Origin of the sequence: Mesorhizobium sp. B2-4-1 (assembly GCF_006442185.1) — a bacterium.
Taxonomy (GTDB): Bacteria; Pseudomonadota; Alphaproteobacteria; order Rhizobiales; family Rhizobiaceae; genus Mesorhizobium.
Genome location: NZ_VFVN01000002.1, coordinates 219,011 through 331,492, shown reverse-complemented (window position 1 = coordinate 331,492; position 112,482 = coordinate 219,011). Strand labels below are relative to the sequence as shown.

Here is a 112,482-nt window from a genome sequence, read left to right as displayed (position 1 = left end):
ACGGGCGCCGGCCGATTCGAACCACTCATTCCAGCTCGCCGCCTCCCGATAGGGCTCCTCAAGATGGATGAGACGGTGCGTGGCCAGTTCCGCGACCGATTTGGGCAGGCCGAACTTCGCCGCGTAGCTGGTGCCGGCGACGGGAAAGATCTCTTCGTCGGCAAGCGGCAGCGAATGATAGTCCTGCCAGTCCCTCGGTTCGCCGCCGCGCACGGCAAGCGGGATGCCCTCTGCGATGATGTCGAGGTCGCGGTCGGCGGTCTGGATGCGCAGATCAATGCCCGGCAGTTCGTCGCGGAACTGCTGCAGCCGCGGCATCATCCAGAAGGAGCCGAACGCAGTCGAGGCGGCAAGCGTCACGTGGCCTCCGGTCGCCTGCAGGCGCAGATCCTCCGCCGACTTTCGGATGTGGGACAGGCCCAGCGAAACGTCGGCGTGGAAACGCTCGCCGGCCTCCGTCAGGCTGACCTGCCGGTGACGGCGCTGGAACAGCTTGGCGCCGAGCTGTTCCTCCAGCCCGCGCACCGCGTAGGAAACGGCGGCCTGGGTCATGCCGAGCTCTCGCCCGGCGGCGGTGAAGCTCGACAGGCGGCCCGCCGCCTCGAAGACGATCAGGCTGCCGGCCGAGGGCAGGAGGTGGCGCAGGTTTCGCATAAGCAGAGCTTATACAAGAGATCAGGATTTTCCAGCGTCACATTCCTGTTTTGTGCGTCTAGGCTGCGAGGTATAAGAGGAATGGAGTTGCCATGAACGCACCGGCCGCTGTGACCGAACACGCCAATCGTCGAGCCGGCGGCCGCCTGGGGCGCAAGGCGCTGCGGGGAGCTCCGGTAACGTCGTTTCCGACACTGGTCCGCCAAATCCCCGTCTATCAGATGGTGCCGGACGAGGCAGTGGAACTCATACACCAGGAATCGCTCGCCATCCTGGAGGACGTGGGATGCGAGTTCCGCGACGATGAGGCCATTGAAATGTGGAAGGCCGCCGGCGCGGACGTCTCCGAGACAAGAGTGCGGATCGACCGCGCCTTGCTGATGGAGCTCGTCTCGAAGGTGCCGTCGGAGTTCACGCTCAACGCGCGCAACCCTGAGCGTACGGTGCGCGTGGGCGGAAAGAATTCCATCTTCGTGCCGATGTATGGCGCGCCTTATGTGCGTGACCTCGACAATGTCAGGCGCTACGGCACGCTCGCCGACCTCAACAATTTCCACAAGCTCGCCTACATGGCGCCGGCCCTGCATTCCTCGAGCTCGATCATTTGCGAGCCGATGGAAATAGCGGTGCCCAAGCGTCACCTCCACATCATCCATTCGGCGCTGAAGCATTCCGACAAGCCGTTCATGGGCATCGTGACGTCGAAGGATCGGGCGGAAGACACGATGGCGATGGCGGGCATCGTGTTCGGTGAGGATTACGTGCGCGACAACCCTGTGCTGGTGTCGATCACCAACTGCAATTCACCGCTGGTATGGGATGCCACCATGCTGGATGCGATGAAGGTCTATGCCCGTCACAATCAGCCGCTGATCCTGGCGCCCTTCGCGCTCTGCGGCGCCTCGACCTCGGCCTCGGCCGTGGGCGCGGTGGCGCAGGTCAATGCCGAGGCCCTTGCCGGTGTAGCGTTCACCCAGCTCCTGCGTCCCGGCTCGCCTCAAATCTACGGCCAGTTTATGGTCACGGTCGACATGAAGACCGGCGCTCCGATGGGCGGCACGCCGGAGGCCGCGCAGATGATGTATCTGATGGGCGCGCTGGCGCGGAAATACGGGCTGCCGTGGCGCACGTCCGGCTTCCATGTCGGCTCGAAGCTGAACGATGCCCAGGCCGGCTACGAGGCGAACATGCTCATGCATGCCGCCATCCTTGCCGGAGCCAACTACATCTGGCACTCGGCCGGATGGCTCGAGGCGGGTCTCACCTGCGGCTATTCGAAGTTCGCGACCGATTGCGAACAGCTCGTCGGCTGGTACAAATATGCCGGCGGGCTGCCGTTCGACGATTTCAAGGAAGCGATGGCCGCCATCCGCGAGGTGGGGCCGCAGGGCCATTTCCTCGGCACCCAGCACACGCTCGAGCATTTCGAGCGGGCCTTCTTCATGCCCAGCATCATGGATTTCAATTCCTATGATGCCGTCGCCTCGCGCAACATCCACGCCGCCATCTATGACGGCATTCGGTTCGGGCTAAGGATTTGAAAGGCTGCTGTCGCTAACAATTTCGGGGAGGCGCGCAACGGAACCTCCGCAAGGAGAGCCATCTGCTGCCTTGGTTCGTTGCGCGCCGCGTACGCCGCCTGCTTGCGCCGGCACCGTACGATCCGTGATCAGAACATTCTGGCGGTGGCCATGCAGAGCACGGTGAGAACCAGCAGCCAGGCGGCGATTCGCTCGCCTTGGGCCATCTTCGCGCGCAGGGCAGGTTCGGTGGCCGCGTCGGCGCCAACAAGCTGCGTGCTGGTGCGGCGGACCATGGTGCTGAGCACTCCAGCCGCAGCGAAGGCGGCAACGATGCCGAGGGCCAGCACCATTTCCATCGGGCCGAAATAGGCACCATGGAAAAAATACCAGAGCAGCGCACCGGTGAGAAACACCATGCCGGCCGCTCCCATTTGCGGTCCAATGAAGCGTTCAGCCCGGATCTCGGGGTCGCGCGCCAGCGTGATGGTGGTGCCGGCCCAGAACACCCCCGCCATGACGTGAAGACCGATGGTGATGATGTAGACATATTGCATACCAGCTCTCCTCTCTTGCCCGCCGTCGCCTAAATAGTTAGAGATCTAACTGTTAGATGTCAATGTATAAATGAGTGCCAGTTCCATCCGTGGAAAACACCGTCTAGTGTCCTGCCATGACGCCCTTTGAACGCCCGCCGGTCGGCATGAATCTCGGCCGCACCGCCAAGCTTGTTGCACAGGCCTTCGACACCGCGTTGGTTGAAGCGGGCGGCACGTTGCCCGTCTGGCTTACTCTGCTGTCGGTCAAATCGAGCAAGCTTGCCAACCAGCGTGAGCTTGCCGGAATGATCGGCATACAGGGAGCGACGCTCACCCATCATCTAAACGCGATGGAGGCGCAGGGATTGCTGACGCGCCGCCGCGACCCCGTCAACCGCCGGGTCCATCTGGTGGAATTGACAGAGGCCGGAGAGGCGATGTTCGAGACACTGCGCAAGGCGGCGCTTGCCTTCGACAAGCGGCTGCGCGTGGGCCTGTCAGACGACAGGCTGGCGGAGTTTGCGCAAGTGCTGGCGACCTTGCGGGCCAATGTGGAAAGCTGACGATGTCCAGGCGCGCCACGTAATCTCTTTCGACACTACGCGCTCTAGGGATCGCCCGCTCAGTCGTCATAGCTCTGGATTGTCCCAAAAGCATAGCCGCGCTGCTTCAGCGCTGTAATCAGCCTGGTCAGTTTCGTCTTGCCGTCGAAGCCGTCCTGGAACATCTCGTCATGCATGAGCAGGATCATCTTTCCGCGCTTGACGAAGCGGCCATAGCCGAACAGGTGATCGATCTCGCTGACCAGGTGGTCGACGCTCTGCACCGGCTTGCCTGTGTCGTCATGCACCCACTCATGGTCCCAGCCATAGAGATAGAAGCCGGAAGCGGCGACGAATTCATAGTCCGGCTCCTCACGGCCTTCCTGCGCAAGGCCGAGCGAGGTGTCGTTCTTCGACATTGAAGGCAGTCTGAACACGTCGCGCCCAGGCAGCCTCGCATGAACCGCTGGAGCGAGCCCGAGCACGGCGTTGGCCCGCAGCATGTCTGCCACCACGCCTTCCGTATCGGCATAGAAATGCTGGTAGCGGTTGTTGGCGTGGCTGTAGCTGTGATTGCCGACCGTCACCAGCGGCAGAGCTTTTGCGCGTCTGACTAATGCCTTGTTGCCCGCGCTCGCCTGCGCATGCATGCCGACCATGAACAACGTCGCCGGCACCTGCTGCGCTTCCAGCACGTCGAGGATGTTGCTGGTGCCGTTCAGCGGTCCGTCATCGAAAGTCAGATAGATGGTGCGATCCGCTGCATAAGCGGGAAATGCGGCGAGCATGGTCAGCAAAGCAAGCAGAAGCGGCATCGGGACTACCCGTTTGCGATCGTCACAGGGCGCCATTTCGGTGATGAGTTGTCAAGCGCGGGTGAGGGCTGCCTACGCCAGGCTTCCCTGCAGCACCGTTAGCCTAGCCTTCTTCGGCATGCGGGCGCTCAGCCAGTCACGGGCTTTGTCCTGCGGCATCGGGAAGGCGATGGAGTAGCCCTGCACCTGGTCGCATCCGATGGCCATCAGTGAATCGAGTTCGGCTTCGGTCTCGGCGCCCTCCGCGACGATCGAGATACCAAGGCCGCGCGCGAGCTCGGTGATGGCGCGCACGATCTTGGAGTTGTCACCGTTCTCATGGATGTTCTGGACGAAGCGGCGATCGATCTTCAGCCGGTCGATCTCGTTGGGATTGACGTGGCTGAGCGACGCGTAGCCAGTGCCGAAATCGTCGAGCTCAAGATGGACGCCGGCGGCCCTGATATGGCGTAGCTTTGCCGCGATGCCTGTCTTCTCGTCATCGAGAATGACGGATTCGACGATTTCCAGCGACAGTTTCTGCGGCGGCAGGCCGGCCTTCTCAAGCGTCTCGAACAGGAAAGCATCGAAGTCGTGCTCGCGCAATTCGGTTCCGGATACGTTGACCGCAAGTCGTCCGAAAGCAATGCCGTCGCGGTTCCATTCGGCGGCTTCGTTGATCGCCTTGCTGATGACGATGCGGCCGATATCAGGCATGAAACCGCATTTCTCGGCGACGGGAATGAATTCGCCAGGCGAGATCATGCCGCGCTCGGCATGGTTCCAGCGCACCAGCGCCTCGATGCCACTGATCGTGCCGTCGCTCAGTGAAACCTGCGGCTGGAAATAGACCTGGAATGCCTGCTGTGAAATGGCAACCTTGATGTCGTGCTCGAGTTGCTTGCGATAATCGAGTTCGCGACGCAATTCCTCGGAGAAGAACGAGAAATTGCCGCCGCCCATCTTCTTGGCGGAGTAAAGCGCCAGATCGGCGTGAACCAGCAGGTCCTGGGCGTTGTCGGCGTCGATCGGATAGACGGCGATGCCGCCGCTGGCGCCCGGTAGAATGGTCGTGCCCTGGAAGACGATCGGCTCGTTGATGTGCGCAAGAATGCGCCGTGCCAGCATGTTGATGTCTTCGCTGCCGCCGGCGCCGTTGAGGATCATCACGAACTCGTCGCCACCGAGGCGCACGCACAGATCCGACGCCCGACAGGAATCGCGCATGCGCTGGGCCGTGATGACCAGCACATAGTCGCCGGCGGCGTGGCCGAGCGTGTCGTTGATCTGCTTGAACCGGTCGAGATCAAGCTGCACCACCGCAAGACGTTCGCGCCGACGATGCGCGCTCTTGATCAGCGTGTCGAAATGGTCGGTCAGGAATGTGCGGTTGTGCAGACCTGTCAGCCCGTCATGAACGGCGATGAAGGCCATCGAATTGCGCGCATCGACGAGTTCGCGCGTCTTGCGCAGGATCGCGTTTGACATGGGCCGGAAGATGAACAGCGCCACCAGAACGATGACGCCGATCGTGGCGTAAAACAGCGTGCGGTGCAGATCGAGCATCTTTTCGGATCGTTCGTCGGCGAAAGCGCTGATGCGCTGGCCCAGCGCCGAATAGCCCGACAATGTTGCGTTGGCGACCGAGGCGTCGAGGGTGACGCGTTCGTAACCGCCCTTGTAGCCTCCATTGTCGCCGAGTGCGAGTTGGGACGAGAAGGCCGATACCAGGCGTTCGCCATTGGCGACCAGCCCGACGGAAAAATAGTCGAGATGAAAAGGCTTGCCGAAAAGGACGTTCTCGATCGTCTTCGGATCGAGCCTGGCCGGCGACTTTGGATCGGCGGCCGTCTGCTTGAGCAGCAGGTCATAGTTGGTTTCGAACTCCGCCGTCGCCTGCTTGAGCGCGTTGACGAGCGCCGGCTGCTTGTCGCGCGAAGCAGCACCGGTCGCACCGGCGAGGAAGACGATGCGCTGCGACAGCGTCTTTTGCGTGCTGACGATATCGAGCAGCGTATGGTTGTGCCGTTGGGTGGCCATCACCTGCTGCAGCAGGATGAAGGAAGCCACCACCATGGCGGCGATGATCAGCAGCGCCAGCCAGTAACCAGCCTTGATCAGCAGTATGAGCTTGCCTGAAACGGTTTGCACCGGCTGCTGCGACATCTTGGGGGGCGGCCCTCTCGCCAACGGATTCCTGTATGAGCATCATTGAACTGCAAACATTAACAGGACTGGAAATCGACAGCTGGCCGACAAGGGGAAAGGCTTAAAGATCGCGAAATGGTTATCGGCCTCTTTCGCGGCCGGTCCGCATTTGAACATTCGCCGGCCCCACGTGATCCGGATCGTCTCTCGAGCCATGCCTGCGGCATCCGTTCGACATTACCCAGCCATCTGATCCGGTCGCTTTTGCGGTGGATTTTTTGTGCGTGCGGGACGACAGTCGGCCCACGTCAAACGAGGCACGATCATGACCGCAGCATTTCTCTCCCATATCGACGGTGAACTTGAGGGGCTCAGATCGGCCGGACTGTACAAGTCCGAGCGGGTGATTTCCTCCACGCAGTCGGCTGAGATCGATGTCGGCGGCGAGAAGGTGCTGAATTTCTGCGCCAACAACTATCTCGGCCTCGCCGACAGCCCCGACCTGCGCGAGGCGGCAAAGCACGCGCTCGACCGCTACGGCTACGGCATGGCTTCGGTGCGTTTCATCTGCGGCACGCAGGAGGAGCACAAGCAGTTGGAAGCGACGATATCGTCCTTCCTCGGGATGGACGACACCATCCTCTACGGCTCCTGCTTCGATGCCAATGGTGGACTGTTCGAGACGCTTCTGGGCGAGGAGGACGCCATCATCTCCGATGCGCTGAACCACGCCTCCATCATCGACGGGGTCAGGCTGTCCAAGGCCAAGCGCTTCCGCTACGCCAACAACGATATGGCGGATCTCGAGGCGCGGCTGAAGGAGGCGAAGGATTGCCGGTTCCGGCTGATCGCCACCGACGGCGTGTTCTCGATGGATGGCATCATCGCCAATCTCGCGGGTGTGTGCGATCTGGCCGAAAAATACGATGCCATGGTCATGGTCGACGACAGTCACGCGGTCGGCTTCGTCGGCAGGAACGGCCGCGGCTCGGCTGAGCATTGCGGCGTCGAGGGCAGGGTCGACATCATCACCGGTACGCTCGGCAAGGCGCTGGGCGGCGCTTCCGGCGGCTACACGTCCGGCAAGAAACAGGTGGTCGACTGGCTGCGCCAGCGCTCGCGGCCCTATCTGTTTTCCAACACGCTGATGCCGGCGATCGCCGGCGCCTCGATCAGAGTGTTCGACATGATCCGCAATGGCGATGCCCTGCGCGAGCGCCTATATGCCAATGCGGAACGGTTTCGGACACAGATGGGGAAGCTCGGCTTCACGCTGGCAGGCGCCGGCCATCCGATCATCCCGGTCATGCTGGGCGATGCCAGCTTGGCGCAGGAGATGGCGGCGCGCATGCTGCAACGCGGCATCTATGTCATCGGCTTCTCCTTCCCGGTGGTGCCCAAGGGCCAGGCGCGCATCCGCACGCAGATGTCGGCTGCGCATTCCAGCGCCGACATTGATCGGGCGGTCGAGGCTTTCGGTGCGGTTGGCAAGGAACTAGGTGTGATTTCCTGAGCGACCGGCGCCGCAAACCGCTTCCGGATCAAGAGATTCAAGGGACAAAAGAATGTCGAACATGATGAAGGCGCTGGTGAAGGCCAAGGCCGAGCCGGGCATCTGGATGGAAGAGGTGCCGGTGCCGGAAATCGGCCCCAACGACGTCCTGATCAAGGTGAAGAAGACCGCGATTTGCGGCACCGACGTCCACATCTACAATTGGGACCAGTGGGCGCAGAAGACGGTGCCCGTGCCGATGGTGACCGGCCATGAATTCGTCGGCACCGTCGCGGATTTCGGCGCCGCGGTCACCGAATACAAGGTCGGCCAACGCGTGTCGGGCGAAGGCCACATCGTCTGCGGACATTGCCGCAACTGCCGCGCGGGCAGGGGGCATCTGTGCCGCAACACGCTCGGCGTCGGCGTCAATCGCCCGGGCGCCTTCGGCGAGTACCTGGCGATCCCACAGCACAATGTCGTGCCGATCCCCGACGATGTGCCGGACGAGATCGCCGCGATCTTCGATCCCCTGGGCAATGCGGTTCACACCGCATTGTCATTCGATCTGGTCGGCGAGGACGTGCTGGTCACCGGCGCCGGACCGATCGGCATCATGGGCGCGCTGGTGGCGCAATGCGTCGGCGCCAGGAAGGTCGTTATCACCGATATCAATCCGGTTCGGCTGGATCTTGCGCGCAAGCTTGGCGTCCAGCACGTCGTCGACGCCTCCAAGGAAAAACTGAGCGACGTGATGCCGGCGCTCGGCATGACGGAGGGTTTTGATGTCGGCCTGGAAATGTCGGGGGCAGCCCCCGCCTTCCGCGACATGATCGACACCATGAACAATGGCGGCAAGATCGCCATCCTCGGCATTGCGCCGACCGGGTTCGAGATCGACTGGAACAAGGTCATCTTCAAGATGCTGCATCTCAAGGGCATCTATGGCCGCGAGATGTTCGAGACCTGGTACAAGATGATCGCGCTGGTCCAGGGCCCGCTCGACGTCTCAGGCCTGATCACGCACCGCATCGGCATCGATGATTTCCAGGTTGGATTCGACGCGATGCGCAGCGGCAGTTCGGGCAAGGTGGTGATGGACTGGTGATCGATGCGCCGGGAGTCTCAGGCTTCGAGGCTGGCGATGCTAGGGTCGCCTGGTTTTCAGCCATCGCACCTGTCGCCATGCGCGCCGCAACGCAGTTGCGGCGGCGCCGATGGCAATGGCGGCGAGCGCAAGCGTCAAGACTTCGTTGTGGCCATTCCAAAGGAATTCTCCGGTAGATAGCAGTGCCGCGACGGTTGCGACTGCCATGCGATGTGGCTTGGCCATCGGTCCGGTGAAATCGCTCGGCGTCTCGTTGGCCCGCCCCAATTCCCGCACATAGGCGGTGAGAACCGAAAAACAGGCCGCTGCCCAGCCAAGGCCAGGCATGCCGATGCCGTAACCTATGCCGGCCATGATGGCGATATCGGCGAGCCTGTCCGGGAACTCGTTCCAGAACGGCCCGTCGGCCGACGCCTTGCCGCCCTCGACGGCGACCATGCCATCGAACAGATTGCACAGCAGCCGCAGTTGGCAAAACAGCGCCGCGCCCAGCAACAGCAGCGAACGAGAAGTGCCGCCGCTCTGCCCGCCAAGCCAGAAAGCCGTGCCTGCCAGCGCGCCGGCGAGGATACTGGCCTGCGAAATCTGGTTGGGGGTCACGGAGAGTGCGGCGAGACGTCTGGCCGTCGCTTGTGCCCAGCGCGTGTCGCGGCTTGCAAGTGGTCTGCGATCGCCCGTGTTCATCACTGCCTCATCCCGGTGACCAGAAATAACGAGTGAGATGGAAGAAGATCGGAGCGGAGAAAACCACCGAATCCAGCCGATCTATCAGGCCGCCATGGCCGTCGATCAGATGGCCCCAATCCTTCACGCCGCGGTCACGTTTGATGGCGGACATCACAAGGCCGCCGAAAAAACCCATCAGCGTGATCAGGAAGGCCATCGCGCCCGCCTGAAGCGGAGAGAACGGCGTGATCCACCACAGGCCAGCGCCGATGAGGCTGGCGCTTGCAACGCCGCCGAGGAAACCTTCAAGCGTCTTGGACGGCGAAAGCTTTGGTGCGATCTTCGTATGCCCGATCGCCTTTCCCCAGATATATTGCAGTACGTCGCTCAATTGCACGACGATGACAAGGAAGGCTATCAGAAGCACATTGCGACCCTCGTAGCCGGGAATATGCAACGTCAGAAGAGCCGGGACGTGGGAGGCGCAGAAAACGCAGATCATCAACGCCCATTGCACCTCGGCAATTCGAACGAGGAAGTGCTGGGTGTCGCCCCGTGTGGCTGAGATGATTGGCATCAACAGGAAGGCGTAGACCGGGATGAAAACAGAAAAGATCCCGTAGTCCTCGATCCAGAGCAGCACATACTGTACCGGCAGCACGACGAAAAACGCCGTGGCCAGCGCCCAGTGGTCGGCACGCCGGGTGTTGGTCAGCGTCACGAATTCGCGAAGTGCGGCGAAGGAACAGAAGCCGAAGAGAAGCAGGACGCCGATCCGCCCGGCGATGAATGCTATGGCGATGAGGATCGCCATTACCCACCAGGCATTGATACGGGCGTTGAGGTTCTCGATGGCTGGGTTGGAGCCTTCTGGCGACAGCCGTCGCTCCAGGATATGCCCCACGAAAGAGGCCACGAGCAGGATCCCGCAGACGCCGAGCACGAGAACCATCATATCGAATTGGGTTGAGCTCATTCCGCTGCCTTTTTCGGTGCCAGCGCCAGCAGCGCCCCACGTGCCCGCTCGAGGAATATATCCTTGCTCTCGCCATCAGCCAGGTTCATTGGCTCGCCGAACGTCACGGTGCAGATCAGCGGGATAGGCACGAATTCCCCTTTCGGCATCACCCGGTTGAGATTGGCGATCCATACCGGCACCAACTCGAAATCCGGGTGCGATGCCGCTAAATGGAACAGGCCGGACTTGAATGGCTGCAAGGACGCGTCGGATTGGTTGCGCGTGCCTTCCGGGAAGAGAATGAGCGAAGAGCCTTCCCTCATCGCCTCTCCCATGCTTTCGACAGGATCCATCGTGCGTCCATCGCGATTGCGCTCGATCAGGACGGCATTGAAAACGTCACGGCCGATGAAGGCTCGGACTTTTGATTTCAGCCAGTAGTCGGCACCCGCTACGGGACGCACCCGCCGCCGCAGGCGCGGCGGCAGAACAGCCCAGATCAAGATGAAATCGCCATGGCTGGAATGATTGGCAAAGAAGATCGAGCGACGCCGAGGCAATCTGCCTTCATGCCAAAACGGCCGCACAGCGGTGATGGCTCTGGCAAACAGCAAGACGACCACGGCCACCGGCCTCGCGAGCAGCGACTTCATTCTTCCCCCAATTCGCCCGTCGATGATCACTGGCTGACATACAGCACTGAAAATCCGCCACCGAGCAAGCAGCGATCGAAAATGACCGCCAGACAGTCTCTGCTTCAAGGCGCTGTCGCGTCGAGCCACCGTCTCATATTCTATCGGCCGATAGCCGCTATCTCAGACCCAACGCGCTTTCCAATGACGCAACGCCTTTGACGATGGAGGCTTGCTGGTCGGCGCTCAGCTGGGCCAGCAGTTCCCGTTCGAAAGCCTTCGCCAGTGGCACCATCTCGCTATAGGCCGCAAGTCCGGCTCTGGTCAGCGCCAGGTGCTCGACGCGGCGATCGTTCTCGTCAGTGGTTCGGATGAGCCAGCGGCGACGCTCAAGCTCCGCCACGGCACGCGAAACCTTTGTCTTGTGCATCGCCGACTGCGCGCCGAGTTCCGTCGCGGTCATTGTGCCGCGCTGGCCAAGCCCCGAAAGCGTACGCCATTCCGGCCGTGTGAGGCCGTGACGCTCCTTGTAGATCCGAGAGAATTCGCGGCTCAGCGCATCGGCCAGCCGATACAGCCGGTAGGGCAGAAAGCTTTCGAGTTCCAGGATTTCGGATTCCATGACCAGCCATCGAGAAATGCCCGCGCACGGCATTGATAGTTACATTTTGGATGGTTACAAATGAAACCAATTTGGTCAAGCATTCGCGAGGAGGAAGCGATGGCCTTTTCCTACATGCCGGGTTTCGGTAACGATTTCGAAACCGAAAGCCTGCCGGGTTCGCTGCCGCAGGGGCGTAATTCACCGCAGCGGCCGGCCTACGGCCTCTATGCCGAGCAGCTCTCCGGTTCGCCCTTCACCGCGCCGCGCGGCACCAATGAGCGCTCCTGGCTTTACCGCATCAGGCCGAGCGTCAGACATACCGGGCGCTTCAAGTCGGTGAGCTATCCCTTCTGGAAAAGTGCGCCCAATGTCGGCGATCATGAGCTGGCGCTCGGCCAGTATCGCTGGAGCCCGGTGCCGATGCCGAAGGAGCCGACCGACTTCATCGCCGGCATGCGCTCGATCACCACCGCCGGCGACGTGCTTGGGCAGACCGGCATGGCGGCGCATGTCTATGTCGCCAACAGGTCGATGGTCGACGACCATTTCTTCAACGCCGACGGCGAGTTGCTGGTGGTGCCGCAGGTGGGCGCCTTGCGCTTCGTCACCGAGATGGGAGTCATCGAGCTCAGGCCCGGCGAGATCGCGGTCCTGCCGCGCGGTCTCGTGTTCAAGGTCGAACTGGTCGATGCCGAAGTGCGCGGCTATGTCTGCGAGAACTACGGCGCCAAGCTGACGATGCCCGACCGCGGCCCGATCGGCGCCAACTGCCTGGCCAATCCGCGCGATTTCAAGACGCCCTGCGCCTGGTTTGAGGAGAAGGAGACGCCCTGCCGGCTGATCGTCAAATGGTGCGGACATTTTCATGTCACGGAAATCGGCCATTCGCCCCTCGATGTGGTGGCGTGGCACGGCAACTATGCACCCTATAAATATGATCTGGCGGCGTTTTCGCCGGTTGGTGCGATCCTCTTTGACCACCCCGATCCGTCGATTTTCACGGTGCTGACGGCGCCGAGCGGCGAGGAGGGCACCGCCAATATCGATTTCGTCATCTTTCCGCCGCGCTGGCTGGTGGCGGAGGATACGTTCCGCCCGCCCTGGTATCACCGCAACATCATGAGCGAGTTCATGGGGCTGATTCACGGCCAGTACGACGCCAAGGAAGAAGGGTTCGTTCCCGGCGGCATCAGTCTGCACAATCTGATGCTGGCCCATGGCCCGGATGCACCTGGCTTCGAAAAGGCCTCGCGCGCGGATCTGAAACCGGTCAAGCTCGACAACACCATGGCCTTCATGTTCGAGACCCGGTTCCCGCAGATGCTGACCCGCTACGCCGCCGAACTCGACACCAGGCAGGACAATTACATCGACTGCTGGGCCGATCTGAAGAAGCGCTTCAATGGCACGCCCGAGGGCGATTGGTCCTGAATGGATCGCTGCCGTCGGAAAACTGCCTTCAGGAAAGTTGAGCCGGCGGCTTGACGATTGCCCATAACAGCCTTGTTGTGGGCCAAGCGGCGCAAGGCCGCGTCAGGAGAGGAAACCGCATGAAGCTTGCCACATTGAAGAACGGGACGCGCGACGGAAAGCTCGTCGTCGTCTCGCGCGATCTTACACGCTTCACCGATGCCTCCTTCCTGGTGCCGACGCTGCAGGCGGCGCTCGACGATTGGCGGCGGATTTCGCCGCATCTGGCCGCAATGGCGGAGTCGCTCGAGAGCAATGCGGTGCCGTCGGCGCGCTTTCACGAACATAATGCCCATTCGCCGCTGCCGCGCGCCTATCAATGGGCTGACGGTTCGGCCTATGTGAATCATGTCGAGCTGGTGCGGAAGGCGCGCGGGGCCGAGATGCCGGCGAGCTTCTGGACCGACCCGCTGATCTATCAGGGCGGCTCCGACAGCTTCATCCCGCCGCGAGACCCGATCCGCATGGCCGACGAGGCCTTTGGCATCGACATGGAGGCGGAAGTCGCGGTCGTTGTCGATGATGTGCCGATGGGCGCTGGCCTTGAAAAAGCGCGGGAGGCGATTCGCCTGGTGATGCTGGTCAACGACGTGACGCTGCGTGCCATTACCGGACCGGAACTCGCCAAGGGGTTCGGCTTCTTTCAATCCAAGCCGTCCTCGGCCTTCTCGCCGGTCGCGGTGACGCCGGACGAGTTGGGCGAGGCCTGGGATGGCGGCAAGGTCAGCCTGCCGCTGCTTGCCGACCTCAACGGCAAACCTTTCGGCCGGGCGAATGCCGGCGTCGACATGACGTTCGATTTCCCCGCGCTCATCGTGCACGCGGCGAAAACACGGCCGCTGGCGGCGGGCACCATCATCGGCTCCGGCACCGTCTCCAACAAGCTCGGCGGTGAGCCTGGCAAGCCTGTCTCGGCCGGCGGCGCTGGCTATTCCTGCATCGCTGAACTGCGCATGATCGAGACCATCGAGAGCGGCGAGCCGAAGACGCCGTTTCTGCGTTTCGGCGACACGGTGCGCATAGAGATGAAGGACAAGGCCGGGCATTCGATCTTCGGCGCCATCGAGCAGACGGTCGAGAAATATGAAGGGTGAGAGCGCAAGAAGTTGAAGGATGAACCTGCTTGATCATCTGCGCCGAATGGCCCGCAACAACCGCTGGTCGAACGACCGGCTCTACCGCGCCGTGCTTATGCTGGGGCCTGGTGAATTCGAAGCCAATCGCATCAGCTTCTTCCCGTCGATAAGGGCGACGCTCAACCACATCCTTGCGGTCGATCTTCTCTATCTCGATTTTCTGGAGCAGGGCGGTATCGGCGCCGCGGTGTACGATGATTTCGTGCCGTTCGATAACGCAGCCGATTTGTCAGTGGCCCAGATCAAGTTCGACCGCAGGCTGATCACCTTCTGCGATGCCTTGTTGGAAGCCGACCTCGACCGCCATGTCATCACTGACCGGCGTGGAGACGGCATGATCCCGGAAAAGATCGGCGATATCCTTGCCCATGTTTTCCTGCATGACATCCACCATCGCGGCCAGGTGCACGCGATGCTGTCCGGCACGTCGGTCGCGCCGCCGCAACTCGACGAGTTCCTGCTCGATTATGATTTGAAGCTGAGGCAGGAGGAGGTTGGACGGCTGGGTTTGTGAGACCACTGCTTATGTCAGGGCGACGTCGTAGCGGGCGAAATGCGGGTCGGATGTCATGATGGTTAGTTTGTCCATTTGCGCCTGCGCAATCAGTAGTCTGTCGAATGGATCGCCATGGTGGTGGGGTAGGCCAGCGACAGCGTTCGCATGCTGGAAGGTGACGGCGAGCGGCTGAAATTGCATCCTTGGAAGCAGTGTTGGCAGATCATCCGGCGCATCGAGTTTTCTGATTGAGCGCTTGATGGCAATTTCCCAGACGCTTGCCGCGCTGGCGAACACCACCGCTTCCGAAGCCAGGATGGCGCGGTAGTGCTTGCTGAGACGTCGATCGTCCGAAATCGACCAAAGGATGATATGTGTATCGGCGAGAAACGGGCCGATCATCATTTGACGTACTCGTCCCATTCGGGGCCGAGTTCGTCAAAATCGTCCGCAATCCAGATCTTGCCTTTCAACGCGCCGATACGCGGCAAGGGTTCCGCCGCTGCCGGAGGCACGATACGCGCAGCCACCTTGCCGTGGCGCGTGAGTACAATCTCTTCACCGGCTTCCGCGCGGCTGACGAGTTCCGACAATTTGGCCTTGGCCTCGGCGATGGAAACATTCATGGCTCGATCCTTTGTGACCATAATTTAGGTCATAATTTATCGAACCGCAAGCCGCCGGTCGGGATCGATCTACTCCGCGGCCTGCACCTTGATCACGCCGCGCTTGATCTGGTCCTGCTCGATCGATTCGAACAGTGCGCGGAAATTGCCTTCGCCAAAGCCTTCGTCGCCCTTGCGCTGGATGAATTCGAAGAAGATTGGTCCGATCACGGTCTTGGAGAAGATCTGCAAGAGGATCTTCGTCGTGCCGCCGTCGACCACACCTTCGCCGTCGATCAAAATGCCATGCTTCTTCATGCGTTCGAGCGGCTCGTCATGGCCGTTCACGCGTGCATGCGACATCTCGTAATAGGTCTCCGGCGGGCCGGGCATGAATTTCAGCCCATTGGCGGCAAGCTTGTCGGTGGCCTCGTAGATCGCGTCGGTGCCCACCGCTATGTGCTGGATGCCCTCGCCATTGTACTTCTTCAGATATTCGGCGATCTGGCTGGTGTCGTCCTTGGACTCGTTGAGCGGAATGCGGATCTTGCCGCAGGGCGAGGTGATCGCCCGGCTGACCAGCCCGGTGATCTTGCCGTCGATGTCGAAGAAATGGATCTGCTTGAAGCCAAACAGGTCGCGGTAGAAACCCCACCATTTGTCCATGTTGCCGCGGTAGACATTATGCGTGAGGTGGTCGAGGAAATAGAAGCCGACGCCTTCCGGCCTGGGGTCGCGTTTGCCCAGCCATTCGAATTCGGCATCATAGGCCGAACCCCTCTCGCCATAGGTTTCGATGAAGTAGAGCAGCGAGCCGCCGATGCCAACGATCGCCGGCACGTCAAGCGTCTTGTCGGCGCCTTCGTAAGGCGTGGCTCCTTTCGATACCGCGTGTTCGAAGGCATGCTTGGCGTCCACGACCCGCCACGCCATCGAGGAGGCGCATGGGCCATGCTTGTCGACGAACTTCATCGCATGCGAGCTGGGCTCGGCGTTGACGACATAGTTGATGTCGCCTTGCCGCCAGACGGTGATGTCCTTGGTGCGATGCCTGGCCACGGCTACGTAGCCCATGCGGGTGAACAACTCGGCCAGCTTCCGCGGCTCCGGATGCGCGAATTCGACGAACTCGAAACCGTCGGTGCCGGCAGGGTTGGTCTTGCTGATCTTGGCGGGCGGGGCGTCGTGCGGGAAGGGACCCATGATAATCCTCCGGAAGCTGGCTTGGCCTGGATGGGCCATCTCAACTCATCATAGCGCGGGCAGGTCGCACGGTGCTTGCATTCAAACGCTTGAAATGTTTATCTGATGCATGAAATGTGCATGGTTTTTGGAAGTATCATGAATGATACGCGTCTTGATCAGTTTGATCGCAAGATATTGGCGCTGTTGCAGTGTGACGCACGGCTCACCAACAACGACCTTTCGGAGCGGGTGAACCTCTCGGCCTCGCAATGCTCGCGCCGCCGCCAGCGGCTTGAGGAGGACGGCTATATCAAGGGCTATCGCGCCGTGCTTGACCGCGACCGGCTGGGCTTTTCGCTGGTCAACGTCATCTCGGTGACCTTGGCCACTCACAACCGCGACAATGCGCGGCGCTTCGGCGAACTGGTGGCGCGGCTGCCCGAAGTGCAGGAGGCGCACGCGCTGACCGGCGAAATGGATTATATCCTGAAGGTGGTTACGCCCGACCTGAAATCATTGTCGGAGTTCGTCAATGGCGTGCTCTTGCCCCACGAATCTGTGCAGCACGTCAAGACGGCGATTGTGCTCGAGACGCTCAAGGAGACGGGCGCGCTGCCAATCTAACCCTTCGACTGCTGAATCAGCCCATAGAGATTGGTGCAGCGGGCGCCGGAACGGCAGTAGGCGAACACCGGGCCTTCCAGCTCGTCGAGCGCTTGTCCCTGGTCCTCGACATTCTCCGCCGTGATCTGGCCGCTGATGACGGGGATGTAGCGGAAGGCAAGCCCGGCAGCCTCGACTGCGGCCTTGAGCGTGTCGGCCGAAGGCTGGCCGGGCTGCTCGTCGTCCGGCCGGTTGCAGATCACGCTCTTGAAGCCGGCTGCCTTGATGGCGGCGACGTCCTCGGGCTGGATCTGGCCCGAGACCGAATAGTCCTCGCTGATCTCGCGGTATTCCATTGTGGTGTCCTCGCAATCTGGTTGGGCAGTCTTGCCACTCCCCGGCACGGCCGGCAATCCACGCCGAGGGATTTCTCTGCCAAATAGCGAGTGCTGACCGGAAAATCCAACCGGGCCGCGAGGGCCCGGTTGGGTCGGAGCGGCTCAACTGCCGAGGATCGCGCCTTTGATCTGCGTGATGTTGTTGTGCATCATGTCGACATAGGTCGAGGCCGGGCCTTCGGGCTGCGACAGCGCGTCGGAATAGAGCGTGCCGCCGACCTTGATGCCGGTCTCGCTGGCGATCTGCTCGATCAGGCGCGGATTGGTGATGTTCTCGACGAAGATCGCCGCCGCTTTGTCCTGCTTGACCTGCTCGACCAGCTTGGCGACGTCGGCGGCCGACGGTTCGGAATCCGTCGAGACGCCCTCCGGCGCTAGGAAGGTCAGGCCGTATTCGTGCTCGAAATAGCCGAACGCGTCATGCGAGGTGATGACAACGCGTTTTGCCTCGGGGATGGACTGGATCGCCGCCTTCACCTCGCTTTCGAGCGCGTCGAGCTTCTTTGTGTAAGCCGCGGCGTTGGTCTGGTAGCTGACGCAGCCATCATTGTCGGCCGCGCAGAACGCTTCGGCAATGTTCTTCACATAGATCTTGGCGTTGGCGATCGACTGGAAGGCATGTGGGTCGGTGACCGTCTTGCCGCCGCCGGTACCCGCGCCCTCCGCCGCGTCCGCATCGGCGAATTCCGGTTTGAAGTCGATCGCCGCCACGCCCTTGGTCAGGGTGACGATCGAGGCCTTGGTGGCGCTGGCATCGACCAGCCGCTGTAGAAAGCCCTCGAAATGCAGGCCGTTGACCAGCACCAGATCGGCGCCCGCCATGGCTACCGCATCAGCCGGGCTCGGCTCGTAGACATGCGCATCGCCGTCGGGTCCCACGATGGTGGTGATGTTGACGCGGTCGCCGCCAACATTCCTGGCGAAATCAGCAATGACGGTAAAACTTGCGACCACTTTCAAGGGCGCCGCAAAGGCCGACGACGCGTCGAGAGCAGTTAATGTTATAACGCTCATCGTAAGGGCGGCGCGGATCGATTTCAACATGGGCGGTCTCCTTGGAGGCTGGAGTGGATCAGGCCGTCCGATGACGGTGATGGATGATGCGGGCGCGCAGCGCGCCGCGTGTGCCGAACAGGATCGAGGCGAAATAGACGACGCCTGCCGACAGGATGATCGCCGGGCCTGAGGGCAGCGAGGCGTGGTAGGACAGAAGCAGTCCGGCGATGCAGGAGGCAAAGCCGATCAGCACGGCCAGCACGCACATCGGTTCGACGCGCACGGTCCAGAAACGGGCCGCGGCGGCCGGCAGCATCATCAGTCCGACCGACAGAAGCGTGCCCAGCGCCTGGAAGCCGCCAACGAGGTTGAGCACGACGAGGCCGAGGAAAATGAAATGCACCGGACTGCCCCACCGGCTGACCGAGCGCAGGAACAGCGGGTCGAGGCATTCGGCGACCAAGGCCCGCCAGAAGACGGCGAGACTGGCAAGCGTCACCAGCACGATGCCGCCGATCAGCGTCAGCGCGTCATCGTTGAGCGCCAGCACCGTACCGAACAGCACATGCATGAGGTCGACGCTGGAGCCACGGACCGAAACCATCAGCACGCCGACGGCGAGCGAAATCAGGTAGAAGGCGGCCATCGAGGCGTCTTCGCGCTGGATGGTGAATCGCGAGACGGCGCCCGCGCCGAGTGCAACGACGATGCCGGCGATCAGGCCGCCAATGGTCATCGGCAGGATTTCCAGCCCGTAAAGCAGGAAGCCGGCGGCGGCGCCCGGCAGGATCGCGTGCGCCATGGCGTCGCCCGAGAGGCTCATGCGCCGCAACATCAGGAACACGCCGACCGGACAGGCGCCGAGCGACAGCATCAGCGAGCCGAACAGCGCCCGCTGCATGAAGGCGAAATCGGCGAAAGGCGCGATGAAGAGTTCGTAGAAGACGTTCATCATGCAGCCCTTGGTCCGGCGCCATGATGGTGGTGACGATCCTGTGCATGGGCAGGCTCATCATGATTGTGATCATGTCCGTCATGGTCATGATCGGGTCCGCCCGGCTCGCACCATGGCGCGTTCTCTTCCCACGCTTCATGGAAGCGCCTGGCCCGCAGGAGATTCTCAGGCCGCAGCGTCTCCTTCGTCTCGCCCCAGGCGACAGGCTGGCGGGCCAGCAGCAGCGTTTCGGGAAAATTCTGCCGGACAAGGTCGAGGTCGTGGACGACGACCATGATTGTGCGTTCCTCGCCATGCCAGCGCTTGATCAGCGCAATAAGATCGCCCATCGTCTTTGCATCGACGGCGTTGAACGGCTCGTCGAGCAGGATTAGATCCGCATCCTGCAACAGCACGCGGGCAAACAAGGTGCGCTGCAACTGGCCGCCCGACAGCGTGTCGATCGGGCGGGTCTCGAAGCCGCCAAGGCCGACCGCCATCAACGCCTCGCTGACGGATTGGCGATCCTCCTTGGTATGGCGGCCGAGCAGCCCGCGTTTCGGCCACAGGCCGAGCGAGACCAGATCGACGACCCGGGCCGGAAAGCTGCGGTCGAGTTCCGACTGCTGCGGCAGATAGGCGGCGCGCACGCCAGGCGCCCGCGTCACAGCGCCGGCCATCGGCTTCAGCACGCCGACGATACCCTTCATCAACGTCGACTTGCCCGAACCATTGGCGCCAACGACGGCGGTCAGCGAGCCTTTGCGTATGATGCCGTCCAGATGATGGATCGCCGGATGGCTGTTATAGCCAAGCGTCAGGTCACGGAATGTCAGGCAGGTTTCGGTCATTTGACGGTCCGTGGGGCGGTAGTGCGGCTGCCGGGCAGCGCCGATTGGATATGTGATGTTATTACATTAGTCAACAAGCCAATCGAGCGGAATTGTGGCTGCCGGCTCAACTTGCCGTGACTCTCCGGCGCCGCTGGTCCAAGGGGATTTGGAACGCTCGGCCTTGCCCGAAGCCGGTGCCAACTTTAAAGAGGCGCGACCACAAAGGAAGGAAACTCCCATGAGCATTCGTCGCATCGATGTTGGCCCACGCATGAGCCAGATCGTCATTCACGGCAATACCGTCTATCTGGCCGGCCAGGTCGGAGAGCCGGGCGGCAATGTCGCCTCGCAGACCCGCGATATTCTGGCGACGATCGACGAATTGCTGGCCAAGGCCGGCACCGACAAGACCAAGATCGTCCAGGCGATCATCTGGCTGGCCGACATGGGCACCTTCGCGGAGATGAACTCGGAATGGGACAAGTGGGTGCCGCAGGGCCACACACCCGCACGCGCCACCGGCGAAGCCAAGCTCGCCGGTCCGGAATATCTGGTCGAGATCATTATCACCGCGGCCATCTGAGGCGCTGCGCTTTCCCTTCTCCCCTTCCTTGCGAAGGCAAAAAGGGGAGAAGGGAAGAGATGCTATCCGTGTGACGGCGTGAATCTTGCCACCAACGTGTGGCTCTCGGCTGCATAGGTGAAGCGCACATGGGTGACCGGGTGCTCGGCACTCCATGTCCGGCGCTCGACCACAAGACAGGCCGCACCAAGACCGATGTCGAGGGCATCGGCAACACGCTCGTCGGCGGCAACAGCACGAATGCGATGCTCGGCCTCGCTCCACGGCACACGGCCGATCAGCCACGGGCCCGGCGCAATATCCAGGAACTCTTCCTCGCCGGCTTCCTTGACGGCGGAGAGATTGATCAGCCGCTCTTCGAGCGCGAACGGCCGTTCTCCGGCGAAATGCAGGCATTCCAGCGATAGCACCGAACCCGAGGCGGAAAGCCCGAGCAGCGACCGGTCTTGCGCGCTGCTGCGCCGCTTCAGGCGCGCAAGCCGCTCGTAGCGATAGGGCAGGCCGAGCGCTTCGACCTCGATCCTGATGTCATGGATTTCCAGCACCGCCGCTTGCGATTGCGGCCGACGCACGAAACTGCCTGAGCGCCGGCGGCGTTCGATCAGTCCTGACTTGGCAAGCTGCGACAGCGCCTTGTTCACCGTCATGCGCGAGCAATCATATTCGGCCGTCAGCTCGTGCTCGAACGGGATGCGATGCCCCGGCGCCCAGGCGCCGGACAGGATTTTCTCGCTTATGTCCGACAGGATGCGCTGATGCAGCGACACCGTCTCGCCGCCCTCCGTCTCCGCTGTCGCCACCATGCTCATGGGCGGTCCCTGATCAGCCTGCCGAAAGCGCGGTCATGACATTGCGGAAACGCGCCGCGATGGCGTCGCGCCTGGCGTGCCTGCCACCGCTGACTTGCTTTTGGCCGTGCACCCAGACGCAATCGACCTTGGTGCCGTTGGCGAAGATCCAGGCGTCGAGGATCGCGTCTCCGGTCTTGCCGGCAAGCGACGCCTGGCTGTGGTCGAGCGAGACGAGATCGGCGGATGCGCCAATGGCGATCCGCGAGGCGCCGGCGCCAAGGGCGACGCTGCCGCCGTCAAGCGCTGCGTCGAACAGCGCGCGGCCGGTCGAGCCGCCGGCGACCGCCAGCACGTTGCGGGCGCGGTGGGCAAGACGCTGCGAATATTCGAGTTGCCGAAGCTCGTCCGGCAGGCCGATCAGCACGTTGGAATCGGAGCCCACGCCGAAGCGGCCGCCATGTTGCGCGAACAGCGGCGCCGCAAAAATGCCATCACCGAGATTGGCTTCGGTGATCGGGCACAGCCCCGCGATCGCGCCGCTTTTTGCCATCGCCATGGTCTCGGCATCGGTCATATGGGTGGCATGGATCAGGCACCAGCGCCGGTCGACATTGGCATGGCCAAGCAGAAACTCGACTGGACGCGCGCCCGACCAGGCGATGCAGTCCTCGACCTCCTTCACTTGTTCCGCGACGTGGATGTGGATCGGTCCCTCCGGCGTCATCGCAGCGACTTGTCGCAACTCCTCGACCGTCGCCGCACGCAAACTATGGGGGGCGACGCCGATGACCGCTTGATTCAAGGTGCGAACGCATTCGCGACTTTTCTCAACCAGGCGTGAGAACCGGTTAACATCATTGAGAAATCTGCGCTGACCTTCGTTGGGAGCCGCGCCGCCGAAAGAAGAGTGTGCATAGAAGACCGGCAGCAGCGTCAAGCCTATGCCGGTTTCTGCGGCGGCGGCCGCGATGCGCTCGGCCATTTCGGCAATGTTGGCGTAGGGCTTTCCGTCGCGGTCGTGATGCAGATAATGAAATTCGCCCACACGCGAAAAGCCGGCCTCCAGCATCTCGACATAGAGCTGGGCGGCTACCGCCTCGACCTGGTCGGGCGTCATCGACAGCGCGAAACGGTACATCACCTCGCGCCAACTCCAGAAACTGTCGGCCGACGGGCCGCGCAACTCGGCAAGTCCGGCCATGCCGCGCTGGAACGCGTGGCTATGCAGGTTGGGCATGCCCGGCAGGACGATGGCGTGGCGCTCGTCGCCGGTGTTCGGCGCAACCCCGGCGTCGATTGCCGCAACGCGGCCTCCGCCCAGGGCGATGCGCACATTGCTTCGCCAGCCTTCCGGCAGAAGCGCCTGTTCCGCAAAGATCGCCGTCACGTTGTTCTCCGAATCCTGGCTTATGATGACAATAGCACTTGCGGTGCTTTTTAATATGTATATACATAGCCGCCATCCTTTCAAAGGGAAAATATGATGGCTGGAGAAAGCAGGAGCCGGGCGGCGGCGGTTCGCATATGGCGCAATGCGCGCCTGGCGACTTTTGCCGAAGGGGCAGGGCAGGGCGTCGTCGAAAAGGGCGCCGTCGCCGCGCGTGACGGCATCATCGTCTATGCCGGCGCCGAAGCCGATATTCCGGCGGCGTTCGAGCAGCGTGCCGAGATCGTCGATTGCGAGGGCCGCTGGATCACGCCCGGCCTGATCGACTGCCACACCCATCTCGTCCATGCCGGCGACCGCGCCAACGAGTTCGAGATGCGGCTGGCCGGCGCCACCTATGAGGAGGTCGCCAGGGCCGGCGGCGGCATCGTCTCGTCGGTTAGGGCCTTGCGTGCCGCGGGTGAGGACGAACTGGTCGCTCAGACACTGCCGCGTCTCGATGCGCTGATCGCCGAGGGCGCCACCACCGTCGAGGTCAAGTCCGGCTATGGCCTTGACCTGGAAAACGAGAAAAAGTCGCTGCGCGCGGCGCGCCGCCTGGGCGCCGAGCGCCCGGTGACGATCCGCACGACCTTTCTCGGCGCCCATGCCTTGCCGCCGGAAGCCAAGGGCGACAAGGACGCCTTCATCGATCTCATCACCGCCACGATCCTGCCGGCCATTGCTGCCGACGGGCTTGCCGACGCCGTCGATGGTTTCTGCGAAGGCATCGCGTTTTCGGTCGAGCAGATGGCACGGGTCTTCGAAGCCGCAAAGGCGCTTGGCCTCCCGGTAAAGCTCCATGCCGACCAATTGTCGAACCTGCATGGCGCCGAACTCGCCGCGCGCTATGGCGCGTTGTCGGCCGATCATCTCGAATACACCGATGAGGCAGGCGCGGCGGCAATGGCTGCATCGGGCAGCGTGGCGACGATCCTGCCCGGCGCCTACTATTTTATTCGCGAAACGAAGAAACCTCCGATCGAATTATTCCGCAGGCATGACGTCAGGATGGCCGTCGCCACCGACAACAATCCCGGCACCTCGCCGCTGACGTCGTTGCTGCTGACCATGAACATGGCGGCGACCTTGTTCGGCATGACGGTCGATGAATGCCTCGCGGGCGTGACCCGCGAAGCCGCCCGCGCACTGGGTCTGCTCGGACAGACCGGCACGCTGGAGGCGGGGAAATCCGCCGATCTAGCGATCTGGAGCATCGAGCGCCCTGCCGAACTCGTCTACCGCATGGGCTTCAACCCCTTGCACGCGCGCATCTGGAGAGGACAATGACCGAACTCGTACTGAAACCCGGCAACGTGACCCTGGCCGACTGGCGCGCCATCTATCGCGGCGCCGTGCCCAGGCTCGACGATGCCTGCCGGCCAAGGATCAAGGCGAGTGCGGAGGCTGTCGCACGCATCGTCGCCAAGGGCGAGCCGGTCTATGGCATCAACACCGGTTTCGGCAAACTGGCCAGCGTCCGCATTCCTGCCCAGGATCTCGAAACGCTCCAGCGCAACATCGTGCTCTCGCACGCCGCCGGCGTCGGCGAGCCGATGCCGGTCGCTGTTTGCAGGCTGATGATGGCCCTGAAGCTTGCCAGCCTGGCGCAAGGCGCCTCCGGTGTGCGGTCGCGTACCATCGAGCTGCTGGAAGCGATGCTGGCCAACGATGTCATCCCGGTGGTGCCGGCGCAAGGTTCGGTCGGCGCCTCCGGCGACCTCGCGCCCCTGGCGCACATGACGGCCGTGATGGTCGGCGTCGGCGAATGCTTCACCCCGCATGGCCGCTTCCCGGCCAAGGTCGCCTTCGTGTCGCATGGGCTGGAGCCTGTCATCCTTGGCGCCAAGGAAGGGCTGGCGCTGCTTAACGGCACGCAATTCTCGACCGCCTACGCGCTGGCGGCCCTGTTCGAGGCCGAGGTTCTCTACCAGTCGGCACTGGTCGCGGGTGCATTGTCCACCGACGCCGCGAGGGGCTCGGACGCCCCCTTCGATCCGCGCATCCATCTCTTGAGAAGGCATCGCGGCCAGATCGAGACGGCGGATGCGCTGCGCAGTCTGATGGCCGGCAGCGCCATCCGCGAATCCCACCGCGTCGGCGACGAACGCGTACAGGATCCCTATTGCCTGCGCTGCCAGCCGCAGGTGATGGGGGCGGCCCTCGACGTGTTGCGCAAGGCGGCCGACACGCTCGGCACGGAAGCCAATGGCGTCACCGACAATCCCTTGATCTTCGCCGAGGACGACACGGCCTTGTCGGGCGGCAATTTCCATGCCGAGCCGGTGGCTTTCGCCGCCGACATGATTGCACTCGCCGTCTGCGAGATCGGCTCGCTGTCGGAGCGCCGCATCGCCATGCTGGTCGACCCTGCGCTGTCGGGCATGCCCGCCTTTTTGACGCCGAAGCCCGGCCTGAACTCCGGTTTCATGATCCCGCAGGTGACGGCGGCGGCACTGGTTTCCGAAAACAAGCAGAAGGCCTATCCAGCAAGCGTCGATTCGATCCCGACCTCGGCCAACCAGGAGGATCACGTCTCGATGGCCGCACATGGTGCGCGCCGGCTGATCGGCATGGTCGAGAACGCCACGGCCGTCATCGGCATCGAGTTGCTGGCCGCGACCCAGGGCTGCGATTTCCACGCGCCGCTCGCTTCCAGCACCGCACTCGAAGCGGTGCGCAAATTGGTCAGGGCGGAGGTGCCGCATCTCGACAACGACCGGCATTTCCATCCCGACATGGAGAAAGCCATCGCCATGGTGCGCAGCGGTGCAGCGGTGAAGGCGGCGAGCGCGGTGGCGCTGCCGGGAATTGCCTCATGAGAGTGCTTGGCATGGTAGGTTGCGTTCCTTCTCATCCCAGCCGTAGAGCTCCAACATGCGGAGGCCTCGCATGACACCTCCTTGGCTGACGGTAAAACAAGGCACCGCGCCGCTGCTGGTTTCCATGCCGCACACCGGCATCGATCTCGCCGGTCTCGACAACCGGCTGGTCTCGAGCTGGCTTGGCCAGCGCGACTGCGACTGGTGGATCGACAAGCTCTATGATTTCGCCGCAGGTCTTGGCGCCACCGTCGTGCACACCGCCATCTCGCGCACCGTCATCGACGTCAATCGCGATCCGTCCGGCGCCTCGCTCTACCCTGGTCAGGCGACGACCGGGCTGTGCCCGACCGAAACCTTCGACGGCGATCCGCTCTACCGTACAGGCGAGGAACCGGGGCCGTCGGAAATCGACGAGCGTCGCCGAAAATTCTTCATGCCCTATCATGCCGCGCTCCAGGCCGAGATCGACCGGCTGCGCGGATTGCATGGCAAAATCGTCCTCTATGACTGCCACTCGATCCGCTCTGTGCTGCCGCGCCTGTTCGATGGCACGCTGCCGGTCTTCAATCTCGGCACCAATGACGGCAAGAGCACGGATCCGGCGCTGCAGGAAAAGGTCGCCGGGATCCTGGCCGAGACCGGCGAGACCTTCGTGGTCAATGGCCGCTTCAAGGGCGGGTGGATCACGCGCCATTTCGGCCAGCCGCAAAACGGCGTCCATGCGCTGCAGATGGAACTGTCCAACCGCGGCTACATGCGAGAGCCCGAAGGCAAGGGCGCGCCCGACAACTGGCCGGTGCCTTACGACGCCGCCTTCGCCGCGCCGATCCGCGCCACGCTGACATCCATCCTCGAGACCGCGATTTCGTGGGTCGAGAGCTGACGCCTCGCCGCACTCATCTGAAAGGGAAGTGACGACATGACCGATCCTCGCCACAACATCCGCGAAGTGCGCAGCCCCCGCGGCGACAAGCTCAATGCCAGGTATTGGACGACCGAAGCGCCGCTGCGCATGCTGATGAACAATCTCGATCCCGATGTCGCCGAAAATCCCAACGAACTGGTCGTCTATGGCGGCATCGGCCGGGCCGCGCGCACCTGGAACGATTTCGACCGCATCGCCGCTTCGCTGAAGACGCTTGGCGAGGACGAGACGCTGCTGGTGCAGTCCGGCAAGCCGGTCGGCGTCTTCCGCACCCATCCGGGCGCGCCGCGCGTTTTGATCGCCAACTCCAATTTGGTGCCGCATTGGGCGACCTGGGAGAAATTCAACGAGCTCGATAGGAAAGGCCTGATGATGTACGGCCAGATGACGGCCGGCTCGTGGATCTATATCGGCACGCAAGGCATCGTGCAGGGCACCTACGAGACCTTCGTCGAAGCCGGACGCCAGCACTATGGCGGCGATCTCAGGGGCAAATGGATCCTGACTGGCGGCCTCGGCGGCATGGGCGGCGCGCAGCCTCTCGCCGCCGTCATGGCCGGCGCCTGCTGCCTGGCCGTCGAATGCGATCCCGACCGCATCGATTTCCGGCTGCGCACCCGCTATGTCGACGAGCGGGCGGACACGCTTGACGAGGCGCTGGAGAAGATCGAGCGCTGGACCAGGGCGGGCGAGGCGAAATCGGTCGGCCTGGTCGGCAACACCGCCGATATCGTGCCGGAACTGGTGCGGCGCGGCGTGCGCCCCGACATGGTCACCGACCAGACTTCGGCGCACGATCCGTTGAACGGCTATCTGCCCAAGGGCTGGACGCTCACCGAGTGGCGCGAGAAGCGCACGTCCGACCCGAAAGCAGTCGAGAAAGCCGCCCGCGCCTCGATGCGCGAGCATGTCGAGGCGATGGTGGCCTTCTGGAACGCCGGCGTGCCGACGCTCGACTACGGCAACAACATCCGCCAGGTCGCCAAGGAAGAAGGCTTCGAGAACGCCTTTGCCTTTCCCGGTTTCGTGCCGGCCTATATCCGCCCGCTGTTCTGCCGCGGCATCGGCCCGTTCCGCTGGGCGGCCCTTTCCGGCGACCCGCAGGACATCTACAAGACCGACGCCAAGGTGCGCGAACTGACGCCCGGCAACACCCATTTGCACAACTGGCTGGACATGGCGCGCGAGCGCATCGCCTTCCAGGGCTTGCCGGCGCGCATCTGCTGGGTCGGCCTCGGCGATCGCCACCGGCTGGGCCTCGCCTTCAACGAGATGGTCGCCAAAGGCGAACTCAAGGCGCCTGTCGTCATCGGCCGCGACCATCTCGATTCCGGCTCGGTCGCCTCGCCGAACCGCGAGACAGAGGCGATGAAGGACGGCTCGGATGCTGTTTCCGACTGGCCTCTGCTCAACGCTCTGCTCAACACGGCATCGGGCGCTACCTGGGTGTCGCTGCACCATGGCGGCGGTGTCGGCATGGGCTTTTCCCAGCATGCAGGCATGGTCATCGTCGCGGACGGCACGCCTGAGGCAGCCAGGCGCCTGGAGCGGGTGCTGTGGAATGATCCGGCGACCGGCGTCATGAGGCACGCCGACGCCGGCTACGACATCGCCATCGACTGCGCCAGGGAGCATCAGCTCAATTTGCCCGGCATTCTGGGATAACAGGCCGACCGATGCGCGTCCTGCGGGCAGCCGAATACAAATCGATGCCATGGAAGAACGGCGGCGGCGTGACGACGGAAATCGCCGTCTCGCCGGCCGATGCCGGGCTCGACGCCTTCGACTGGCGTGTCTCGATGGCGCGCGTCGAAGGCAGCGGGCCGTTCTCCAGCTTTGCCGGCATTGACCGCACCCTGTCGGTATTGGAAGGCGAGGGGATCATTCTTGATGTCGCCGGCGAGCCGCCGGCGTGCCTGACCGCCGCTTCAGCGCCGTTTTCCTTTCCAGCCGACCGGCCGACCAGTGCCGAACTGATCGCCGGTCCGATCACCGATCTCAACGTGATGACCCGGCGTGGCCGCATGAGGCATTCCGTCGAACGCCTCGTAATGTCGAACCCTTTGGAAATCGGGATTGAAAGCAGAGCGACCCTCGTCCTGTGCCTGGGTGGGGAAGTCTTGGTTTCCGCCGCAGAGCCTATTCGCCTTAGCCACCTCGACGCACTCCTGACTGCCTCAGCCACAGCTGGCCTGCGCATCAAGCCCATCGACCACCCGACAGTATTCGTGGTCCGGATCGATGGCATTCGACCCAACGATTAACGCTTGTTTCCAAACATGATCGTGATGCCGGCGAAATATAGGGTAAGCTCCAGCCGGGATCACGAAAAAGCCTGAATCCTTTCCGTCGATCGGTCTCGGCGGGAGTGAGGGGCGTTCGTCTTTGAAACTGTCGAAAGACGATGCCTTGTCGTGGTGCGGAAACAATTTTCGGCAAAAGCTGGGCATGCAACCAATTGCATTTGAATCGGTTTTAGGGCCATTGCCGTGGCGGTGACGCCGCTGAGTGCCCGCTTACGGAATTTTCAATGAATATTCAGACGAATCCAGCACAAATCGAAAAGACTAGCGCGAGCTTCCCGCCCATCACGGAAGAACCGATAAGATCCATTTTCCTGCCGGAGGAACGCCTTCGGCTGCTCGGTGAAAGCCTGGCCAAGGGCGATCTCGCGGATCTGTTCGGCCTGACGCCATTCGATTTCCAGGCCCGCATCCGCGACAGCGCCAAGAAGATCCTCGAAGTCTACCGTTCGACCAACGCCGCGCAGGCGAGGGGCGAGACCATCACGCCCGCGGCGCAATGGCTGCTCGACAACAACTATCTGGTCGAGGAAACCATTTTCCAGGTCAAGCGCGACCTGCCGCGCCGCTTCTATCGTCAACTGCCGACGCTGAAGCTGCCGGACGGCGGCGGCGTGCCGCGCGCGCTGGCGCTGGCCTGGACTTATGTGGCGCATTCCGACAGTTCCGTCTCCGCGACCATGTTCAAGGCCATCGTCCAGGGCTTCCAGTCGGTCGAGCCGCTGAAGATCGGCGAACTCTGGGCGCTGCCGTCGCTGTTGCGCTTCGTTCTGATCGAAAATCTTCGCCGCCTTGCGGTCAGGGTCAACCGCACCCGGCAGATGCGCCAGATCGCCAATGATGTCGCCGACAAGGTGCTGGCGACCGACGATACCCGGGACCGGCAAGCGATCCTGGCCAATTTCAGCGCGCACGCCCAGGACACCACCTTTGCCACGCAACTGCTCTACCGCTTGCGCGACGGCTCGCAGAATGCAGGCAAGGCGCTGGAGTGGCTGGAAGGCGAACTCGAGAAGACCGGCTCGGACGCCGAGGAAATCATCATTTCCGAGCATCATACGCTGTCCAGCGGCAATGTGACGACCGGCAACATCATACGCGGCCTGCGGCTCATCAACGATATCGACTGGACGGTGTGGTTCGAGGGCGTCAGCCGTATCGACACGGTGCTGCGCGAGCGCACCGACTTCGCCGCGCTCGATTTCTTCTCGCGTGACCAGTACCGGACCGCGATCGAAGAGCTGGCCCGCCGCTCGAATCTGTCGGAATATCGCGTCGCCGAAAAGGCGATCGAACTGGCCGGCCAGATCACCAACGAAATTGCATCCGCCGCCCACGGCGCAGATGGCCTTGCGGCTCCTTTAGCGCACACGGATGTCGGTTTTTTCCTTGTCGGGCCACGCCGGCTGGAGCTGGAAAAGGCGATCGGCTACCGACCGACCGTCAGTCAGACCGTCAAGCGCACCTTTGCCAAGACCGGATGGCTGGGCATCGTCCTGCCGGTCTTTGCGCTGACCGTGCTGCTGCTGGTGGTTTCCGGCAATGCCCTTGCCAATCTCGGCCTGTCTGTGCCTTCGATCGTCTTGATGCTGGCGCTGTTTGCCGTGCCGGCCAGCGAAGGCGCGCTCGCTTTCTTCAATACCGTTGTCTCGCTGTTCCTCAAGCCGACGCGCCTTATCGGCTATGACTACAGGCACGGCGTGCCGTCCGAGGCACGCACGCTGGTGGTGGTGCCGTCGCTGATCGGCTCGCGCGACGATGTCGAGGAAAACATCCGCAACATCGAGGTGCATTACCTCGCCAATCTGGCGGACGAGATCCACTTCGCCCTGCTGTCGGACTGGCCCGACAGCAAGACCGAGATCGACGCGGCCGACACCGAGATTCTCGAATTCGCCCGTGACGAGATCGCCCGCCTCAACGCCCGCTATCCCGCCGAAGGCGCGCCGCGCTTCTATCTCCTGCACCGGCGCCGGCTCTATAATGCCGCGCAGGGATGCTGGATGGGCTGGGAGCGCAAGCGCGGCAAGCTGCACGAGCTTGACCTGCTGCTGCGCGGCGACAGCGACACCACCTTCCTGCCGCTCGATGTGCCGCTGCCGGAAAAAGTCGTTCACGTAATGACGCTCGACGCCGACACGCGCACCACCCGCGATGCGGTCGCTACGCTTGTCGGCAAGCTTTGCCACCCGCTCAACCGACCGCATTTCGATGCCACCAGGCGCGTCGTCACCTCGGGCTACACGATCCTGCAGCCACGTATCACCGCTTCGCTGACCAGCGGCGACGAGGCGTCGTTCTTCCAACGGGTCTTCTCGGCCAATCGCGGCCTCGATCCTTATGTCTTTGCGGTGTCCGACCTGTACCAGGACGTCTTCGGCGACGGCTCCTTCACCGGCAAGGGCCTCTACCACGTCGATGCCTTCGAGGCCGCGTTACAGGGCCGCATCGAGGAAAACACCATCCTCAGCCACGATCTGCTCGAAGGCGCGCTGGCGCGTTCGGCGCTCGTCACCGACGTCGAACTGGTCGAGGATTACCCGACCCGCTACTCGGTCGATGCCTCGCGCCACCACCGCTGGGCACGCGGCGACTGGCAGCTCCTGGGCTTCATCCTCGATCCGCGCTCCGGCGTGCCGGCGCTGTCGCGTTGGAAGATGGTCGACAATCTGCGCCGCTCGCTGACGCCGATCTTCTGGGTGATGGCGGCGATCGCCGGCTGGACGCTGCTGCCCTTCACGCAGGCAGCACAATGGCAGGCATTGCTGATCCTCAGCCTGTTCATGGCGCCCACTTTCGACGTCGTCAACGCCATACTGCCCAAGAGCGGTGACCAGACGCCGCGCGGCCATTTCTCCGCGCTGGCGCGCGACGTGGCCTTCGGCACCGCCATGGTGGCATTGAAGATCGTGCTGATGGCGCATAACGCCTGGATGATGGGCGACGCCATCGTGCGCACGCTCTACCGGCTGTTCGTCTCCCGGCAGAACCTGCTGGAATGGCGCACCGCCTCGCAGGCGCACAAGGCCGGCGACAACGATGTCGGCTCCTACTACGGCATGATGTACGGCGCCGTGATCATCGGCTTCGTCGGCCTCGCCATTCCGGTGCTGGCCGATTCCACCGGCGCCTTCGTCGCCTTTTTCTTCGCTCTGTTCTGGATCGGCTCCCCGGCGATCGCCAGCTGGATCAGCCGTTCGGCCGAGACCGAGGACCGGCTGCGCATATCGCAGGCCGACATCCATGCGCTGCGCACGGTGGCGCGCCGCACCTGGCACTATTTCGAAACCTTCGTCACGGCCGAGCATCATCATCTGCCGCCGGACAATTTCCAGGAGAGCCCGGCGCCAGTGGTCGCGCCGCGCACCTCGCCGACCAACATCGGCGTCTATCTCCTGTCGGTCGTCTCGGCCCGCGATTTCGGCTGGATCAGCCTGTCCGATGCCATCACCCGCATCGATGCCACCATGACGACCATCGAGAGCATGCCGCGCAACCGCGGCCATCTCTTCAACTGGTACGACACCACCACACTGAAGCCGCTCTATCCGCTCTACATCTCGGCTGTCGACAGCGGCAATCTCGCCGGCCATCTGGTGGCGGTGGCGGCGGCCTGCGCCGAATGGGCCGAGGCGCCGTCCGTTCATCTCCAGGGCGATTTCGAGGGCATCCTCGACACAGTGACCATCCTCGGCGAGAGCCTGGATGAGCTGCCCGACGACCGCCGTCAGCTGCGTCCCTTGCGCCAGCGTCTGGCCGACCGCCTCGACGGCATGCGGCGCGCCGTCGACACCATCAAGGCGCAGCCGGAAATGGCCTCGATCCGCACCATCAATTTGGCTGTGCTGGCCGGCGAGATCCGCAAGCTCGCCACCGCCATCCACACCGAGGCGGCATCGCCACAGAGCGATGTCATCGTCGACTGGGCGGCCAGGCTCGAAGCCACCTGCGAGGCGCATGTCCACGACGCCCACAGCGACGACAACGCCGTAGAGGCGCTGCGTGCCAAGCTGCTCACCCTGCGCGAGCGCACGCGCCGCTTCGCCTTCGAGATGGAGTTCTCGTTCCTGATGCGGCCGGAGCGCAAGCTGCTGTCGATCGGCTACCGGGTCGAGGAGCACCAGCTCGACGAGAGCTGCTACGATCTTCTGGCCTCCGAGGCGCGGCTGACCAGCCTGTTCGCCATCGCAAAGGGCGACCTGCCGACCGAGCACTGGTTCCGGCTTGGCCGGCCGATCGTCGAGATCGGCTTCCAGGGCGCGCTGATGTCCTGGTCCGGCTCGATGTTCGAGTATCTGATGCCGCCGCTGGTGATGAAGGAACCGCAAGGTTCGATTCTCAACCAGACCAGCAAGCTGATCATCAAGCGCCAGATCCAGTATGGCCGTCAGAAGAATGTGCCCTGGGGCATTTCGGAAGCGGCCTACAATGCCCGCGACCGCGAGCTGACCTACCAGTACACCAATTTCGGCGTGCCCGGTCTCGGGCTGAAGCGCGGCCTTGGCCAGAACACGGTGATCGCGCCTTACGCCACCGTGCTGGCCGCGCAGTTCAACCCGCGCGAAGCGGTGCAGAACCTAGCGCGCCTACGGGAGCTCGGCGCGCTTGGCCGCCATGGTTACTACGACGCCGTCGATTTCACGCCGCAGCGCGTGCCGGAAGGCACCGATCACGTCGTCGTACAGAACTACATGGCCCACCATTCCGGCATGTCGATCGCGGCGGTCGCCGACGCCATTTTCGAGGGTCGCCTGCGCGACCGTTTCCACAGCGATCCGGTCATCGAGTCGGCCGAGCTTCTGCTCCAGGAGAGGGCGCCGCGCGACATCCCGACCGCGACCGTCAGGACCGAGGCGGACGAACGGGCGAAGGACGAGACCGAAACCGAGAGTCCCGACACCCGCATCGTGCTCGATCCTGTGCGGGCTCTGCGTTCGACCAATGTGATGTCGAACGGCCGCTATTCGGTGATGGTCACCGCGACAGGCTCCGGCTACAGCCGGTGGGGCGATCTGTCCGTCACGCGCTGGCAACCGGATCCGACCGAGGACCGGCTCGGCTCCTACATTTTCCTGCGCGACGCCGGCACTGGTGATTGGTGGTCGGCGACGGCGGAGCCCAAGCGCGCGGCCGAGGAGCGCACCCAGACGCTGTTCTCCGACGACAAGGCGAGCTTCGTCAAACTGGTCGGCACGCTGCGCTCCGAAGTCGAATGCATCGTCATCTCGGAAGGCAATGGCGAAGGCCGGCGCGTGACGTTGTTTAACGAGGGACCGACCGACCGCCACATCGAAGTGACCTCCTTCGCCGAGCTGGTGCTGGGCCTGGAGGTATCCGACAACGCCCATCCCGCCTTCTCGAAAATGTTCGTGGAGACCGAAATTGCCCCCAACAATGGGGCGATCTTCGCCACGCGGCGCAAGCGCGAGACCAGCGAGCCAGACGTGACGATGGTGCATTTCGTCACCGACCCGTCCGGTCCGGCGCGCGACGCCGAAGCCGAGACCGACAGGCGCGCCTTTATCGGCCGTGGCCGCACCATCGTCGACGCTGCGGCTTTCGATCCGGGCGCCCGGCTTGGCGGCCATTCCGGCTTTACCCTCGATCCGGTCGCTTCGCTGCGCCGCCAGGTGCGCGTGCCCGCCAACAAGAAGATATCGCTGACCTTCTGGACCGTCGTCGGTTCCAACCGCGCGGAGCTGGAGGAGGCCATTGCCCGGCTCGACCACCCGGAGAGCTTTGCCCGCCAGGCCATGCTCGCCTGGACGCGCAGCCAGGTGCAGACCCGGCATCTCGGCCTCAGCCTGGCCGACGCCGCCAACGTACAGAAGCTGGCGCGCTACCTGATCTATCCGGATCCATTCCTGCGCCTGCCGGCAGAATCCATCGCTTCGGGACTGGGCAAGCAGTCGAGCCTGTGGCCGACCAGCATCTCGGGCGATTTCCCGATCTTCCTGGTCAGGATCGGCGACGTCGCCGATCTCGAAATCGTCGCCCAGGCGCTCCGTTTCCAGGAGTACATGCGCACCCGTGGCATGATGATCGATTTCGTCGTCGTCAACGAACAGGCCTCCTCCTATGTGCAGGACCTGCAGCGAGCAGTCGAATCCCTGTGCGAGAACAGCCGCTTGCGCGGCAAGGAGCTCGGACCGCGCCAGCACATATTCGCCGTGCGCCGCGACCTGATGGACGAGACCACCTACAAGACGCTGCTTGCGGTTGCCCGCGTGGTTCTGCACACGCGCAACGGCACCATCTTCGATCAGATCGAGCGGGCCGAAGTGGCCGCCTTGCAGGCGCGCGATGCCCAGCAGCCGGCGGCATTGCCCGAATTGGGGCCTATGACGCATTCCTTTGGCTCGCAGGCCCTGGCGGCGGACGGGCACGGGCTCAGCCAATGGAACGGGTTCGGTGGTTTCGAGGGCGACGGGCGGCATTATGTCGTGCGCCTGGCCGGCCGCAGCACCACGCCCCAACCCTGGATCAATGTTATTTCCAATGCCTCGTTCGGCTTCCACGTCTCCGCCGAAGGCGCTGCCTTCACCTGGAGCCGCAACAGCCGCGATTACCAACTGACGCCGTGGTCGAACGATCCGGTTTCGAACCGGCCCGGTGAGGGCATCTATATCTATGATCACGCCAGTGGCCGGGCATTCTCGCCGCTCGCCGCCGTGGTGCGCGATCCGTCGATGACTTACGAGACGTGGCACGGCCAAGGGTTCTCCACCTTCCGGTCGAAGCGCGGCTCATTGTCGATGGACCTTACCCATGTCGTCGACCCTGTCGACCCGGTGAAGATTTCCCGCCTGCGCATCCAGAATACCGGCCCGGCGCCGGCCAGGCTGCGCGTCTATGCCTATGCCGAATGGGTGCTGGGCGGACATCGCTCGCGGACGGCGGCGTCCATCGTTCCGTCGCGCGATGCCGCCACCGGCGCCTTGCTGGCACAGAACCCCTACGGGCTCGATTTCGGCGAGCGTGTCGCCTTCCTCGCCGCCGATGACGGCGTGCATTCGGTGACAGCAGACCGGACCGAATTCCTGGGCCGGCACGGCACCAGCGAGTTTCCGCAGGCGGTGCTGAGCGGTGCGGGACTGTCAGGCCGCGTGGAGGCCGGCGACGATCCCTGCGCTGCAATCGCCCGCGACATCGATGTTCCGGCCGGCGGCGACGTCACGCTGTTCTGGCTGCTCGGGGACGCTGGCTCGGCCGCGGAAGCGAGCGCCCTGGTGCGCAAGCATCGGGGCAGGGATTTCGACCAGCGTCTGGCCGACAACGAGCGCGAGTGGCGCGGCTTCCTCGACACCATTCAGGTCGAAACGCCGGACAAGGCGCTCGACGCCATGGTCAACCACTGGCTGCCCTACCAGAGCCTCGCCTGCCGCATCCGCGCCCGCTCTGCCTTCTATCAGGCCAGCGGCGCCTTCGGCTTCCGCGACCAGTTGCAGGACACGCTGGCTCTGCTGGCGCACGATCCCAAACTGGCGCGAGACCAGATCCTCAACGCGGCGCGTCGGCAGTTCCCTGAAGGCGACGTGCAGCATTGGTGGCTGCCGCGCACCGGGGCGGGTGTGCGTACGCTGATCTCCGACGACGTGGTCTGGCTGGCCCATGCCACCGCGCGCTACCTGCTGGTGACGGGTGACGCCACCATCCTGAAGGAGCAGCTGCCCTTCATCGATGGACAGCCGCTCGGCGAGGGCGAGCACGATGCTTTCTTCACGCCCGAAATTTCGAAAAAGACGGCGTCCCTTTACGAGCATTGCGCGCGTGCGCTCGATCTTGCCATTGCGCGCAGCAGTCCCGCCGGGCTGCCGCTGATCCTCGGCGGCGACTGGAATGACGGCATGAACCGCGTCGGCGAGCAAGGCAAGGGCGAGAGCGTCTGGCTCGGATGGTTCCTGCTGCGGACGCTGGGCGACTTCGCCGCCGTGGCCAAGACCGAGGGTGATGCCAAGCACGCGCAGGCCTGGGCAAAGCATGCCGACGCGCTGAAACGCGCGCTGGAGAGCACGGCGTGGGACGGCGAATGGTATCGGCGCGGCAGTTTTGACGATGGCACGCCGCTCGGTTCGCGCTCATCCCAGGAGTGCAGGATCGACTCCATCGCCCAGTCCTGGAGCGTGCTCTCGGGCGAGGGCGATCCGGCGCGTTCGACGACGGCGATGCAGCAGGCGACCAAGCTGCTCGTCGACGACGAACTCAAGATCCTCAAGCTGTTCACGCCGCCCTTTTCGAAGACGAAGAAGGACCCGGGATACATCAAGAGCTACCCGCCGGGCGTTCGCGAGAATGGCGGCCAGTATACTCATGCCGCCACCTGGTTCGTCATCGCGCTGGCCGAAATGGGGCTGAACGACGAGGCCTATCGCTGCTTCTCGATGCTGAACCCGGTCAACCACGCATTGGACGAGGCCTCGGCAGAGCGCTACCGCGTCGAGCCCTACGTGGTTGCGGCCGATATCTACGCCGGCGACGGCAATGCCAGCGACAACAAGGGCGGCCGCGGTGGCTGGACGTGGTACACGGGCTCGGCGGGCTGGCTGTACCGGGCGGCGGTCGAAGGCATTCTCGGCATCGAGCGGCGTGGAAAGCAGATCACGTTTAGGCCGAAACTGCCCAGCCATTGGGATGGCTACGCCGCCACGCTCAAAATGCTGGGGGCCGAAGTCACGGTGCGTGTCGTCCGCGACAAAAAGACCAAGTCGATCTCGCTTGAAGTTGATGGTTCGAAGACGAAATCCGCGTCTTTCCAACCGAAGGCTGGTAGCAAGGTCGAAGTCGTCGTGAAGATACCTTCGTAAAATCAACAGCTTCAACCCTGTCCCGCGCATTCTCCGGAATGCGCGGGATAGTCTTTTGTCTATTTGCAGATCTCCGCTTCGGCAGCCGGCGGATCCGGTCGGGCCATGCCGGGCAAGATCGCCGTGATTAAAAATGTGGCAGCGCTCAGCGGCTGCCATGATTTTGCCGCAAGGCTGACATTTCACCTTTTATCTCAACCCGTTAGGTGATCACGTGAGATTTCGCATCGTCGTCATCTTTTGTTCGCTAAACGGGAACGGAAGGGATAGACGGGCATTGTTTTGCAACGCGTTAACCGATACGTGTCAAGAAATGGTGCGGTGCACAATAAATGTTTTGGCGGAGTAGCTGAAGTGTCCCTTCTGCAAATCTACTGGCGAGCGCTCGGTTATTTGGCAGCTGACAGGAAACGCGTAGCGCTGATCTGCTCAGCCAATGTCGCGCTGGCCATCATCGCCATCCTGGAGCCGATCATGTTCGGTCGCGTGATCGACGCGATTTCCGCACACGGCTCCGTCTTTTCGACCCTCGCCCTCTGGGCCGGCCTGGGCGCCTTTAACATCATCGCGTTCGTTCTTGTGGCGCGCGGCGCCGACCGCTTCGCCCACGCCCGGCGCAGCGAAGTGCTCTGCGACTCCTTCGAGCGCGTCATCACCATGCCGCTCGCCTGGCATCATCAGCGCGGCACGTCCAATTCCCTGCACACGCTGCTGCGTGCCGTGGAGACCTTGTTTAGTCTCTGGCTCGAATTCATGCGCCAGCATCTGTCCACGGCCGTCGCGTTGTTCCTGCTGATCCCGACCGCGCTCAGCATGGACGTGCGCATGTCGATGGTGCTGCTGGCTCTCGGCGTGCTCTATGTCGGCATCGGCCGGCTGGTGATGAAGCGGACCAAGGCAGGCCAGGCCGCCGTGGAGCGCCACTATCACACCGTATTCGCCCATGTGACGGACTCGGTCAGCAACGTCGCCGTTTTGCAGAGCTACAACCGCCTCGGCCATGAGGCCGATACGCTGCGCCGCTACGTCAAGAACCTGCTCGATGCGCAGAACCCTGTGCTCGACTGGTGGGCCATGGCCAATGCGCTGCATCGTCTGTCGTCGACGATTTCGATGATGGTGGTGCTTTTGATCGGCGCCTATCTGGTCACCCACGGCCAGCTGCGCATCGGCGACGTCATCGCCTTCACCGGTTTTGCAACGCTGCTGATCGCCCGTCTCGACCAGATGTCGGCATTCGCCAACCAGATTTCGGAGGCCCGCGCCAAGCTCGAGGATTTCTACCATCTCGAGGACTCGGCGGCCGACGCCGCCGAACCGGACGGGCTGCGCGATCTCACGAACGTCACCGGCCATGTCCGCTTCGAGAATGTCGGCTTCGAATTCGCCAATTCGGGGCAGGGCATCCACGACGTCTCCTTCGAGGTCCAGGCGGGCCAGACCGTAGCCATCGTTGGGCCGACCGGCGCCGGCAAGACCACGCTCATCAATCTGTTGCAGCGCGTCTTCTCGCCGTCCACCGGCCGTATCCTGATCGACGGCATCGACACCCGCACCGTGACCCGCAAGTCGCTGCGCCATTCGATCGCCACCGTGTTCCAGGATGCGGGCCTGCTCAACCGCTCGATCGAGGACAACATCCGCGTCGGCCGCTCCGATGCGACCAACGACGAGATCCATGCCGCCGCCAACGCGGCTGCCGCACAGGACTTCATCCTGGCCAAGAGCAATGGCTACGACACGGTAGTCGGCGAACGCGGCGGCCAGTTGTCTGGCGGCGAGCGCCAGCGCATCGCCATTGCCCGCGCCGTGTTGAAGGATGCTCCGATCCTGGTGCTGGATGAGGCGACCAGCGCCCTCGACGTCGAGACAGAAGACCGCGTCAAGGAAGCGATCGACGAATTGCGCCGCGACCGCACCACCTTCATCATCGCCCACCGCCTGACTACCGTCCGCGACGCCGATCTGGTCGTGTTCATGGACAAGGGCAGGGTGGTCGAAATGGGTGGCTTCGCCGAGCTGTCGCTGCGCAACGGCCGTTTCGCCAGCCTGCTGCGCGCCGGCGGCCTGCTCAACGACGAAGAGGTCCGCCGCCTCAGCCGCTCGATACAGGGCGAGGCCGCCTGAGCGGGTTCTTTTACCTCCCCCCGTGGGAGGTCGGACCGAAGGTCCGGTCGGGGAGCGCCGCCGTCCTCACCCCGCTGCTTCGCAGCAACCCCCCCAAGGGGAGGTGACAAGGCCTGCGACACTCCCTCGATTGCCCCAGACGCATAGCCGGGCTATTTAAAGCGGCATGAGCGACAGCACTTCACGCCTGAGCGGCTGGACCGATCTTGCCAACCCGACACGGTTCGTGGCGCTTGCCGACCGGGTGGTGCCGTGGCTGGCGACGATTGCGGCGCTGACCCTTGCCGCCGGCCTCTATATGAGCTTCACCGCGCCCGAGGACTTCCAGCAAGGTATCACCGTCCGCATCATGTACATCCATGTGCCTTTCGCCTGGTTGGCCATGATGTGCTACATGCTGATGGCGCTCTCGGCGCTCGGCACATTGGTCTGGCGCCATCCGCTGGCCGATGTCGCACTGAAATCGGCGGCCCCCATAGGTGCCGTCTTCACCGCGCTGGCGCTGGTCACCGGTTCGATTTGGGGCAAGCCGATGTGGGGCACCTGGTGGGTGTGGGACGCGCGGCTGACTTCGGTTTTCGTGCTGTTCCTGATGTATCTCGGCATCATCGCGCTGACCCGCGCGCTCGATGATGCCGGCCGCGCCGCCTGGGCCGCCGCCATCATCACGCTGGTCGGCTTCATCAACATCCCGATCATAAAATTCTCGGTCGATTGGTGGAACACGCTGCATCAGCCGGCCTCGGTGTTCCGCATGGGCGGATCGACCATCGACCCCTCGATGCTATGGCCGCTGCTGGTGATGGCCATCGGCTTCACGGTGCTGTTCTTCGCGCTGCACCTGATGGCGATGCGTACCGAAATCCACCGGCGGCGGGTGATTGCGATGCGCAGGGTCGCGGCCCGGCAGGCTGAGCGTCAGCCGGCTTGAATCACCCGCGCCTGGCCAAAGAAGTCATCCCATCCGCCCACGTGCGGCCACCGGCAGGGTTTCCAGCACCGTCTCGCCGTCGATCAAATTGACCTCATTGAACAGGTTGGTGACGACGCAGCAATGGTCGGGCACCACGCGCACGCGCTCGCCGATGCGAAGCTTGCCATCGCCTGAGAGCGTGACCGTGCCGTGTTCCTCGCTCAGGCCCGTCACCCGCGCTCCCGCAACGCCGAGCAGCTCGCCGAAATCGGCGAGCCCCAGCGTATCGCTCGACAGCGCCTTGCTGCCGGCGTCGAGGATGGCACGCGTCCGGGTCGGATGGCTGACCACGGTCGACAGCACGCTCAGCGCGCAATCGTCGAGGCTGCCGACGCCCTTGGCGACCTGGTAGCGGTCGAGATAGATGTAGGTGCCGGGGCGGTATTCGGTGACGACGCTGTCTTCGCCCGAGCGCCACATGTCGGGCGTGCCGCCGCTGGAGATGCGCGCGCAGGCGAGACCGCAGGCGGCCAGCGCCTGCCTGGCGCCGGCGAGCCAGGCCTCGGCCTCCGCCGCACGGCCCGCGGCCGGATAGGTCATCAGCCCGCCGAAGGCGAGGCCCTTTGCCGTCTCGATCTGTCTTGCCAGGCCAACCGCTTCACCGGCCGTCTGCACGCCGCAGCGCCCCATGCCAGTGTCGCATTCGACCAGCACCGGCAGGGGATGGCCGGCATCGGTGAAGGTGGCGGCCAAGCCTTCGATCGTCTCCACGCTGTCCGCCGTCACCGATAGGGTAACGCGCCCATGCAGCGCCTTCAGCCGCTCCAGCTTGGCCCGGCCAAGGATGTTGTAGGGGAGAAAAATGTCGGTCAGCCCGGCATCGGCCATCACCTCGGCCTCGCCGATCTTCTGGCAGGTGATGCCGACCGCGCCCGCCGCCACCTGCTTCTTCGCCCAATAGGGCAGCTTATGCGTCTTGATGTGGGGCCTGAGCTTCAACCCGTGACGGTCGGCATGCGCCTGCGCGCGGGCAATATTGGCTTCGGCGCGCGCGGCGTCGATCAGGATCGATGGCGTATCGAGGTCGTGAATGGTCGGCATCATCTGTCACCCTGTGGAATCCGCAGGGGTTATGGCCCTGAAAGTGCCTTGTGTCACCCGGCCAGCCGAGCGGATCCGTGGTTCCATGCGGCCACGCCGCAAGCCGGGATCGGGCAATACGGATCGACACCGCATCGGCGTTCGGCTATGCGATTTGTCGGAAAAGTCGACACGAGGACCACGATCATGAAACGCTCCGCCATCAACGACATCATCCGCGAAGCCGACGCTTTCATCCGCTCGTTCGGTTACATCATGCCGCCCTTCGCCTATTGGTCGCCGGAAGAGATGAAGGCGCGCCAGGTCGATTCCTCTGCGATCTTCACCTCACGGCTCGGCTGGGACATCACCGACTACGGCCAGGAAAAGTTCAAGGAGCTTGGCCTGTTCCTGTTCACAGTGCGCAACGGCCGCTACGAGGACATGAAGAAGGGCATGGGCATGCTCTATGCCGAGAAGATCATGATCTCGCGCAAGGACCAGCTGTCGCCGATGCACCGCCACAACATCAAGGCCGAGGACATCATCAACCGTGGCGGCGGCAAGCTGGTGCTGGAACTGTTCATGCACGATCGCGACGGCGGCATCGATCCCAAGGCCGAGGTGTCGGTGCCTGTCGACGGAACCATCCACCGGTTGCCGGCGGGCGGGCTGCTGAAGCTCGATCCGGGCCAGAGCGTCACGCTGCTTCCCGGCGTCTGGCATGCGTTCTGGGCCGAAGGCAAGGACGTGCTGATCGGCGAGGTGTCGACCGTCAATGACGATCTCACCGACAACGTTTTTCGCGAGCCGATCGGCCGCTTCTCCAACGTCGACGAGGACGTCGCCCCGCTGCACCTGCTGGTGTCCGACTATGAGAAGTGGCTGGGGTAAATCAGCCGTGAATTGAGGCACCGGGCGGCTGACGGTCAAGGCTGGCAGCCTCGATGGCAGCAGCCAAGTCGAAAGTGAGTCGCCCCCGGTTGCCGCTACGGCGATCCCTGGTCGATCGATCCCACCGCTTCGCCGGTGAAGATGACCTTCGTGTCTTCGTGCACTTCGGAGGCGAGGTCTTCGGCGTCCCAATTGGTCAGCCTGATGCAGCCATGCGAGAAGGTTTTCCCGATCTTGCTCGGGTCCGGAGTCCCGTGAATGCCGTAACTTTCGATGGACAAATCAATCCACACCGATCCCACCGGATTGTTTGGCCCGGCGGCGATCGTGAAGGGGCGCTTGGTCCTGACCCCCTTGAAGGCGAAGTCGGGATCGTAGTGATAGGTGGGGTTGTGCACCACGCGTTTGACCTCTGCCTGGCCGCTCGGCGCCGGCTTCTCCTGGCTGCCGATCGAGGCGGGGTACACCGCAAGCACTTTGCCGGACGGGTCGAGCACGCGAAGCTGGCGCGCGCCCTTGTCGACCTCGACCTCAGCAACACCCGCGGGCGGATCGCCTCGGGTGACGGCAGGCACCAGCACCTTTTGCCCGGCCTTCCTGAAGCCGACGCCAGGGTTGAGCCGTTGAAGCAACTGTTGGCTGACGTGGAAGCGCTCCGCTATTTTTTCCGCCGCGTTGTGGTAGCCGAGCCTGCGCAGGCGGGCCATTTTCTCCATGCGCGCCGGAATTCGCCTGGTAAACGGTCCGCGCACATCCTTGCGCGTCAGCTCGTACGTCTCGAGCGCCGGGCTCGGGGAGGTCGCGACCAGCTTGTCCCAGGTCTGGCGGGTGAGCTTACCATCGGCGGGCAGCCCGTTGGCCGCCTGAAACGCCCGGACCGCCTTGGCGAAGTTCTCTGCTGCGCGGCCGTCGATCAGGCCCGGCGAGAAGCGCGCGCGATCCAGAAGGATCTGTGCCTTCAGCACGGTCGCATTGACGCCTTTTGCTTCGCTGTCGTCGAATTGCGCGTTGTTGACGGCTGCGACGTCCAGCTTTGCCGCCGCCGATACGTCACATGCCATGGCGAGCACGACAGCCGCGACGAGAAGGAGCCTGGTCATCGACGTCACACTCCTGCATGAGCACCTGCTTCTATGACGTTGCAGGGCCGATCTGGTTCCATTCCCCCCTGCATTTGAGCCGCGATCACCGACCGCCAGTATGAGGAATACGGATCGGGACGTCCGGCGGTCGCGCGGATGCATGTGATGATAGACTTAACGGCAAGAACTCGGCGCCGGCTGCACGCTCGTCCTGCACAGGCATGACGAGCTGATTGGTACATCCGTCTTGGCCAACCTTGCTTGCAGCGCCGGCAACGCCTCGCTTCGCCGCGCCGTGTCAGGCATTCCACCAGCCCGTGCAGCGCCTATGGCAACGCCGGGCTCACCCGCACCGGTGTCGAACGCCATTAACTGCCAGACCTGCCCTTGTTTTGTTTGCGGGCATAGACGACGCATGCGTCGACGGCGCTGACACACAGCCCATCGCGGCGGTTTGGAAGGTTGTTATCGCCCGCATAGGCGACCTCAGCCACACGGCCATCGACGATGCGAACCTGTGTGTTGCAATAACCTCCCGGAGCGACATTCAACGACCCGCCGACGGAAGGGATGGGGCCTACCGCGAAGGTAGGAAGCACGACATTGACATTGCCCCGCTGCACCGCGCGCTCGTAGCTCCAGATTTGCCCCGATGCTCCTTCGTCGGCGGTGGCGGTGGGGAACCCCGCGCACATTCGCAGGTCCGCTTCGCTGAGACCGACCATTTCCTTTTGGGCGGCCGCCGTCGTGGGATCCTCTTTCGCAAGCTTGGACGTATCGTCGGGAACGACGCAGGACCAGAGCGTGACCGTGCCGGTGAGAAGAAACAGGATAGCCGGTAGTCGAATCCCGCAAGACGCCAAAACCGCTCTCCGATCTGCTGGATTGTTCGCCCGCCCTTCACCGAGGTAAGAGGCCGCCCCAATATTTCAACCCGTGATCGGGCTGCCTGTTCGATCGCGAGACGGGCGAATCAGGCCGGTTGGTCTGGTGCGGACGGTGAGAATGAAGCTGGCTGGGGAACCTGGATTCGAACCAGGACTAACGGAGTCAGAGTCCGTGGGTCTACCGTTAACCTATTCCCCAGCAGGCGTGACTATCACGACAAACGTGAAAACCGCGCGGGTCGAGCGGGCGAACCGCTGTGAGCGCTGCCTTGTAGCCGCCAGCAGAAAATAGTCAAGCCTGCCGGTGTTTCAATTGTGATGTTTCGGCGCGGCTTTTCAATTGCCTGTCCGCCCGAACTGCGAGCGCTCGAAATAGAGCACGATGCCCAGGCCCAGAAACAGCGGGACGATGAGATAAAACAGCCGGAATACCAGCAGGGCCGCCAGCACGCCCACGGGGTCCATGTCGGAGAGCCCGGCCAGGAACACCACCTCGAACACGCCCAGCCCACCCGGCGCGTGCGAGATCTGCGCGATCGAGAAGGAGACGAGGAACACGCCGAGCACCACGAAATAGCCGGGGTTATGGGTCCCGGGGAGGGCAAAGAAGATGATCGCGGCTGCCGCCAGGAGTTCGATCGGGCCGATCAGTAATTGTCGCGCCACGATCGGCAGGGCCGGATAGTGAATCTGAAAGCTGCCGATCTTCAGCGGCCGCAGATGCAGCCAGCTGCCGAAGATATAGGCGGCGACGACGGCAAGCATGACGATGCCCGCAGCCCGCGACAGGCCGTGATGGGCTATGCCGGAGAAGCGGTCGATGATCTGCGGTTCGAGCACCAGAACGAGGCCGGAGGCAAGTACCGTCGACAGCACGAAGGTAATCCAGCAGATCGCCACCAGCACGCCGACGTCCTGTCCGCTCAATCCCCTCGTGCCATAGGCGCGATAACGGATGACGGCGCCCGAAAACACCGAGCCGCCGATATTGTGCGACAGCGCGTAGGTGGTGAAGGAGCACAGCGTGACGAACAGCCACGACACGCGTTTGCCGATATGCAGGAGCGCGATGTGGTCGTAGCCGGCGAGCGAGGCGTAGGCGACAACCGAGCTCAGCCCCGCGAGGATCCAGCCGCGGGCCGGGATCGCCGCAATACCGTCCCAGACATCATCCAGCGAAATGCCGCGCAATTCGTGCCAGAGCAGCAGGAGCGAGAAAATCACCGCCCCGACGCCGACGACCGGCCAGAAATAGCGTCTCCAGTTCATTGCCTGACTGCCATGCGTTGCGGGCCCGTTGCCTTCGCTGTCATTGCGGGAAAGCGGTCGGCGATTCCGATCGCTTTGCCCCGTCTATTTCAGAGATGCCTCATCGAAGCCGGCTATTCAACCGCCGGCCCTTGCCGCCATGGCAAGCCGCAATCGTTATCGTCGTCGAGAGGCGGAAAATCGACAGCCGAGCGGGAATATCGGCCCGGCCATGCGACCGTCTCCGCATGCATTTGTGCTGAAAGTCGCTGTTTACCCCCACTTTGCGTAAGACGCGGCAGCAGGCGGTTTGCGGACAGCCGGCAAAATTCGTGCCATGCGGCACTTGGTGATCCGGGCCGGCGCTGCTAGTCTGGCGGCAACTTGAAACAAAGAAGCGCCTGCTGCGTCCGTTCGCCGGTTCGCGCGGCGCCGGAAGGAACGACAGTGGAAGACCGCGACACCGGCGCCGGCGCGCCGGAGGTGGGCGCGTCCAGCGCTTCCCCGGGGCCGGCAGGCCCGGGGACCGCCAAATGGCAGCAACGCCGCCCGACGGAGCCACGCTCCGCCGACGGGCAGGCGAGCGACGCGAACCACCATCAAAAGGGCAAGGCCAAGAAAAGGCGCAAACGCCGGCGCGGGCGCAAGGTTTTTGCGCGCGACGATATCCGTCCCGCGGCGAACGGGGCGCCGACGGCACGCGCCGCCGCGGCTGGCGCGGCGCTTGCAGGCATAGCCACACCGCCCATCGCGGTGGCTCGGCCCGAATCGGGGGCTCATCGGCCGCCGATGCCAGAATTGCCGGTCTTCGCCGCGCTCGATCTCGGCACCAACAATTGCCGGCTGCTGGTCGCCGTGCCGGCGCGTCATGGCCAGTTTCGCGTCATCGACGCCTTTTCGCGCATCGTGCGACTGGGCGAGGGGCTCACGGCCAGCGGCCGCCTCGGCCAACCGGCGATGGACCGCGCGGTCGAGGCCCTGAAAGTCTGCGGCGAGAAACTGCGCAACCGCAAAATCAGAAAGGCGCGGCTGATCGCCACCGAGGCCTGCCGCTCGGCGGCGAACGGGGTCGAATTCCTGGAGCGCGTCGAGCGCGAGGCTGGCCTCAAGCTCGAAATCATCGACCGACAGACCGAAGCCCGGCTCGCGGTGTCCGGCTGCGGTTCGCTGGTCGAGCGCGACACGCAGGGCGTCGTGCTGTTCGACATCGGCGGCGGCTCCTCCGAGATCGCGCTGATCGATCTCACCGGCCGCCGCTCGCCGCGGCTCGCCAACCATATAGTGTCATGGACGTCGTTGCCGGTCGGCGTCGTCTCGCTGGCCGAGCGTTTCGGCGGCCGCACGGTGACGCGCGAGATTTTTGGCGCCATGGTCGACGACGTCGCCGCCCGGCTCGCCGCCTTCGATGGCCGCGATCGGCTTAGCCACCTCAAGGCCAGCCCGAAATTTCATCTGCTGGGCACTTCCGGAACGGTGACGACGCTTGCCGGCGTCCATCTCGATCTCGAGCGCTACGACCGCCGCCGCGTCGACGGCCTGTGGATGGACAGGGACAGCGTCGACCGCATGGTGGAAAAACTTGTCGGCTGGGATTTCCAGCAGCGTGTCGCCAATCCCTGCATCGGCGCGGACCGCGCCGACCTGGTGCTGGCCGGCTGCGCCATCCTGGAAGCGATCCGCGCCGTGTGGCCGTCGGAGCGGCTGCGCGTTGCCGACCGTGGCTTGCGCGAGGGCATATTGAGCGAGCTGATGGCCGATGACGGCGTCTGGCGCAACGATGGGCGCGGCAGAACATGATCCCGAACCGCAGAACCGCGTCAGCTAAAAGTGGCGACCGGTTTTCGCGGACAAACGGCTCCGTTTGTCCAGAAGTCACGCTCGGGCAAGCTGGCGCAAGCGTTGCTCCGGTGAGCAGTCGACCCCCACTCCGTCGAGCTTCGCTCGACACCTCTCCCCCGATCGACGGGGGAGAGGAATGGCGCGAGCTAGCCAATCTTGGCGCCCTTCCTCTCCCTCCGGAGGGGGGAGAGGTGGCGCTGCGAAGCAGCGACGGAGTGGGGGAAGCCGTTTGCCAAACGCGCTGCCGCCGAAAAGCGGCCACAACCCGGCAAGCGAGAAAACTTGGACAAGAAGTCAACCAATGACCAAGAAACCGGAAAAGCCGGGCTCAGCCGGCATTCGCGTGCTGAAGACGCGGATCAAGAAGAAAAGCGGGCTGAAGGAATCGTCGCGCCGCTGGCTGCAGCGCCACATCAACGATCCCTACGTCCAGCGCTCCAAGGCTGACGGCTACCGCTCGCGCGCGGCCTACAAGCTGATCGAGATCGACGACAAGCACCATCTGCTGAAACCCGGCATGAAGGTGATCGACCTTGGTGCGGCCCCCGGCGGCTGGTGCCAGGTCGCGGCCGCGCGGACCAAATCGACCGCGGAAAATCCGCATGTCGTAGGCATCGACTATCTGGAGATGGACGCGGTGCCCGGCGCGCCGGTGCTGTTGATGGATTTCCTCGATCCCGAGGCGCCGCGGAAGCTGGCCGAGGCGCTTGGCGGCGATCCCGATGTCGTGCTGTCCGACATGGCGGCGCCCACCACCGGCCACAAGCGGACCGACCACATCCGCACCATGCATCTGTGCGAGGTGGCCGCCGATTTCGCGCTGTCGGTGCTGAAGCCGGGCGGCCACTTCCTGGCCAAGACGTTCCAGGGCGGCGCCGAAAACGAGCTGCTCTCGATGCTGAAGAAGAATTTCCGGTCCGTCCACCACGTCAAGCCGCCTGCGTCGCGCGATGAGTCGGTGGAGCTGTATCTACTGGCGAAGGATTTCAAAGGGCGAGAATCCGGTCCGCCATCAGGCGGATCGGAACGTCCAGTGGATGTCTCGAAGAACTTGAGCGCACGGAGCCATGGCGAAGGGCCGGCGGACGGCGACGGCTGAACCGTCTCACTCCCCCGGCGACCTCACCGGTTCCAGCGGCTTGGGCATGGTCAGGCGGCCGTGGCCCGATACGGCGTTGCCGGCATCGGGCGCCAGCCGCATGAACGACAGCGATGCGGCGGCGGAAATTGCCGCGACGATGAAGAAGGCGGTATGGAAGTCCGGCAATGTCAACGGGCCGCCGTGGATACCCGTCGATACTTCCAGGATGCCGCCGGCAACCGCCACGCCCAGCGCGATCGACAGTTGCTGGAACACGGCGGCGATCGGTGTTGCCTTGCTTGTGTCCTCGGCTGAAACCTCGGCGTAGGCGAGGGCGTTGATGCCGGTAAAGAACATCGAGCGGATGAAGCCGCCCACCAGCAGCATGGCCAGCATCAAGAGATAGGGCGTATCGGGCGTGAACAGGCCGTTGACGGCGATCGACGCGGCGGCCACCAGCGAGCCGACGATCAGCACGCGACGAAAGCCGACGACGCGGAAGATCAGCGCTGTGACGAATTTCATGCCGATGGCGCCGATCGCGGAGACGAAGGTAATCATGCCGGACTGGAACGGCGTCAGCCCGAAACCGATCTGGAACATCAGCGGCAGCAGGAACGGCACGGCGCCGATGCCGATGCGGAAAAGTCCGCCGCCAAGCACGGAGGAGCGGAATACCTGGTTGCGGAACAAGTCGAGCGCCAGCAGGGGGTTCCTGGCACGGCGCGCATGCATGAGGTAGAGAGCGCCCGACACCAGCCCGACGCCCACGGTGATGAAGCCGGTCGCCGGCGGCAGATAGGGCAAGCTGATCACTGACAGGCCGAACACGACGCCGGACGCCGCCAGCCCGCTCAGCACGAAGCCGACGAAATCGAGCGGCGGCGTCTCCATCGATTCGGTTTCCGGCAGGAAGCGGGTGGCCAGCCAGATGCCGATCAGGCCGATCGGCACATTGATCAGGAAGATCCAGTGCCAGGTGAAGTAGGTGGTGATGAAGCCGCCGATCGGCGGTCCGACCAGCGGGCCCACCAATGCCGGCACGGTCAGCCAGGACATCGCCGCGACAAGTTCGCTCTTGGGCGTGGCGCGCACCAGCACCAGGCGCCCGACCGGCGTCATCATGGCGCCGCCTATGCCTTGCAGGAAGCGCGACACCACGAAGGCCGGCAGCGAGCCCGAAACGGCGCAGGCGACCGAACCGACGATGAACACCGCGATCGCGGCGCGGAAAACGTTCTTGGCGCCGAAGCGATCCGCCATCCAGCCGCTGATGGGAATGAAGATCGCCAGCGACACAAGATAGGAGGTCAACGCCAGCTTGAGCGCGATCGGGCTGGTGTGGATGTCGAGGGCGATCGCCGGCAGCGATGTGGCGATGACGGTCGAATCCATGTTTTCCATGAAAAGAGCGACCGCCAATATGAGCGGAATGGTTCGGTTCAAAGGAACGCGTCCGGGCTTGATTCCAGATGTTGCCGACCGGGAGTTTGCCGGCAGGCAGGGCGGTTATCACGGCTGGACACCAATGTCGTGTTAAATTGCTGTCACTTTTATGCGACCGCAACCTCCGGTGGCGGCTGCGATACGCGATTGCTTGCAAAAAGCGGACACTATCCCTATTGTAGTGAAAATAACTACAGGACGTTATGATCATGGAAGAGGCCGTTTCGGCAGCCGATGCCAATCGCAGATTTTCTCGCATCCTGCGTGAGGTACGCGAGGGCCAGAGCTACCTCGTGACAAGCCATGGTCGGCCGGTGGCACGGATCGTGCCTGCGGAGAGGCACGAGGGTGTGGCCTCCCGCTCGCGCGCGGCATTGCTGTCGCGACTCGAACGGCAGCCGGTTGCCGATGCAGGACGCTGGACCCGCGATGAGCTCTACGAGGATGACCTGTGAGGGTCGCGCTCGACACCAACATTCTTGCCTACGCAGAGGGCGTTAACAACGTAGCCAAACGCGACCACGTTCTCGAACTGCTGCGCAAGGTTCCACAAGACGCTGCCATTGTTCCGGTCCAGGTGCTGGGTGAACTGTTCAAGGTCCTTGTCCGCGAGGCTGGAAGGTCGCCCAAGGAGGCTCGGGATGCGCTGCTTAGCTGGCGCGACGCGTTCCCGGTTGCCGGGACGACGCCGGAGGTGATGACGATGGCTGTCGATCTTGCGGCGGACCATCGCTTCGGCATCTGGGATGCCGTCATTCTTTCGGCTGCATCCCAAACGGGTTGCCGGCTGCTTCTGTCGGAAGACCTGCAGGACGGCTTCACCTGGGGCGGTGTAACCGTCGTCAACCCCTTTGCATCGCCGCGTCACGCTTTGCTGGATGCTTTCCTTGGTTCGCAATAGAAGCTGAAGCGTCCGCAACGATCGGCTTTTCTTCCGTGCCGGGACGTGGTACCAGCCACCGCCAATCCTGAAAGGGAAGAAGAGAGTCGCGCTGTCCATCCCGGTCCAGCGCTTTTCCCGCATTCAAAGGGCTGGCCATGGCAAAAATCATCGAAACGTCCACCGGCGCGCTGGCGCTGACCTTTGACGACGTGCTTTTGCAGCCCGGCCATTCCGAAGTCATGCCCGGCCAGACCGACATCCGCACCCGGATTGCCGGCGACATCGACCTCAACGTGCCGATCCTGTCGGCGGCCATGGATACCGTCACGGAGGCAAGGCTTGCCATCGCCATGGCGCAGGCCGGCGGCATCGGCGTCATCCACCGCAATTTCTCGCCGGCCGAGCAGGCCGAGCAGGTGCGGCAGGTGAAGAAATTCGAATCCGGCATGGTGGTCAACCCGGTCACCATCGGTCCCGACGCGACGCTGGCCGACGCGTTGTCGCTGATGCGCACCTACTCGATCTCGGGTATTCCGGTGGTCGAGAATGGCGGCTCCGGCGGCCACAAGAGCGGCCGGCTGGTCGGCATCCTGACCAATCGCGACGTGCGCTTCGCCTCCGATCCGGCGCAGAAGGTCTACGAATTGATGACCCGTGAGAACCTGATCACGGTCAAGGAGAATGTCGACCAGGACGAGGCCAAGCGGCTTCTGCATCAGCACCGCATCGAAAAGCTCGTCGTCGTCGACAAGCAGGGCAATTGCGTGGGGCTGATCACCGTCAAGGACATCGAGAAATCGCAGCTCAACCCGCACGCCACCAAGGACGCGCAGGGGCGTCTGCGCGCCGCGGCCGCCACCAGCGTCGGCGACGACGGTTTCGAGCGCGCCGAGCGCCTGATCGAGGCGGGCGTCGACCTTCTGGTCATCGACACCGCGCATGGCCATTCGCAGCGTGTCCTCGATGCCGTCACGCGGGCGAAAAAACTCTCCAATTCGGTGCGCATCCTGGCCGGCAACGTCGCCACCGCCGAGGGCACCCAGGCGCTGATCGATGCCGGCGCCGATGCCGTCAAGGTCGGCATCGGCCCCGGCTCCATCTGCACCACCCGCATCGTCGCCGGCGTCGGCGTGCCGCAGCTGTCGGCCATCATGTCGGCGGTGGAAACTGCGCACAAATCGGGCGCCTCGGTGATCGCCGATGGCGGCATCAAATATTCCGGCGATCTGGCCAAGGCGCTTGCCGCCGGCGCCAGTGCCGCCATGATCGGCTCGCTGCTTGCCGGCACCGACGAAAGCCCGGGCGAGGTCTATCTGCACCAGGGCCGCTCCTTCAAGGCCTATCGCGGCATGGGTTCGGTCGGCGCCATGGCGCGCGGCTCGGCCGACCGATACTTCCAGGCGGAGGTTCGCGACACGCTGAAACTGGTGCCGGAAGGCATCGAGGGGCAGGTCCCCTACAAAGGACCTGTGTCTGGCGTGCTGCACCAGCTTGCAGGCGGCCTGAAAGCCGCTATGGGTTATGTTGGTGGCCGCGACCTTGCCGATTTCCGCGAACGCGCCACCTTTGTGCGCATATCCAACGCCGGACTTCGTGAAAGCCACGCCCATGACGTCACGATCACCCGCGAAAGCCCCAACTATCCCGGCGGAGCCTGATCGGCCCGACCAGTACACGTTCTGGCGCAATCTGGCCGCGACCATCTTGCGGCTATCGCGCCACGCTGCCGCCCTTTGCACCGCATCGGTGGCGGTTTTCATCGCCATGACGCTCATGGAATTCTTCTATTTCCGCCAGTTGAGTGGCGGTTTGCCGTCGCTCGACATGCGCGTTTTTGGCTTCACGCCGGATGAAGGCATGGCCTGGCTGACGGCGCTCGGCCGGCGCGGCGGCGAGATCATCCTGGTCTGGCACTATCTGACCTTCGATCTTCTGTTCCCCGCGCTGTTGTCGGTGACGCTGGTCAGCCTGATCCTGGCAACGGGAAGGCGGTTGAGGAATTTCCGCGTGCTTCCGGGCCAGATGCAATCGATCTTCGCACTGATCCTGGTGCTGCCCTACACGATCGCCAACTACGCCCAGAACATCGCCGTGGCCCGCCTTCTGTCGGATTTCCTGTCGGCCAATCCCGATTCCCTGGGTCTCGCCTCGGCGCTGATCGTCACCAAATTCGCGCTGCTCGCAATTCCGGTGATCGTCATCGCCGTCTTCTGGCTGGCGGGTCAGAAACAGAATTGATCTGACCCGGCACCGGGCGGGGGAGGGTTCATGAACCAGACATCGATTTTCTGGCCTGTTCTGGCGCACGTGTTGCTGGTCTACATCGTCTATGGCGCCATGGCCCGGCGCAGGTATGTCGCCATCCAGTCGGGCGAAGCCAAAGTCAGCCAGTACAAGGCGCGCTCGACCGAGCCGGCCTCCTGCGTGACAGTTGCCAGCAACCTCAGCAACCAGTTCGAACTGCCGGTGCTTTTCTATGTGCTGTGCCTGATGTTGCACCTGACCAACGGCGTCAACTATCTGACCTTGGCCCTGATGTGGATCTTTGTCGCGACCCGCTATTTTCATGCCTGGGTTCACCTGACCAGCAACAATCTGCTCCTGCGCAGCCGGTCTTTCTCCCTGGGGGCAGTGATTCTTTTGCTGGGCTGGATCTGGCTCGCGCTGCACCTGCTCCGGGTGGTTTGAGCAGTACTCCCCTTCGTTGGGGCGCTCCGCCTACAAATCGAACACCGCTATTTTGCGCTTGTCGAACTTGATGCCGATCTCGCCGCGCACCAGCTTCAGCGCCGCCTCGCCGAAAACGGCGCGGCGCCAGCCCTGCAGCGCCGGCACGTCGGCGGCTTCGCCTTCGGCAGCGATGCGGTCGATGTCGTCGCTGGAAGCCAGGACCTTCGATGCGACGCCTTGCTTTTCGGCCACGATCCTGAGCAGCACCTTCAACAGCTCCGCGGCGGCGCTCGATCCCTCGGGCGGCTGAAAACTCTTTGGCAGCTTCGGCAATTGCTCCTTGGGCAGAGCTAGTGCGGTGTTGACCGCGCCAAGCAGCGCCGCCGCGGTCGAGGAGCGCTCCCAGCCCTTCGGTATCGTGCGCAGCTTGGCCAGCGCGGCCGCGTCGCGCGGCGCCTGCTGCGCCACCTCGTAGATGGCGTCGTCCTTGAGCACGCGGCCGCGGGGTACGTCGCGTTCGCGCGCCTCGCGCTCGCGCCATGCCGCCACGGCCTGCACGATCGCCAGCTCCTGCGGCTTGCGCAGCCGCATCTTCAGCCGCTTCCAGGCATCCTCGGGGTGCGGATCGTAGGTTTCGCGCGAGGTCAGGACGTCCATCTCCTCGTTCAGCCAGTGGGCGCGGTTCTCCCGCTCCAGTTCGGCGCTGAGATGCTGGTAGACCTCGATAAGATGGGTGACGTCGGCAAGCGCATAATCGAGCTGCTTTTCGGACAGCGGCCGATGGCGCCAGTCGGTGAAGCGCGAGGACTTGTCGAGTCGCGCGCCGGTGACGCGCTGCACGAGCTGATCGTAGGAAACGCTGTCGCCGAACCCGCAGACCATCGCCGCAACCTGGGTATCGAACACCGGATGGGGAACGAGATCGCCCAGATGGACGATGATTTCGATGTCCTGCCGCGCGGCATGGAAGACTTTGACGACAGATTCATTGGCCATCAGCCTGAAAAACGGCTTCAGGTCGATGTCTGGCGACAGCGGATCGATCAGCGCCGTTATTCCGGGCGCCGCCATCTGGATCAGGCACAGGATCGGCCAGAAGGTCGTTTCCCGGATGAATTCGGTGTCGACGGTGACGAAATCCGATTTTTCGAAAGCGGCGAGAACGGTCTCGAGTTCTTTTTGGGTGGTGATGACGTGCATCAAATCGCTTTTGGCAGGAGTAGGGTCTTCCTAGATTTCAGCCGGGAAGGCTTTCGTCAAGCGCTGGCGCTCGCATCACGGCCCGTCCGGCCCGTCCGGATCGCCGTTTCTTCTGGCCAGCCGGGCGAAAACCGTCGAGGTGCGCAACAGCGCGGTGAAGCGGCTGCGCTTGCCAGCCGGCACGCCCGATCGTGCCCGCATCCGATAGAGGATGACGGCGATGAAGATTGCATAGACCAGCGCGCTGAACACGAACAGCGCGCTTGGGCCAAAATACTGCATCGCCGTCGATGCGGCGAAAGGGCCGCCAATGGCGCCGAAGGAATAAAACAGCATCAAGGCGGCGTTGATCAGAACGAACTCGCCCGCGCCGGCGCGGTCGTTGGAGTGCGCCGCCGACAGCGAGTAGAGCGGCATGGCGAAACAGCCGAAGATGAAGATGATGAGGAAGTTGAGAAACGGGTCGGCTCCCGCCACGAACGCAAGCGCCAGCGCTGCCAGCATGGCGCAGCATGTCGTCGCCAGCAGCACCGAGCGCCGGTCCCAGCGATCGGAGAGATAGCCTAGCGGGTATTGGATGAGTGCGCCGCCGAAGATACCGACGCTGACGAAGGTGACGACATCGGCGACAGACATGCCGATCTGCTCGGCATAGACCGGCGACAGCGTGCGGAACGCGCTGTTGGTGACGCCGACGGCGATGCAGCCGAAACAGCCGAGCGGCGAGATGCGCCAGACCCGCGCCAGGTCGAGCTTGACGTCTTCCGGCGGCGTCGGGTTGGAGCGATCGCCCAGCGATACCGGCACCAGCGACAGCGTGATCATCATCGACATGATGGCGAATATGGCGAACCCGCCCGCTCCGAAGATCGGGATGAGGAACTGCGCGCCGGTGACCGAGCCGATGTCGACCATGCGGTAGATGGCAAGCACGCGGGCGCGGTCCTTGTTGCTGACCCCGGAGTTGAGCCAGGCCTCCATCACCGTGAACAGGCCGGCGAAGCAGAAACCGCCGGCAAAACGCACCGCGCACCACATCACCGGGTCGATGACCAGAACCAGGAGCAATGTGCCGGCCGAGGCGGCCGCGGCCAGCGCCGAGAAGGTCCTGACATGGCCGACCGCCTTCAGGATGCGGGTGACGGCCAGGCAGCCGAGCAGGAAGCCGGCGAAATAGAACGTGCCCATCAGGCCGATGTCGGAAGCCGAAAAACCTTCCTGCGCGCCGCGCAGCGCGATCAGCGTGCTTTGCAGCCCATTGCCGCCGAGCAGGATGCCTGCGGCGATGAGGAGCGGGATCAGCGGACGGATGGATGACATTAGCGGGTGGAGCACATTAAGAAGCGATCACGTGTCTGTGATCCTTCTTGAACCATCGCCCTTGCCAATGCTAGCGGCAATTGCCAAGGCTCTCAAAGCCAAAAGGGAATAGTCTTCGCGCTTGAATTTAGGGGGGCGGCCTTGCGTGCATTTACGACGAATGGCACCCTCAATCGCAAATATTTTGGGGGCACCTTTGGATTACGCTGAAGTCAATACCATTCGAAGCCAGTTCCAAGCAGGCCAATGGCCACAGTTTCTTCAGATGGTGTCCATCAACGGCCTTCGTGGTTGGACCGGTCAGTCTGTAGAGTTCAACTTTCCCGTCGTTGCTGTTGTGGGTGAAAATGGGAGCGGCAAGAGTACTTTGCTCAAGGCGGCAACGTGCGTTTACGACCAAGAAAACAAGGATAAGAAATTCTACCCGTCCGCCTTTTTTGTCGATACTCATTGGGATGCGATTAAGGGCGTTAGCCTCACCTACAGGGTCAAGCGCGGTCATAACATTGATTCGTTCCGCGTCTCAAAGCCGACGAAGCGCTGGAGGGATCCGGAAAACCCTCCAAAGAGGAATGTCTACTTACTTGATGTTTCCCGAACGCTGCCTTTGGACGCTTCCGCAGGCTATGCGAAAATTGCTAGATCAGCTGCAGCCGAAATTGAGAGCGATGAGATTGACGATGAATTTCGGCAGCGTCTTTCCCATGTTCTGGGAAGAACATACCAGAAGGCAAGGTTTGCTACTTCGGACGTTGATGCACGTAGGCAGGTCGGCTTGCTACAGCGGGAGTGGGGAGAAGTTTCTCAGTCCCACCAAGGCGCCGGCGAAGACGCGACCCTAGATCTGTTCAGGATTCTCCAAAACGTTCCCAATAATGCCCTTCTCGTAATTGACGAAGTCGAGGCCTCACTACATCCGCGCGCTCAAAGACGGCTAACGCGCTTTCTTCTCTGGCTCGCGCGTCAAAGGCGCGTTCAGATAATTCTATCAACTCATAGCCCTTATGTTCTTGAAGAACTTCCTCAAGAGGCCCGTGTCTTGTTGTTGCCAGGGCCGCAGGGTCTCAGTGTTGTCTATGGGGCATCACCAGAATTTGCGATGAGTCGGTTGGATGACGAAGTTCACCCGGATGTTCACATCTTTGTTGAAGATCGCAACGCTGAGATCTGGCTTCGTGAGATACTTGCTTCTTCGTTAGAGACGTCGGAGCTATTGCATCGAATCGAGATAAATCCTGTAGGACCGGCCAACGTTGTGGGAATGCTGGGGAGCTTGGGAAAGGCGGGGAAGCTCCCTTACAAATCACTTGCAATTACTGACGGCGATCACCCGTATCCCGATTGTCAGAAGTTGCCCGGCGATCTCGCACCCGAGAGGATCGTTTTTAATGATTTGAAGGCTGCGAACTGGGCGAACCTGCCGGATCGGTTTGGAATTGGGGCTGGCTCACTATTCACAACGCTAGAGGACGCATTGCTTGAACCAGACCATCACAAGTGGCCTACTCTGGTAGGCAACCAAGTCGCGAAGAGCGCCACAAGTGTTTGGGAAATTCTCTGCACTGAGTGGTCCAAATCGTGTTTAAGTGCCGACGTTAGACAGGAAATGGCATCAGCAGTTAATGAGGCAATACAACAATAGTGACCATACTTGTTGGGTGTGCATTTTCGTCTTGCCTGTAGGCAGCTATATGACTTGCCGATGCCGTGTGCCGACGTTCGGATAGGTATGCGATCGAGCCTTGCTAGCCTTGACAAGCCCGGCCTCCCATGCGCTTTTCGCGCAAATTTTTCAGGCCGGGCCGCGATGCTTCGGCCGGCAACCCAACATCCCGGACTTTTGCCCATGACAATGCACCGTTACCGCAGCCATACCTGTGCCCAGTTGAGAAAGAGCGACGTCGGCGCTTCCGTTCGCCTGTCGGGCTGGGTGCATCGCGTGCGCGACCATGGCGGCCTGCTGTTCATCGACCTGCGCGACCACTATGGCCTGACCCAAATCGTCGCCGATCCCGATTCGCCGGCCTTCAAGATCGCAGAAACAGTGCGCGGCGAATGGGTGATCCGCGTCGACGGCGAGGTCAAGGCGCGCCTGCCTGAAACCACCAATGCCAACCTGCCGACCGGCGAGATCGAGATTTTCGCGCGCGAGATCGAAGTGCTTTCGGCGGCCAAGGAATTGCCGCTGCCGGTCTTCGGCGAGCCGGACTATCCCGAGGACATCAGGCTGAAATACCGCTTCCTCGACCTGCGCCGCGAGACGCTGCACAGGAACATCGTGGCGCGCACGAAGATCATCGCCGAGATGCGCAAGCGCATGGGCGAGGTCGGCTTCACCGAATTCTCGACGCCGATCCTCACAGCATCGTCGCCCGAAGGCGCGCGCGACTTCCTGGTGCCGTCGCGCATTCACCCCGGCACTTTCTATGCGCTGCCGCAGGCGCCGCAGCAATACAAGCAGCTGATCATGGTCTCGGGTTTCGATCGTTATTTCCAGATCGCGCCCTGCTTCCGCGACGAGGATCCGCGCGCCGACCGCCTGCCCGGCGAATTCTACCAGCTCGACCTCGAAATGAGCTTTGTCGAGCAGGATGACGTGCTTTCCACCATGGCGCCGGTGATGACATCGGTCTTCGAGGCCTTTGCCAACGGCAAGCCCGTCACGAAGGACTGGCCGCGCATTCCCTATGATGTTGCGATGCGCAAATACGGTACCGACAAGCCGGATCTGCGCAACCCGATCGAGATGCAGGCGGTCTCCGACCATTTTCGTGATTCCGGCTTCAAGGTCTTCGCCAACATCCTGGCCAACGATCCCAAGGCCGAGGTCTGGGCCATTCCGGCCAAGACCGGGGGCAGCCGTGCCTTCTGCGACCGCATGAACAGCTGGGCGCAAGGCGAGGGGCAGCCCGGATTGGGCTACATCTTCTGGCGCAAGGAAGGCGAGAAACTCGAAGGCGCGGGTCCGCTTGCCAAGAACATCGGCGAGGAGCGCACCGAGGCGATCCGCCTTCAGCTGGGCCTTGCCGATGGCGATGCCGCCTTCTTCGTCGCCGGCGATCCCAAGAAATTCGTCTCCTTCGCGGGTGCTGCGCGCACCCGCGCCGGCGAGGAACTGAACCTGGTCGACCGCGACCGTTTCGAGCTGTGCTGGATCGTCGACTTTCCGTTCTTCGAGTGGAACGAGGACGAGAAGAAGATCGATTTCGCCCACAATCCGTTTTCGATGCCGCAGGGCGGCATCGACGCCCTCAACAACCAGGAGCCGCTCGGCATCAAGGCATTCCAGTACGACGCCGTGTGCAACGGCTTCGAGATTGCCTCGGGCGGCATCCGCAACCATTTGCCCGAAACCATGGTCAGGGCCTTCGAGATGGTCGGACTGGATCGCCAGACCGTCGAGGAGCGCTTTGGCGGCCTTTACCGTGCGTTTCAGTACGGCGCCCCGCCGCACGGCGGAGCGGCATTCGGCATCGACCGCGTCGTGATGTTGCTGGTGGGCGCCAAGAACCTGCGCGAGATCACCATGTTCCCGATGAACCAGCAGGCTTACGACCTGTTGATGAATGCGCCGTCGGAAGCCACGCCGCAGCAGCTTCGCGACTTGTCGCTGCGTGTCGCACCGATCAAGAAAGAGGCATGATGGCGCTTCGGACGGCGCTTTAAAGAAGCCTCCGAAGTGACTCGTTCGATTGAGAATCGCAGACAAAAGCCCGGCATCGCTGCCGGGCTTTTCGTATCTTGAAGCAAGTCGAGGTCGCTTCGATCAGTCTTCGTTGGCCTTGACGGTGACGCCGAGCGTCTTCGGCAGGTCGGTCGGATTGGACATGGCGCCCGCCATGATCAGTGCGAACGGCACCGACGCCGGCGGCTTAGCCGAGATCTCGAGGCTCTTCGGATCGTCGAGATATTTGCCGACCGCCGCCGTTACCTGCGCCGTCAGCTCCGGATTGTTGAGCTGCGCCATGCCGAACGGCACGATCGCCTTGGCCTGGTTGGCGATATCCTTGCCCGACATGCCTTGCTGCTTGCCGACATAGTCCAGCACCTTGCCCGTCAGCGAATCGTCGTCGAAACGGATCGAGGCGCTGTTGAAGGAAAGCTGCTGCAACAGGCCGAGCATGGCCATGCCTTGCGCCGAGTTGTCGGCCCCTTCGGGCTGCGCGGCCATCTTCTTCTGCATTTCCTGCAGCGACTTGATGAAGTCGAGCGTGTAGCCGCCGAGATCGAAGGTCATGCCGAGCGTGCCGGCATTCTCGACCGAAATGTTGTATTTCGACAGCTCCATCTTGCCGTCCGTGGGCTGCCAGGTGCCGGCCATCTCGAAATTGCCCGCAATGTTCTGGTAGCCGAGTGCGTTGATGACTTCCTTCGATTTGGGATCCTCGACCAGCGTCAGGTCGGCATTGAACTTCTCGGTGGTGCCGGTGAATTTCATCGCTTGGCCGTCGGCCGGCGGCGTGATTTCGATGGCAAGCCCGTCCATCGAGAAAGCGGTCTTGTCGGCGATCTTGACCCTCATGTTCGAGAGTTCGGCGGACTTGTACATCATCAGCGAGCCCAGCGGGCCGCTGGCGCCGCTGGCCGGAACCATCATGTCGTGGATGACGAGGGGGCTTAAATTGAGGGTGACGCCGTCCGTGCTATGTTCGAATGCCGAGGTCGACACGGTTGCGATATCATAGCCGCCATTGGCTTCGGTCACGCCTTCGAGTTTGACGTCGCCGATCGCAAGGGCCTCTTTTTCCGCGCCCGGTTTGATGGATACGCCCTGCAACACCATGCTGGCGTTGTCGCCGGTCACGCCGGTCCAGGAGATGTTGACGCCCTGCGCGGCAAGTGCCGCCTTCAGCCGGTCGGCGACCGCGGTGTCCTGGGCGAGCGCCGCGTTCAGCGGCAGTGTGAGCAAGAAGGTCAAAAAGGCGAATTTCCTGAGAGTCGAGCGTTTGATTGTCATCGCGAATGCCCCTGCGAGTGTCCTGAAAATTATTTTCAATTTTTGGCGCCATCACCCTTCAGTGACGAACTGGACGGGAAAAAGGCGCATCCCGCCACAATGGTCAAAAATCGCGGCGAAAGGCAAACTCGATCCGAACATGCTGGAGACCGGGCCGCCGAGCGTCGTCGCGCTTCCCAATAGAGACGGCATGTAACGGATTGATGTTGGCTGGCGGGCTTGCCTGCGGCTTCGTGTTGCAGGGCAGGGCATGCACCCACTTCAAGGCTTGCCCTCTTGCCGCGAATCACCCGCTCGGCTAGTTCCAGCCCATGGGAAAAAGGCTTTTGCCGCCTGACAATGGTGGCGGCGATCACATCGAACCGGTCGATCTGAAGAAGGCGCTCGAAGAGCGCTATCTTGCCTATGCGCTGTCGACCATCATGCACCGGGCGCTGCCCGATGTCCGCGACGGGCTGAAGCCCGTCCATCGCCGCATCATGCACGCCATGCGCCTGCTGCGCCTCAACCCCGACCAAGGCTTCGCCAAATGCGCTCGTATCGTCGGCGAGGTGATGGGCAAGTTCCACCCGCATGGCGACCAGTCGATCTACGATGCGCTGGTGCGGCTGGCGCAGGATTTCTCGATGCGCTACCCCTTGGTCGACGGCCAGGGCAATTTCGGCAACATTGACGGCGATAACGCCGCCGCCATGCGCTACACCGAAGCGCGCATGACCGATGTGGCGACCGAGCTGCTCGCGGGCATCACCGAGGATGCCGTCGACTACCGGCCGACCTACAATGAGGAGGACGAGGAGCCGGTGGTGCTCCCGGGCGCCTTCCCCAATCTGCTGGCCAATGGCTCGTCCGGCATCGCTGTCGGCATGGCGACATCGATCCCGCCGCACAACGCGGCCGAACTTTGCGACGCCGCCCTTCACCTGATCGAGCATCGGGACGCGCCGGTGGCCAAGCTGATGGATTTCGTCCAGGGCCCGGATTTCCCGACCGGCGGCATCATCGTCGATAGCCGAGCCTCCATCCTCGAATCCTATGAAACCGGCCGTGGCGGCTTTCGCGTGCGGGCAAAATGGAGCCAGGAAGACCAGGGCAGGGGCACCTGGAGCATCGTCGTCACCGAAATCCCCTATGGCGTGCAGAAGGCGCGCCTGATCGAGAAGATCGCCGAGCTCCTGATGGCGCGCAAATTGCCGCTGCTCGAGGACATCAGGGACGAGAGCGCCGAGGACATCCGCGTCGTGCTGGTGCCCAAGAGCCGTTCCGTCGATCCCGGCATCCTGATGGAGTCGCTGTTCAAGCTCACCGAGCTTGAAAGCCGTTTCCCGCTCAACATGAACGTGCTGTCGCGCGGCAAGGTGCCTAACGTCCTGTCACTGAAAGGCGTGCTGCAGGAATGGCTCGAGCATCGTCGCGACGTGCTGATCCGCCGCTCGAAACACCGCCTCGGCGAGATCGAAAGACGGCTGGAGATCCTTGCCGGCTACCTGATCGCCTATCTCAATATCGACGAGGTGATCAAGATCATCCGTGAGGAGGATGAGCCAAAGCAGGTCATGATGGCCCGCTGGTCGCTCACCGACACCCAGGCCGAAGCCATTCTCAACATGCGCCTGCGCGCCCTGCGCAAGCTGGAAGAATTCGAGATCCGCAAGGAATTCGACGTCCTCACTGCCGAAAAGAAGCAGATCGAGGCGCTGCTTGCGTCCGAAGCCAAGCAATGGGGGACGATCAAGTGGGAGGTTGCGAGCCTGCGGGACAAATTCGGCCCCGAGACCGAGCTCGGTAAGCGCCGCACCCAGTTCGCCGATGCGCCCGAGCATGACCTGGCCGACATCGCACATGCCATGATCGAGCGCGAGCCGGTCACCGTGGTGGTCTCGGAAAAGGGCTGGCTGCGTGCGATGAAGGGTCATCTGACCGATCATTCGCAGCTTGCGTTCAAGGAAGGCGACAGCCTGAAACTCGCCTTCCATGCGCAGACGACCGACAAGATCCTGGTGTTCACCACCGGCGGCAAATTTTACACCATCGGCGCCGATCGGCTGCCGGGCGGGCGCGGCCATGGCGAGCCGATCCGCATCATCGTCGACATGGACAATGACCAGGACATCGTCACCGCCTTCGTCCACGATCCGAAGCGCAAGCTGCTGCTGGTCTCGCATGACGCCAACGGTTTCATCGTGCCGGAGGAAGAGGTCGTCGCCAACACCCGCAAGGGCAAGCAGGTGATGAACGTCAAGGCGCCCGACGAAGCCAAGCGCTGCGTGCCGGTCGGCGGCGATCATCTGGCTATCGTCGGCGAGAACCGAAAGATGCTGGTGTTTCCGCTGTCCGACATTCCGGAAATGAGCCGCGGCAAGGGTGTGCGGCTGCAGAAATACAAGGATGGCGGGCTTCTTGATCTCAAGCCATTTACGCTGGAGACCGGTCTTTCCTGGCAGGATTCGGCCGACCGCACCTTTACAAGGTCGCGCGAGGAATTGGCCGAATGGATCGGCGCCCGCGCGTCGGCTGGCCGCATGGTGCCGAAGGGTTTCCCGAGGACCGGGAAATTTGGGTAATCTCCCCCCTCGAGGGGGAGATGCCGCCGAAGGCGACAGAGGGGGTCGGTTCGACTGGACGCAACCTCATTGCTTTGAACAAAGAATGCTAGCGCCTTACGCGAGGCTACCCCCTCTGGCCTGCCGGCCATCTCCCCCTCGAGGGGGGAGATCCGCAGCTTCACCATCACCTTTTGAACTATCGTCACGATTGCTGCACTATATCAGAGCATAAGCCGCGGGATGGCCGGGGAGAGACGAGCGTTTGAAGGAAGCGAAAATCCAGAAACCGGGGCAGCGCCTGTTCGGTTTGTCGACGCCGCTCAGAGCCGCCGTCATCCCACCGCTCTCGGCGGCGCGCTGGCTGCTGGTGCTGATCGTTGCCGCCGGCGTCTATTTCTTCCACGGCTTCCTGTTCCCGGTGCTGGCCGCGCTGGTCATCGCCTTCGCAAGCTGGCCGCTTTACCGGCGGCTTTTGGCCGGTGTCGGCGGCAACCGCACCATCGCCGCCACCTTCGCCATATTGTTCATCCTTGCCTTCCTGGTCATACCGATCGCGCTCGCGGGCACCTACGCTATCAACGAGGTGCGCGAATGGGTCGGCTGGGCGATCGAGACCAACCGGCACGGCGCCCCGACACCGCACTGGATCGCCACGCTGCCTATCGTAGGAGAATGGCTGAACCAGCAATGGACGACCAATCTCGGCCATCCCGGCGGCATCGGCGAACTGATCCAACTGGTCAGCGGCGCCAATGTCGGCAGCATCTATCGCGGCGTCCTTGCCGCTGGCGGCAGCGCCTTCGGCCTGCTTTTGACGCTTCTGTTCATGATGATCGCGCTGTTCTTCGCCTATCGCGACGGCGAGCATTTCGCGGGCCAGGTCGACCGCCTGGGCGAGCGCATCCTGCCGACGAGGTGGGAGCGCATCTCGCGGGTCGTGCCGGCGACCATTTCCTCGACCGTGACCGGCATGACCGTCATCGCCATCGGCGAGGGGCTTGTGCTGGGCATCGCCTACTGGTTGGCCGGCGTGCCGTCGCCGGTGACGCTTGGCGCCCTGACCGGGGTCATGGCGCTGATTCCCGGCGGGGCGCCGCTGTCCTTCACGCTGGTTTCGATCTATCTCGCCGCCAGCGGCTCACCGGTGGCCGGCCTGGCTCTGTTCATCTGGGGAACGGTCGAACTGTTCATCGTCGACAAGACCTTGCGACCGAAGCTCGTCGGCGGACCGATAAAACTGCCCTTCCTGCCGACCTTCTTCGGCCTGATCGGCGGCGTCAAGACGATGGGCTTTCTCGGCCTGTTCATCGGCCCGGTGCTGATGGCGCTGTTGGTGGCGATCTGGCGCGAATGGCTGCGCGAGGTGGAGATGATGGACGAGATGCCCGCCTCCCCGGAACAGGAAGGCTCACCGTCGCTGATCGAGATCGACGGCGAGGCGAAAAAGATTCAGGCCGGATGACGCACCGCAAGGGCGGCGCGGCGCCTGCGTCCGTCATGCAACTGCCACATTGAATGGACCACCAATGTGACGATCAGGATCGCGCCGCCGATCAGGCTGTTGCGTGACGGCGTTTCGGAGAAGATCAGCCATACCCACACCGGTGCCAGCACGGTCTCCAGAAGGTAGAACATCGCCACTTCCGGTCCGGAGATGTATTTGGGGCCGGCCGCCAGGCAGAAGAACGAAATCGGCATGATCACGGCGCCGTTAAAGATGATCCACCAGGGCGCGCTCACATGGACGCCTTCACCTGACACCATGAAGGCCGCCAGCACGAGCGACGGAACCACCCCGACGAGCGCCGTGAAACCCATGTCCTTGCCGCTGGCCCGCGAAATGGTGATGGCCACGGAAATGAAGAAGGCCGAACACAACGCCATGAAATTGCCGAACAGGTGTCCGGTGCCGACAGATCCGCCGACGATTACCAGCACGCCGAGGATCATGACCAGCATCGCCGCGAGCGTCACCGCCCGCGGCTTTTCCTGGAGAAACAACCAGGACAAGAGCGCGGCGAACACCGTGTTGAAGGCCAGGATGAACACCAGGTCGGCGGTCGAGGTGTAGAAGACGGCGGTGACGAACGTGATCGAGGTCAGCCCGTAGCATATCGCGGCCGCCAGTCCCGACCAGCCTGGAATGAGCTGAGGCGCGTTTCGGCTGAGCGCCCGCCAGACAGCCCAGATGATCATTGCGGCGATGAAGGTGGCGGCCCCGCGCAAGAGCAGGATCGTCCATGCGCCGCCATCGGCGAGGCGGATCAGCGGAATGTCGAGGGTCAGCGTCAGGCCGCCAATGGCGGTTATCAGAAGGCCCTTCTGGTGGTCGCTGTGGGACGTCATTTGCAAACTTTCGTAATGAAATACAGATGGGACAGCCGATCGGCGCAATGACGCACTCTCCCGCCAAGCGGCTGAAAGACCAGCATCCCCTGCGTTGAAACAGCTAAACGTGGATCTTGGAAAAACTCAGCGTGAGACCGCTTCGTTGGTGTAGCGCTCCCAGCCCTTCGGGCCGAGATGCTCCTGCGGCATGAAGCGCATCTTATAATTCATCTTGCGCGAGCCGTTGACCCAGTATCCCAGGTAGACATGGGGCAGCCCCATCGCCCTGGCGCGAGCGATGTGATCGAGGATCATGAACGTGCCGAGAGACCGCTCCTCGAAGTCGGGATTGAAGTAGGAATACACCATCGACAGGCCGTCGGCCATCTTGTCGGTGAGCGCCACCGCGATCAGCTCGCCCTGTCCCTTGCCGGTGATGAAAGTATCGGGCCCGCGCCGGCGATATTCGATGACCTTGGTGTCGACATGGGTGTCCTCGACCATCATGGCGTAGTCCAGAACCGTCATGTCCGACATGCCGCCGCGGCGGTGGCGGGCATCGAGATAGCTGCGGAACAGCGAATATTGTTCGGTCGAGGGCTCGGCATTGTGCATGGCGCCGACGAGATCGGAATTGTGCTGCAGCACGCGCTTCATGTTGCGGCTGGCGACGAATTCCTGCGCCAGGATGCGCACGGAGACGCAGGCGCGGCAGGTTTCGCAGGCCGGCCTGTACGCGATGTTCTGGGAGCGGCGGAACCCGCCTTGGGTCAGGAGATCATTCATCTCTGACGCCTTGTCGCCGACCAGATGCGTGAACACCTTGCGCTCGAACTGGCCGTCGAGATAGGGGCACGGCGACGGCGCGGTCAGGAAGAACTGCGGCGACTGGGTCGGGTGCTGCGTCATCGAGTCTCGGAAACACTCCTTCGAATCGCTCTACCTTTGGCGCGGAAAGCGAAAAATTCAACAGGATTGTGAAGGCGTGGCCATGCGGACGCCTTCACATTTGTGCCGACGCCGCGGCGATGCTTGCGAAAATGCGCCTCAGCGGCCGGTGCGGCTGACCACCGTGCCGAGCAGCAGGTCGTGCAGCGTGCGCTTGCGATCGGAAAACAGCGTCACCAGCAGCACCAGCGGCGACAGGATGACGTTGCCGGCCCAGAACAGCACCGAATGGACCACTGCCGTGAGCCCGTCGATCGGCCTGCCGTCGAGCCGATCGAGCCGGATGCCCATCATCTTCATGCCCGTGGTCGCCTGGTCGGCGCTGCCAAGCGTGTTCCAGATGTAGAGAATCGCGACGGCCGGGACCAGGACGCCAAACAGCATCCAGCCAAGGCCGAGGGTCAAAAGTCCGAGGAAGAACACCAGGATGGCGACAGGGATGGTGAGCAGCGCGACAATGACATAGTCGATCATGACCGCCAGGACACGCCGCGTGCGTACCCCTTCATAGGCCCTCACGTCGTCGAGCCTGGTATTGATGATTTCACCGTCGAGAACGCGAGCGTTCATGTCATTTCCTCGTAACAGGGGCCTGCTTAGCCTGCGCCCCACCTGCTGGGAAAATGGTAAAGGCTGATGGCGGAATCAAGATCGAGCCTTTCCCGGTGCGCAAGGCGGGGGAAGCGGCCGGCGGGCCGGTTGAATTCGCGCCTGACATGGCGTTAGCTTGTTGCGGCGCACCAAAAGCGCCAAGGGGCAGGGACGGGCAGGATGGATTACGACATGCTGGTCATTGGCAGCGGCCCTTCCGGCCGTCGTGCCGCTGTACAATCGGCCAAACTCGGCAAATCGGTACTGGTCGTCGACAGGGGGCGGCGCCTGGGCGGCGTTTCCGTGCACACGGGCACCATTCCGTCGAAGACGCTGCGCGAAACCGTGCTCAATCTCTCGGGCTGGCGTGAGCGCGGCTTCTATGGGCGCGGCTATCGGGTTAAGCAGGACATCTCGGTCGGAGACTTGGTCGAGCGCCTGCACAAGACGCTCGACCACGAGGTCGAGGTGCTGCAGCACCAGTTCATGCGCAACACGGTCAAGAGCTCCCGCGCCGCGGTGAAATTTCTCGGGCCCAACAGGGTCAGCCTGACATCGGACAATGGCGACTACAGCGAGGTCGGCTTCGCCAATGCGCTGATCGCCGTCGGCACCAGGCCGCACCGGCCGGGCGACGTGCCGTTCGACAAGAGCCGCGTGTTCGACAGTGACGAAATGCTCGAGCTCGACCGCTTGCCGCGCACGCTGACGGTCATCGGCGCCGGGGTCATCGGCGTCGAATACGCGACGATCTTTTCGGCACTCGACGTGCCGGTGACGCTGGTCGAGCCGCGCAACACGATCCTCGATTTCGTCGACCGCGAGATCGTCGACGACTTCATCCACCAGATGCGCGACCGCGGCATGACCATCCGGCTGGGAAGCGCCGTGAAGGAGATTGCCTCCAGGCCCGACCATGCAGAGGTCACGCTGGCCGACGGGCGCACCATACGTTCCGAGATCGTGCTCTACGCCGCGGGCCGCACCGGCAATGTCGGTAGCCTCGGCCTCGATGCGGTCGGCATCGAGGCTGACTCCAGGGGACGCATCAAGGTCGATCCGCACACCTTCCAGACCAGCGTGCCCAACATTTACGCCGCCGGCGACGTGATCGGCTTTCCGAGCCTGGCCTCCACCTCGATGGAGCAGGGCCGGGTAGCCGCGTGCCATGCTTTCGGCGTGACATTGCCGCCGCCGCCGGAAACCTTTCCTTATGGCATTTACGCGGTGCCCGAGATCTCCACCGTCGGCCAATCCGAGGAACAGGTGCGCGAGAGCGGCGCCGCCTACGAGGTTGGCGTGGCCCGTTTCCGCGAGACCTCGCGGGGCCACATCATGGGCGTCAACACCGGCTTCCTGAAGCTTCTGTTCTCGATCGAGACACGCCGCTTGCTCGGCGCGCATATCGTCGGCGAGGGCGCCACCGAACTGATTCACATCGGCCAGGCGGTGATCAATCTGGGTGGCACGGTCGACTTCTTTGTCAACAATACATTCAACTATCCCACGCTGGCCGAGGCCTATAAGATCGCCGGGCTGGACGCCTGGAACAGGATGGGGCAGGGATAACCCTGTCGCCGGCCACTATTATCCTCACTCCGCCGCCTCCCGTTTGGCCGTGGGCGATCCGGTTGCGAGCAGCAGGGGCAGGCAGAGGACATAGAGCGTCGCGCCCGCGACCCACACCATGCCTGGGAAGACCATTCGAGTGCGAAAATAGAGCATGGCGATGACGAGTGGTCCGAGCACCGAGACCAGGCTCGTCATGCTGGTGAGCACACCTTGCAATCGCCCCTGGTGATCTGCCGCGACACGTGACGTCAGCAACGATTGCAGCGCCGGGGCTCCGATGCCCCCGAGACAGAAAAGCGGCAACAGCGCGAACGCCATCCAGCCTTGCCAGGCCAGCGCGATCGACACATAGGCCGTGCTGTCGGCAAGGATGGCGACCATGAGCGCTCGCCTTTCGCCCCAGCGCTCGGCGATCGGTCCGGCGACGAAACCCTGGGCTCCGGCATGGAAGAGGCCGAACAATGCCAGCGAGATGCCCACAGTAAAAAGGCTCCAGCGGAATTTGTCCTGCACGTAGAGAACCCAGACGGTGCCGCCGACTTCGCCGACAAGGCCGAGCACGGCAAAGGCGCCGAGCAGCGGCAGGAGGGCCGGAAAAGTCAGGGCCCAACGCAGCGGCGCCAGCGGGTTGAACGACAGCGGCTCGCCTGTGCCGCCGACCCGCTCCGGCTCCGGCAGCAGAAGGAAGGCCAGCACCAGATTGATGCCGGTGAACCCTGTCGCCGCCAGGAACGGCGCGCGCAGCCAGACATCGCCGAGCAGGCCGCCGAGCGCCGGACCGGCGATGAACCCGACGCCAAAAGCGGCGCTCAGATGGCCGAAGGCGCGGGCGCGCCGCTCTTCGCTGCTGATGTCGACCATATAGGCGGAGGCCACCGCCATGCTGGCGCCCGTTAGGCCGGCGATCAGTCGGCCGACGAACAGCAGCGGCAGCGACGGCGCGAAGGTCATGAACAGATAATCCAGCATCGACCCGGCAAGCGACAGAAGCAGCACCGGCCGGCGGCCGTAGCGGTCGGACAACGCGCCGAGCAGGGGCGAAAACAGCACCTGCATTGCGGCATAGGCGGCGAGGAACGCGCCGAAAATCCAGCCAATGTCCTCGACATGGCCAACCTCGCGCAACAGCCCCGGCAGCACCGGCATGATCAGCCCGATGCCGGCCGCGTCCAGCGCCATTGCCGTCAGCACGACGAGATAGGCCCTTTTCATCGAGATGCTTCTTTCCTAAAGTTTATCGGTGATAAGGTAGCGTTTATCACCGATAAATTGGCTGGGCAAGCGAGGTGCATATGAAGCTGGACAAGGCGCTGATCGTGGCGCAGGCGCTCGAACTGTTGAACGACGTCGGCATCGATGCGCTCTCGACCCGGCTGCTGGCGCAGCGGCTCAAGGTCCAGCAGCCGGCACTCTACTGGCATTTCAGGAACAAGCGCGCCCTGCTCGACGCAATGAACGAGGAGATCCTGCGGCGCGGCCATGGACATCAGGTACCGCTGCCGGGCGAGAGCTGGCAGGAATTCGTACGCAACAACGCCCGCAGCTTCCGCGGCGCCTTGATGGCCTATCGCGACGGTGCGCGCGTCCATGCCGGTACCGAGGCCGATCCGGGCGATCTCGAACATGTCGAACGGTTGCTCACTTTTCTGCGCGAGGCCGGCATGCCTTCCGTCATGGCCATGCGGTTGCTGATGATCGTCGGGCGCTACACGGTGGGCTGCGTCCTCGAGGAACAGGCAGAATATCCGGCCGGCCCGGGTCGAGGTGCGGCGCTCGATGCCAAGGCAAGCGGTTACCCGCTGCTCAGTCAGGCCCTGGCCGATTATCGTGCGGGCGGTCACGAGGCGCTGTTCGAAAGCGGCCTCGACTTGCTGATTGCCGGGGCGCAGGCCGGCATCGCTGAAGGAGGCTGAGCGCGGCGATCCGCGTCTTGCCCGTCAGGCGGCAGGAGCGGGCGGGGCAAGCCATTGCCGCACGATCGCGGCATCGGGGTCGCCGATTTCATGGCCCGAAGCGACGATACGCGCGTCGACCTCGGCGCCGCGCTGGCTGAGCAGCGTTACCAGGGCCGGCGCGAAGGGTCCGTAGGTCAGGTCGGCGGCGCCGGCGACAATCAGCGCCTTGATGCCGGTCAGATCGGTTGCCGGCGTCTCGTCCAGCACCGGCATCGGCCGCAGCAGTGCTGCCCGTCCGACAAGGCCGGGATGGAGCAGCATCAGGCTGGAAACCAGATTGGCACCATTGGAATAGCCGAGAAAGGCCATGCGCTTCGGATCGATCCGGTGCCGCTCCATGGCCTCGGCCACGAAGCGCGCGAAAGCGGCCGTCTCGCGCCGGATGCTAGCCTGCTCGAAGCTGGTCGGCGTGATTCGCTCGAACCAGCGGAAGCCGTCATCCTGAACGATGCGGCCACGCACGGCGACCAGGCAGGCATGCGGTGCGATCTGCCTCGCCAGCGGCACCAGGGTCGTCTCGTCGACACCTGATCCATGCAGCAGGAACAGGCATTCGTCGCTGGCCCCGCCGGATCCGAAGAAGCGATAGGGGAAGGCCAGATCCAGCCGCGGCAGGCTGTTTTCGACGCTTGTATCGCTCATGCCGTATCCTTTTGATTACATTTCGTTTCACTCAATTTGCCGGCTTCAAAACGCAATATTTTCATGCTCCGCGAAAGTTGATTGAACCGGGCGCATTTCAGTCCGTTTCTGCGCCGATATACTCCATCGCGGAGGAATCGAAGCGGTGCGCCGGGGGTCGCATTGCTGGGCATGAACAACCAGCTTTGAGGCCTTTTGTCGATGACCACCCCAGTTCCAACCGAGCGCGATACGCGCATCGATGTGCTGCGTGCGCTCGCGCTGCTGACGATCTTCGTCGACCATGTGCCGGGCACGGCTTTCGAGACCCTGACCTACAAGAATTTCGGCTTTTCGGATGCGGCCGAGGCTTTCGTGCTGATATCGGGCATTTCGGTCGCGCTTGCCTATGGCACGAAGTTCCGCCCGGGAGGCCGGCTGCTCGCGACGCTGAAAATGTGGCGGCGGGCAGGCGTGCTCTATATCGCCCATATCGTCACCACGATGGCGGTAATGGCATTGTTCTGTGCCGCGGCGGTGTTCGGCCGGCGGCCGGAACTGCTGAAGCTGATCAACATCGAACCGCTGATGAAGGACACGCCCGAGGTGCTGGTCGGTATCGTCACGCTCGGCCACCAGCTCGGCTACAACAACATCCTGCCGGTCTACGCGGTCCTGCTTTTGCTGGCGCCGGCCTTCTTGCTGTTCATCAGCTACAGGCCGCTTGCAGCGCTGACAGTGTCCGGCTTGCTATGGCTTGTTGCCGGCATCTGGCAGATCGCCCCGCCGAACTATCCCGAGCCCGGCCTCTGGTTCCTCAATCCGCTGTCCTGGCAGTTCCTGTTCAACATCGGCCTTGCCGCCATGCTGCATGTCAGGCGCGGCGGCGTCATTCCAGCCAACCGCTGGCTGATCGGTGCCGCCGCGGCCTATGTGCTGGCCGCGTTGGCATGGGTGCATAGTCCGCTTTGGGGCCAGGTGACCTGGTTCGACCTGCCGGTGGTGCTGACCGGCTTCGACAAGACATTCCTGTCGCTCCCGCGGCTGCTGCACATCCTGGCGGTCAGCTATCTGGTGGTGGCACTGCCTGCGGTCTCGAACCTGTTCCGCACCGGCCCCGACCATCCGCTGGCGATACTCGGCAAGCGTTCGCTTCCGGTGTTCATCGCCGGCACGCTGATCGCCATGGTTGCCCAGGTGATGAAACTGATCAATCCCGGCGGCCTCGCTTATGACAGCCTGTTGCTCGCCGCCGGCATCGCCATGCAGTTCGCGCTCGCTTTCTATCTCGAATGGTTGTCGACCATCGGCGGTTCGGGGAAAGCCAGGACGAAGCAAAAGGACGCCAAGCCCGTCCAGCCGTCTTTCGGTATCTCGGCCGTAGCAAGAGCCAACCACTGAGGGTCAGCGAGCCCGGTTTCAGCGGCGCGGTGGAGCCGAGGAGGCGCGCACGATCAGTTCGACCGGCAGCAATTGCCGACTGACCTTGCCGTCGTTTTCCAGGATCGCCTTGACCGCAAGCCGGCCCATCTCGGCGATCGGCTGTGCGACGGTGGTCAGTGGCGGCTCGGATAGCGCTGCTTCGGGAACACCGTCGAAACCGATGACTGAAACATCATCGGGAACGTTCAGCCCGCGCGCGCTCAGCCATTCAAGTGTTGCCAAGGCCATTCTGTCCGACATCGCCAGGATGGCCGTTGGTGGCTCGCGGGAAGCAAAGATCGTTTCCAGCCCCGCCTTTGTGGTGGCGGCATCGTTGGCGGTTTCGTAGACGGGCACTTTGGACGTATCGATGCCAACCCGCGAAAGCTCCCGGAAATAACCGGTGAGGCGATCGCGTGTCCCGGCATAGGCTGCGGCGCGAAGCTCCTCGGGCGAAATGAGGCCTGTCCTGCCATCGGCGAAAGGCAACGCCAGCACGGCGAAGCGACGATGCCCGAGATCCGCGAGATGGCGCGCCGCCAGACCGGCGCCGGCGATGTTGTCGACGCCGATCGCCGCGACGGACCCGTCTTCCGAATCCAGATCCAGCGCCACGAACGGCAGTTTGCGCTCGCGGGCCAATTCGACAAGGCGCGAGCCGCCTTCGATGCAGAAGACGATGAAGCCGTCGACCAGGGCGCTCTGGATATTCCAGGCAAGCTGTTCGTTGTTGGCGGCCGAGACTAACGAGATACCGGCCCCGGTCGCATCGCAGGCCTGCGAGATACCGGCCATCATCACGCGCGCGAAGGGATCCTCGAAGAAATAGGAGAGGGGCTCCGCGGTGGCCACGCCGATGGCGTTGACCTTGCCGGCCCGCAGCAGGCGGCCCTTGGGATCGGGGCCGGCATAGCCCATCGCCTCGGCCGCCGCACGGACCCGTTCGCGGACTTCTTCGCGCACGATCTCGGGGCGGCTGAAAACGTTGGAGGCGGTACCGTGCGAAACACCGGCTGCCTTGGCGATGTCGGCCAGCCGGACGGGTCGTCGATTGCCTGCGGTGAGTGACGCCATTTGCGCGTGCCTCCTGACATGCATTTAGCACGTTCCCGATCTGCATCTAGCACTTTCGTTGGATCGATTCAAATTTTGCTTGACCGGCGGCTTCCATGGGCCTATCTTTGAATCGATCCAACTCAGATATGCCTGCTGGATTAAACCTAGATGGGAGGTGCGCCATGCATCCTGTTAACTATCTGTTCGAAGACATCTACCGCAACGACTGGAGCATTGGGTCGGCCGCCAACAAGTCCAAGCGCCGCGGCGGAACAAGCCCGTGGATTCGCGATCTGCGCTTCCTAGTGGCGCGCAAGCGGAGCTGACTGGCGCCAATTTTTTGCGTCGGCCGATTGGATCGATTCAATCCAAATCAAGAGGAGAAGAGCCATGCATCCCATGAAGCATCTGTTCGACGACATCTATCGCAATTATTGGGGCATCGGCACGGCCGCGGAGCGGCCAGAGGCGCCGCGCCGCGCGACGCTCTCGGCGCGCCACCGCGATCTTTGGATCCGACTTGAACGTCGCCGGGATTGAAACCGGGCGCGCATCTCAGGGTCGCCGACGCACCACGGCGGAGACAGCTATGGCCAGCCAGCCTGCGATGAGCAGGGTGCCTCCGATCGGCGCCGACATCGGAAACAGCCTCGATCCGAGGAAATCGCGGGCGAGAAGATCGCCCGTGAAAAGCACGAGCCCGACGAGCAGCACCATGCTGGCTATCCGCAGCGGGCGATTCGCGTCGAGGAGACCGACGGCCAGAAACGCCGGTGCGTGCATCAGCAGGAACGATGCCGCCGTACCGGTGAAGGCGCCGCCGAGATGTGCGGCGGCCGCCGACAGCGCCACGCCCGCCGCGCCCACGATGCCGGCGGCGAGCACAAGCAGACGGCTGCCGGTCGTTTCGGCCAGGTTCATGTCGACGCTCCTTCGGTTGATTGGCTGGGCAGCTTGTCAGGGCTTGCTCGCTTCCATCAACATATGCCGCGTCCGCCGCGCCTGGACAATCCAGTTGTAGACCGCGCCGAGCGCCATCAGCACCGACGTGCCGAGAAACACCGCCCGCATGCCGAAATGGCCGCCGACGAAACCGCCGGCAAGCGGTCCGGCGACTTGGCCGACATATTGGGCCGAGATCGAAAGGCCGAGCACGTTGCCGCCGACGCCGTCGGGAATGTTGTGGCGGATGACGCTGGTGATGCAAGGCAGCAAACCGCCGAGCGCCAGGCCCATCAGGAAGCGCAGCCCGATCAGTTGCCAGCCGTCGGTGACGAAGGCCTGCGGAATGAGCAGCAGTGCCGACACGGCCAGCGCGCCGCCGACGACGTTCCAATGACCGACGCGGTCGGCGAGCCTGCCAAGCCACGACGCCGACAGGATGGCGCCGAGGGCGGCCGCCGACATCACCACGCCGGCAACGAGCGTCACCCGGCTCTGGTCCTCGATCAGCTGCTGCACATAGACGGTGATGATCGGCTCGATCGACATGGTGGCGAAGGCCAGCAGCATGCCGGTCGTCAGCATGGCCACGACCGGACGCTTGTCGACAATTTGCGACCAGCCGCTCTTCGGCTTTGCCGCCGTCGCGGCTTTGCTTGCTTGCAAGCGCTGGTTCTCCTTGATCAGGAATGTCGTCGCCAGGAAGGCAAGGAAGATGACGCCGCCGGACAACAGAAAGGTCGCGCGGATGCCGATTACCGGCGGCAGCGCGCCGCCGAGCAGGGGGCCGACCAGCGAACCTGCCGTGATGCCAGCGGACAAGACACCGAGTGCCCAGCCGGAGCGGTCCTTCGGCGTCTGCATGGCCACCAATATGGTCGAGCCGGAGGAATAGCCGCCGGCAAAGCCGATCAGCAGGCGCAGCAGCACCAGTTGCCAGACCGTCTCGACCATTCCGGTCAGCGACATGCAGATCGCCATGCCGAAGGAGGCGCGCACCAGCATCAGCTTGCGGCCGTAGCGGTCGCCGAGCCGTCCCCATAACGGCGCAACGAGCGCCGCCGCGAAGAAGGTCGCCCCATAGGCGATGCCCGACCATTGCACGATCGCCGCATGGCCCTCGACGCCCAGTTGCTCGACATAGAGCGGCAGGAACGGCAAGAGCAGGGTCATGGCGATGAGCGTGCTGAACGAACCCGCGAAGCAGACGGCGAGATTGCGCCGCCAGTGGATATTGTAGCCGCCCTGTTCCGTATCGTTCTGCGTCATGCCGTGCCTGCGTGTGCCAGGGATTGTTGTGGATACCATTTTGGGATACCAAGTCGGTATCCGTCATGGACCCACAGCCCGACCGCTGTCAATGCGGGCACGTGAAAAGGCAACAACGATGTCGCAGATGCACAACGTCGAACGGCAGCTCCGCGAGATGATCCTTGGACTTGAGATCGGCCCGGGTGAGAAACTCACCGAGCGCTGGATCGAAAGCCGCTTCGGCGCCTCGCGCACGCCGGTCAGGGCTGCGCTGCTGCGGCTCGAAACCGAAGGGCTGGTCGGCAGGGACGGGCGCGGCTGGACGGTCTCGCCCATCAACCTGGCCGAACTCGAGCAGATCGCGGTCTACCGCGAAGCGGTCGAGGTCGCGGCCTTGCGGCTGACATGCGGGCTTGCCGACAGAAGTGCCGTCGATGTCATCGAGGCTATGCTCGTCTCCTGCGACGACGACACTCCGCGCGAGGAATGGCATCGCGTCGGCATGGATTTCCACATCGAGCTGGCGCGACTGTCCGGCAATGAATTCCTGTTTCGGGCCGTCCGCGACGCGATGACCAGGCTTTCGCGCGCCCGTTGGCTGGAGGTACGCGATGGAGCGGCCCTTGGCCGCGCCTGGGCCGAACATCATGCCATCCTGGCCGCCGTGCGGAGCGGCGATGCACAGGAAGCCGCGCGCTTGCTCTCGCAGCATATCGTGGGCAGTCGCGACCGTCTGTTGACGTCGCTGGCCAATGATCGCCGCGGCCTTCGCGCCAGGGGATTTGCCGTCGTGGCGGCATAATGCGGCCTGCAGGGCAGGCCACTCGCCGCCGAAAAAAGGACCACCGGCCCCGAGCCCCACTTTCGGCCTCGCTTCGCGGACGCCGATGGCGTAGGACCGGGCAATGGAAAACAACCGATTTGAAGTACCCGTGACCGTCAAATCAGTCACGGCGGGAAGTACACAGCTCTTACGCTCGGCCCGCGAGGCTTCCGACTATCTCATGAACAGCTGGCCCGGCAAGCGCACCCCCAAGCATCGCGCGGCGCTGCAGGCCTGCCACGATGCGCTGGCCGGCGACAAGCCGGCCATGAACGCAAGGCGCGCCTTTATCGCGGCGGCGCGTGAAGTGGACGTCTTCGTCAGCGACAAGGCGCCGGCCTGATCCAGGCCGGATTGCCGCCGCGCGCCGTCATTCCTCTGTTTCAATCTCGGCGTCAGTCTCGGGTTTCTGACGCTCCCGCGCCGCAGCCTTGGCCGCCAGCTTTTCGGCCTTCTTGGCCGCCTTCTGGCGATCGCGTTCTTTGCGTTCCTGATCGTAATTTGGTGCTCGTGCCATAGCGGCTCCTTTTTTGCTGTTCTTGTGGGCTGACTACGCGTCGTTCGCCTTCCGACGTCTCGGAGCCGGCACCAGGGTTCCTATAAGCTGCTTCGATCGATCACAAGGTCGGCGGCGCCGAAACGCTCCTTTGCCGTCAGCTGCTGATGCCAATAGGGATAGAGCAGGGGCGGGCGGCTGACCGCGTCGAGGCGATCACGTTCCTCGCCGGCCAGCGTCAGGCTGGCCGCCGCGATATTGTCCCTGAACTGGGCCTCGTTGCGCCCGCCGATCACAAGCGAGCTGATAGCCGGCCGGCCAAGCAGCCAGGCAAGCGCCACCTGTGCGGCGGACACACCGCGGGCCTTACCGATTTCGACCAGCACATCGACGATCCGCCACAGCCGGTCCTCGTCGCGGATTGGCGGTTCGGACCAGCCGGCGACCTGGCGCGCGGTCGGGTTGTCACGGTGATACTTGCCCGACAGCAGGCCGCCCGCCAGCGGGCTCCACACCAGCACGCCCAATCCCTGGTCGACCGAGATCGGCAGCAGCTCGTATTCGGCTTCGCGTGCTTCGAGCGTGTAGTGGATCTGCTGGGTGACGAAGCGCGGCTGATGGCGGGTGTCACTGATGGAGAGCGCCTTCATCACCTGCCAGCCGGAATAGTTGGAGCAGCCGATATAGCGGATCTTCCCCTGGCCGACCAGCGTGTCGAGCGCGGCGATGGTCTCTTCGAGTGGCGTCACGCCGTCCCATTCGTGCAGGAAATAGATATCGATGACGTCGGTCTTGAGCCGCTTAAGGCTTTTCTCGCATTCGCGGATCAAATGATGGCGCGACAGGCCTTCGTCATTGGGACCGTCGCCGATGCGCATGCGCGCCTTGGAGGCGATCAGCACGTCGTTCCTGCGCTTGCCGCCGAGTGCCTCGCCGATGATCTCCTCCGACAGGCCGTCCGAATAGACATTGGCCGTGTCGATGAGATTGATGCCGGCATCAATGCACAGATCGATCATGCGCTTCGCCTCGGCGAGATCGCTGTTGCCCACAGCCGCGAACGGGCCGGCGCCGCCAAAGGTCATGGTGCCCATCGTCAGCGCCGAAACCTTCAGGCCGGAACGGCCGAGAGTGCGGTATTCCATGTCAGTCCTCGCGATTGAGAAGAATGGCCCGATCAGGTTGCTGGATTTGTAGGACAATCCGTGCGGCTTGTCGCCCTCCGGCCCCAGCACACCGATGAGCGGCCGTGGCGTGCCCCTGCAATAAAACCGTCATTGCCGGCCTATACTCAGTCGATCAGGGCGTTGCGCGCCGCCGTCAGGACGCGACCAGTGCGCCCGGTCGTTGCCGGAGGCGGCAGCTTGCAGATGGAGGAACACCGATGAATGAATCCATACCCAAGTCCGGCGCCCGGGACTGGCTGGAAGCCGAACTCGCCGACACGCTCGACGAGGACTATGAACTGGAGATGTCGGAACCGGCGCTGTCGCTGGAGATCGCCAGGATCTACAAGAACGCGCATCCGCCTTCTATCGACCGCATGCAGTATTTTCGCGACCTGATCGGGCTGCAATCCGAGCTGATCAAGCTGCAATCCTGGGTCGCCTACCACAAGAAGAAGCTTGTGGTGATCTTCGAAGGCCGCGATTCGGCTGGCAAGGGCGGCGTCATCAAGCGCATCACCCAGCGGCTCAACCCGCGGATCTGCCGCGTCGTGGCGCTTCCGGCACCGACCGAGCGAGAGACGTCGCAATGGTATTTCCAGCGTTATGTGCCGCACCTGCCGGCCGGCGGCGAGATCGTTCTGTTCGACCGCTCCTGGTACAACCGTTCCGGCGTCGAGCGGGTGATGGGTTTCGCTGGGCCCGATCAGGTGGAGGAATTCTTCCGTGACGTGCCGGAGTTCGAGCGCATGCTGGTCCGTTCGGGCATCACGCTGGTCAAATACTGGTTCTCGATCACCGACGAGGAACAACAGATGCGCTTCCTGATGCGCATCCACGATCCGATGAAGCAGTGGAAGCTGTCGCCGATGGACCTGCAGTCGCGGGTGCGCTGGGAACAGTACACCAAGGCCAAGGAAGAGACCTTCGCCCGTACCAACATTCCGGAGGCGCCCTGGTTCATCGTCGAGGGCAACGACAAGAAGCGCGCCCGGCTGAACTGCATCGACCACCTCTTGCAGCAGGTTCCCTATGAAGAGGTGCCGCACGAGGAGATCACGCTGCCCGAGCGGGTCTTCAATCCCGAATACGAGCGCCAGGTGCTGCCGCGCGAGCTCTACGTGCCCGAGAAGTATTGAACGAGAGTTTGTCCTTCTCCCCGTATAGTGACGGGGAGAAAGGATCTGCACCAAGGGTTGCCAATTCCCACTGTCGCAGACAACTAATTCCTAAGTCCGCTTGATGACGACATGCGTGGCAAGCGGCGTCGCTACTTGTTCGCTGCACGCGTAGCCGAGCTTCGGCATATCAATCCCGGCGAAGAGGTGCTCGCCGGAGCCGAGCAGCACCGGCGAGATCGCCAGATGCATCTCGTCGATGAGCCTCTCCTGGAGGTACTGCCGGATGGTGGCGACGCCGCCGCCGACCCGCACATCGCTGCCATTGGCCGCTGCCCTTGCCTGCTCGAGCGCCGAATGGATGCCATCCGTAATGAAGTAAAAGGTCGTGCCGCCCTCCATGACGATCGGCTCGCGCGCATGGTGGGTCAGCACGAAGACCGGCACATGATAGGGCGGGTTGTCGCCCCACCAGCCCTTCCAGTTTTCGTCAGGCCATTCGCCGCGGATCGGCCCGAACATGTTGCGGCCGAGGATCCAGGCGCCGACATTCTCGAAGCTGCGCGCCGCGAACGCCTCGTTGATATCGGTTGTGCCGTCATCGTCTCCGAGCACCATCTTGCGGAAGGTGCGGGTACCGATCATCCATTTGTGCAGGGCTTCCCCACCGACGCCGAGCGGGTTTTTCAAATCCTGGTCGGGACCGGCGCCGTAACCGTCGAGCGACAAGGTGAATGCGTTGACGCGAAGTCTGGACATGGAAAGCCTCCTCAGACCAGTTGTATTTTGCAAGCAGTTACTTTCTAGCAAACCGATTGCAAATTGCAAGTAGTATTTTCCGCGATCGAAAAGATGCATATCCGTACTTCGCCTATGCGATGTCCAGAGTGTTGCCTGATGGTTGGTGCGGATGCCAAAATGGCGGTTGCCGAGACAGCCGCTATACCGGCTCATTTGCCGGTGGGTCCATGAAGAGCATATGGTTTGACGGCGCTGGGGAAACTATGCTCTCAGCATCTCCGCCACCTCAGGGGCGAAATAGGTCAAAATGCCGTCACAGCCGGCGCGTTTGAAGGCAAGAAGCGATTCCAGCATGACCTTTTCGCCGTCGATCCAGCCATTGGCGCCCGCCGCCTTGATCATCGAATATTCGCCCGACACCTGGTAGGCGAAGGTCGGCATCGCAAATTCGTCCTTCAGCCTGCGGATGATATCGAGATAGGGCAGGCCGGGCTTGACCATCAGCATGTCCGCGCCTTCGGCCAGGTCCTGCTCGGCTTCGCGCACCGCTTCGTCGGAATTGGCGTGGTCGATGTAATAGGTCTTCTTGTCGCCCTTGAGCAGGCCGGCCGTGCCGACCGCCTCGCGGTACGGCCCGTAGAAGGCGGAGGCGAATTTCGTCGCATAGGACATGATCGCCACGTCCTGAAAACCGTTTGCGTCGAGCGCGTCGCGGATGGCTCCGATGCGGCCGTCCATCATGTCGGACGGCGCGATGATGTCGGCGCCGGCCGCTGCTTGTATGACGGCCGCCGCGGTTACCTGTTCCACCGTCTCGTCATTGACGATGAGGCCGTCGCGCAGGATGCCGTCATGACCATGGCTGGTGAACGGGTCGAGCGCGGCGTCGGTGATGACGCCGATCTCAGGCACCGCGTCCTTGATCGCGCGCGTGGCGCGGTTGATGACGTTGTCGGGGTCGAGGATATGCGAGCCGGTCTCGTCGCGCAGCGAAATGTCCACATTGGGAAAGGTGGCAAGCGCGGGGATGCCGAGCTTCGCCGCGCGTTCGGCCTCCTTGACGGCAAGGTCGATCGACAGGCGGAAGACGCCCGGCATGGCGGCGATCGGCTCGCGCACTTGTCTGCCGTCGACGACGAAGATCGGCCAGATCAGGTCGTCGACGGAAAGCCTGTTCTCCTGCACCAGGCGCCGCGACCAGTCGGCCTTGCGCATGCGTCGCAAGCGGCGGCTGCCGGTGATGTCGTCGACGCTGCGCGCGCCGGCAGGTTTTGCGGGGGTGAATCTGTTCATCGCCAAAACTCTCGTTTGGCCGGCTTTTATCACGCACCCGTGGTGCTGACCAATGCGACACGTTTGTGCCAGCAATCCGGCCGGGTCCTTATTCGGGTTGCCCGTTGCCCGAAAGGATCTGCGCCGCACCGCGCATGCCGACACGGAACGCCTCGTCGAAGCCGACGCCGCGCACTTGCCAGGCGTAGGTCTTGCCGGCCTTCGCCAGCCGCCAGTCGGCGATCCAGCCCAACTCCTTGTCGCTCCAGACGATGCTGCCGGAAAGCGCTTGGTCGGCGCCGGCCATTTTCGCAACCGTGTCCAGCTTCGCCATGTCGGCCTCGCGCATGATCCTGTCGTCCAGCCCCGCCTTCGACAGCAGCGCTGCCGTTGGGAAGGTTACCTGCATGGCAACCGGCGCGGCGGCATTGCCGAACGACTCGCGCATCAGCACGCCGCGCTCGTCATCGGCATCGAGCGCGAAATGCTTGACGCCGCGCTCGGTCGACAAGAACACCGCCAGCCGTGGCCTTTCGGTCAGCCATGGCCTGCTGCCGAGCGAAGCCAGCACCGGATCGATCATCGCCGGGCTGTACTGGCAGTAGAGATTGTGAGGCCGATCATACGTGCCCTGATCGTCATGGTTGGGAATGCCTTCCATGCGATCGCGGTAGCGAAAGGCCGCCACGAAGCTGCCGGCCTTGTCGCGCAGCGCCGCCATCTCCGGTTTCGCCGGCAGGCGCTGGTCGCCGGAAACCCGGACCAGAACCGCGTCGAGGCAACGTTTGAAGCCGGCCTGGCGGTTCTTCTCGTACCGACCGTTGACGATGGTCTGCGACTGGTAAAGATCGGCGAGGCTTGCCGCCAGGGTCGGTTGCAAAGCCAGGCAAATGATGATCAGCCCGATCGTCATCGGCACGAGGCGCGCAAATCCAGCCATGAGCAACACCCCGTTGGAAACCCGCTACAGCTGCGCAGTCGCCGTGGTTCTCGGCGTTGCGGCCACAACGGCTCTTTTAGCACTAGGCTCCGGCACGAGCCAAGACGCGCTGCCGGCATGCCGGCATTGACGCGGCCATGGGCCACGCTTTAGCACTTCAGTCCCGGCGGAGCGGGGGAGGGATTCTTTCACGATGGATTTTGGCGGAGGCGACGAGATCCGCTTCGAACATCTGGGCCGGGCCGGCATCGTCACGTTGACGCGGCCGCGGGCACTCAATGCGGTCACGCACGGCATGGTCAATGCACTCGCCAAGGCATTGCACGCTTGGGAGCGGGACTGGAGCGTCGACGTCGTCGTCGTCAAGGCCGAGGGTAGGGCGTTTTCGGCCGGGGGCGACATTCTCCACATCTATGAGGCCGGCCGGGCCGGTAAGCCGCCTGTCGAGTTCTTCGCCGACGAGTATCGGCTGAACGCCCAGATCGCGCGTTTCAAAAAACCCTATGTGGCGCTGATCGACGGCATCGTCATGGGCGGCGGCGTCGGCATCTCCTTTCATGGATCGCACCGGGTGATGACGGAAAATGCGCAGTTCGCCATGCCGGAGGTGGGTATCGGCTTTTTCCCGGATGTCGGCGCCAGCCATCTGCTGCCCGATCTTGGAGGTTCCTTCGGCATGTACCTGGCGCTGACCGGCAATCGTATCCGCTATGGCGACGCGTTGTGGTCCGGGCTGGCCACGCATACGATCAAGGCGCAGGACCAGGCTGGCTTTCTCGACCAGCTCGCCGCCACCGGCGATCCCGAATCGGTGCTGCGCGGCTTCTTCATCCCGGCGAAGCGCGAGACGGACAGGCAGGTGCTGGAGGCGATCGCCCATCACTTCGCGCAGGCGTCGCTTGCCGATATCATCGGCAGCCTGGAGCAGGCGGCAGGGAGCGATGAGTTTGCGGCAAGGACGCTGGCGACGATCCTGACGCGCTCGCCGACCAGCCTTCGTGTCGCCTGGCGCCAGATCACTGCCGGCCTGACGCTGCCGATGGATCAATGCATGAAGATGGAGTTCCGCATCCTCAACCGGATGCTCGCGGGCCACGATTTCTACGAAGGCATACGCGCCACCATCATCGAAAAGGGTTCCAAGCCGCAATGGCTGCCGGCAACCCTCGATGCGGTCGACGACGCGGATGTCGATGCCTATTTTGCCTCGCTCGGTGAACGGGAACTCGCGCTATGAGTGAGGTGACGTCCAGACGCGTCGTGCTTCAGCCTTCAGGGGTGGAGGTTATCTTCGCCTGGTTCCAGCGAATCATATCAGGATACTGCCTGCTGTTCGGTATCCTGTACTGGATCAGGCTTATCGGCTTCTATCCCGGCTCGCTGTGGCGCTTCGACCTGATGCCGGTCCACTGGCAGGTGGCAGCGGTGATGCTCGCCGTGTTTTTTCCCTTTGCCGCAGCCGGCCTATGGATGCTGGCTTCCTGGGGGCCGGTGATTTGGTTCATCTGCGCCGCGACGGAGATCGTCATGTATGCCGGCTTTCCCGAACTCTTCGGCCGCCGCCCGCTCATCGTCGTCTCGCATGCGGGGGTGGCGCTGCTCTATGTCGTTTTCCGCCTCGTCATCTATCTGCAGAAGCGGTCGCCCCGGACCTGAAGCCGGCACGCGCCGCCGGCGATCCGGCGGATCGGATTTCGCCCTGAAATCATTGGCTAAATCTTTAGGTTAATTATCCTTGCTCGAGTGACCGTTCGTTAAGCGTCTTGCGAAACCTATTACCGGTAAGCTCTTGTTAGCCTTGGCGTTTAAGTCGAATTTTATGAGTATTCGATAGTGTCGCGATCAAGGTGAAAAACAAAAAATCACCAGGGCGACAAACGAGAGGCAAAGACAATGATCAATTCGCGTCCGGCGGCAAAGACCGCCAACGTTTCCGACGATCGCCGCGAGGCAATCCGTTCCCTTTACATGGAATCGCTCCAACTGGTCGAGCGCCTGCACCGCCGTCTGCTCGACGTGATCAAGGACGAGTTCGACCGCAATGGCCGTTCCGACATCAACGCCATCCAGGCGCTGCTGCTCTTCAACATCGGCAATTCGGAGCTGACTGCCGGCGAGTTGCGCTCGCGGGGCTACTATCTCGGCTCGAACGTCTCCTACAATCTCAAGAAGCTTGTCGATCTCGGCTTCATCAACCACCAGCGCTCGCGCATCGACCGTCGTTCGGTCCGCGTCTCGCTGACGCCGAAGGGCAACGAGGTGGCGGACGTGGTCGCCGGTCTCTATGAGCGCCATGTCGGCTCGATCGAGCAGGTCGGCGGCATCAACACCGATGAATTCAAGCAGATGAACCGCGCCCTCCAGCGCCTCGACCGCTTCTGGAACGACACCATCGCTTACCGGATGTAAGCCACATCCCCAATCAGAAGCCGCGCCACAGAAGCGCGGCCGCAACAGCGACCTCCAGTCAGGGCCGGTGCCGAAAAGCATCGGTCTTTTCTTTTCGTTGCGCTGGCCGAAGCAAATTGCGGGCCAAGGCCACGTTGCCGCCATATTCCAATGGAACCGAAGATGACAGTGATGCTGTGGTGAAGACCATGAGTTCACCCGCAGCCGCGTAGCCTTGCGCGTTTTCACACCGAGGTGATGCGGACCATGGTTGGCTAATTGTTAAGATTGCCAATTTTAGAGTGCGGGCGAGATCGCCCGATGATCAACGCAGCAAGTGTTCGAACTGCTACAAATGTCTGGAACGTCCATGAGAACCAGCCGCCGTTTCTTCCTTTCCGGAGCCTCCGCGCTCGCAGCCGCCGTTGTTGCCGGCCGCGCCAGCGCGCAGGATGTGATCGGGGACATCCTGAAGTCCTCGGCGCGCGGCAACTGGGACGATCAGTTCGACGCCCGCGCCAGCGCAGGCGGCAAGGTGGCCTCGACGCTGCCGATCTTCAGCCCGCAGACCGTGGCCTTCACCGAGCAGGCTGTGGCGCAGTACCAGAACATTGTCGGGCAGGGCGGCTGGGTCGAGGTTCCCGCGACCAAGAAACTGCAGCTCGGCGTCGACGATCCCGATGTCGTGCCGCTGCGCAAGCGCCTGATGGTCGCCGGCGACCTGTCGCAGAGCGCCGGCATCTCGACGGCCTTCGATTCCTATGTCGACTCGGCGGTCAAGCGCTTCCAATTGCGCCACGGCCTGCCGGCCGACGGAGCGCTGGGCAAATATACCTACGCGGCGATGAACGTTTCGGCGCAGATCCGGCTCGGCCAGTTGCAAACCAATCTCCAGCGATTGAAGGAGAAGGCGGGCACGCTTGGCAGCCGTTATGTGCTGGTCGATATTCCGGCAGCGCAGGTCGAGGCGGTCGAGAACGATCGCGTCGTGCTTCGCCATACCGCGATCGTCGGCAAGATCGATCGCCAGACACCGATCGTCAATTCCAAGATCAACGAGATCATCGTCAATCCATATTGGAACGCGCCGGTGTCGATCGTGCGCAAGGACATCATCCCATTGATGCGCAAGGACCCCGATTATCTCAAGAACAGCCATATTCGCCTGTTTGCGCCAGACGGCAGCGAAGTCGATCCGATGAATGTGGACTGGTCGACCGATGACGCGGCCAAGTACCGTTTCCGCCAGGACCCCGGTTCGGACAACGCCATGGCGTCGGTGAAGATCAATTTCCCGAGCCCGGACGGTGTCTACATGCACGATACGCCGCAGCAGAGCCTGTTCGGCAAGATGATGCGCTTCGATTCCTCGGGTTGCGTGCGCGTGCAGAACGTGCGCGACCTCGTCACCTGGATCCTGCGCGACACGCCCGGCTGGGACCGTCAGCATTTCGAGGCTGCGATCAAGACCGGCGAAAACACGCCGGTCCAGGTCACCAACCCGGTGCCGGTGCATTTCCTCTATCTCTCGGCCTGGTCGACGGGCCCCGGCGTCGTCCAGTTCCGCGACGACATATATGGCCTCGACGGAAACAACGAGCTGCAGATCACTTCGTCGCTCTAAGCGATTGATTATTCAGGGAAAAGGCCGCTCTTGAGCGGCCTTTTTCTGTCGCCGCCGCTAGGCCGTTCACACCGCCGCTGACCTCCAACTCTGCGTAGGCGCGCTCCGGCTGGACGAAGCGCGGGCGATTGCGCATGGTCGGCAAAACTGCCGGAATCGGACCATGCAAGTTGCCGTCTTCATCCTCGTCGTGCTCGTCCTAGTGGCGCTTTCCGGTGCATTGGTGCGGCTGGTGCGGGTGCCGCTGCCGGTGCTGCAGATCGCCATGGGTGCTGCGCTGGCCTGGCCGGCGCGCGGGCTGCATGTCGAGATCGATCCGGAACTGTTCCTGCTCGTATTCATTCCGCCGCTTCTGTTCGCCGATGCCTTTGCTGCGCCCAAACGCGAGCTTGTCGCCTTGCGTGGCCCTATCCTCGACCTTGCCATTGGACTGGTCTTCTTCACCATCGTCGGATTTGGCTACGCCTTGCATTGGCTCGTGCCCAGCATCCCGCTCGTCGTCGCTTTCGCGCTCGCCGCGGTGCTGTCGCCGACCGACGCGGTGGCGGTGTCTTCCATAGTCGACAGGAACATCGTTCCGGCGCGGCTGATGCACATATTGGAAGGCGAGTCGCTGCTCAACGACGCGTCGGGTCTGGTCATGTTCCGCTTTGCCGTGGTGGCGGCATTGACCGGCAGCTTTTCCTTTGCCGCGGCCTCGCTGAGCTTTCTCTATGCCGTGGCTGCCGGCATCCTCGCCGGCATGGCGGCGCTGTTCGTTGCCGCCAAGGCGCTGCAACTGCTCAACCGCATCGGCGGCGTGCCGGCGGAGGCGCAGGTTCTGGTCATGATCCTGGTGCCTTTCGTCTCCTATCTCGGCGCCGAGCATATCGGCGCCTCGGGCATCCTGGCGGCGGTCACCGCCGGCCTGTTGACCGGAGTTTCCGGCATGTTCCGCTTTCTCGGTGTCTCGGCGCGCATGCAGACGATGTCGCTGTGGTCGACGCTGTCCTTCGTCTTCAACGGCGCGCTCTTCATTCTGCTTGGCCTGCAATTTCCCGATATCATCCGTAAGGTGCCGCCGGAGTTGTCCAGCCGGCACTGGATCATCGAGCCGGTGCTGACAGTCCTGCTGCTGACCCTTTGCCTGATCGGCCTGCGTTTCCTGTGGATATGGATCGGCGACATGGCGGGCGCCATGGCGGCGCGGCTCGGCAAGCGAAAGGCCGAGCCGTTCGGCCTGCGCGTGCGGCTCGCCGGATCGGTCGCCGGCGTGCGCGGAGCGATCACGTTGGCCGGTATCCTGTCGCTGCCGCTCACCTTGCAGGACGGCTCGCCGTTCCCGGCCCGCGACGTGGTGATCTTCCTCGCCGCCGGGGTCATCATCTGCTCGCTGGCCATCGCCAGCCTCGCGCTGCCGAAGATCGCTCGCGGGCTGGTCGAACCGGGCGAGGACCCGGCAGCGGCCGAGGAGCGCCGGGCGCGGGTCGGCGCAGCCAATGCGGCGATCGCCAGGATCGAGAGCATCGCCAATGAGGCAGGCGAGGGCGGGGCCGTCGAGGCACGGCTCGCCGTTGCCGACAGCATCGTCGCCGGCTACCGGCGCCGCATCGCCGCCTCCGACGAGGCCGACGAAGCGCGTGCCGAGGCGCGTGAGGCGAGCCGTCTGGAGCTTGAACTCAGGGCGGCCGGCATAGAAGCCGAGCGCGCCGCGCTACGCGCCATGTTTCTCAGCCGCGAGATCAATGACCATACGATGCGGGCGCTGTTTTCCGAGATCACCTTGACCGAGGCTCTTCTGAAGCAGCGGCGCGACAGGAAATAACGGTTCGCCGCTCTGCTTGCCGCAATCGGGCCAGCAAATTTCGCGCCGCAAACGTGGCGAGGCGAAAACAACTGTGTTAATGGCGCGGCGAACCCAATCCTGTCACACAAAAATGTGCAGGGGTTTGGGACAACGGCATGCGCAAGACAAAACCGACCTCCGGACCTAAGGAATTCAGGCCATGGCAACAGCAGCGGCAGCGTCGAACAAATTCGAATCCTTCTTCGAAACCACGCTGGAAGATGCCGATCCGGAAATTTTCGGCGCGATCCGCAACGAACTCGGACGCCAGCGCCACGAGATCGAACTGATCGCGTCTGAGAACATCGTCTCGCGCGCCGTGCTCGAAGCGCAGGGTTCGATCATGACCAACAAATACGCCGAGGGTTATCCGGGCAAGCGCTACTATGGCGGCTGCCAGTTCGTGGATGTCGCCGAGGAGCTGGCGATCGAGCGCGCGAAAAAACTGTTCGGCTGCAACTTCGCCAATGTGCAGCCCAATTCCGGCAGCCAGATGAACCAGGCGGTGTTCCTGGCTCTCTTGCAGCCGGGGGACACCTTCATGGGCCTCGACCTCAATTCCGGCGGGCATTTGACGCACGGCTCGCCAGTCAACATGAGCGGCAAATGGTTCAAGGTCGTGTCCTACGGCGTGCGCAAGGACGACCACCTGCTCGACATGGACGCCATCGAGAAGACGGCGCATGAGACGAAGCCGAAGCTGATCCTGGCCGGCGGCACCGCCTATTCGCGCATCTGGGACTGGAAGCGCTTTCGCGAGATCGCCGATGCGGTCGGCGCCTACCTCATGGTTGATATGGCCCACATCGCCGGCCTCGTCGCCGGCGGCGTGCATCCCTCGCCGCTGCCGCATGCCCATGTGGTGACGACCACCACGCACAAGTCGCTGCGCGGCCCGCGCGGCGGCATGATCCTGTGCAACGACGAGGAGATCGCCAAGAAGATGAACTCGGCGGTGTTCCCCGGCCTGCAGGGCGGACCGCTGATGCATGTCATCGCCGCCAAGGCGGTTGCCTTCGGCGAGGCGCTGAAGCCGAGCTTCAAGCTCTATGCCGAGAGCGTCGCCGCCAACGCCAAGGCGCTGGCGTCCAGCCTACAGGAGACTGGCCTCGACATCGTGTCGGGCGGCACCGACAACCACCTGATGCTGGTCGACCTGCGCCCCAAGAATGCCACCGGCAAGCGCGCCGAGGCAGCGCTTGGGCGCGCCAACATCACTTGCAACAAGAACGGCATCCCCTTCGACCCGGAAAAGCCCTTCGTCACCTCCGGCGTGCGGCTCGGCACGCCCGCCGGCACAACGCGCGGCTTCGGCCAGGCCGAGTTCCGCGAAATAGGCAAGCTGATCGCCGAGGTGCTGGATGGCCTCAAGGCCGCCAATTCCGATGAGGGCAATGCCTCGGTCGAGGCCGCGGTCAAGGCCAAGGTCGTGGCGCTGACCGATCGATTCCCGCTCTACCCTTATCTCGGTTGACCTCGCGCCACGCGTCATCTCTTATCCGCCAGCGGCGCGCCGACCCCCGATCGGTCGACGCGCCGAACTGGAGACCAGACGATGCGTAATTTCCGTCCCGCCATCCTTGGCGCCCATGGCTTGCTGGCCGTTTCCCTGACATTGCCCGGGACTGCCCTTGCGCAGACCGCCCCTGAAGTGCCCGCCACCGCTACCTTCGGCAGATGGACAACCATCGTCGATACGCTCGACACCGGGCAGGATGCGCGCAAGACCTGCGCCGCTTCGACTGCCTTTTTCGATGCCAGCGGCAATTCGGGCACGCTGACGCTGTCGATCTCGAACGGCGACGCCATGCCGCCGGACGCCTACCCGGCCATCATGCTTATTGTCGACAACCGGAACCTGCCCACTGGCAAGAAGATCGCCGCGACTTTTGGTGATCCTGGCGTCAAGGTTTCCGCCACCGTCTATTCGAACGATGCCGTGAACGGCCGTCCCAGCTGGACGGTCGACAACCAGCCCAAGACCAGTCTCGCGCTCTTGCGAGCCATGCGCAAAGTCACCTCGCTCGATGTCGCTTTCGGCAAAGAGGCTTTCGCCAGCATTCCGATGGACGGCTTCACTAAAGCCTACCGCAACCTCGGCACATCATGCGGCTTTCCGACCAAGGACGTTGCACCCTAGCCAAGCGCGCGAAGGCGGGTGCTGGCAATCTGCCTCGCGGCTCGCTATCTCTGACGCGAAAGGGTCTGCGTGCCTTGCCATCGTGGCAAAAGGCTCTAAGCCTTTTCGCCTCACCAGATTCGTGAACCCAAGGCTCTCAATGCGCTGTCCCTATTGCCAGTCCGAAGATACGCAGGTGAAGGATTCGCGCCCCGCCGAGGATGGCGCGGCGATCCGCAGGCGTCGCGTCTGCCCCGATTGCGGCGGCCGTTTCACCACCTTCGAGCGCGTGCAGTTGCGCGACCTCGTCGTGGTCAAGAAGTCGGGGCGAAAAGTGCCTTTCGACCGCGACAAGCTCTTGCGCTCCGTCGAGATCGCGGTGCGCAAGCGCAATGTCGATCCCGAGCGCATTGATCGTGCCGTGACCGGCATCGTGCGCCAGCTGGAAAGCTCCGGCGAGACCGAAGTGGCCTCGGGCGAGGTTGGGCGGCTGGTCATGGAAGCGCTGAAGTCGCTCGACGACGTCGCCTACGTCCGCTTCGCCTCGGTCTACCGCAATTTCCGCGAGGCCAAGGATTTCCATGAGCTGCTGGGGGAATTGAAAGGCGACGAGGACAAGAGCGAAGAGGACGCTGGCTGAGCATGGCGGAACACAGCGAGGCCGGACAGGCAGCCCTTGACCGCCGTTTCATGGCAGCCGCACTCAGACTGTCGCGCAGGAATGCGGGCCGGACCTCAACCAATCCTTCCGTTGGTACACTCATCGTGCGCGACGATGGCTTGGGCCCGATGATTGTCGGCACCGGCGTCACCGCTGTCGGCGGCCGCCCGCATGCCGAGACCGAGGCGCTCGCCGAAGCGGGCGAACTGGCGCGCGGCGCCACCGCCTACGTCACGCTGGAGCCTTGCGCGCATCACGGACGCACGCCGCCTTGCGCCAACGCTCTGGTCAATGCCGGCATCGCGCGCGTCGTTGGCGCCGCCAGCGACCCCGATCCGCGCGTGTCAGGCCAAGGCTACGCGATCCTGCGCACCGCGGGCGTCGATGTTGTGGAGAATGTCCTGGCGGCGGAGGCCGCCGAGCAGATGGCCGGCTATCTCATTCGATCGCTTAGGAAACGGCCGGAAGTGACTCTCAAGCTAGCGCTTTCCAGCGACGGCAAGATCGGCATGGAAGGTGTTGGGCAGGTGTCGATCACAGGCGACATTGCGCGCCGTGAAGTCTATCTAATGCGCGCCGAAGCCGATGCCATCCTGATCGGCATTGGCACGGCGCTGGAGGACGACCCGGCGCTGACGGTGCGCTTGCCGGGATTGGAGAACCGGTCGCCGGCGCGCATTGTGCTCGACAGGCAGATCAGGCTGCCTGAGACTTCGAAACTGGTGTCCGGTGTCGACAGGGTGGCGCTCTACGTCGCGGCTTGCCTGGAAGCCGATCCTCTGCGGCGGGCAACGCTCGAACGCGCCGGCGTGCGTTTCATCGGCACCGAGACGCATGAAGGCGGCGTGGCGCTGCCGGAACTGCTCGAGGATCTTGCTGCGCTCGGTATGGCCAGCGTGCTGGTCGAAGGTGGAGCCAAGGTGGCCAGCGCCTTCCTGTCGGAGGGCCTGGTCGACCGCATCGTGCTGTTCCGAGGACCGGAGGCGATTGGCAAGGGGGGCATTGCATCGCCCATCGATGCCAACCATGTCCCGGCGGGATTTCGCAAACTGCGCGAGATGCGGTTCGGCGAGGACAGCTACGCCGAGTGGATAAGAGACTTTTAGGATCAACACCGATGTTTACCGGCATTGTTACCGACATAGGCACCGTCGCGGCCGTCAAGCCGCTGCGGGAAGGCGTGGGATTGCGTATCGACACCGCCTATGATCCCGAAACCATCGCCATCGGCGCCTCGATATCATGCGGCGGCGTTTGCCTTACCGTGACGGCCTTGCCCGACAGCGGCTCGAACGCGCGCTGGTTCGAAGTCGAGGCCTGGGAGGAGGCGCTCCGGCTGACGACGGCGATGGGCTGGAAGTCAGGCACGCGCATCAATCTTGAGCGGGCGCTGAAGATCGGCGACGAGCTTGGAGGCCATATCGTGTCGGGCCATGTCGACGGCACCGCCGAGATCGTCGAGCGCAAGGACGAGGGCGATGCGGTGCGCTTCACGCTGGAAGCGTCGCGCGAGCTGGCGAAGTTCATCGCGCCGAAAGGCTCCGTCGCGCTCGACGGCACCTCGCTCACCGTCAACAAGGTGGAAGGCACCCGCTTCGACGTGCTTCTGATCCACCATTCGCTGACCGTCACCACCTGGGGTGAGCGCCAGGTCGGCGACCGCGTCAATCTCGAGATCGATACCATGGCCCGCTATGCGGCGCGCCTGGCGGAAGCGGCGAAAGAGGGGCTTTGAGCATCGCCGAGCTGTTCATGAGGAACTAGCGGTGATGGAAAACAGGAATTCCAAAGTGCAAGCGCGGCTGGGGTGGCCGATGTAGATGCTGGCCGAGTAGTGGCCCACGCCATTGTTGCCTGGGCTCAAAGCCTCGCTACAGACTGTCCGATCTCGGTACCCCGTCCCAATGAGGCAATCTTGTGCTTGCGATCAATCCGGCTTCGGCCTAAGTCACCGGCGATCCCGGAGACATTTATGGCTGGCACATCCCAACACGGCAAAGCGTTCATTCGCCCGAAGAAGAAGGCCCACCTTCTCGTTATCGAGGCACGCTTCCACGACGATCTTGCCGACGCGCTGCTCGAAGGCGCGACGAGCGCGCTTGACGAAGCGGGTGCGACCTACGACGTCGTCACCGTTCCAGGTTCGCTCGAAATTCCCGCCGTCATTACCTTCGCGCTGGACGGCGCGGCGGAAGGCGGCATGAACTATGACGGCTTCGTCGCGCTTGGCACCGTCGTCCGCGGGGACACCTATCACTTCGATATCGTCGCCAATGAATCCAGCCGCGCACTGATGGACCTGTCCGTGCAGGACTCGGTCTGTATCGGCAACGGCATCCTGACCACGGAAAACGACGCACAGGCCTGGACGCGAGCCAAGCGTTCGGAGGGCGACAAGGGTGGCTTTGCCGCGCGCGCGGCGCTGACCATGATCGCGCTCAAGGAACGACTGGGAGCGCGATCGTGAGCGACCCCGCTTCGCCCGGACAGCCCACGGTGCGCCACGCCAACAAGCGCGGCGCGGCGCGGCTTGCCGCCGTGCAGGCCCTCTATCAGATGGATGTCGCCGGCAGCGGCGTCTTCGAGATCACTGCCGAATACGAAGCGTTTCGCCTTGGCAAGGAAGTCGATGGCGCGCTTTACCGCGAGGCGGATGCCCAATGGTTCCGCGCCATCCTCACCGGTGTCGTCGAGGACCAGAAAACCATCGATCCGGTTATCCGCCAGGCGCTGACCGATGACTGGCCGCTGTCGCGCCTCGATTCGACACTGCGCGCAATCCTGCGCGCCGGTGTCTACGAACTGATGAAGCGCGAAGACGTGCCGGTGGCGGTGATCGTTTCCGAATACGTCGATATCGCCAAGGCTTTCTACGAGGAAGACGAGCCGAAGCTGGTCAACGCCGTGCTCGATCGCGTCTCCCGTCGGGTGCGTGGCGAGGGACGCGGCAAGGACGCTTCATGACGGCGGTCGCCATCGAGGCGGCCAGGGAGGCGCGGCGCACCGCGTTGATCCTCGCCGCCTCGCAGGCGATCATCGGTTCGGCAGCGCCCATCGCCATCTCCATGGGCGCGCTTGCCGGTCAATATCTGCTCGGCCCGGACAAGTCGCTGGCGACGGCGCCGATCACCGGCTTCAATCTCGGCGTGGCACTCGGTGCGCTGCCGGCGGCGGCCATCATCCGCGCCATGGGCCAGCGCGGCGGCTTCATGACCGGTACGATCGTCACCGCGCTTGGCGGTCTGGTCGCGACGCTGGCACTCTTCCATGGCAGTTTTTGGCTGTTTGCCTTCGGCCTGACGGTGATCGGTGTCGGTGGCGCCTTCGTCCAGCAGTTCCGCTTTGCCGCCGCCGACAATGCGCCGCCGCAGTTCAAGGCGCGCGCCATCTCCTTCGTGCTGGCGGGCGGCATCATCACCGCCATTCTCGGACCGCAGATCGTCATCTTCACCCGCGAGTTGTTCGCACCGGTGATGTTTGCCGGTTCGTTCGCATCCATCCTGGTGCTAGCCGCCGTCGGCGCGGCGATCCTGTCATTGCTGCGCCTGCCGGCGAGGGCCGCCGCCGGCGGAACGGAAATTGCCGGCAGCGATGCCCGGCCCTTGGCCGAGATCGTCACGCAGCCGCGTTTCGTCGCGGCACTCTTCTGCGCGGTCGGCAGCTATGCCCTGATGAGCTTCGTCATGACCGGCGCGCCGCTCGCCATGGTCGGCTGCGGCCTGTCGGAGGACGATGCGACGCTCGGCATTTCGTGGCATGTCATGGCAATGTTCGGGCCGAGCTTCTTCACCGGATCGCTGATCCATCGCTTCGGTGCTGAACGCATTGTCGCGGTCGGCCTCCTGCTGCTGATCGGCTGTGCGGTCGTCGCGCTGTCCGGCTTGGCGCTATGGCAATTCTGGACGGCGCTGATCCTGCTCGGCCTCGGCTGGAATTTCGGCTTCATCGGCGCCACGGCCATGGTCGCGGCAAGCTACCGGCCTTCCGAAAAGGGCAAGGTGCAGGGGTTCCACGACTTCGTCCTGTTCGGCTCCGTGGCCTGCGCCTCGCTGATGTCGGGCATGGTCTACAATGCCTGGGGCTGGACCATGCTGAACTGGATGATCTTTCCCGTCACCGTGCTATGCTTCGTCGCGCTCGGCGCGCTGAGGATTGCGAGCTTGCGTCTGGCTTGACGCCCAATTTGAATCTATGCGTCCGGCGGCAGAACCTGAAGCACTCGCGCTATGAACATGTGAAACTCAGCCATGTAGTTGCGCAGGAAGTCCTCAGTGGATTCGACCGTCACCTCGCCGTCGTCGGTGATCAGCCCCGGCGTGAACTGTATGTAGGCTTCAGGCGCGTTCATCTGGGGCGAATTGCAGAAACTCAGAACGCTTCGAAGGCTTTGTTGGGCGACGGCGGTCGCGATGGCGCCCGGCGATGTTCCGATGACAGCCGACGGTTTGCGCGCGAACGAATTCTTGCCGTAGGGCCGACTGGCCCAGTCGATTGCGTTCTTCAATCCACCAGGGATCGAGCGGTTGTACTCCGGGGTGACGAACAATACGGCCTGGACGGAGGCGATCGCCTTTTTGAAATCCCGGGCTGCCGGTGGGAAGTCGGCGTCATAGTCGTAGCTGTACAGTGGCAGATCCTTGAAGGCGATTTCGGTCATGTCGAGTTCGGGAGGGGCAAGTTGAACGAGCGCCTTCGCGAGCTTGCGGTTGATGGATTCCCGGGCAAGACTGCCGATGAGGTAACCGACTTTGTGTATGGCCATGACACGCTCTCCGTGTTTGCCACCCGCACCCTCACCGCATTATCCGCCAGATGGCAGCAGATCGCCAGCGTCGCGTCGCAATTGGCCTTCCGAACAAAAATATTGCGTCTGTACCACTTGTTATGAAACCGTGTGCCCCGACGAGACGTTGGAGCCGTGCTCATATGCGGCACCGAATTCCGGTTCACAGCAAGGGATTTTCACAATGTTTTCAATCAAGCTTCTGGCTGGCGCGGCGCTCGCGCTCGGCATCACGGCGGCATCGGCGAATGCTCAGGTGGTTGTTTCCTCAAAGATCGACACCGAGGGCGGCGTGCTAGGCAATATCATCCAGCTCGTCCTCAACGCCAACAACATCAAGACCACTGACCGCATCCAGCTCGGCGGCACGCCGGTAGTGCGCAAGGCGATCACCGCCGGCGAGATCGACATCTATCCCGAATACACCGGCAATGCCGCCTTCTTCTTCGAGAAGGCCGACGACCCGGTCTGGAAGGACGCCGCCAAGGCCTATGAGACGGCCAAGAAGCTCGATTACGACGCCAACAAGATCGTCTGGCTGTCGCCGTCGCCGGCCAACAACACCTGGGCGATCGCACTGCGCAAGGAGGTGGCCGAAACCAACAAGCTCGCCACCCTGTCCGATTTCGGCAAATATGTCGCCGGCGGCGGCAAGGTGGTGCTCGCGGCCTCGGCCGAGTTCGTCAATTCAGCCGCGGCCCTGCCGGCGTTCCAGACCACCTACGGCTTCACGTTGAAGCCTGACCAGTTGATCACGCTCTCCGGCGGCGACACGGCCGCGACCATCGCGGCGGCAGCCAACCAGACCAATGGCGCCAACGCCGCCATGGTCTACGGCACTGACGGCGGCATCGCGCCCTCCGGGCTGGTCGTGCTCGACGACGACAAGGGCGTGCAGCCGGTCTACCAGCCGGCGCCGATCATCCGCGAGGCGGTGCTGAAGGAGCATCCCGAGATCGAGACGTTGTTGAAGCCGGTCTTCGCCAAGCTCGACCTCATCACGCTGCAGGAACTCAACGGCCGCGTCCAGGTCGGCGGAGAGCCGGTCAAGGGTGTGGCGGAAGACTTTTTGAAGAAGAATGGGTTCTTGAAGTAGTCAGCGCTTAGCTGACCGTGATGCTGGTGCGAGGCGCCCCCCTCTGGAAGCTGCCGATCTCCCCCCTTGCGGGGGAGATGTCCGGCAGGACAGAGGGGGGTGCTGTCCCGCCGACCTCTCAACTCGTCACAGCTGCGCGCTCGGATAGGACCGTTTTCGAACAAGCCGACGCTCGAAAGTTGGCGATCCTTCACACCCCCCTCTGGCCTGCCGGCCATCTCCCCCGCAAGGGGGGAGATCGGAAATCGCGTCGGCTTTCGCCAGTCGCCAGCCAACTGTGTACCTCGTGGCAGATTTCCCCCTTTGAGGGGCAGCCATGACCCTCCGCTTCGACAAGCTCGGCGTGGTCATCGCCGCGATCGCTGCCTATGCGGCTTTCGTAGAACCCTTCGCCACGTTCCGCGCCAATCGCATCGTGCCCGGCCAGGCGCGCTCGATCGTAGAGGCACTTCCGGCACTGGCCGGCCCGCTGCTTTTGGCCATCGTTGTCACAGCCGCGCTTGTCGCGCTGCTGAAAACGCCGCTCGTCCTGCGCCTTGCCGCGAGCGTGATCACGCTGGCGGCTCTCGCGCTGTTGATCGGCGTCACCGGGACATTCCTGACCCCGGCAGGCAATACCTTCGCGCGCGTTTCGCCGGCCTCCGGGTTTTGGCTGCTGATCTTTGCCTTTACCCTCCTGCTGGCCGACGTGCTGACGAGAATGAACCTGTCTCCCTGGTCACGTGTCGGCGTGCTTGTCGTTGCCGCGCTCGCCATCGGGCTGCAGCTCATATCGGGATCCTGGGACAGCCTTTCGATCCTCAAGGAATATTTCAACCGTGCCGACAGTTTCTGGGCCGAGGGCGCCAAACATGTCACGCTGGCGCTTGGTTCGCTGGCGGCGGCGGTGATACTGGGCCTGCCGCTTGGCATCCTGTGCCATCGCGTCGAGCGCCTGCGCGCCGGCGTGCTCAACGTGCTCAACATCGTCCAGACCATTCCCTCGATCGCGCTGTTCGGCCTGCTGATCGCGCCGCTCGGCTGGGTGGCGGCGCATGTGCCGGGAGCGGCCGCGCTCGGTATCCGCGGCATCGGAACGGCACCTGCGTTCGTGGCGCTGTTCCTCTATTCGCTGCTGCCGGTCGTCGCCAATACCGTGGTCGGCCTTGCCGGTGTGCCGCGTGCCGCCAATGACGCGGCGCGCGGCATGGGCATGACGGATCGCCAACGCCTGTTCGGCGTCGAGTTTCCGCTGGCCTTCCCAGTGATCCTCACCGGTATCCGCATCGTGCTTGTGCAGAACATCGGCCTCGCCACCATCGCCGCCCTGATCGGCGGCGGCGGCTTCGGCGTGTTCGTGTTCCAGGGCGTCGGCCAGACCGCGATGGACCTGGTGCTGCTTGGCGCCGTGCCGACGGTTGCGCTCGCCTTCGCTGCTGCCATCATTCTCGACGCGGTGATCGAAATGACCTCAACCAAGCGCAGGGCGGACCCCGCATGATCGAGATCGAAGGCATTACCAAGCGCTACGATGCGACCACGGTGGTCGATGAAGTCTCGATGATCATAGAGCCCCGCACCCTTTGCGTCATCGTCGGCACCTCGGGCTCCGGCAAGACGACGCTGCTTCGCATGATCAACCGGCTGGTCGAGCCGACTTCCGGCGTCATCAAGCTCGACGGCGCCGACAACCGCTCGGTGCCCGGCTACGAGCTGCGGCGCAGCATCGGCTACGCCATCCAGGGCCACGGCCTGTTCCCGCACCGAACGGTGGCGCAGAACATAGCCACCGTGCCGGTGCTGCTTGGCTGGGATAAGGATCGCATCAAGGCGCGCGTCGACGAACTGATGACGCTCTATCAGCTCGACCCGCAGGCCTACGGCCCGCGCTACCCGCACGAGCTCTCCGGCGGCCAGCAGCAGCGCGTCGGCGTCGCCCGCGCGCTCGCGGCCGAACCCAACGTGCTGTTGATGGACGAGCCGTTCGGCGCGCTTGACCCCATAATCCGCACCAAGGCGCAGGAAGACCTTCTTGCGATCCAGAGGCGCTTCGGCACCACCATCATCCTCGTCACCCACGACATGGAAGAGGCCGTGCATATGGGCGACAAGATCGCCGTCATGGATGCCGGCAAGCTGGTACAATATGCCAGGCCGGCGGAGATACTGGCGAGGCCGGCCAGCGGCTTCGTCGAGACCCTGGTCGGCGCCAGCGAAAAACCGTTCCGGCTGCTGTCGCTCGGCCGCGTGCGCGACGCAGTCGAAAAGGGCGCGGCGGAAGGTGAGGGGATTCCTGGCGACGCCAGCCAGCGCGACGCGCTGGCCGAACTTCTCTGGTCTGGCCGTCCGGCGCTGCCGGTCAAGGATGCCGACGGCAAGCCACTCGGTCGCGTTACCATCGACGGCTTGGTGAAGCGTGCGGCGAGGCCGGCATGAAAGCCTGGCTGCCGTTGCTGCTCAGGCTTGCGCTGGTGGTGCTGCTGGTCGCTTTCGTCACCAGCCCCGGCTGGTTCGAGCCGCTGCTCAAGCCGCTGACCGAGAACGGCGCGCCGGTGATCTACAATCAGGGCAGCTTGCTGACGCTGATGCTGCTGCACCTGCGCACCGTGCTGATCGCCACGCTCGCCGCCACCATCGTGGCGGTCGCGCTCGCCATCCTGGTCACCAGGCCTGCCGGCGCCGAATTCCTGCCGCTGTCACGCAGCCTGGTCAATATCGGCCAGACTTTCCCGCCGGTGGCGGTGCTGGCGCTTGCCGTGCCGGCGGTAGGGTTCGGCGAGAAGCCGACGCTGATCGCATTGTTCCTCTATGGTCTGCTGCCGATCTTCGAGAACGCGCTGACCGGCCTGACGACATTGCCCGGCAATGTCATGGAAGCGGCGCGCGGCGCCGGCATGACCGGTTGGCAAAGGCTGCTGAAGGTCGAATTGCCGCTCAGCGCGCCGGTCATCCTCGGCGGCATAAGGCTGTCGGTGGTTATCAGCCTGGCCACCGCCACCATCGGCTCGACGGTTGCAGCGAAGACATTGGGCGAGGTGATCATTGCCGGGCTCTTGTCCAACAATCTCGCTTTCATCTTGCAGGGCGGCCTGATCGTCGCCGCCTTGGCCGTGCTGATCTATGACGGATTGTCGGCGGTCGAACGCTATGCCGCGCGGCGCATGGGGAGGCAGGCCGAGTAGGCTTCTGTCCCGGTGCTCCGATCTTTCAACGTCCACTTGAACGAGCAGGGTGGTCGAGCGTCAGTTCGAGTTCGATGCCTTGCTCTTTGCAGATCCAGCGGCGGCAGACGACGGCAAAGTCGTGTTGTATGCCGGCTTTCACGAGCGAGACAAGATCACCCATGGCGCAATCGCTGCCGAGCTGGAGCGCCTCGATGGGTTCGGCGATGACTTGCTTGCCGGCATAATGTCTTGCGCTGGCCGTGAGCGTAATCAACACCCGCCTGCCAGTTGCGCGATCTTCGGGACTCGGCGATTGATTGGGCCGATGCCCCGATCCTTCAGCAGGAGTTCTTGCCATGACCTTGCGCTTCTCCAAGATCGTCATGTGTCTCTGTCTGGCGGCTTTCGCCTTTCTTGTCGCTTTCGGCAACGTCACCGATTACGGCTCAAACTTCGCCTTTGTCCAGCACGTGCTGAGCATGGACACGACCTTTCCCGGCAACGCGCTGATGTATCGCTCGATCACCAACCCCTCGCTATGGACGACGGGCTACTGGCTCATCATCGCCGGCGAGGCGCTGACCTGTCTGCTCTACCTGATCGCGGCCTGGAACCTGTGGCAAGCGCGCAATGCCAGCGGAGAGGTTTTCAACGATGCCAAGAAATTCGCCGTTATCGCCGCGACGATGGGATTCCTGATCTGGTATCTTGGATTTATGGTGGTGGGCGGTGAGTGGTTCGCCATGTGGCAATCGAGCATCTGGAACGGCCAGCAGAAGGCATTCATGTTCTACATGACCATGCTGGCGGTGCTGATCTTCGTCATCCAGCCAGACGGTGATCTGCGCCAAACCTGAGTGCTGATCCGTGATTTCAATCGATATAAAGCAGCAGCGGCATGGCGACACCTGCCGCCGTCTGGCTCTTTTGGGCGAAAGCCGGGCAAAAACCGAACAATATCTTGACGTTCGCGGCCCTGTTTCGCATACACCGCTGCGAAGAGGGGGATTCCGCGCACGGGATTCCGTCTTTGTCTCAACGGCCCAGGGAGGGGTTCTTTTGGGCCAGCAATCGAGGAAAACCCGGCATGACCATAATTTCCGCCGTCATCGCCTGCGGCCTGCTTTCTGTCCTTTACGCCATCTGGGCGACACGTTCGGTCCTCGCGTCGGACCAGGGCAATGCACGCATGCAGGAAATCTCCGCCGCCATCCGTGAGGGCGCGCAAGCCTATCTGGCGCGCCAGTACACCACCATCGCCGTCGTCGGCGTGGTCGTGCTGCTGCTCGCCTGGTGGCTGCTGTCCATCACCGCCGCGATCGGCTTCCTGATCGGGGCCGTGCTTTCGGGCGCGGCCGGCTTCATCGGCATGCATGTTTCGGTGCGGGCCAATGTTCGCACGGCACAGGCCGCTTCCAACAGCCTTGCCGCCGGCCTCGACATCGCATTCAAGTCGGGCGCCATCACCGGCATGCTTGTTGCCGGCCTTGCCCTGCTTGGCGTGTCGATCTACTACCTGATCCTCACCCATTTCATGGGGCTTCAGCCCAATGACCGTATCGTCATCGACTCGCTGGTTTCGCTCGGCTTCGGCGCCTCGCTGATCTCGATCTTCGCCCGTCTCGGCGGCGGCATCTTCACCAAGGGTGCCGATGTCGGCGGCGATCTGGTCGGCAAGGTCGAAGCTGGTATTCCCGAGGATGATCCGCGCAACCCCGCCACCATTGCCGACAATGTCGGCGACAATGTCGGCGACTGCGCCGGTATGGCGGCCGACCTGTTCGAGACCTATGCGGTGACAGTCGTCGCCACCATGGTGCTGGGCGCCATCTTCTTTGGCGGCACCGCGGTTCTGAGTGCCGCGATGCTCTATCCGCTCGCTATCTGCGGCGCCTGCATCCTGACCTCGATCGTCGGTACTTTCTTCGTCAAGCTCGGCTCCAACGGTTCGATCATGGGCGCGCTCTACAAGGGGCTGATCGTCACCGGCCTGTTGTCCATCGTGGGCTTGGGCGTCGCCACCTCGGCCACGCTTGGCTGGGGCGAGGTCGGCACTGTCGCCGGCATGGTCATCACCGGCAAGAACCTGTTCATCTGCGGCCTGATCGGCCTCGTGGTGACCGGTCTCATCGTCGTGATCACCGAGTACTACACCGGCACCAACAAGCGTCCGGTCAACTCGATCGCCCAGGCGTCGGTGACCGGGCACGGCACCAACGTCATCCAGGGCCTTGCGGTCTCTCTGGAATCGACGGCACTGCCGGCCATCGTCATCGTCGGCGGCATCATCTCGACCTATCAGCTCGCCGGCCTTTACGGCACGGCGATCGCCGTCACCACCATGCTCGGCCTTGCCGGCATGATCGTCGCGCTCGATGCCTTTGGCCCGGTCACCGACAATGCCGGCGGCATCGCCGAAATGGCCGGCCTGCCCAAGGAAGTGCGCCACTCCACCGACGCGCTCGACGCGGTCGGCAACACCACCAAGGCGGTGACCAAGGGCTATGCCATCGGTTCGGCGGGCCTCGGCGCACTGGTGCTGTTCGCGGCCTATTCGAACGACCTGAAATTCTTTGCCGCCAATGGCGACAAATATCCCTACTTCCAGGGCATGGGCGAGGTCTCCTTCGATCTTTCCAACCCCTACGTCGTCGCCGGCCTGATCTTCGGCGGCTTGATCCCGTATCTGTTCGGTGGCATCGCCATGACGGCCGTCGGCCGCGCGGCGGGCGCCATCGTCGAGGAGGTGCGCAAGCAGTTCCGTGACGACCCGGGCATCATGGCCGGCACGTCCAAGCCGAACTATGCGCGCGCGGTAGATCTTCTGACCAAGGCGGCGATCCGGGAAATGATCATCCCGTCGCTGCTGCCGGTGTTGGCGCCGCTCGTCGTCTATTTCGGCGTGCTGCTGATCTCGGGCTCGAAAGCGTCGGCCTTTGCGGCTCTCGGCGCCTCTCTGCTCGGCGTCATCGTCAACGGCTTGTTCGTCGCCATCTCGATGACTTCGGGCGGCGGCGCCTGGGACAACGCCAAGAAGTCGTTCGAGGACGGATTCACCGACAAGGACGGCATCAAGCACCTGAAGGGTTCCGAGGCGCACAAGGCCTCGGTGACCGGCGATACGGTCGGCGATCCCTACAAGGACACGGCCGGCCCGGCGGTCAACCCGGCGATCAAGATCACCAATATCGTGGCGCTCCTGCTGCTGGCGGTGCTGGCGCACGGCTGAGCGGCAAAGCTCGACAATGAAAACCCGCGGGGAGCAATCCCCGCGGGTTTTTATTTGACGGCGGTTTTGGAACGCGGAAAACGAATTTCAACGGCTGCGTCCGCGTCCTGCCGTCGCTGTCTGCCCATCGTCGACGAGCCGGCCTCTCCCGCCCCATGATAACAAAAACCCGTGGGATCGCTCCCACGGGTTTTTGGTCGCCTGAGATGGTGCTGCCATCCCCAAGGGGAGGCGGGTCTGAGATCAGGGAGTGCCGCCGCCGGGAATGCCGGGCGCCAGCTTGCTGGCGCCGTTGATGATCTGGCTGAGGAAGTTCTGGTCCTTGCCGCCAGTCGGCGTGGTGCGCGAGATGAAGTCGAAGATCTTGCCGTCCTTCAGGCCGTAATTGGCGATCTGGGTGACCCGCCCATCGGCCCCGAAATAAACCGCCAGCACATGCTGATCGATCAGCCGGGGCTTGTCGAAGGCGACATAGCGCTTGCGAGTCTGCGAGATGTAGTAAAAGGCTTCATTGTCGAAGGTCGCCGTCGTCGAGGGCGTGCCGAGCGCGAGCAGCACCTGCTCGCGGCTTGAGCCGACCGGCACCGAATCGATCGCCTGCTGATCGATGACATACCCCTGCGTCAGCGTTTCGCTGGGGTTCAGATCACCGATCATCTTGGAACTGTTGCAGGCCGAAAGCGCCGCAATGATGGCCAGCAGCGAGATCGCGCCAGCGGGCCTGGAAGAGAAGGTCGACTTGAAATTCAGCGCGCGCAACAACAATTCTCCATTATATCGCCGCAACTTGCGCTGGGCCGCAAAACCGGTAAACCAGCTTGCTTGCCGATGCAACAAGGCCAATTCAACAAACGGTCCCCGGAGACCATCCCCATGTTCCAGCGCCTTTTTGGTCGCGAACGCCACGCCAACCGCGCCATCACCGACGCGCTTTACGCACAAATCGTGGCGGCCGCGCGGCAGACCGTATTTTATTCCCACTGGAATGTGCCGGACACGCCGCTTGGGCGTTTCGAAATGCTGTCGCTGCACATGTTCCTGGTCCAGCACCGGCTGCGTGGGGAAGACGGCGTGGCGCAGGAGATCGCGCAGGTGCTGATCGACGAGTTTTTCCTCGACGTCGACCATTCGCTGCGGGAACTCGGCATTGGCGATGTCGGAGTGCCCAAGCGCATGAAAAAGCTGGCGAAGATGTTTTATGGCCGCACCGCCGCCTATGACGACGCATTGGAGCGCAATGATCATGATGGGCTCACCGCCGCCCTTGCACGCAATGTCCGGCCCGACGCCGCGGCCTGGGCGGAAGCGTCACGACTGTCCGACTATGTCGCCGATGCCCGCAACCGGCTGGCCACGCAGCCGTGCCGGGCGATCGTCTCCGGCACGGTGACCTTTCCGCTCGCCCAGGAGGCAGATCGATGAAGCACGCCGATCCGCAAAGTCCGGTATCGTTTTTTGCCAACGTCGCCCGCCTGCCGCAGAAGGGCTTGCCGGTGGTCATCGAGGCCGACGCCACCCAGCGCGCGACACTCGCCGAAGAGCACAGCTTGCGCTCGGTCGAAGCCTACCGTGCCGAATTCCTGGTGACGCCGTGGAAACGCAATGGCGTGAAGGTCAGCGGCCGGGTCGAGGCCGACATCACCCAGGCCTGTATCGTCACGCTCGATCCGGTCGGGGCGCATATCGACGAATCATTCGAGGCTCTGTTCCTGCCCGAGGATTCCAAGCTTGGACGACAGGGATTCGAAGGCGGCGGCGAGATCCTGCTCGACGCGGATGGACCTGACAGTCCCGAAACATTTTCAGGCGACACGATCGATGTCGGGGCACTCGCCGAGCAGTTCTTCGGACTGGCCATCGATCCTTATCCGCGCAAGCCGGGTGCGTCGCTTGATGCCGGCCGCGAGGCCGAACCGGTGGAGAATGAATTTCAGCAGAAACTGCGGTCGCTGTTGGGAAAATCCTGAAAACCTCACCCGCGACGGAAAAGTCGGTTGTGCGAATGTCCAAAACCGCTATTTTCGCCGAACCTTCGCGATCACTAAAACGATCCGCCGCCTAAGCAAAACCGTGAGATGAATACCGCGTGATCAGGATTTCCATCGATGCCATGGGCGGCGATCACGGACCAGCCGTGGTCATTCCGGCGCTCATGACGGTCGCGACCCGCCGTCCCGACGTCCGCTTCGTCATCTACGGGCGGGAGGAGGCCGTACGACCCGAACTGGCCAAATTTCCCAAGCTGGCCGGTGTGAGCGAATTCTTCCACTGCGAGGTGGCCGTCAGGATGGACGACAAGCCGAGCCAGGCGCTGCGCCATGGCCGCTGGAAATCGTCGATGTGGAAGGCTGTCGAGGCGGTCAAGTCGGGTACGGCGGACGCGTGCGTCTCGGCCGGCAACACCGGCGCGCTGATGGCGATGTCGAAATTCTGCCTGCGCACCATGGCCACCATCGACCGCCCGGCGATCGCGGCACTTTGGCCGACGCTGCGCGGCGAAAGCGTGGTCCTCGACGTCGGCGCCACCATTGGCGCGGATGCGCACCAGCTCATCGATTTTGCCATCCTTGGAACCGGCATGGCCCGATCGGTCTTCGGCGTCTCGCGGCCCAGTGTCGGCCTACTCAATGTCGGCGTCGAGGAGATCAAGGGCCAGGAAGAGGTCAAGGAGGCTGGGCGCATGCTGCGTGAAGCCAATATGGCCTCGATGAACTATCACGGTTTCGTCGAGGGCGACGATATCGGCAAGGGCGTGGTCGACGTCGTCGTCACCGAAGGCTTCGCCGGCAACATCGCCCTGAAGACGGCGGAAGGCACGGTGCGCCAGATTGGCGGCTACCTGCGGGCGGCGATGAGCCGTACGCTGATGGCCAGGATCGGCTATATCTTCGCCAAGGGCGCGTTCGATCGCCTGCGCGAAAAGATGGATGTCGGCCGCTCCAATGGCGGCGTTTTCCTGGGGCTGAACGGCATTGTGGTGAAAAGCCACGGCGGCGCCGATTCGGATGGTTTCGCCGCCGCCATCGAACTCGGCTACGATATGGTGCGCAACAATCTGCTCGACCGCATCGAGGCCGACCTGGACTTGTTCCATGCGCGCAATCCGCATGCCCAGACATCTAGGAAATCCGACGTCGTCAGCGACGCAAAGGAATAGGAAAGAACTTTGATCAGATCAGTCGTGCGCGGCATGGGCGCCGCGCTGCCCCGCCGCATCATGAAGAATGCCGACTTTGAAGGCATGGTCGAAACCTCGGACGAGTGGATCGCCCAGCGCACCGGCATCCGCCAGCGCCATATCGCGGCCGACGACGAGACCACCGCTTCGCTGGGTGAGGCGGCGGCGCGCGCAGCGCTCGCCGATGCCGGCCTGACACCCGGAGACATCGACCTGATCGTGCTGGCGACCTCGACACCCAACAATACTTTTCCGGCCACGGCCGTCGAAATCCAGAACCGGCTCGGCATGCATCACGGCTTTGCCTTCGACCTGCAGGCGGTATGCTCGGGCTTCGTCTATGCGGTAACCACGGCCGACCTCTATATTCGCGGCGGCTTGGCCAAGCGCGTGCTGGTGATCGGCTCGGAAACCTTTTCGCGCATCCTCGACTGGACCGATCGCTCGACCTGCGTACTGTTCGGCGACGGCGCCGGCGCCCTGGTTCTTGAAGCCGGCGAAGGGGGCGGCAGTATTGCCGACCGCGGCGTGCTGGCGATGAGCCTGCGCTCCGACGGCGCGCACAAGGACAAGCTCTTTGTCGACGGCGGGCCTTCGACGACGGGAACGGTCGGCTACCTCAGGATGGAAGGCCGCGAGGTCTTCAAACATGCGGTAGGCATGATCACCGACGTCATCGAGGCGACGTTTTCGCAGGCCGGCATCACCGCCGACGACCTCGACTGGTTCGTGCCGCATCAGGCCAATAAACGGATCATTGACGCTTCCGCCAGGAAGCTCGGGATAGCTGAGGAAAAGGTGGTGGTGACGGTCAATCTGCACGGTAACACCTCGGCTGCTTCCGTGCCGCTGGCGCTTTCCGTGGCTGTTGCCGATGGCCGCATCAAAAAGGGCGACCTTGTGCTTCTGGAAGCGATGGGCGGCGGCTTCACCTGGGGCGCGGTTCTGCTTCGCTGGTAAGTGCCGAACGGTCCGGTTCGGTCCTTGACCTTGCCGGATCAATTACTTAGGCTCTGCCGCTGTTGTGTCGATTTTATGTTTGAGCTGATGGGACGGTCGCATGGGGGGAAAGACACTTACGCGCGCCGACCTTGCCGAAGCCGTTTACCGCAAGGTAGGTTTGTCGCGCACTGAATCGGCGGAACTTGTCGAGGCGGTGCTGGACGAGATCTGCGAGGCGATCGTCCGTGGCGAGACGGTGAAACTGTCGTCTTTCGCGACGTTCCACGTCCGCTCCAAGAACGAGCGCATCGGGCGCAATCCCAAGACCGGCGAAGAGGTGCCGATCCTGCCGCGTCGGGTGATGACCTTCAAGTCGTCGAACGTGCTGAAGAACCGCATCTTGCGCTCCCACCAGAGCGGCAAGGCGAAGGGCGGCAAGTAGGCTCGCTGCAAATGCACGGTTGAAAACAGGCCTTGCGATGATGCCGGGCTTGAATATTGCCTCACAAATCGCTGAAATGAGACCCGATTCGGCAACATGGCCGGATTGGTGTTCCGCGTGATCGTTACGCGCAGCCGGAATGAGCTCCCCTCCTGTCGAGGGAATCTCGTTCGAACGCCGGTTCCCATGTCCCGGGATCATGCTCCAGTGTGAGGATTTCGCCCATGGACAAGAGCCCTGACGCCTTTCGCACCATCAGTGAGGTCGCCGAAGACCTCGATCTGCCGCAGCACGTGCTGCGCTTCTGGGAAACGCGTTTCAACCAGATCAAGCCGATGAAACGCGGCGGCGGCCGCCGCTACTACCGGCCGCAGGATGTAGAACTGATCAAGGGCATTCGCCATATGCTCTACGACCAGGGCTACACCATTAAGGGCGTGCAGAAGCTGTTGCGCGAAAACGGCAACCATTTCCTGGTTGCCATCGGCAATGGCGATATGGCCGCCGTCGAGGCGATCTCGCAACGAAAGCAGGCCGACCAGGTGCCGTTGACGGCGGCAGCGCAGCCGCGCGGCGGAGATGACGAACTGGTTGGCCAGCCGAGGGTCAAGCCCAGCCGCCGTTTCTTCGGTCTTGGCAAGAGCGACGAGGAAGGCCCGGTCCAGCCGGACGCTTCGAAACTGTCGCGGGACAATCGCGCGCTGTTGCAGGAAGCGTTGTTCGACCTCCTCGAATGCAAGCGCCTCCTCGACCAAGTGCGCTGACGGGCAACCGGCCGGCGCCTGAAGAACGGGAACCCGCCTTTGGGTGATGCGTTACGTTTTCTTGAGCAAGACAAGGCTTGAGCAGACAAGGAAACGCATCATGGCATTATTCTCGACCCTCTCGGACGTCGATCTCGACAGGCGGGTCGCTGCACTCTCCAGGGAATTGGCGGCCCTGAAGAAGGCTGCGTCCAGGCGGGGCGGCGCCTATTACGAAGACGGTCGCGACGCGGCGCTTGACACGTATTCCGACCTTGCGGAACGTCTGCACGATGCGTTGCCGGCGATCCGCGAGCGGGGCAGGGCGATCGAGAAATCCGCCCGCGAGCATCCGGCGGCGGCCGCGGCGATCGGCTTTGTGGTGCTTGGTCTGGTCGCCAGTCTGCTGTTCAGCCGGCGCTGACCTTTATTTTATTCCTCGGTTCCGCTGGATCGGTGCGCGGGCGATTCATGTTGCCCGAAAGTGCACCCGGTTTAGGACAGCGGCGCCTGTGGGTGCCACGAAAAAAGGGCCATAGCCCCAGCTTGTCGGTCTGCAGCACGAACAGGGGTTTTTTCGTCAGAGCAGGCGCTCGTTGTAGCGCTGCGAGATCGCGCTGATACGGCGCGTATCCGGAGGAAACCAGGAGAAGACCGGCTTCGAACAAGAAGCCAAAGCCGGTCTTCTCATTGGCAGTCGGTTAAGCTCAGGCCTTCTTGCCCATAACCTTGTGGTGGTGGTGATGATGGTAGTGGTGGCTGCGATGGTGCTTGCGATGATGACGGTGATGCTTGTGCATCGGCGCGGCATCAGCGCTGGTCGCGCCGAGGATTGGCATGGTGAATGCAAGTGCAACTGCAAGCCCGAGGGCCGAGAGGAGGGACTTCTTCATGGATATCTTCCTTTTTTCGCAGGCAATCTGAATCAGGCCAACAGCCTGTTCGCCGCGAGCGGGATTACGCTCCCGATTTTTTTCGTCAGTATTTCCCGAATATAGAATTTTGTTTCTGGAATGTGTCTGGCGGCGCAGCCTGTGGGCTCCGCCGACAGGCTGAGCCCACAGCGCCGATGAGCGGGAGAAATTTCGGTACGGGGCCGCAGACGCAACCGGCTTACATGGGCGGGACCACGCCATTGTTGCCGACCACGACGCGGTTGGCACTCAGCGTGCCGTCGGCGCCGCGCGTCGCGGTGACCACGACGGGCGCGCCGGGCTTGAGATCGCCCGGCGTGGCCGGCGCGAAGGTGACGACCGGCGTCTTGTCGGGGATTGAGATCTTCTTTGTCTGGCCGTTGTCATAGGTCAGCGTCACCGCGCGGCCATTCACGTCGGTCACGTCGGCGACGGTGCCGTTGGTCATGCGGCTGTTGGGCTTGAGGTCCCAGGCGCGGTCGCCTTCGCCCGTGCCTTTCAAGGCTGCGGGAAACACCACGACCTCGAGCGCGCCGCTGCCGCCATCGGCTTTCGACACGGATGCTATGCCGAGGAAATCGCCGAGCTTGATGTCCTTTACCGACGCGCCCGCGACGCCCGATATCTTCCATCCGGCAGCGAGCTTGATCTTATCCATGCCACCCTGGCGGTTTTTCACCGTCAGCTGGGATTGGTCGGAACTGGCCACGACGCCGCGCACCCGCACCGTGTCTGCCGCCGGCGCGCTGGTTGCAGCAAGGCTGGAAAGCGTGCCGAGCACGATCGTGATTGTCCGCAGCAATTTCATCGCATTGATCCTTTCAGGAAAATGACAGCCGCGCCGGCAACGTCTTGGGTTTCGCGCCGGCGCAATTGAACCAACGAACGGGGTCGTAAAAATCATCGAGGGACGAGGTGATCAGGTGTTCAAAAGAACTTGATCGAGAGCGGTTGCGAGCGGCGTCCGCCAGGCATGGTTCACGATGCTGTGACGGCCAGTTTGTGACTTGGCAAATCACCCGCAAGCGGGCATGTTCTCGCCGTCTCAGGCAACACCATTTTCATCAAACTCTTTCAGCCAACGGAGTTGCCAATGCCATACAGTGCAAAGCGCGAACCCCTCCCGGAACTGGTTGCCAGCGAAGCCGGGCAAGGCCATAGCGCCCTCAGAACGATTCGGGAAACCAGGGGATACAGTGTCGAGGAGCTTTCCCTGACAACCGGTCTGTCGGTCGACGAAATCGAGGATATCGAGAACGGCAGGACGGCCGATCCGTCGCAACTGCGCCGTATTGCGTCGGCGCTTCGGCTTCCTCAGGAGGCGCTGCTCGGCACGGCCGTGCAGGCGCGGGCCGCGCAAGACCGCCCCGCGCTGTAGCGCCAGTGCCATGCATGTTCGAAAACCCGCCGGGGACCTTGGCGGGTTTTCTGTTTGCCGTGACTGAAGGCCTTGGCACGTGTCTATGGACGCGCCGGCCTAGCTTGCTGCTTCGTCATTTCGATCCGCGGGGTTTCGATGAGCCTGGAATCCGTTCGTGCCTTTTTCGCCAGCAAGGCGCCCGATACCGACGTGATCGTGACCGAGGCGAGTTCGGCGACCGTAGCATTGGCTGCGCAGGCACACGGCGTGTTGCCGGCGCAGATCGCAAAGACGATCTGCCTTCGCGTCGGCGAACGCACCATGCTGGTCGTGACCAGCGGCACCGCCAGGCTGGACAATCGCAAGTTCAAGGATCGGTTCGGCAGTAAGCCGCGCATGCTGGAGGCCGCTGAGGTTATCGAGGCAACCAGCCATCCGGTCGGCGGTGTCTGCCCGTTCGGCCTGCCGGCGCCGCTGCCGGTCTATTGCGACGTGTCGCTGCGCGGTTTCGAAGAGGTCGTGCCTGCCGCCGGCGCCACCAACGCGGCGGTGCGGATCGCACCGCAGCGCATGGCTGATCTCACCGGCGCCGAATGGGTCGATGTGTGCCAGGGGTAGATGGCGATCGATGAGACGGACTTTGGGGGTAA

At 63.1% G+C, this 112,482-nt stretch carries 110 protein-coding genes and 1 tRNA gene (1 of these 111 running past the window's edge); 67 read left to right on the top strand and 44 right to left on the bottom strand.

Features of this window, described 5'->3' with window-relative positions; genetic code table 11:
* Window positions 1-654, bottom strand: the 5' portion of a protein-coding gene (locus FJ949_RS06230; protein ID WP_140494187.1) for a LysR substrate-binding domain-containing protein. Its footprint begins 249 nt before the window's first position; only the first 654 of its 903 coding nucleotides appear in the window; the start codon lies at window positions 652-654; its stop codon lies off the left edge, out of view.
* A gap of 92 nt (window positions 655-746) precedes the next feature.
* On the opposite strand from FJ949_RS06230, the gene FJ949_RS06225 reads away from it, so the two are divergent.
* Complete coding sequence (locus FJ949_RS06225; protein WP_246680000.1) at window positions 747-2,195, top strand: trimethylamine methyltransferase family protein; 1,449 nt, start codon at window positions 747-749, stop codon at window positions 2,193-2,195.
* Between the two features lie 128 nt (window positions 2,196-2,323).
* Here FJ949_RS06225 and FJ949_RS06220 read toward each other — a convergent pair whose 3' ends face one another.
* Window positions 2,324-2,731, bottom strand: coding sequence for a hypothetical protein (locus FJ949_RS06220; RefSeq protein ID WP_140494186.1), 408 nt, complete (start codon window positions 2,729-2,731; stop codon window positions 2,324-2,326).
* Between the two features lie 146 nt (window positions 2,732-2,877).
* Here FJ949_RS06220 and FJ949_RS06215 point away from each other — a divergent pair, with 146 nt between their 5' ends.
* On the top strand, window positions 2,878-3,276 hold the full coding sequence (locus FJ949_RS06215) for a MarR family winged helix-turn-helix transcriptional regulator (protein WP_224619525.1): 399 nt from the start codon (window positions 2,878-2,880) through the stop codon (window positions 3,274-3,276).
* 59 nt (window positions 3,277-3,335) lie between these two features.
* On the opposite strand, the gene FJ949_RS06210 is transcribed toward FJ949_RS06215, so the two are convergent.
* Entirely contained in the window at window positions 3,336-4,070 is a 735-nt protein-coding gene (locus tag FJ949_RS06210; RefSeq protein WP_140494182.1) for a polysaccharide deacetylase family protein, read from the bottom strand.
* Window positions 4,071-4,142: 72 nt separating this feature from the next.
* Complete coding sequence (locus FJ949_RS06205) at window positions 4,143-6,215, bottom strand: EAL domain-containing protein (RefSeq protein ID WP_140494180.1); 2,073 nt, start codon at window positions 6,213-6,215, stop codon at window positions 4,143-4,145.
* A gap of 307 nt (window positions 6,216-6,522) precedes the next feature.
* On the opposite strand from FJ949_RS06205, the gene FJ949_RS06200 reads away from it, so the two are divergent.
* Both FJ949_RS06200 and tdh read left to right on the top strand, forming a co-directional pair.
* Complete coding sequence (locus FJ949_RS06200; RefSeq protein WP_140494178.1) at window positions 6,523-7,710, top strand: glycine C-acetyltransferase; 1,188 nt, start codon at window positions 6,523-6,525, stop codon at window positions 7,708-7,710.
* Window positions 7,711-7,762: 52 nt separating this feature from the next.
* On the top strand, window positions 7,763-8,797 hold the full coding sequence (gene tdh / locus FJ949_RS06195) for an L-threonine 3-dehydrogenase (RefSeq protein ID WP_140494176.1): 1,035 nt from the start codon (window positions 7,763-7,765) through the stop codon (window positions 8,795-8,797).
* A 39-nt stretch (window positions 8,798-8,836) separates the two neighbouring features.
* Here the strand turns inward: tdh and FJ949_RS06190 are convergent, their stop codons facing one another.
* The 4 genes from FJ949_RS06190 to FJ949_RS06175 form a co-directional block, all read right to left on the bottom strand.
* A complete protein-coding gene (locus tag FJ949_RS06190; RefSeq protein ID WP_181165122.1) occupies window positions 8,837-9,484 on the bottom strand; it encodes a CDP-alcohol phosphatidyltransferase family protein in 648 nt (215 codons plus the stop codon).
* A 4-nt stretch (window positions 9,485-9,488) separates the two neighbouring features.
* The gene (locus FJ949_RS06185) at window positions 9,489-10,439 is read right to left on the bottom strand and encodes a phosphatidate cytidylyltransferase (RefSeq protein ID WP_140494172.1); all 951 of its coding nucleotides are present in this window, start codon (window positions 10,437-10,439) and stop codon (window positions 9,489-9,491) included.
* Window positions 10,436-11,074: a lysophospholipid acyltransferase family protein gene (locus FJ949_RS06180; protein WP_140495013.1), complete on the bottom strand. Its 639-nt coding sequence runs from the start codon at window positions 11,072-11,074 to the stop codon at window positions 10,436-10,438. Before FJ949_RS06180 ends, FJ949_RS06185 begins: the two co-directional genes overlap by 4 nt.
* Window positions 11,075-11,231: 157 nt before the next feature.
* The gene (locus FJ949_RS06175; RefSeq protein WP_140494170.1) at window positions 11,232-11,675 is read right to left on the bottom strand and encodes a MarR family transcriptional regulator; all 444 of its coding nucleotides are present in this window, start codon (window positions 11,673-11,675) and stop codon (window positions 11,232-11,234) included.
* Between the two features lie 99 nt (window positions 11,676-11,774).
* On the opposite strand from FJ949_RS06175, the gene hmgA reads away from it, so the two are divergent.
* The 3 genes from hmgA (at window position 11,775) to FJ949_RS06160 (ending at window position 14,777) form a co-directional block, all read left to right on the top strand.
* Complete coding sequence (gene hmgA, locus FJ949_RS06170; protein WP_140494168.1) at window positions 11,775-13,088, top strand: homogentisate 1,2-dioxygenase; 1,314 nt, start codon at window positions 11,775-11,777, stop codon at window positions 13,086-13,088.
* Between the two features lie 119 nt (window positions 13,089-13,207).
* Complete coding sequence (locus FJ949_RS06165) at window positions 13,208-14,221, top strand: fumarylacetoacetate hydrolase family protein (RefSeq protein WP_140494166.1); 1,014 nt, start codon at window positions 13,208-13,210, stop codon at window positions 14,219-14,221.
* A 19-nt stretch (window positions 14,222-14,240) separates the two neighbouring features.
* The gene (locus tag FJ949_RS06160) at window positions 14,241-14,777 is read left to right on the top strand and encodes a DinB family protein (RefSeq protein ID WP_140494164.1); all 537 of its coding nucleotides are present in this window, start codon (window positions 14,241-14,243) and stop codon (window positions 14,775-14,777) included.
* Window positions 14,778-14,786: 9 nt separating this feature from the next.
* Here the strand turns inward: FJ949_RS06160 and FJ949_RS06155 are convergent, their stop codons facing one another.
* From FJ949_RS06155 to hppD, 3 genes are all read right to left on the bottom strand, one after another.
* Window positions 14,787-15,164: a type II toxin-antitoxin system VapC family toxin gene (locus tag FJ949_RS06155; protein WP_140494162.1), complete on the bottom strand. Its 378-nt coding sequence runs from the start codon at window positions 15,162-15,164 to the stop codon at window positions 14,787-14,789.
* Window positions 15,161-15,385, bottom strand: coding sequence for a type II toxin-antitoxin system prevent-host-death family antitoxin (locus FJ949_RS06150; protein ID WP_023813589.1), 225 nt, complete (start codon window positions 15,383-15,385; stop codon window positions 15,161-15,163). The genes FJ949_RS06155 and FJ949_RS06150 overlap by 4 nt, the downstream gene beginning before the upstream one ends.
* Before the next feature lie 69 nt (window positions 15,386-15,454).
* On the bottom strand, window positions 15,455-16,567 hold the full coding sequence (gene hppD, locus FJ949_RS06145; protein WP_140494160.1) for a 4-hydroxyphenylpyruvate dioxygenase: 1,113 nt from the start codon (window positions 16,565-16,567) through the stop codon (window positions 15,455-15,457).
* A 138-nt stretch (window positions 16,568-16,705) separates the two neighbouring features.
* Here hppD and FJ949_RS06140 point away from each other — a divergent pair, with 138 nt between their 5' ends.
* On the top strand, window positions 16,706-17,173 hold the full coding sequence (locus FJ949_RS06140) for an Lrp/AsnC family transcriptional regulator (RefSeq protein ID WP_140494158.1): 468 nt from the start codon (window positions 16,706-16,708) through the stop codon (window positions 17,171-17,173).
* Here FJ949_RS06140 and FJ949_RS06135 read toward each other — a convergent pair.
* The 4 genes from FJ949_RS06135 to aztA all read right to left on the bottom strand — a co-directional run bounded on the left by FJ949_RS06135 (window position 17,170) and on the right by aztA (window position 20,331).
* On the bottom strand, window positions 17,170-17,508 hold the full coding sequence (locus tag FJ949_RS06135; protein WP_140494156.1) for a TIGR01244 family sulfur transferase: 339 nt from the start codon (window positions 17,506-17,508) through the stop codon (window positions 17,170-17,172). The genes FJ949_RS06140 and FJ949_RS06135 overlap by 4 nt on opposite strands.
* Window positions 17,509-17,652: 144 nt before the next feature.
* The gene (gene aztC / locus FJ949_RS06130; protein WP_140494154.1) at window positions 17,653-18,594 is read right to left on the bottom strand and encodes a zinc ABC transporter substrate-binding protein AztC; all 942 of its coding nucleotides are present in this window, start codon (window positions 18,592-18,594) and stop codon (window positions 17,653-17,655) included.
* A 28-nt stretch (window positions 18,595-18,622) separates the two neighbouring features.
* Window positions 18,623-19,498, bottom strand: a complete 876-nt coding sequence (aztB, locus tag FJ949_RS06125) for a zinc ABC transporter permease AztB (RefSeq protein ID WP_140495011.1) — start codon at window positions 19,496-19,498, stop codon at window positions 18,623-18,625.
* Window positions 19,498-20,331 (bottom strand): zinc ABC transporter ATP-binding protein AztA, encoded by an 834-nt coding sequence (aztA, locus tag FJ949_RS06120; RefSeq protein ID WP_140494152.1) that lies wholly within the window; start codon window positions 20,329-20,331, stop codon window positions 19,498-19,500. Before aztA ends, aztB begins: the two co-directional genes overlap by 1 nt.
* Before the next feature lie 220 nt (window positions 20,332-20,551).
* Between aztA and FJ949_RS06115 the strand changes: the two genes are divergently transcribed.
* Entirely contained in the window at window positions 20,552-20,896 is a 345-nt protein-coding gene (locus tag FJ949_RS06115) for a RidA family protein (RefSeq protein WP_056562755.1), read from the top strand.
* Between the two features lie 62 nt (window positions 20,897-20,958).
* On the opposite strand, the gene hutC is transcribed toward FJ949_RS06115, so the two are convergent.
* On the bottom strand, window positions 20,959-21,705 hold the full coding sequence (hutC, locus tag FJ949_RS06110; protein WP_140494149.1) for a histidine utilization repressor: 747 nt from the start codon (window positions 21,703-21,705) through the stop codon (window positions 20,959-20,961).
* Between the two features lie 13 nt (window positions 21,706-21,718).
* On the bottom strand, window positions 21,719-23,074 hold the full coding sequence (locus FJ949_RS06105) for a formimidoylglutamate deiminase (RefSeq protein WP_140494147.1): 1,356 nt from the start codon (window positions 23,072-23,074) through the stop codon (window positions 21,719-21,721).
* A 96-nt stretch (window positions 23,075-23,170) separates the two neighbouring features.
* Here FJ949_RS06105 and hutI point away from each other — a divergent pair, with 96 nt between their 5' ends.
* The 8 genes from hutI to FJ949_RS06065 all read left to right on the top strand — a co-directional run bounded on the left by hutI (window position 23,171) and on the right by FJ949_RS06065 (window position 41,028).
* Window positions 23,171-24,403, top strand: coding sequence for an imidazolonepropionase (gene hutI / locus FJ949_RS06100; RefSeq protein ID WP_140494145.1), 1,233 nt, complete (start codon window positions 23,171-23,173; stop codon window positions 24,401-24,403).
* The gene (gene hutH, locus FJ949_RS06095; RefSeq protein WP_140494143.1) at window positions 24,400-25,935 is read left to right on the top strand and encodes a histidine ammonia-lyase; all 1,536 of its coding nucleotides are present in this window, start codon (window positions 24,400-24,402) and stop codon (window positions 25,933-25,935) included. The genes hutI and hutH overlap by 4 nt, the downstream gene beginning before the upstream one ends.
* Window positions 25,936-26,005: 70 nt before the next feature.
* Window positions 26,006-26,821 carry an N-formylglutamate deformylase gene (gene hutG, locus FJ949_RS06090; RefSeq protein ID WP_140494141.1) on the top strand — a complete coding sequence of 272 codons (816 nt, stop codon included), beginning with the start codon at window positions 26,006-26,008 and terminating at the stop codon, window positions 26,819-26,821.
* 36 nt (window positions 26,822-26,857) lie between these two features.
* Window positions 26,858-28,528 carry a urocanate hydratase gene (gene hutU, locus FJ949_RS06085; RefSeq protein WP_140494139.1) on the top strand — a complete coding sequence of 557 codons (1,671 nt, stop codon included), beginning with the start codon at window positions 26,858-26,860 and terminating at the stop codon, window positions 28,526-28,528.
* Between the two features lie 11 nt (window positions 28,529-28,539).
* Window positions 28,540-29,127, top strand: a complete 588-nt coding sequence (locus tag FJ949_RS06080) for a HutD family protein (RefSeq protein WP_140494137.1) — start codon at window positions 28,540-28,542, stop codon at window positions 29,125-29,127.
* A gap of 266 nt (window positions 29,128-29,393) precedes the next feature.
* Window positions 29,394-37,970 carry a glucoamylase family protein gene (locus FJ949_RS06075; protein WP_140494135.1) on the top strand — a complete coding sequence of 2,859 codons (8,577 nt, stop codon included), beginning with the start codon at window positions 29,394-29,396 and terminating at the stop codon, window positions 37,968-37,970.
* A gap of 354 nt (window positions 37,971-38,324) precedes the next feature.
* Window positions 38,325-40,097, top strand: coding sequence for a glucan ABC transporter ATP-binding protein/ permease (locus FJ949_RS06070; protein ID WP_140494133.1), 1,773 nt, complete (start codon window positions 38,325-38,327; stop codon window positions 40,095-40,097).
* A gap of 166 nt (window positions 40,098-40,263) precedes the next feature.
* Window positions 40,264-41,028 carry a heme ABC transporter permease gene (locus FJ949_RS06065; protein ID WP_140494131.1) on the top strand — a complete coding sequence of 255 codons (765 nt, stop codon included), beginning with the start codon at window positions 40,264-40,266 and terminating at the stop codon, window positions 41,026-41,028.
* Window positions 41,029-41,052: 24 nt separating this feature from the next.
* On the opposite strand, the gene FJ949_RS06060 is transcribed toward FJ949_RS06065, so the two are convergent.
* Window positions 41,053-42,111 (bottom strand): D-TA family PLP-dependent enzyme, encoded by a 1,059-nt coding sequence (locus FJ949_RS06060; RefSeq protein WP_181172067.1) that lies wholly within the window; start codon window positions 42,109-42,111, stop codon window positions 41,053-41,055.
* A 186-nt stretch (window positions 42,112-42,297) separates the two neighbouring features.
* Here FJ949_RS06060 and FJ949_RS06055 point away from each other — a divergent pair, with 186 nt between their 5' ends.
* Window positions 42,298-42,984, top strand: coding sequence for a D-lyxose/D-mannose family sugar isomerase (locus tag FJ949_RS06055; protein ID WP_140494127.1), 687 nt, complete (start codon window positions 42,298-42,300; stop codon window positions 42,982-42,984).
* A gap of 95 nt (window positions 42,985-43,079) precedes the next feature.
* On the opposite strand, the gene FJ949_RS06050 is transcribed toward FJ949_RS06055, so the two are convergent.
* The 4 genes from FJ949_RS06050 to FJ949_RS06035 form a co-directional block, all read right to left on the bottom strand.
* Complete coding sequence (locus FJ949_RS06050) at window positions 43,080-44,084, bottom strand: L,D-transpeptidase (protein WP_140495010.1); 1,005 nt, start codon at window positions 44,082-44,084, stop codon at window positions 43,080-43,082.
* A 350-nt stretch (window positions 44,085-44,434) separates the two neighbouring features.
* Window positions 44,435-44,929 carry a hypothetical protein gene (locus tag FJ949_RS06045; RefSeq protein ID WP_224646369.1) on the bottom strand — a complete coding sequence of 165 codons (495 nt, stop codon included), beginning with the start codon at window positions 44,927-44,929 and terminating at the stop codon, window positions 44,435-44,437.
* Between the two features lie 149 nt (window positions 44,930-45,078).
* A tRNA-Gln gene (locus tag FJ949_RS06040) sits at window positions 45,079-45,152 on the bottom strand.
* Window positions 45,153-45,289: 137 nt separating this feature from the next.
* Complete coding sequence (locus FJ949_RS06035) at window positions 45,290-46,222, bottom strand: lysylphosphatidylglycerol synthase domain-containing protein (RefSeq protein WP_140494126.1); 933 nt, start codon at window positions 46,220-46,222, stop codon at window positions 45,290-45,292.
* Window positions 46,223-46,648: 426 nt separating this feature from the next.
* Between FJ949_RS06035 and FJ949_RS06030 the strand changes: the two genes are divergently transcribed.
* A complete protein-coding gene (locus FJ949_RS06030; protein ID WP_140494124.1) occupies window positions 46,649-47,998 on the top strand; it encodes a Ppx/GppA phosphatase family protein in 1,350 nt (449 codons plus the stop codon).
* 343 nt (window positions 47,999-48,341) lie between these two features.
* Window positions 48,342-49,139, top strand: a complete 798-nt coding sequence (locus FJ949_RS06020; protein ID WP_140494122.1) for an RlmE family RNA methyltransferase — start codon at window positions 48,342-48,344, stop codon at window positions 49,137-49,139.
* A gap of 6 nt (window positions 49,140-49,145) precedes the next feature.
* On the opposite strand, the gene FJ949_RS06015 is transcribed toward FJ949_RS06020, so the two are convergent.
* The gene (locus FJ949_RS06015) at window positions 49,146-50,567 is read right to left on the bottom strand and encodes an MFS transporter (RefSeq protein WP_140494120.1); all 1,422 of its coding nucleotides are present in this window, start codon (window positions 50,565-50,567) and stop codon (window positions 49,146-49,148) included.
* A 209-nt stretch (window positions 50,568-50,776) separates the two neighbouring features.
* Between FJ949_RS06015 and FJ949_RS06010 the strand changes: the two genes are divergently transcribed.
* The 5 genes from FJ949_RS06010 to FJ949_RS05990 all read left to right on the top strand — a co-directional run bounded on the left by FJ949_RS06010 (window position 50,777) and on the right by FJ949_RS05990 (window position 54,138).
* On the top strand, window positions 50,777-51,022 hold the full coding sequence (locus FJ949_RS06010; RefSeq protein ID WP_140494118.1) for a type II toxin-antitoxin system prevent-host-death family antitoxin: 246 nt from the start codon (window positions 50,777-50,779) through the stop codon (window positions 51,020-51,022).
* Window positions 51,019-51,468 carry a PIN domain-containing protein gene (locus FJ949_RS06005; RefSeq protein ID WP_140494116.1) on the top strand — a complete coding sequence of 150 codons (450 nt, stop codon included), beginning with the start codon at window positions 51,019-51,021 and terminating at the stop codon, window positions 51,466-51,468. The genes FJ949_RS06010 and FJ949_RS06005 overlap by 4 nt, the downstream gene beginning before the upstream one ends.
* Before the next feature lie 137 nt (window positions 51,469-51,605).
* Window positions 51,606-53,108, top strand: coding sequence for an IMP dehydrogenase (gene guaB / locus FJ949_RS06000; protein WP_140494114.1), 1,503 nt, complete (start codon window positions 51,606-51,608; stop codon window positions 53,106-53,108).
* Window positions 53,059-53,688, top strand: coding sequence for a hypothetical protein (locus FJ949_RS05995; protein WP_140494112.1), 630 nt, complete (start codon window positions 53,059-53,061; stop codon window positions 53,686-53,688). The genes guaB and FJ949_RS05995 overlap by 50 nt, the downstream gene beginning before the upstream one ends.
* Window positions 53,689-53,718: 30 nt before the next feature.
* Window positions 53,719-54,138 carry an MAPEG family protein gene (locus FJ949_RS05990; RefSeq protein ID WP_140494110.1) on the top strand — a complete coding sequence of 140 codons (420 nt, stop codon included), beginning with the start codon at window positions 53,719-53,721 and terminating at the stop codon, window positions 54,136-54,138.
* Window positions 54,139-54,168: 30 nt separating this feature from the next.
* Here FJ949_RS05990 and rnd read toward each other — a convergent pair whose 3' ends face one another.
* Together rnd and FJ949_RS05980 are read right to left on the bottom strand one after the other, a co-directional pair.
* The gene (rnd, locus tag FJ949_RS05985; protein ID WP_140494108.1) at window positions 54,169-55,320 is read right to left on the bottom strand and encodes a ribonuclease D; all 1,152 of its coding nucleotides are present in this window, start codon (window positions 55,318-55,320) and stop codon (window positions 54,169-54,171) included.
* A 75-nt stretch (window positions 55,321-55,395) separates the two neighbouring features.
* The gene (locus FJ949_RS05980; protein ID WP_140494106.1) at window positions 55,396-56,640 is read right to left on the bottom strand and encodes an MFS transporter; all 1,245 of its coding nucleotides are present in this window, start codon (window positions 56,638-56,640) and stop codon (window positions 55,396-55,398) included.
* Window positions 56,641-56,836: 196 nt separating this feature from the next.
* Between FJ949_RS05980 and FJ949_RS05975 the strand changes: the two genes are divergently transcribed.
* Together FJ949_RS05975 and aspS are read left to right on the top strand one after the other, a co-directional pair.
* The gene (locus FJ949_RS05975; RefSeq protein WP_140494104.1) at window positions 56,837-58,282 is read left to right on the top strand and encodes an AAA family ATPase; all 1,446 of its coding nucleotides are present in this window, start codon (window positions 56,837-56,839) and stop codon (window positions 58,280-58,282) included.
* Window positions 58,283-58,492: 210 nt separating this feature from the next.
* Window positions 58,493-60,283, top strand: a complete 1,791-nt coding sequence (gene aspS, locus FJ949_RS05970; protein ID WP_181167403.1) for an aspartate--tRNA ligase — start codon at window positions 58,493-58,495, stop codon at window positions 60,281-60,283.
* Window positions 60,284-60,406: 123 nt separating this feature from the next.
* Here aspS and FJ949_RS05965 read toward each other — a convergent pair whose 3' ends face one another.
* Window positions 60,407-61,597, bottom strand: coding sequence for a hypothetical protein (locus tag FJ949_RS05965; protein WP_140494100.1), 1,191 nt, complete (start codon window positions 61,595-61,597; stop codon window positions 60,407-60,409).
* On the opposite strand from FJ949_RS05965, the gene FJ949_RS30240 reads away from it, so the two are divergent.
* The 3 genes from FJ949_RS30240 (at window position 61,542) to FJ949_RS05955 (ending at window position 65,605) form a co-directional block, all read left to right on the top strand.
* The gene (locus FJ949_RS30240) at window positions 61,542-61,793 is read left to right on the top strand and encodes a hypothetical protein (RefSeq protein WP_181172070.1); all 252 of its coding nucleotides are present in this window, start codon (window positions 61,542-61,544) and stop codon (window positions 61,791-61,793) included. The genes FJ949_RS05965 and FJ949_RS30240 overlap by 56 nt on opposite strands.
* A 115-nt stretch (window positions 61,794-61,908) precedes the next feature.
* Complete coding sequence (gene parC / locus FJ949_RS05960; RefSeq protein ID WP_140494098.1) at window positions 61,909-64,161, top strand: DNA topoisomerase IV subunit A; 2,253 nt, start codon at window positions 61,909-61,911, stop codon at window positions 64,159-64,161.
* Window positions 64,162-64,405: 244 nt separating this feature from the next.
* Window positions 64,406-65,605, top strand: a complete 1,200-nt coding sequence (locus FJ949_RS05955; RefSeq protein WP_140494096.1) for an AI-2E family transporter — start codon at window positions 64,406-64,408, stop codon at window positions 65,603-65,605.
* On the opposite strand, the gene FJ949_RS05950 is transcribed toward FJ949_RS05955, so the two are convergent.
* The 3 genes from FJ949_RS05950 to FJ949_RS05940 form a co-directional block, all read right to left on the bottom strand.
* Window positions 65,593-66,489 (bottom strand): DMT family transporter, encoded by an 897-nt coding sequence (locus FJ949_RS05950; RefSeq protein WP_140494094.1) that lies wholly within the window; start codon window positions 66,487-66,489, stop codon window positions 65,593-65,595. The genes FJ949_RS05955 and FJ949_RS05950 overlap by 13 nt on opposite strands.
* 126 nt (window positions 66,490-66,615) lie before the next feature.
* A complete protein-coding gene (locus FJ949_RS05945) occupies window positions 66,616-67,380 on the bottom strand; it encodes an arginyltransferase (RefSeq protein ID WP_140494092.1) in 765 nt (254 codons plus the stop codon).
* A gap of 138 nt (window positions 67,381-67,518) precedes the next feature.
* Window positions 67,519-67,989, bottom strand: a complete 471-nt coding sequence (locus tag FJ949_RS05940) for an RDD family protein (RefSeq protein ID WP_140494090.1) — start codon at window positions 67,987-67,989, stop codon at window positions 67,519-67,521.
* A 201-nt stretch (window positions 67,990-68,190) separates the two neighbouring features.
* Between FJ949_RS05940 and sthA the strand changes: the two genes are divergently transcribed.
* A complete protein-coding gene (gene sthA / locus FJ949_RS05935) occupies window positions 68,191-69,579 on the top strand; it encodes a Si-specific NAD(P)(+) transhydrogenase (protein ID WP_140494088.1) in 1,389 nt (462 codons plus the stop codon).
* Between the two features lie 24 nt (window positions 69,580-69,603).
* Here sthA and FJ949_RS05930 read toward each other — a convergent pair whose 3' ends face one another.
* Window positions 69,604-70,794: a TCR/Tet family MFS transporter gene (locus tag FJ949_RS05930; RefSeq protein WP_140494086.1), complete on the bottom strand. Its 1,191-nt coding sequence runs from the start codon at window positions 70,792-70,794 to the stop codon at window positions 69,604-69,606.
* A gap of 80 nt (window positions 70,795-70,874) precedes the next feature.
* On the opposite strand from FJ949_RS05930, the gene FJ949_RS05925 reads away from it, so the two are divergent.
* Window positions 70,875-71,495 carry a TetR/AcrR family transcriptional regulator C-terminal domain-containing protein gene (locus FJ949_RS05925; RefSeq protein WP_140494084.1) on the top strand — a complete coding sequence of 207 codons (621 nt, stop codon included), beginning with the start codon at window positions 70,875-70,877 and terminating at the stop codon, window positions 71,493-71,495.
* 24 nt (window positions 71,496-71,519) lie between these two features.
* Here the strand turns inward: FJ949_RS05925 and FJ949_RS05920 are convergent, their stop codons facing one another.
* On the bottom strand, window positions 71,520-72,179 hold the full coding sequence (locus FJ949_RS05920; RefSeq protein ID WP_140494082.1) for an alpha/beta hydrolase: 660 nt from the start codon (window positions 72,177-72,179) through the stop codon (window positions 71,520-71,522).
* Window positions 72,180-72,380: 201 nt separating this feature from the next.
* Between FJ949_RS05920 and FJ949_RS05915 the strand changes: the two genes are divergently transcribed.
* Window positions 72,381-73,559 carry an OpgC family protein gene (locus FJ949_RS05915; RefSeq protein WP_140494080.1) on the top strand — a complete coding sequence of 393 codons (1,179 nt, stop codon included), beginning with the start codon at window positions 72,381-72,383 and terminating at the stop codon, window positions 73,557-73,559.
* Window positions 73,560-73,577: 18 nt separating this feature from the next.
* Here the strand turns inward: FJ949_RS05915 and FJ949_RS05910 are convergent, their stop codons facing one another.
* A complete protein-coding gene (locus FJ949_RS05910) occupies window positions 73,578-74,654 on the bottom strand; it encodes a substrate-binding domain-containing protein (protein WP_140494078.1) in 1,077 nt (358 codons plus the stop codon).
* Between the two features lie 164 nt (window positions 74,655-74,818).
* Between FJ949_RS05910 and FJ949_RS05905 the strand changes: the two genes are divergently transcribed.
* A complete protein-coding gene (locus FJ949_RS05905) occupies window positions 74,819-74,962 on the top strand; it encodes a hypothetical protein (protein WP_140494076.1) in 144 nt (47 codons plus the stop codon).
* 64 nt (window positions 74,963-75,026) lie between these two features.
* On the top strand, window positions 75,027-75,176 hold the full coding sequence (locus FJ949_RS30235; RefSeq protein WP_181172050.1) for a hypothetical protein: 150 nt from the start codon (window positions 75,027-75,029) through the stop codon (window positions 75,174-75,176).
* A 15-nt stretch (window positions 75,177-75,191) separates the two neighbouring features.
* On the opposite strand, the gene FJ949_RS05900 is transcribed toward FJ949_RS30235, so the two are convergent.
* Window positions 75,192-75,557 (bottom strand): DUF423 domain-containing protein, encoded by a 366-nt coding sequence (locus tag FJ949_RS05900; RefSeq protein WP_140494074.1) that lies wholly within the window; start codon window positions 75,555-75,557, stop codon window positions 75,192-75,194.
* Window positions 75,558-75,593: 36 nt separating this feature from the next.
* Window positions 75,594-76,847 (bottom strand): multidrug efflux MFS transporter, encoded by a 1,254-nt coding sequence (locus FJ949_RS05895; protein ID WP_140494071.1) that lies wholly within the window; start codon window positions 76,845-76,847, stop codon window positions 75,594-75,596.
* 118 nt (window positions 76,848-76,965) lie between these two features.
* On the opposite strand from FJ949_RS05895, the gene FJ949_RS05890 reads away from it, so the two are divergent.
* Window positions 76,966-77,631 (top strand): GntR family transcriptional regulator, encoded by a 666-nt coding sequence (locus FJ949_RS05890; protein ID WP_140494070.1) that lies wholly within the window; start codon window positions 76,966-76,968, stop codon window positions 77,629-77,631.
* A 103-nt stretch (window positions 77,632-77,734) separates the two neighbouring features.
* Window positions 77,735-77,995 (top strand): DUF982 domain-containing protein, encoded by a 261-nt coding sequence (locus tag FJ949_RS05885; RefSeq protein ID WP_140494068.1) that lies wholly within the window; start codon window positions 77,735-77,737, stop codon window positions 77,993-77,995.
* A gap of 27 nt (window positions 77,996-78,022) precedes the next feature.
* Here the strand turns inward: FJ949_RS05885 and FJ949_RS05880 are convergent, their stop codons facing one another.
* Both FJ949_RS05880 and FJ949_RS05875 read right to left on the bottom strand, forming a co-directional pair.
* Complete coding sequence (locus FJ949_RS05880; RefSeq protein WP_140494066.1) at window positions 78,023-78,169, bottom strand: hypothetical protein; 147 nt, start codon at window positions 78,167-78,169, stop codon at window positions 78,023-78,025.
* Between the two features lie 80 nt (window positions 78,170-78,249).
* Complete coding sequence (locus FJ949_RS05875) at window positions 78,250-79,293, bottom strand: aldo/keto reductase (protein WP_140494064.1); 1,044 nt, start codon at window positions 79,291-79,293, stop codon at window positions 78,250-78,252.
* A gap of 239 nt (window positions 79,294-79,532) precedes the next feature.
* Between FJ949_RS05875 and ppk2 the strand changes: the two genes are divergently transcribed.
* Entirely contained in the window at window positions 79,533-80,453 is a 921-nt protein-coding gene (gene ppk2, locus FJ949_RS05870) for a polyphosphate kinase 2 (RefSeq protein WP_140494062.1), read from the top strand.
* 90 nt (window positions 80,454-80,543) lie between these two features.
* Here ppk2 and FJ949_RS05865 read toward each other — a convergent pair whose 3' ends face one another.
* The 3 genes from FJ949_RS05865 to FJ949_RS05855 form a co-directional block, all read right to left on the bottom strand.
* Complete coding sequence (locus FJ949_RS05865) at window positions 80,544-81,191, bottom strand: dihydrofolate reductase family protein (RefSeq protein WP_140494060.1); 648 nt, start codon at window positions 81,189-81,191, stop codon at window positions 80,544-80,546.
* A gap of 243 nt (window positions 81,192-81,434) precedes the next feature.
* Window positions 81,435-82,466 (bottom strand): porphobilinogen synthase, encoded by a 1,032-nt coding sequence (hemB, locus tag FJ949_RS05860; RefSeq protein WP_140494058.1) that lies wholly within the window; start codon window positions 82,464-82,466, stop codon window positions 81,435-81,437.
* Between the two features lie 88 nt (window positions 82,467-82,554).
* The gene (locus tag FJ949_RS05855) at window positions 82,555-83,385 is read right to left on the bottom strand and encodes a DUF2066 domain-containing protein (protein WP_140494056.1); all 831 of its coding nucleotides are present in this window, start codon (window positions 83,383-83,385) and stop codon (window positions 82,555-82,557) included.
* Window positions 83,386-83,578: 193 nt separating this feature from the next.
* Here FJ949_RS05855 and FJ949_RS05850 point away from each other — a divergent pair, with 193 nt between their 5' ends.
* The 13 genes from FJ949_RS05850 (at window position 83,579) to FJ949_RS05790 (ending at window position 96,177) form a co-directional block, all read left to right on the top strand.
* Complete coding sequence (locus FJ949_RS05850) at window positions 83,579-84,622, top strand: enoyl-CoA hydratase/isomerase family protein (RefSeq protein ID WP_140494054.1); 1,044 nt, start codon at window positions 83,579-83,581, stop codon at window positions 84,620-84,622.
* Window positions 84,619-85,041 (top strand): DUF6163 family protein, encoded by a 423-nt coding sequence (locus tag FJ949_RS05845; protein ID WP_140494052.1) that lies wholly within the window; start codon window positions 84,619-84,621, stop codon window positions 85,039-85,041. The genes FJ949_RS05850 and FJ949_RS05845 overlap by 4 nt, the downstream gene beginning before the upstream one ends.
* A gap of 237 nt (window positions 85,042-85,278) precedes the next feature.
* On the top strand, window positions 85,279-85,794 hold the full coding sequence (locus tag FJ949_RS05840; protein WP_013896002.1) for a winged helix DNA-binding protein: 516 nt from the start codon (window positions 85,279-85,281) through the stop codon (window positions 85,792-85,794).
* A gap of 349 nt (window positions 85,795-86,143) precedes the next feature.
* Window positions 86,144-87,397, top strand: coding sequence for a murein L,D-transpeptidase (locus FJ949_RS05835; RefSeq protein ID WP_140494050.1), 1,254 nt, complete (start codon window positions 86,144-86,146; stop codon window positions 87,395-87,397).
* 163 nt (window positions 87,398-87,560) lie between these two features.
* Complete coding sequence (locus tag FJ949_RS05830) at window positions 87,561-89,201, top strand: Na+/H+ antiporter (RefSeq protein WP_140494048.1); 1,641 nt, start codon at window positions 87,561-87,563, stop codon at window positions 89,199-89,201.
* A gap of 181 nt (window positions 89,202-89,382) precedes the next feature.
* Window positions 89,383-90,696 (top strand): serine hydroxymethyltransferase, encoded by a 1,314-nt coding sequence (glyA, locus tag FJ949_RS05825; RefSeq protein WP_140494046.1) that lies wholly within the window; start codon window positions 89,383-89,385, stop codon window positions 90,694-90,696.
* A gap of 81 nt (window positions 90,697-90,777) precedes the next feature.
* Complete coding sequence (locus FJ949_RS05820) at window positions 90,778-91,362, top strand: hypothetical protein (RefSeq protein WP_140494043.1); 585 nt, start codon at window positions 90,778-90,780, stop codon at window positions 91,360-91,362.
* A gap of 139 nt (window positions 91,363-91,501) precedes the next feature.
* Window positions 91,502-91,981: a transcriptional regulator NrdR gene (gene nrdR / locus FJ949_RS05815; protein ID WP_010915593.1), complete on the top strand. Its 480-nt coding sequence runs from the start codon at window positions 91,502-91,504 to the stop codon at window positions 91,979-91,981.
* Window positions 91,978-93,108 (top strand): bifunctional diaminohydroxyphosphoribosylaminopyrimidine deaminase/5-amino-6-(5-phosphoribosylamino)uracil reductase RibD, encoded by a 1,131-nt coding sequence (gene ribD, locus FJ949_RS05810; RefSeq protein ID WP_181173119.1) that lies wholly within the window; start codon window positions 91,978-91,980, stop codon window positions 93,106-93,108. The genes nrdR and ribD overlap by 4 nt, the downstream gene beginning before the upstream one ends.
* 11 nt (window positions 93,109-93,119) lie before the next feature.
* A complete protein-coding gene (locus FJ949_RS05805; RefSeq protein WP_140494039.1) occupies window positions 93,120-93,737 on the top strand; it encodes a riboflavin synthase in 618 nt (205 codons plus the stop codon).
* Between the two features lie 237 nt (window positions 93,738-93,974).
* Complete coding sequence (ribH, locus tag FJ949_RS05800) at window positions 93,975-94,469, top strand: 6,7-dimethyl-8-ribityllumazine synthase (protein ID WP_140494037.1); 495 nt, start codon at window positions 93,975-93,977, stop codon at window positions 94,467-94,469.
* Window positions 94,466-94,966 carry a transcription antitermination factor NusB gene (gene nusB, locus FJ949_RS05795; RefSeq protein WP_140494035.1) on the top strand — a complete coding sequence of 167 codons (501 nt, stop codon included), beginning with the start codon at window positions 94,466-94,468 and terminating at the stop codon, window positions 94,964-94,966. The genes ribH and nusB overlap by 4 nt, the downstream gene beginning before the upstream one ends.
* The gene (locus FJ949_RS05790) at window positions 94,963-96,177 is read left to right on the top strand and encodes an MFS transporter (RefSeq protein WP_140494033.1); all 1,215 of its coding nucleotides are present in this window, start codon (window positions 94,963-94,965) and stop codon (window positions 96,175-96,177) included. The genes nusB and FJ949_RS05790 overlap by 4 nt, the downstream gene beginning before the upstream one ends.
* A 14-nt stretch (window positions 96,178-96,191) precedes the next feature.
* Here the strand turns inward: FJ949_RS05790 and FJ949_RS05785 are convergent, their stop codons facing one another.
* A complete protein-coding gene (locus FJ949_RS05785; RefSeq protein ID WP_140494031.1) occupies window positions 96,192-96,764 on the bottom strand; it encodes an NADPH-dependent FMN reductase in 573 nt (190 codons plus the stop codon).
* Here FJ949_RS05785 and FJ949_RS30230 point away from each other — a divergent pair.
* The 5 genes from FJ949_RS30230 (at window position 96,681) to FJ949_RS05760 (ending at window position 101,042) form a co-directional block, all read left to right on the top strand.
* On the top strand, window positions 96,681-96,890 hold the full coding sequence (locus FJ949_RS30230; RefSeq protein ID WP_181165181.1) for a hypothetical protein: 210 nt from the start codon (window positions 96,681-96,683) through the stop codon (window positions 96,888-96,890). The two genes, FJ949_RS05785 and FJ949_RS30230, sit on opposite strands and share 84 nt — an antisense overlap.
* A 79-nt stretch (window positions 96,891-96,969) precedes the next feature.
* Window positions 96,970-97,881 (top strand): ABC transporter substrate-binding protein, encoded by a 912-nt coding sequence (locus FJ949_RS05780; RefSeq protein ID WP_140494029.1) that lies wholly within the window; start codon window positions 96,970-96,972, stop codon window positions 97,879-97,881.
* A 316-nt stretch (window positions 97,882-98,197) separates the two neighbouring features.
* Window positions 98,198-99,361, top strand: coding sequence for an ABC transporter permease (locus FJ949_RS05770; RefSeq protein WP_140494027.1), 1,164 nt, complete (start codon window positions 98,198-98,200; stop codon window positions 99,359-99,361).
* A complete protein-coding gene (locus FJ949_RS05765) occupies window positions 99,358-100,296 on the top strand; it encodes an ABC transporter ATP-binding protein (protein ID WP_140494025.1) in 939 nt (312 codons plus the stop codon). The genes FJ949_RS05770 and FJ949_RS05765 overlap by 4 nt, the downstream gene beginning before the upstream one ends.
* Entirely contained in the window at window positions 100,293-101,042 is a 750-nt protein-coding gene (locus FJ949_RS05760; protein ID WP_140494023.1) for an ABC transporter permease, read from the top strand. The genes FJ949_RS05765 and FJ949_RS05760 overlap by 4 nt, the downstream gene beginning before the upstream one ends.
* Window positions 101,043-101,067: 25 nt before the next feature.
* Here FJ949_RS05760 and FJ949_RS05755 read toward each other — a convergent pair whose 3' ends face one another.
* On the bottom strand, window positions 101,068-101,382 hold the full coding sequence (locus FJ949_RS05755) for a hypothetical protein (protein ID WP_224646259.1): 315 nt from the start codon (window positions 101,380-101,382) through the stop codon (window positions 101,068-101,070).
* Here FJ949_RS05755 and FJ949_RS05750 point away from each other — a divergent pair.
* Both FJ949_RS05750 and FJ949_RS05745 read left to right on the top strand, forming a co-directional pair.
* Entirely contained in the window at window positions 101,381-101,881 is a 501-nt protein-coding gene (locus FJ949_RS05750) for a DUF2165 domain-containing protein (RefSeq protein WP_140494019.1), read from the top strand. The two genes, FJ949_RS05755 and FJ949_RS05750, sit on opposite strands and share 2 nt — an antisense overlap.
* Before the next feature lie 230 nt (window positions 101,882-102,111).
* Window positions 102,112-104,253, top strand: a complete 2,142-nt coding sequence (locus FJ949_RS05745; protein WP_140494017.1) for a sodium-translocating pyrophosphatase — start codon at window positions 102,112-102,114, stop codon at window positions 104,251-104,253.
* 243 nt (window positions 104,254-104,496) lie between these two features.
* On the opposite strand, the gene FJ949_RS05740 is transcribed toward FJ949_RS05745, so the two are convergent.
* On the bottom strand, window positions 104,497-105,012 hold the full coding sequence (locus FJ949_RS05740) for an outer membrane protein assembly factor BamE (protein ID WP_140494015.1): 516 nt from the start codon (window positions 105,010-105,012) through the stop codon (window positions 104,497-104,499).
* 114 nt (window positions 105,013-105,126) lie between these two features.
* On the opposite strand from FJ949_RS05740, the gene FJ949_RS05735 reads away from it, so the two are divergent.
* From FJ949_RS05735 to FJ949_RS05705, 7 genes are all read left to right on the top strand, one after another.
* Window positions 105,127-105,675, top strand: coding sequence for a ubiquinol-cytochrome C chaperone family protein (locus FJ949_RS05735; protein ID WP_140494013.1), 549 nt, complete (start codon window positions 105,127-105,129; stop codon window positions 105,673-105,675).
* Window positions 105,672-106,220 (top strand): DUF177 domain-containing protein, encoded by a 549-nt coding sequence (locus FJ949_RS05730; protein ID WP_140494011.1) that lies wholly within the window; start codon window positions 105,672-105,674, stop codon window positions 106,218-106,220. The genes FJ949_RS05735 and FJ949_RS05730 overlap by 4 nt, the downstream gene beginning before the upstream one ends.
* 119 nt (window positions 106,221-106,339) lie before the next feature.
* Window positions 106,340-107,410, top strand: a complete 1,071-nt coding sequence (gene plsX / locus FJ949_RS05725) for a phosphate acyltransferase PlsX (protein WP_140494009.1) — start codon at window positions 106,340-106,342, stop codon at window positions 107,408-107,410.
* A 9-nt stretch (window positions 107,411-107,419) separates the two neighbouring features.
* Complete coding sequence (locus tag FJ949_RS05720; RefSeq protein ID WP_140494008.1) at window positions 107,420-108,391, top strand: beta-ketoacyl-ACP synthase III; 972 nt, start codon at window positions 107,420-107,422, stop codon at window positions 108,389-108,391.
* A gap of 100 nt (window positions 108,392-108,491) precedes the next feature.
* Window positions 108,492-108,815: an integration host factor subunit alpha gene (locus FJ949_RS05715; RefSeq protein WP_140494007.1), complete on the top strand. Its 324-nt coding sequence runs from the start codon at window positions 108,492-108,494 to the stop codon at window positions 108,813-108,815.
* Between the two features lie 224 nt (window positions 108,816-109,039).
* On the top strand, window positions 109,040-109,579 hold the full coding sequence (locus FJ949_RS05710) for a MerR family transcriptional regulator (RefSeq protein ID WP_140494005.1): 540 nt from the start codon (window positions 109,040-109,042) through the stop codon (window positions 109,577-109,579).
* A gap of 100 nt (window positions 109,580-109,679) precedes the next feature.
* The gene (locus FJ949_RS05705; RefSeq protein ID WP_140494003.1) at window positions 109,680-109,982 is read left to right on the top strand and encodes a hypothetical protein; all 303 of its coding nucleotides are present in this window, start codon (window positions 109,680-109,682) and stop codon (window positions 109,980-109,982) included.
* A 283-nt stretch (window positions 109,983-110,265) separates the two neighbouring features.
* Here FJ949_RS05705 and FJ949_RS05700 read toward each other — a convergent pair whose 3' ends face one another.
* A complete protein-coding gene (locus FJ949_RS05700) occupies window positions 110,266-110,451 on the bottom strand; it encodes a hypothetical protein (protein WP_140494001.1) in 186 nt (61 codons plus the stop codon).
* A 220-nt stretch (window positions 110,452-110,671) separates the two neighbouring features.
* Window positions 110,672-111,280: a hypothetical protein gene (locus FJ949_RS05695; RefSeq protein ID WP_181172049.1), complete on the bottom strand. Its 609-nt coding sequence runs from the start codon at window positions 111,278-111,280 to the stop codon at window positions 110,672-110,674.
* A 285-nt stretch (window positions 111,281-111,565) separates the two neighbouring features.
* Here FJ949_RS05695 and FJ949_RS05690 point away from each other — a divergent pair, with 285 nt between their 5' ends.
* Both FJ949_RS05690 and FJ949_RS05685 read left to right on the top strand, forming a co-directional pair.
* Window positions 111,566-111,850, top strand: coding sequence for a helix-turn-helix transcriptional regulator (locus FJ949_RS05690; RefSeq protein ID WP_140493999.1), 285 nt, complete (start codon window positions 111,566-111,568; stop codon window positions 111,848-111,850).
* Window positions 111,851-111,988: 138 nt separating this feature from the next.
* A complete protein-coding gene (locus FJ949_RS05685; protein ID WP_140493997.1) occupies window positions 111,989-112,450 on the top strand; it encodes a YbaK/EbsC family protein in 462 nt (153 codons plus the stop codon).
* The last annotated feature ends 32 nt before the right edge of the window (window positions 112,451-112,482 follow it).

Bases quoted from the DNA above. Each gene is read 5' to 3' on its own strand.
- FJ949_RS06225 (WP_246680000.1), top strand. From the start codon at position 747: ATGAACGCACCGGCCGCTGTGACCGAACACGCCAATCGTCGAGCCGGC.
- FJ949_RS06220 (WP_140494186.1), bottom strand. From the start codon at position 2,731: ATGCAATATGTCTACATCATCACCATCGGTCTTCACGTCATGGCGGGG.
- FJ949_RS06215 (WP_224619525.1), top strand. From the start codon at position 2,878: ATGAATCTCGGCCGCACCGCCAAGCTTGTTGCACAGGCCTTCGACACC.
- FJ949_RS06210 (WP_140494182.1), bottom strand. From the start codon at position 4,070: ATGCCGCTTCTGCTTGCTTTGCTGACCATGCTCGCCGCATTTCCCGCT.
- FJ949_RS06205 (WP_140494180.1), bottom strand. From the start codon at position 6,215: ATGTCGCAGCAGCCGGTGCAAACCGTTTCAGGCAAGCTCATACTGCTG.
- FJ949_RS06200 (WP_140494178.1), top strand. From the start codon at position 6,523: ATGACCGCAGCATTTCTCTCCCATATCGACGGTGAACTTGAGGGGCTC.
- tdh (WP_140494176.1), top strand. From the start codon at position 7,763: ATGTCGAACATGATGAAGGCGCTGGTGAAGGCCAAGGCCGAGCCGGGC.
- FJ949_RS06185 (WP_140494172.1), bottom strand. From the start codon at position 10,439: ATGAGCTCAACCCAATTCGATATGATGGTTCTCGTGCTCGGCGTCTGC.
- FJ949_RS06180 (WP_140495013.1), bottom strand. From the start codon at position 11,074: ATGAAGTCGCTGCTCGCGAGGCCGGTGGCCGTGGTCGTCTTGCTGTTT.
- FJ949_RS06175 (WP_140494170.1), bottom strand. From the start codon at position 11,675: ATGGAATCCGAAATCCTGGAACTCGAAAGCTTTCTGCCCTACCGGCTG.
- hmgA (WP_140494168.1), top strand. From the start codon at position 11,775: ATGGCCTTTTCCTACATGCCGGGTTTCGGTAACGATTTCGAAACCGAA.
- FJ949_RS06165 (WP_140494166.1), top strand. From the start codon at position 13,208: ATGAAGCTTGCCACATTGAAGAACGGGACGCGCGACGGAAAGCTCGTC.
- FJ949_RS06160 (WP_140494164.1), top strand. From the start codon at position 14,241: ATGAACCTGCTTGATCATCTGCGCCGAATGGCCCGCAACAACCGCTGG.
- FJ949_RS06155 (WP_140494162.1), bottom strand. From the start codon at position 15,164: ATGATGATCGGCCCGTTTCTCGCCGATACACATATCATCCTTTGGTCG.
- FJ949_RS06150 (WP_023813589.1), bottom strand. From the start codon at position 15,385: ATGAATGTTTCCATCGCCGAGGCCAAGGCCAAATTGTCGGAACTCGTC.
- hppD (WP_140494160.1), bottom strand. From the start codon at position 16,567: ATGGGTCCCTTCCCGCACGACGCCCCGCCCGCCAAGATCAGCAAGACC.
- FJ949_RS06140 (WP_140494158.1), top strand. From the start codon at position 16,706: ATGAATGATACGCGTCTTGATCAGTTTGATCGCAAGATATTGGCGCTG.
- FJ949_RS06135 (WP_140494156.1), bottom strand. From the start codon at position 17,508: ATGGAATACCGCGAGATCAGCGAGGACTATTCGGTCTCGGGCCAGATC.
- aztC (WP_140494154.1), bottom strand. From the start codon at position 18,594: ATGTTGAAATCGATCCGCGCCGCCCTTACGATGAGCGTTATAACATTA.
- aztB (WP_140495011.1), bottom strand. From the start codon at position 19,498: ATGAACGTCTTCTACGAACTCTTCATCGCGCCTTTCGCCGATTTCGCC.
- aztA (WP_140494152.1), bottom strand. From the start codon at position 20,331: ATGACCGAAACCTGCCTGACATTCCGTGACCTGACGCTTGGCTATAAC.
- FJ949_RS06115 (WP_056562755.1), top strand. From the start codon at position 20,552: ATGAGCATTCGTCGCATCGATGTTGGCCCACGCATGAGCCAGATCGTC.
- hutC (WP_140494149.1), bottom strand. From the start codon at position 21,705: ATGAGCATGGTGGCGACAGCGGAGACGGAGGGCGGCGAGACGGTGTCG.
- hutI (WP_140494145.1), top strand. From the start codon at position 23,171: ATGGCTGGAGAAAGCAGGAGCCGGGCGGCGGCGGTTCGCATATGGCGC.
- hutH (WP_140494143.1), top strand. From the start codon at position 24,400: ATGACCGAACTCGTACTGAAACCCGGCAACGTGACCCTGGCCGACTGG.
- hutG (WP_140494141.1), top strand. From the start codon at position 26,006: ATGACACCTCCTTGGCTGACGGTAAAACAAGGCACCGCGCCGCTGCTG.
- hutU (WP_140494139.1), top strand. From the start codon at position 26,858: ATGACCGATCCTCGCCACAACATCCGCGAAGTGCGCAGCCCCCGCGGC.
- FJ949_RS06080 (WP_140494137.1), top strand. From the start codon at position 28,540: ATGCGCGTCCTGCGGGCAGCCGAATACAAATCGATGCCATGGAAGAAC.
- FJ949_RS06075 (WP_140494135.1), top strand. From the start codon at position 29,394: ATGAATATTCAGACGAATCCAGCACAAATCGAAAAGACTAGCGCGAGC.
- FJ949_RS06065 (WP_140494131.1), top strand. From the start codon at position 40,264: ATGAGCGACAGCACTTCACGCCTGAGCGGCTGGACCGATCTTGCCAAC.
- FJ949_RS06060 (WP_181172067.1), bottom strand. From the start codon at position 42,111: ATGCCGACCATTCACGACCTCGATACGCCATCGATCCTGATCGACGCC.
- FJ949_RS06055 (WP_140494127.1), top strand. From the start codon at position 42,298: ATGAAACGCTCCGCCATCAACGACATCATCCGCGAAGCCGACGCTTTC.
- FJ949_RS06050 (WP_140495010.1), bottom strand. From the start codon at position 44,084: ATGACCAGGCTCCTTCTCGTCGCGGCTGTCGTGCTCGCCATGGCATGT.
- FJ949_RS06035 (WP_140494126.1), bottom strand. From the start codon at position 46,222: ATGAACTGGAGACGCTATTTCTGGCCGGTCGTCGGCGTCGGGGCGGTG.
- FJ949_RS06020 (WP_140494122.1), top strand. From the start codon at position 48,342: ATGACCAAGAAACCGGAAAAGCCGGGCTCAGCCGGCATTCGCGTGCTG.
- FJ949_RS06010 (WP_140494118.1), top strand. From the start codon at position 50,777: ATGGAAGAGGCCGTTTCGGCAGCCGATGCCAATCGCAGATTTTCTCGC.
- guaB (WP_140494114.1), top strand. From the start codon at position 51,606: ATGGCAAAAATCATCGAAACGTCCACCGGCGCGCTGGCGCTGACCTTT.
- FJ949_RS05995 (WP_140494112.1), top strand. From the start codon at position 53,059: ATGACGTCACGATCACCCGCGAAAGCCCCAACTATCCCGGCGGAGCCT.
- FJ949_RS05990 (WP_140494110.1), top strand. From the start codon at position 53,719: ATGAACCAGACATCGATTTTCTGGCCTGTTCTGGCGCACGTGTTGCTG.
- rnd (WP_140494108.1), bottom strand. From the start codon at position 55,320: ATGCACGTCATCACCACCCAAAAAGAACTCGAGACCGTTCTCGCCGCT.
- FJ949_RS05980 (WP_140494106.1), bottom strand. From the start codon at position 56,640: ATGTCATCCATCCGTCCGCTGATCCCGCTCCTCATCGCCGCAGGCATC.
- aspS (WP_181167403.1), top strand. From the start codon at position 58,493: ATGCACCGTTACCGCAGCCATACCTGTGCCCAGTTGAGAAAGAGCGAC.
- FJ949_RS05965 (WP_140494100.1), bottom strand. From the start codon at position 61,597: ATGACAATCAAACGCTCGACTCTCAGGAAATTCGCCTTTTTGACCTTC.
- parC (WP_140494098.1), top strand. From the start codon at position 61,909: ATGGGAAAAAGGCTTTTGCCGCCTGACAATGGTGGCGGCGATCACATC.
- FJ949_RS05950 (WP_140494094.1), bottom strand. From the start codon at position 66,489: ATGACGTCCCACAGCGACCACCAGAAGGGCCTTCTGATAACCGCCATT.
- FJ949_RS05945 (WP_140494092.1), bottom strand. From the start codon at position 67,380: ATGACGCAGCACCCGACCCAGTCGCCGCAGTTCTTCCTGACCGCGCCG.
- FJ949_RS05940 (WP_140494090.1), bottom strand. From the start codon at position 67,989: ATGAACGCTCGCGTTCTCGACGGTGAAATCATCAATACCAGGCTCGAC.
- sthA (WP_140494088.1), top strand. From the start codon at position 68,191: ATGGATTACGACATGCTGGTCATTGGCAGCGGCCCTTCCGGCCGTCGT.
- FJ949_RS05930 (WP_140494086.1), bottom strand. From the start codon at position 70,794: ATGAAAAGGGCCTATCTCGTCGTGCTGACGGCAATGGCGCTGGACGCG.
- FJ949_RS05925 (WP_140494084.1), top strand. From the start codon at position 70,875: ATGAAGCTGGACAAGGCGCTGATCGTGGCGCAGGCGCTCGAACTGTTG.
- FJ949_RS05920 (WP_140494082.1), bottom strand. From the start codon at position 72,179: ATGAGCGATACAAGCGTCGAAAACAGCCTGCCGCGGCTGGATCTGGCC.
- FJ949_RS05915 (WP_140494080.1), top strand. From the start codon at position 72,381: ATGACCACCCCAGTTCCAACCGAGCGCGATACGCGCATCGATGTGCTG.
- FJ949_RS05910 (WP_140494078.1), bottom strand. From the start codon at position 74,654: ATGGCGTCACTCACCGCAGGCAATCGACGACCCGTCCGGCTGGCCGAC.
- FJ949_RS05905 (WP_140494076.1), top strand. From the start codon at position 74,819: ATGCATCCTGTTAACTATCTGTTCGAAGACATCTACCGCAACGACTGG.
- FJ949_RS30235 (WP_181172050.1), top strand. From the start codon at position 75,027: ATGCATCCCATGAAGCATCTGTTCGACGACATCTATCGCAATTATTGG.
- FJ949_RS05900 (WP_140494074.1), bottom strand. From the start codon at position 75,557: ATGAACCTGGCCGAAACGACCGGCAGCCGTCTGCTTGTGCTCGCCGCC.
- FJ949_RS05895 (WP_140494071.1), bottom strand. From the start codon at position 76,847: ATGACGCAGAACGATACGGAACAGGGCGGCTACAATATCCACTGGCGG.
- FJ949_RS05890 (WP_140494070.1), top strand. From the start codon at position 76,966: ATGTCGCAGATGCACAACGTCGAACGGCAGCTCCGCGAGATGATCCTT.
- FJ949_RS05885 (WP_140494068.1), top strand. From the start codon at position 77,735: ATGGAAAACAACCGATTTGAAGTACCCGTGACCGTCAAATCAGTCACG.
- FJ949_RS05880 (WP_140494066.1), bottom strand. From the start codon at position 78,169: ATGGCACGAGCACCAAATTACGATCAGGAACGCAAAGAACGCGATCGC.
- FJ949_RS05875 (WP_140494064.1), bottom strand. From the start codon at position 79,293: ATGGAATACCGCACTCTCGGCCGTTCCGGCCTGAAGGTTTCGGCGCTG.
- ppk2 (WP_140494062.1), top strand. From the start codon at position 79,533: ATGAATGAATCCATACCCAAGTCCGGCGCCCGGGACTGGCTGGAAGCC.
- FJ949_RS05865 (WP_140494060.1), bottom strand. From the start codon at position 81,191: ATGTCCAGACTTCGCGTCAACGCATTCACCTTGTCGCTCGACGGTTAC.
- hemB (WP_140494058.1), bottom strand. From the start codon at position 82,466: ATGAACAGATTCACCCCCGCAAAACCTGCCGGCGCGCGCAGCGTCGAC.
- FJ949_RS05855 (WP_140494056.1), bottom strand. From the start codon at position 83,385: ATGGCTGGATTTGCGCGCCTCGTGCCGATGACGATCGGGCTGATCATC.
- FJ949_RS05850 (WP_140494054.1), top strand. From the start codon at position 83,579: ATGGATTTTGGCGGAGGCGACGAGATCCGCTTCGAACATCTGGGCCGG.
- FJ949_RS05845 (WP_140494052.1), top strand. From the start codon at position 84,619: ATGAGTGAGGTGACGTCCAGACGCGTCGTGCTTCAGCCTTCAGGGGTG.
- FJ949_RS05840 (WP_013896002.1), top strand. From the start codon at position 85,279: ATGATCAATTCGCGTCCGGCGGCAAAGACCGCCAACGTTTCCGACGAT.
- FJ949_RS05835 (WP_140494050.1), top strand. From the start codon at position 86,144: ATGAGAACCAGCCGCCGTTTCTTCCTTTCCGGAGCCTCCGCGCTCGCA.
- FJ949_RS05830 (WP_140494048.1), top strand. From the start codon at position 87,561: ATGCAAGTTGCCGTCTTCATCCTCGTCGTGCTCGTCCTAGTGGCGCTT.
- glyA (WP_140494046.1), top strand. From the start codon at position 89,383: ATGGCAACAGCAGCGGCAGCGTCGAACAAATTCGAATCCTTCTTCGAA.
- FJ949_RS05820 (WP_140494043.1), top strand. From the start codon at position 90,778: ATGCGTAATTTCCGTCCCGCCATCCTTGGCGCCCATGGCTTGCTGGCC.
- nrdR (WP_010915593.1), top strand. From the start codon at position 91,502: ATGCGCTGTCCCTATTGCCAGTCCGAAGATACGCAGGTGAAGGATTCG.
- FJ949_RS05805 (WP_140494039.1), top strand. From the start codon at position 93,120: ATGTTTACCGGCATTGTTACCGACATAGGCACCGTCGCGGCCGTCAAG.
- ribH (WP_140494037.1), top strand. From the start codon at position 93,975: ATGGCTGGCACATCCCAACACGGCAAAGCGTTCATTCGCCCGAAGAAG.
- FJ949_RS05790 (WP_140494033.1), top strand. From the start codon at position 94,963: ATGACGGCGGTCGCCATCGAGGCGGCCAGGGAGGCGCGGCGCACCGCG.
- FJ949_RS05785 (WP_140494031.1), bottom strand. From the start codon at position 96,764: ATGGCCATACACAAAGTCGGTTACCTCATCGGCAGTCTTGCCCGGGAA.
- FJ949_RS05780 (WP_140494029.1), top strand. From the start codon at position 96,970: ATGTTTTCAATCAAGCTTCTGGCTGGCGCGGCGCTCGCGCTCGGCATC.
- FJ949_RS05770 (WP_140494027.1), top strand. From the start codon at position 98,198: ATGACCCTCCGCTTCGACAAGCTCGGCGTGGTCATCGCCGCGATCGCT.
- FJ949_RS05765 (WP_140494025.1), top strand. From the start codon at position 99,358: ATGATCGAGATCGAAGGCATTACCAAGCGCTACGATGCGACCACGGTG.
- FJ949_RS05760 (WP_140494023.1), top strand. From the start codon at position 100,293: ATGAAAGCCTGGCTGCCGTTGCTGCTCAGGCTTGCGCTGGTGGTGCTG.
- FJ949_RS05750 (WP_140494019.1), top strand. From the start codon at position 101,381: ATGACCTTGCGCTTCTCCAAGATCGTCATGTGTCTCTGTCTGGCGGCT.
- FJ949_RS05755 (WP_224646259.1), bottom strand. From the start codon at position 101,382: ATGGCAAGAACTCCTGCTGAAGGATCGGGGCATCGGCCCAATCAATCG.
- FJ949_RS05745 (WP_140494017.1), top strand. From the start codon at position 102,112: ATGACCATAATTTCCGCCGTCATCGCCTGCGGCCTGCTTTCTGTCCTT.
- FJ949_RS05735 (WP_140494013.1), top strand. From the start codon at position 105,127: ATGTTCCAGCGCCTTTTTGGTCGCGAACGCCACGCCAACCGCGCCATC.
- FJ949_RS05730 (WP_140494011.1), top strand. From the start codon at position 105,672: ATGAAGCACGCCGATCCGCAAAGTCCGGTATCGTTTTTTGCCAACGTC.
- FJ949_RS05715 (WP_140494007.1), top strand. From the start codon at position 108,492: ATGGGGGGAAAGACACTTACGCGCGCCGACCTTGCCGAAGCCGTTTAC.
- FJ949_RS05710 (WP_140494005.1), top strand. From the start codon at position 109,040: ATGGACAAGAGCCCTGACGCCTTTCGCACCATCAGTGAGGTCGCCGAA.
- FJ949_RS05705 (WP_140494003.1), top strand. From the start codon at position 109,680: ATGGCATTATTCTCGACCCTCTCGGACGTCGATCTCGACAGGCGGGTC.
- FJ949_RS05700 (WP_140494001.1), bottom strand. From the start codon at position 110,451: ATGAAGAAGTCCCTCCTCTCGGCCCTCGGGCTTGCAGTTGCACTTGCA.
- FJ949_RS05695 (WP_181172049.1), bottom strand. From the start codon at position 111,280: ATGAAATTGCTGCGGACAATCACGATCGTGCTCGGCACGCTTTCCAGC.
- FJ949_RS05690 (WP_140493999.1), top strand. From the start codon at position 111,566: ATGCCATACAGTGCAAAGCGCGAACCCCTCCCGGAACTGGTTGCCAGC.
- FJ949_RS05685 (WP_140493997.1), top strand. From the start codon at position 111,989: ATGAGCCTGGAATCCGTTCGTGCCTTTTTCGCCAGCAAGGCGCCCGAT.